The organism is Polaromonas sp. P1_E12 (assembly GCF_056405975.1).
On sequence record NZ_JBFUBB010000001.1, the window covers coordinates 448,579 to 557,061 of the forward strand.

Here is a 108,483-nt window from a genome sequence, read left to right on the forward strand (position 1 = left end):
GGCAAGTGCGGCAATGGTGGAAGAGGCCGTATGGCGCGGCCTGGGTTGGCTCTACCTGTCGGCGGTTCTTCCGCCCAAGAGGCTGCACCTTTGGTATGTGCTGATCACGTCGGCGGCCTTTGCACTTGCCCATTCGGAGCAGGGCATCGGCGGCGTCATCGCCGCTTTCTGGTTTGGTGTTCTGGCCGCAGGGCTCTACACGAAGCTGCGAATCCTGTGGCCAATCGTTCTGGGCCACTTCATCATCGACATGATTATTTTCGGCCCGTGGTAATGCGACAGGGCGGATAAAGAAGGTGCCAACAATTGTGGCCCGTACGCCGTTTTACCGCGCGGCAGGAGACGGTAATTAGGCAGCGCGCCCACCCACCAATGCGCGGTCATGCGAAACAGCAGCAGCCACACCACGAACCACGTCCCCGACAACGATCACCGAGGGACTGGCCAACTGTTCACGCTCAATGGTCAGATGCAGTTCACCGAGCGTGGTGACAGCATGACGCTGCGAAGCCAGGCTCACCCCTTGAACGATGGCCACGGGGGTGGTGGCAGGCAGGCCACTCAAAAGCTCGTCCTGGATGCGACATGCACTACTGACACCCATGTAGATCACCAGCGTGAGGCGTGCGCTGTGTGCGGTGGCAGCCAGCGCTTTCCAGTCGGTGCCGGTGTCGCCGGGCTTGGCATGCCCGGTGACAAACACCACGCCGTGTGCATGTTCGCGGTGCGTGAGCGGCACGCCCAGCGAAGTGACGGCGGCCAGGCCTGAAGTAATGCCGTTGATGACGTTCACCGTAATGCCCGCGGCGCGCAGGTGTTCAACTTCTTCGCCGCCACGGCCGAAGATGAATGGGTCGCCGCCCTTGAGCCGCACGACCTCTTCGCCTTCGCGCGCGGCCATCAGCATGAGCTTTTCAATAAAGGCCTGGGGTGTGGACTTGCAGCCGCCGCGCTTGCCCACATACACGACGCGGGCTTCGGGCCGCGCAAACGCCACGATTTCGTCGCTGACGAGGTCGTCCACCAGCAGCACGGTGGCGCGCTGGATGGCTTTCAGGGCCTTGAGGGTCAACAGTTCCGGGTCGCCGGGGCCGGCGCCTACCAAAGTGACTTTTCCGTTGTTCATGATGTCGTGATGTGAGGCAGCTTGATTTGAGGGAGCAACTGCAAGATATGTTCCACTTGCCGTGCAATCGAAGGCGGCACAGGCACGCCGCCTGCCAGCACGGCGCGAATGTAGTCCGCTGTGGTGGCGGCGTCCACTGTTTTGGGAAAGTCGGGGATGGAGGCGAGCGTGCCGGCCTGGGTTTCCTGCAGAAGTGAGCGCTGCCCGCCGATAAAAGCGTCCATCTGCGGCATGCGGCGCGCGTCGGCCACCACTTCGCCTTCGGTGCCGCGCAACAGCAGTGCATTGGCGCCCGTCAGCTCAAAGGTCTGCGCCATCGACACAGCGTATTCCGGGTGCGTGTAGCTGCTCACGACCAGGCTCTTGCCCAGGCAGGGTGTCATGATCTTGACCAGGCTGTGCGCCGGGTTGCGCAGGCCCACGGCACGGCGCACGTCCAGGAGGCGCTTTAACGCAGGCAGCAGCAGCTCGGTGGGGGCAAATACCACTTTGCCGTTTGCTATCTTTTTAATAGCTGTCTGCGCAGGTATATCAAGGGCTAGAAGCACTTCTGATGCAAAAATCCGGCTCGATTCGGTGGGTGTTCCGTGGATCAGTACCGGAACGCCTTCACGCGCCAGCAGCAGCGCCAGCAGCGGCGTGAGCACCGGCAGCTTGCGCGCGCCGTTGTAGCTGGGCAGCACCACCGTGGGGCTGTCGCCGGCGGGCAGATGATTGAGGCGCTGGTGCAGTGCATCGAGGAAACCCGCCATCTCTTCGGGCGTTTCACCCTTGATGCGCATGGCCAGGCAAAAGCCGCCGATTTCCAGATCAGTCACGGTGCCGTCGAGCACCTGACCCATCAGGTCCGTAGCCTGCTCGCGTGACAAAGCGCGGGCGCCATCCTTGCCGCGACCGATTTCCTTGATGTATTGGCTAATGCCCATAAGCGTGATTGTCCGCCAATGCAGATAACTTCTTGTTATGAGCTTAAGCCACTTGCCGGATAGGGATCACGGTACGGGGTGCTGAAGGCGGAGCGTCGTTGCGCGATGACCGCACCCGGCGTTTGAGTTCGGGCACACAGGAGCCGCAATTGGTGCCGCACTTCAGCGTGGATTGCAGCGAGGCCAGGCGCTCTTCATCAGTGCCCAGATGACCGGCGCCGCCACCACCGGCCGCTAACAGCGACAAGTGTTCGTCAATTGCCATGTCGCTGACGTTAAAGCAGGTGCACACCGGCTTGCCGCGCGACTGCACCGCCACCGGTGGCTTGGCGCCGGGCAGCAGCAATAGGCGTCCATACGATTGCGCGGCCAGCTCGTCCTGCAGCAAGGTTTTGATCCAGGCCTGGGCGCTGGTGTCGCCCGCCAGTACAAAGCCGGCGAGGTGGACGTCGCCTTCGCTGCGCATCAGTCGCATCGTGCGGCGCTGGCCTTTTTTGCGGTCGGCGTAGCGCAGCACATCGGCCGCATCCAACCCGAGAATGCGTTCCAGCGCGGCCAGTGTTTCGTCAGGCGGCGCCTCATGGCTGGCCGCGCGAAACAGCACGCCGGTGCGTTCGAGGCTGCGGTCGGCCAGCGGTGTGTTGTTGGAAAACGGCACGCAGCTGGTGAAGGGAAATTGCGCCATCAGCGGCTTGAGCTGCTCACGCGCCGCCAGCGCATCGCCCTCGGGCAGCCAGGCCATCGCCAGCAGCGTCCACGGCATTTCGGCTTTGAGAATCTTCACCGCAGCGTGCTTGAGCTCGGGCTGTTTGGAGCTCGGGCAATAAGCCGACGTGGTCAGCGCATTCACGCCTGCCAGCGGCGTGCCGCCGGTCGACTGACCGCTTAAATACTCTTCGCCCCAGTGCATGGCCATGAAAGCCTGGCTTACTGCCACTTCAGGTGAAGACTGCAGCGGCACCACGATGGAGCCACGCTTGGACGTGACATGCACCAGATCGCCGTCTTTCAGCAGGCGCCGCGCCATGTCCTGCACGTTCATTTGAATCGAGGGTTCGGCCACGTGGCCGAACAGGCGCCCCAGCGTGCCGGTGCGGCTCATGCCGTGCCACTGGTCGCGCAGCCGGCCGGTGGTAAGCGAAAACGGATAACGCGATTCGCGCGGCTCGGCTACCGGCTTGTAGACCGTGTTGACAAAGCGGGCCTTGCCGTCGGCGGTGGGGAACACGCCGTCTTCATACAGCCGCACTTTGCCCGCCGTGTCGCCCGTCTTGAAGGGCCACTGTTGCGGTGCGTCGTCGAGCAGTGCGTAACTCAAGCCGGTGATGTCGAGGTCGCGGCCGCGGGTGGATTCGCGGTGCTCGTTCCAGATGGTTTCCGCGCCTGATGCTTCCTCGGCCAGCGAATAGGGGAAGAGGGTGGCGCCGGCTGCCGCGCGGCTGGGCAGCAGCTTTTCAAGCCGCAGTGCAAAGTCCACCGCGATGGACCAGTCATGGCGTGTCTGGCCTGGCGCAGCCACGGCCGGCCGCACTCGGCTGATGCGGCGCTCGCTGTTGGTCACCGTGCCGATCTTCTCGCCCCAGGTGGTGGCCGGCAGCAGCAGGTCGGCGTAGTCGCAGCTAGACGTGGTGGAAAAAGCCTCCTGCACGATCACCAGCTCGGCGCGCTCCATGGCGCGGCGCACGGTGGCCTGGTCGGGCATGGACTGGGCCGGGTTGGTGCAGGCAATCCATAGCGCCTTGATTTCGCCATCGGCCGCGGCCTGGAACATTTCGACGGCAGTCTTGCCTGGTGCTTCGGGCACGGATGGGATGCCCCACAGCGCGGCGACTTCGGCGCGGTGATCCGGGTTGGCCAGGTCGCGGTGCGCGCTCAGCAGGTTGGCCAGGCCGCCCACTTCGCGTCCGCCCATGGCATTGGGCTGCCCCGTCAATGAAAAGGGGCCGGCGCCCGGTTTGCCGATCTGGCCTGTGGCCAGGTGGAGGTTGATGAGTGCGGCATTCTTGGCGGTGCCGCTGCTGGACTGGTTCAGGCCCTGGCAGTACAGGCTCAGCGTGGTGGCCGAGGTGGCGAAGAGTTTGGCCGCGGCCAGCAGGTCTTCTTTTTTGATGCCGCAGGTTTCGGCCACCAGGTCGGGCGTGTAGTCGCGCACCGTGGCCTTGAGCGCGTCAAAGCCCGTGGTGTGCGCCGCAATGTAAGCGGCGTCCGTCCAGCCTTCCCACAGCATGATGTGCAGCATGCCGTTGAAGAGCGACACATCGGTGCCCGGCTGTATGCCCAGGTAGAGGTCGGCGATCTCGGCCGTGTCGGTGCGGCGCGGGTCGCAAAAAATGATCTTGAGCGCGGGGTTCGCGGCCTTGGCGTCTTCAATGCGGCGAAACAGGATGGGGTGCGCGTAGGCGGTGTTGCTGCCGACGATAAAAATGCACTGCGCATGATTCACGTCGTCGTAGCAGGCAGGCGGTGCGTCTGCGCCCAGCGTTTGTTTGTAACCCGCCACCGCGCTGCTCATGCACAGGCGCGAGTTGGTGTCGACGTTGTTGGTGCCGATCAAGCCCTTGGCCAGCTTGTTGAAGACGTAATAGTCTTCCGTTAGCAATTGGCCTGAAATGTAAAAACCGACCGCATCGGGCCCATGCTCGCGGATGATCTGCGCAAAGCTTTCGCTCGCAAAGCCGAGCGCGTTGTCCCAGGACACCGGCTTGGGCGCTTCATGCCGATGTTCGCGCCGCATCGGCTGCAGCAAGCGCGTCTGTCGCGTAACGGCCGCCGTCGCGCTCAGCGCCAGCGTTGAGCCCTTGGTGCACAGCCGCCCGAAATTGGCCGGGTGATCCGGGTCACCGCGTACCCCGGTGATTTCGTCGCCTTGCGATTCAATGATGACGCCGCAGCCGACACCGCAATAGGGGCAAGTTGACCGGGTCTCAGCCATGATGGACGAAGCCAAGGCTGCGGCCTTTGTCGTGCATCGCAAAGCGATCAACAGCATGAGCTGTTAGATCGCAGCCGACACCGCAATACGGGCAAGTTGATCGGGTATCAGTCATGAATGTTCAGGGAGCCTTCGCGTTTATTCCGGTGATGCGGCTTATGCCGTGTGAGGCGCCTGCACGCTGAAGCTTTCGTCGCCCAATGCGCCACTGGTTGCACCCGGGCCGGCGCGAGGGGGCTGCAAATCCAGCGCCAGCGTGTCCAGCTCGACAGCGTCCAGGAAGACCTGGCCTGTTTCTACCTTGCAGGTGAATTTGGGCGTGCAGCCTTCGTCGGGCTGCCTGGCGCAGCCGTCCGCCAGGCCTATGGTCCAGTTGTGCAGGGGACAGGCCACGCTGGTGCCGAACACGATGCCCTGCGACAGCGGGCCGCCCTTGTGCGGGCAGCGGTCCAGCAGCGCAAACACCTGGTCCTGGTCATTGCGGAACACGGCCACATCAATACCTTTGGCGCGTGAGACACGTCGCGAGCCAAGCACCGGGATGTCGGTGACCAGGCAGATTTTTTTCCATTCAGACATAGTGATCTCTCAAAATTCGGCCGGTCAGGCGGGTGTGAGTTTTTCAAACTGGCGGGCATCCACAGACGCTTCTTTCAGGTCGAACCAGGGGTCCGGTTCACCGTCCAGCGCAAACTGCAGCTGCTCCCACAGGGCTTTGCGGCCTTCGTGGTCTTCCAGGATTTTTTTCTTCACATAGTCCAGGCCGACACGGTTCACGTAATGCACCGTGCGCTCCAGGTACCAGCCTTCCTGGCGATAGAGCTCGCAGAAGGCACCGGTGTATTCGAGCACCTCGGCCGCGGTCTTGAGCTTGGTGAAGAAATGGGCCACTTCCGTCTTGATGCCGCCGTTGCCGGCGATGTACATCTCCCAGCCCGAGTCGACGCCGATGATGCCGACGTCCTTGATGCCGGACTCCGCGCAGTTGCGCGGGCAGCCGCTCACCGCAAACTTGACCTTGTGTGGTGCATACATGCGCCACATGGCGCGCTCCAGGTCCTTGCCCATTTGCGTGCTGTCCTGCGTGCCCATGCGGCACCATTCGCTGCCCACGCAGGTTTTCACCGTGCGCAGGGCCTTGGCGTAGGCGTGGCCCGAAGGCATGCCGATGTCTTTCCAGACGTTTTGCAGGTCTTCCTTTTTCACGCCCAGCAAGTCGATTCGCTGACCGCCTGTCACCTTGACGGTCGGGATCTTGTATTTGTCGACCGCGTCGGCAATGCGGCGCAACTCGCTGGCCGTGGTTTCGCCGCCCCACATGCGCGGGATGACGCTGTAGGTGCCGTCTTTCTGGATGTTGGCGTGGCTGCGTTCGTTGATGAAGCGGCTTTGCGGGTCGTCCTTGGCCTGTTTGGGCCAGGTGCTGATCAGGTAGTAGTTGACGGCCGGGCGGCAGGTGGCGCAGCCGTTGGGTGTCTTCCAGTCCAGGAACTTGAAGGTGTCGGAGATGCTGAGCAGCTTGTTGGCGCGTATGGCGTCGCGCACCGCCTGGTGACCGTGGTCGGTGCAGGCGCACATGGCCTTGAGCTTGGGCGTGGCCGAGTAGTCGCCGCCGGCGGTGAACATGAGGATCTGCTCGACCAGCCCGGTGCAGGAGCCGCAGGAGGCGCTGGCCTTGGTGTGCTTGCGCACTTCGTCAAGCGTGAAAAGGCCTTTTTCCTTGATGGCCTTGCAGATGGTGCCCTTGTTGACACCATTGCAGCCGCAGACTTCCGCATCGTCGGCCATCAGCGCCGCCTTGTTTTGGCCTTCGTGGCCGGCGTCGCCGAGGTTGGACTCTCCGAAAATCAGCTTGTCGCGGATGTCGCTGACATTGCGGCCGTCACGCAGCAGCTTGAAGTAATAGCTGCCGTCCACGGTGTCGCCGTAAAGGCAGGCGCCGATGAGTTTGTCGTCCTTGATGACGAGTTTTTTGTAGACGCCGCCGAAGGGGTCGCTCATCACGATTTCTTCAGCGCCGTTGCCGCCCATGAATTCGCCGGCGCTGAAAAGGTCGATGCCGGTGACTTTCAGTTTGGTTGACGTGAGCGAACCGGAATAGCGGCCTATGCCGAACTGCGCCAGGTGGTTGGCTGCAACCTTGGCCTGTTCGAACAGCGGGGCCACGAGGCCATAGGCAATGCCGCGGTGGGCTGCGCATTCGCCGACCGAGTAGATGCGCGCATCGGTGACGGTCTGCATGGTGTCGTTGACCACGATGCCCTTGTTGCAGTGCAGGCGCATGGATTCCGCGAGCTGTGTGTTCGGCCGGATGCCGACCGCCATGACCACGAGGTCAGTGGCCACTTCCGTGCCATCCTTGAATTTGATCGAGGTCACGCGGCCGTCTTCACCACCCACCAGTTCCTGCGTCTGCGCGCCGATCATGAACTTGAGGCCGCGGTCTTCCAGGGATTTTTGCAGCAGCTTGCCCGCCACGTCGTCAAGCTGGCGCTCCATCAGCCAGGGCATGACGTGCACCACGGTGACTTCCATGCCGCGCAGCATCAGGCCGTTGGCCGCTTCCAGGCCCAGCAGGCCGCCGCCGATGACCACCGCTTTTTTGTACTTCTGGGCTGTGGCGATCATCTCGTTGGTGTCGGCGATGTCGCGGTAGGCAATCACGCCCTTGAGGTCTTTGCCGGGCACGGGCAGGATGAAGGGGTTGGAGCCGGTGCACATCAGCAGGCGGTCGTATTCCTCTTCGGTGCCGTCTTCGGCGCGGACCACGCGCTTGATGCGGTCCACTTCAACCACTTTTTTGCCGGCATGCAGCGTAATGTGGTTGTCCTTGTACCAGTCCCAGCTGTTCAGCACGATTTCGTCGAGCGTCTGCTCACCGGCCAGCACGGGGCTGAGCAGGATGCGGTTGTAGTTGGGATGGGGCTCGGCGCCGAAGACTGTAATGTCGTAAAGGTCGGGGGCGACCTTGAGCAGCTCCTCAAGGGTGCGAACGCCGGCCATGCCATTGCCGACCATCACCAGTTTTGATTTTTTCATGGGGCTACTCCAGATTGATTCGATGTCATGTTCAAGGTCCAATGTGCAAGCGTCATGCCACGGCGAACGCGGCAGCAGATGGGCAACGGGCGGGCTGGGCGCGGTGAATGGCCTCGGCGCCAGGATGAGGCGCAGCAACGCAGCGGTAGTTCGCCAACACCAGCGGATCTGTCTGATTTGTCAAAAATTGAGTGGAAATCATGATGCTCTCTCCCGGAAACAGGGATCCGGGCTGTCAACCCGGTATGAGGCACACCATTACGCACGTCGTTGTGCGCAGAACCCGCAGTGCATTCGCTAAGGTTGGGCGCGTCGTTACGCCCGCTGCAAATGACGCAAGACTTGTGCCATATCATTGGGATTCGCAGCTTTCCCGGCACCGGCGTGGCGGTGGCATGGCCTGCGACTTGCGAACTGTGTCGCTGTTCCCCGCTTAACCTCTTGATTTGTATGACCTCCGCATTGGTAAACCTGAACGGCCCTGGTGGCGCACATCCCCTGGTTTCAGACCTGGTGGCAGCTGGTATCCAGGTACTGGGGCCTGTGGATGAGCGCAGCAAACTGGTGCAGGAAGTGCTTCGGCAAGCACCCGATGTGGTGATTTGCCATGACCCGCTTCCGGGTGATGAGCTTTTCAAGGTGCTGCAGCTGGTGGCTGACACGGCGCCGTGTCCAGTCATTGTTTTCACCAGCGACACAGACGCGGGAAAGATCACACGGGCCACCGAGGTGGGGGTTCATGCCTATGTGGTCAACGGTTATGGTGCGCAGCGCCTGCGGCCCCTCATTCACCTCGCCAAGGCGCGTTTTACCCGCGAGCAGGCCCTGCGTGCCCAGGTGCAGGAGGCCGCCAGCCGGCTTGAAGAGCGCAAGGCGGTGGACCGGGCCAAAGGTATTTTGATGCGGGCCCGGCAGATGTCGGACGACGACGCTTTCCACATTTTGCGGACCGCCTCCATGCATACCAACCAGCGGCTGGGGCAGGTGTCGGAGCACATCATCCATTCGGCGCGCTTCGCCGAGGATGTCAACCGTTCCGGCCAGTTGCGCATGTTGTCGCAGCGGCTGGTCAAGCTTGCCCTGCTGCAGCTTGCGGGGGTGCAGGCCGCCCGGGCCAAAGAGCTGCTGAAAGAGTCGGTGCTGCGCATCGACGCCAACCTGGTTTCGCTGGGGAAAAGCCTTTCGCAGCCCACATTTGGAGACCTGCTCGGGCAGGTGTCCATTACCTGGGGGCGGCTCAAGATTGCCTTGCAGGACACGCCCACCGCTGGCAGCATGGCTCACCTGGATGAACTGGCAGACCTGCTTTTGCAGGATGCCGAGCGCATGACCAGCAGCCTGGAGAGCGCCGGCGCAATGCCTCCCTTGCAGATGCTGAACCTGGCTGGCCGGCAGCGCATGCTGAGCCAGCGTTTTGCCAAATATGCCCTGCTCAGGGCCACGGGTGGCAAGGCAACGCTGGCCCGCAGCGAGGCCGGCATGGCCGAGTCCCAGGCGGCATTCGAGCAGGCCTTGCAATACCTGAACGACATTCCGCTGACCAGCAAGGACATCCGCCTGTCGCTGGACCGGGCGGCCATCAGCTGGCAGCACATGCGCGAGGGCGCGCTTGCCATGGACAAAGATCCCCGGCGCCTGGAGGGTCTGGCGACGGCCAGCGAAGACCTCCTCGACGTCTTTGAGCAGCTGTCGGCCCAGTACGAACACAGCATGCAAATGCTGGTGGGCTAGGGCCTGCACGCCAGTCGTGCATTGTTGCGATGCACCAAATTCGGGCATTAAACTTGCTTATCTTGGTGCATGGCATTTGATCTGGACATTGGCTTCGCTTCATTGGCGGGCCGCAAGAACACCAACGAAGACTTTTGCGCTGCGATGCTGCCCGAGGCGGGGCAGGAGGGTATGGGTTCCATCGTGGCGATTGCTGATGGCGTGAGCACAGGCGGCATGGGCCGGGAGGCGGCGCAGACCACCGTGACCAGCCTGGTCCGTGACTACTACGGCACGCCCGAAACGTGGGACACCACCGTGGCCCTGGACCGCATCATCGGGGCGCAAAACGCCTGGCTGGCGGGTATCAACCAGCGCCGCAGTCCGGCCATGGGCCTGACCACCCTCACGGCGCTGGTACTGCGCGGGCAGTCGTACACGCTTGCGCATGTCGGCGATTCGCGGGCCTATTTGCTGCGCGGCGGCAAAACCCAGCAGCTCACGCACGACCATGCAGTCAATCACCCGGACTTTCGGCACCAGTTGCTGCGTTCGGTGGGGGCCGAGGACCATGTGGTGGTGGACTACATGCAGGGTGACCTGCAGGTCGGCGACGTTTTTGTGTTGCTGACGGATGGCGTGCACGGCTTGGTGCGTGACGCGCGGCTGCAGGGCTTTGCCGATCTTGAGGAGCCTGGAGGTGCCCAGCTTGCAAGCCAGAACCTCGTCGAGGCGGCCCTGGCGGCCGGCAGCAACGACAACGTGACGGCCGTGGTGGTGCGGGTGCGCGGTTTGCTCGACGCAACACTGCAGGACGTCAACCGCATTGCGCAGACCCTGCCCATCCCGACCCGCCTGAAGGTGGGCGATGTGATGGACGGCCTGAGCGTGACGGCGCCGGTGGCCGACAACGGCATCAATGTGCTGTATCAGGTGCGCGATCCCGCTACACGGGTGCTGTATGCCCTCAAGACGCTGCACCCGTCGAGGTCGCATGACGAGGAAGAGCGTGCCATGCTGGCCCACGAGGCCTGGCTGGCCATGCGCATGCAGTCGGGCCGGGCGGCGGAGCATCTGGTCAACCTTCATGAGCGCCTGCCGGGCGGGCAAGAGCGCAGTGCGTTTTACCTGCTGTATGACTGGCACAGCGGCGAGACACTTCAGCAGCAGCTTGACCGCCGCCACAAGTTCAGCGTGGAGCAGCTGCTGGGCGTGGCCACCCAGGCCGCGCGGGCCTTGGGCCGGCTGCACCGGCAGTGCGTCATTCATCGCGACATCAAGCCGGCCAACCTCCATCAGGGCGAAGATGGCGTGCTGCGGCTGCTGGACCTCGGCGTGGCATTGAGCGGGCGCGAGCCCGAAGCGATGCGAAAGCTGCACGCCGGCACGCCCAGTTTTATCAATCCCGAGCAATGGGGCTTCAGCGCAAGCAGCACAGATGGGCCGGAGGAGCTGCCCGATCCGCAAAGCGATTTGTTCGCTCTGGGTGTGACGCTGTACCAGTTGCTGACCGCGCGCCTGCCGTATGGCGAGGTGCTGCCCTACCAGGCTGGGCGGTATTACCGCGACCCTGTTGCGCCCAGCCGCATCAATCCCGAAGTGCCGATCTGGCTGGACCACGTGGTGCTCAAGGCCGTGGCGCGTGACAAGCGCCGGCGTTTTGAAACCGCCGAAGAGCTGCTGCTGGCGTTGGAGCGCGGCGCCTCGCGGCCCTTGACTGCACCGCAGGCGACGCCGCTGATCCATCGGGATCCTGTGGTGTTGTGGAAGCTGCTGCTGGGTGTGAGTGTGCTGGTCAATTTATTGCTGATTTACTGGCTGCTGTTTTTGCCTCGGTAGGGTGGTTGAGTATTGAATTGACTTCTGGGGCAATGGGGACAGGCGCCAGCAGCTATTGAATTGATAGCGGCCTTTTTTTGGGGTTGTTGTTGGTTTGATGGAGGCGCTCTCGTCTGAATCCTGCTGGCCGGGGGTTGCCCGGCATGCAACTCACTTTTCTTTGCTTCGCCAAAGAAAAGTAAGCAAAAGAAAGGCGACCCTGGTTCCTGCGTCCCTGCGCTGCGCTGCGGGCAACCTGCGGTGCTCGGTCCAGCCGGGGTCAAAAACAACTCGCTTCGCTCAAACAAGTTTTTGCCCTGATCCGTCTGGACCTCCGCTCCTCGGCGCATACACAAGGGGGTGGAGACAGGAATACCAAACAGCCAAAGACAAAACCCCGAATACCTGAAGAAACAAGGACACGCCATGGCGTGTCCTTGTTGGTATTGGAGTTGGTATTTGTCTTCAGTCCCCGCTCTCGATTACCCCTTCTGTCTGCGCCGAGGAGCGCAGGTTCAGGCGGATCAGGGATCGCGATTGTCTGAGCGAAGTGCAACGTAGCGAGTTCGAGCGAGACCCCGCCTGAACCGAGCACCGCAGGTTGCCCGCAGCGAAGCGGAGGGACGCAGACAGCAGGGTCGCCTTTTCTTTGGTGACTTTCTTTTGGCGACGCAAAAGAAAGTTACTTGCCGCCGGGCAACCCCGGCCAGCGGCCTCAGCTAAAGGCCCATCCTCAAGCAGTCCTCGCCCGTCCACCTTTCTCCGCCCAGGTCCGTGTCCACCGGATCTGCATCACCCGCAGCATCACCAGCATGCCCAGCGACAAGGCTGCAAAGAAGAAGAACCCCCACATGTAAGTGCCCGCATACTGCTTGGAAATACCCATGGCATTGGGCACCAGGCCGCCGCCCAGTGCGCCGATTTCCCCAATCATGGAGCCGGCCACCGCGGTGGCCAGGGGCCAGCGCAGCGGTACCAGCTGGAAAAGGGCGCCATTGCCTGCACCCAGTGCGGCAAAGCACAGCATGACCAGCAAGGTGGTGGCCACGAGGGATTTGCTGGCCAGCCCGCATGCCACGAGTGTGACGGCGATGGTGAGCAGTACGACGCTCAAGGTGTTCACGCCGCCCCAGCGGTCCGAGATCCAGCCGCCGAAGATGCGCAGCGCCGCGCCCATGAAAGCTGCCAGCATGGACAACTGGCCTGCCTGCACCTTGCTGACACCGAACTGGTCGTAGTAGTAGGAAGGCAAAAACGTCGCCAGCCCGATGAAGCCGCCGAAACTCACGGCGTAGATCAGGCTGAAGGCCCAGCCGTCTTTTTCAAACAGGCAGGCCACGTGTTCGCGCAGTGTGGCGTGGCTGTCCACATCGTCGGGTTCTTTGGCAAAAAGAATCATCGCGATCATCGGCAGCAGCATGGCTACGGCGGCAATGCCGTAGACCGACTGCCAGCCGAAGCGCTGCGCCAGCGCCGGCGCGACAAGCACGGAGACAGCGGTGCCCACGTTGCCCGCACCGACCAGACCCATGGCCAGGCCCTTGTAGCGGGGAGGGAAGGAGCCCGAACCCAGGCTGAGCGCTACGCCGAAACTGGCGCCGGCAATGCCCAACAGCACGCCCATGGCCAGCAGGCTGCTGTAGGAGTCAACCACGAAGTAGCCGAACAGCAGCGCCACCATGATCAGGCCCATTTCGACCAGCGTGGCATTTTTGCGGCCAATGTATTGCGCCAGCACGCCCAGCGGAAAGCGCATCAGCGCGCCGGCGAAGATGGGAACCGACAGCATCACGCCTTTTTCTGTGGGCGAGAGCTTGTAGGTTTCCGAAATGAAAGGCGCCATGGCGCCGTTCATGACCCAGATGCAGCACGAAAACGCGAAGTAGAAAAACGCTGCACCCAGTGTGGGCGCGTGGCCAGCCTTGAGAAAATTACGAAACCCCGCCATGGTGCAAGCTCTTTCTGTGAAGATGGTTGATTCACAGAAACAGTGCGAAAAGCATGCCAACTTGGGGCATGCAAAACGCACCCTTGCAGCGCAATTTAGGGGTGTTGGCCTGATTTTTTTGGTGCGCCGCACAAATAACGTGCACGCGGCCTCAAGAGAGGTTGCGTGTAGCGCTGGGTGTGCGGTTCAGTTTTTGCGGTCCATGTCGACGCAGACCATCGCCGCGTAGTGGTTCCAGCGCAAGGTGATCACGTAGGGGCGCTTGCGTACCCGGGCCTTCATGCCCTGCGCGCCCTGCAGCTTGATCGGCACTGAAATCTGCAGCTCGGACCCCAAAGCCTTGCGTGCATTGCCTGCCAGGGTGTTGGCGATTTCACCCACCGCGTCAAGCAGGTTGCCATCGCTGAGGTCAGTCTCATGCTGGAGCAGCAAAATTTCCCGCACCAGTTTCCCCGGCATGGACACCACCACATGTCCGTTGTGGCTTCCCGAGAAGGTGACGATGCCGTTGAATTCAAAGGCTTCGATATCTCCCGTGCCGAGATAGGCCGAGGTGATCTGCGGTTCCTGTCGGGTCGTGATCTTGAGGTAATGCCGGATGGAATCGACAAAGAGCTTGAGGTCGTTTTCGTTCAGTGTGGCCATCGCAGTGTCCTTAGCGCACGTCTGCAACGTCGAGCAGTGCAATCTGCAGCTCTTCGTCGGTAAAGGGTTTGGCAACGAATCCGCGGGCGCCCAGCTTGAGTGCCTGGATGGCTGTCGATTTGTCGCTGAGCGCGCTGACCACCAGTATCTTGATGGACGGGTCGAACTTCAGCAATGCGGTGATGCATTCAATGCCGTCCATCTCGGGCATGGTCAGGTCCATGGTGACGACCTCGGGGCGGGTTGCCCGGGCCAGCCGCACGGCTTCGAGGCCGTTCTTGGCCAGGCCTGCGAGCACCACGCCCTTGATGCCGCCGTTTTGCACCACTCTCGAAATCCGGGTCCGGATCATGTTGGAGTCGTCAACAATCAGCAGTCGCATGGAGAAGCTCCTGTGTGGGGTTTGTGATGGCCATTGCTGGATTGCTTCAGGAAAATTCAGGAAAAAGAAACCTTGAATTCGGTGTGCTGGCCGGGCGTGCTGGACAACAGCAGGCGCGCCCCCAGCTGCTGCACGTTGGTCTGCACCAGGTCCAGGCCCACGCCGCGGCCTGCGTGGCGGGAGGTGGCACCGGCCGTGGAAAAGCCCGGCTTGAAAATATGCGCAACGATCTGCTGCTCGCTGAAGCTTTGCAGCTGCTCAGGCGTATACCAGCCCAGTTCAAGCAGACGGCGGCGAACGTCGGCCGCATTGAGGCCCGCGCCATCGTCGCGCACGCTGAGCTGCCACTGGCCGTCTTCGTTCCGGGTGAGGTTGACGGCAATCCGCCCGGCCTCCGCTTTGCCCGCAGCGCGCCGCACGGAGGGCGCCTCCACGCCGTGCACCACGGCGTTACGCAGAAGCTGGATGGCGATTTCGCGCAGCAGGTTCATCTTGTCGGCCGGCATGTCCTGGGCACTGCCCATACGCACCTCGGCATCCACGCGTTTGCCGCAGTCGGTGCCGACCTCGTTCGCCAGCTGGGTTAGCACGGCGTTCAGTCCTTGCGATGCGGAACCGTCCGGGGCGGGCGCCGTGTCACCGCCTGAGCGCTTCTGGCCCAGCGCCTTGAAGGCGCCGACCTTGGCCAGCAGGTCCTCGAGCGGCAAAGGCAGGGCCAGCAGAGCGTCGCCGGTGGCGGCGCCGTTGTCCTTGAGCTTTTGCAACTCGCTTTCGAACTGATGGGCCAGTGTGGCCAGGATTTCCAGCCCGAGCGATGCTGCGTCACCCTTGAAGGCGTGGATGCGGCGGTAGGCGCCGTCCACAGCTTTGAGCACCTGGACTTCCGAGGCGGCCGATGAAGTGCTTCGCAGCAGGTCGTTGACTTCCAGCAGGGACGCTTCGGCCCGCTCGACAAAGGCGCGCATCATGGCCGGCTCCGTCTCGAAGGCCTTGAGCATCATCGACAGTTCTTTTTGCGAGCGCTGGCGTTCGCCGGTCAACCGGGCCTGCAACTCGACCTTTTGCGTGATGTCCTGTACGGTGACCAGCAGGTGCCGCACCGTGGCGCCGTCCTGCACCCGGTTGAAATGGAAAGAAAGATAGCGCTTGGTGTCCTGGCCCAGCCGGTTCCTGACGGTGAGTTCCACTTCCGACAGCGGGTTGATGCCCTGGATCAGCTGCTCCTTGACGTGTGGAGAGAACAGCAACTCGACATAGTCCCGCGCATCGGTCAATGCCTTGTCGGAAACCAGGGTGGACAGCTGGTAGAAAAAGTTTTGCCCGGGCGCCAGCGTTTTGCCGAACAGCGCGTGGGTCGAGCGGGACAACTGGGAGCCGAGCTGGTGCTGGGGGGTCAGCAGGAACAGGCCTTCGCGCACGCTGGCGAGAATTTCCCGGTTTTCTTCGGTGGCAGCTTCAATCGCGGCGTCTGAAGTTTTCAGGCGGCGCAGGAACTTGAACAGGATGAAGGCGAAATTCAGCAGTGCCAGCACGATGCCGACGGTTTGCACCATGCGCAGCACGCTGGCGCGCGAGGCGCCGATCTGCTGCGTTTCCGTGACGAAGTCGTTGGCAACGCCCAGCAGTTTGATGTTGTTGGCCTGGCTATAGGCCAGCGCGGCAGCCAGTTCCGTCTGCGTGAAGCCGTCGCCGGCAAGCAGGGGCTGGAGCAGCTCGAAGTAGGGCTTCCACAGCGCATCCACCTTGTCCTCCAGCTCGCGGCCCCGGCTGGACACCACGGGCTCCAGGTACACCGGTTTGCCGTCGCCGCCGGGAATGGTGCCGCCTTCGCGGAATGCGACATGGGAGGCCTGGAAGATCTTTGCGCCTGAACGCAGCTCGGCCAGTGTCTCGGGCTTGTAAGGCGTGCCCGCCACCCGCATGGCGTCGAGTTCGAGCAGGGTGCGTGCGACACGCTGCGAAACATAGCGCTGGCGGCCGGAAAGGTTGATGGCCACGGTGTCCTGGTCGATCTTGAACGAGGTGTAGAAGTTCAGGACCAGCACCCCCAGGTCAAACAGCAGGAAAAGCGCGACCGCGATGATGATTTCACGGTACTTCCCGAGCGAGGCGAGGCCGCTCGAGCGCGCAGGCCGTGTGCTGGCCGGTGCGCCATGGGCGATTCTGCCGGCGCCGGGGATTGGCAAAACTGCAGACATTGGAAACCTCCTGCTTGGTTGTTTAGTCGCGGGCCACCGCAGAACCGGCTTTGCCGGGCTGCTGGTGGCGCCCCCTCGAGGGGGAGGCGCCAAAGGCGCTTCGGGGGCGAGTCTTTACTCAGGCTGCTTTTTCGACGTGGCCCTGGCGGGTGTAAAGGAAATCGATAACGGCTTTGCGGTAACCCAGGTAACGGATGTCTTCGGCCAGCGCCACGCGGGAACGCGGGCGGGGCAGCTCCACCGGCAGCACCTCGCCGATCGTGGCGGCGGGACCGTTGGTCATCATCACAATGCGGTCGCTCAGGAGAACCGCTTCGTCGACGTCATGGGTCACCATGACGACCGTGCTTTGTGTGGTGGCAACGATTTGCAGCAGTTCGTCCTGCAGCTTGGCGCGGGTCAGGGCGTCAAGGGCGCCGAAAGGCTCGTCCAGCAGCAACACCTTGGGTTCCATCGACAGCGCGCGTGCAATGCCGACGCGCTGCTTCATGCCGCCCGAAATCTCGCCGGGACGTTTTTGCGCCGCCGGCGTCAGTCCGACCATGGCCAGTGCGGCGTCGGTGCGGGCCTTGAGTTGCGCCTTGCTTTCGGTGGCTGAGAACACGCGCTCGACAGCGAGGTAGACATTTTCAAAGCAGGTGAGCCAGGGCAGCAGCGAATGGTTCTGGAATACGACAGCGCGCTCGGGGCCGGGTCCGGCAATCTCGCGGTTGGCGCACAGCAGGCTGCCCTCTGTCGGCGTGGTCAGGCCGGCAATCAGGTTGAGCAGCGTGGATTTGCCGCAGCCTGAATGGCCGATCAGTGTGACGAACTCGCCTTTGGCGACCGTGAGGTTGATGTGCTGCAGTGCGCAGAACGGCCCCTTTTTGGTCTTGAAAGTTTGCTCTACGCCCTGGATCTCGATGTACTTGGTGGTGAAAGAGGTCATGGCGATTCCTTAATTTTTCACTTCTTCGAAGGTAAAAGCCGTGGCCAGCTTGATGAGGGCGAACTCCAGCACCAGCCCGACGATGCCAATGACAAAAATCGCGATGATGATGTTCTTGACGTTGAGGTTGTTCCACTCGTCCCAGACCCAGAAGCCGATGCCGACGCCGCCGGTCAGCATCTCGGCCGCGACGATGACGAGCCAGGCGGTGCCCACTGCCAGGCGCACGCCGGTCAGCATGTAAGGCAGCACGGCGGGGAAGAGAATTTTCGTGACGATCTTCCACTCGCTGAGGTTGAGCACACGTGCCACGTTCATGTAGTCCTGGGGCACGCGCTGCACGCCGACCGCCGTGTTGATGATCATCGGCCAGATGGAGCAGATGAAGATGGTCCAGATGGCTGCGGGGTTGGCGCCCTTGAAGACCAGCAGACCAATCGGCAACCAGGCCAGCGGCGAGACCGGGCGCAGCAGGCTGATCAGCGGGTTGAACATGCGGCTCAGAAAGTTGAATCGCCCGATCATGAAGCCGACCGGGATGCCGACGACAGCCGCCATGCCGAAGCCCATGGCCACGCGCTTGAGTGACGACAGCACGTTCCAGCCCACACCCTGGTCATTCGGCCCCTTGCTGTAGAACGGATCACTGAAGATCTGCACCGCCTGCACAAAGGTGTCTTTGGGCGAGGGAATGCTGCCGGCCGTGCCCATGAAAACCAGTTCCCAGATCAGCACCAGCAAACCCAGGCCCAACAGGGGGGGCAGGACGCTGAGCCAGAGCCAGGAGGCATCGCCGGATGGCTTGGTGATTGGGGTGGGTTTTGTTGGGGCGTTCATGCTATTTTGGGCTGTAGCGCCCGTTGGATGAGCGCCACCAGCTATCGAATTGATAGCGGCGGCATCTCTGGGCCTTTCGCTGCTGCGGCTTGCCGGGGTTGCCGCCTCCAGCGGGGTGTGAAATACGGCACTGACCATGGCGTCACCTCTTTACGTAGGAAGGTTGGGTGGGGTGTAGCGTGGATATCGCGTGGGTGTTCAGGCGTGAACCTTGAAACTGTCGGCGTATTTTTTCGGGTCCTTGCCGTCCCACACGGTGCCGTCCATCAGCTTGCTGCTGCGCATGATGTCTTTGGGAACGCTGGCCTTGGCCGCCGTGGCTGCCTGCTTGTAGACGTCGATGTGGTTGATTTGCTTGGCAATGCCCAGGTAGTCTGGATGGTCCTTGATCAGGCCCCAGCGCTTGTGCTGTGTGAGGAACCACATGCCGTCGGACAGGTAAGGGAAGCTCACCGCACCGTCGTTGTAGAACTTCATGTAGTTCGGGTCGTCCCAGGTCTTGCCCATGCCGTTCTGGTAGCGGCCCAGGATGCGCTGGTTGATGGCGTCCACGCTGGTGTTGACGTAGCTCTTGTCGGCCACGGTCTCGGCCATCTTGTTTTTGTTGGAGAGGCTGGCGTCAATCCACTTGCCGGCTTCGATGATGGCGGCGGTCACGGCACGCGCGGTGTTGGGGTATTTCTTGACGAAGTCGGCGGTGGTGCCTAGTACTTTTTCTGGGTGGTCCTTCCAGACGTCCTGGGTGGTCACGGCGGTCACACCGATGCCGTCGATGATGGCGCGGTGGCCCCAAGGCTCGCCCACGCAGAAGCCGTCCATGTTGCCCACGCGCATGTTGGCCACCATCTGCGGCGGCGGCACGGTAATCACTTTGGCGTCCTTCATCGGGTTGATGCCGTTGGCGGCCAGCCAGTAATAAAGCCACATGGCGTGCGTGCCGGTGGGGAAGGTCTGGGCGAAGGTGTATTCGCGCTTGTCGGTCGCCATGAGCTTGGCCAGGCCCGCGCCGTCAACCGCGCCTTTGTCGGCGAGTTTTTTGGACAGCGTGATGGCCTGGCCGTTGTTGTTGAGCGTCATCAGCACAGCCATGTCTTTCTTGGGGCCTGCCGTGCCCATGTGCACGCCGTAGACCAGGCCGTAGAGCACGTGGGCGAAGTCCAGCTCGCCGTTGACGAGCTTGTCGCGCACACCGGCCCAGCTGGCTTCTTTGGTCGGGATGATCTTGACGCCATATTTCTGGTCAATGCCCAGCACCGAGGCCATGACCACGGAGGCGCAGTCGGTCAGCGGTATGAAGCCGATCTTCACTTCCTTCTTCTCCGGCGCGTCGGAGCCCTGGGCGTACACGGCAGCGCGCAGGGCGGGGTTGATGCCCACGGCGCCTACGGCCGCGGCCTGCAGCACGGTGCGGCGTGTCAGCGAAGATTTCAGCAGTTCAGTCATGTTGGCGGCTCCTGATAGTTAAAAACGAAAGACAAAAACAAAAAAGGCGCTCGACCCGGGCAACACGTTGAACGTGATGCAGGGTGCGAACGCCTTTGTTCCTTGGGGGCACCACACACTTCGCCATTGAAGTGCTGTGCCGGTCGGCCATCTTTGACCAGTGCCTAGGGCATTGCAAAAGCTGTGCCAGGGTTGGCGGGTGTCGTTAGGACGCGGTGGTTTTGAGAGTGGGTGCGCCCAGTTATGCGAGCCATGTGAAGTGCGCTGTGGGCAGCTGCGGGGCGGGATGACGCAGGGTTGCAGGTTGATGTTTGCACCGTATTTGTGCGCTGCACCAATTGAGGGTTTATTGAGGCCTGGCCGGCGATTCAGCCCAGCAGGTCCAGGGCGTCCAGCATGCGCTGGGCTACTTCGCCTAGGCGCAGGCCCTTGTCCATGGCGGCCTTGCGCAGCTTTTCGTAAGCGGCCTGCTCAGACAATCCCTGGCGCTGCATCAGCATGCCTTTGGCCCGGTCTATGACTTTTCGGTCATGCAGCTCTGTTTTGGCATGGGCCAGTTCTTTGCGCAGGCCCTGTTCGTGTTCAAAGCGCGCCATGGCCACATCCAGGATGGGGCGGATTCGATCCGGGGAGAGGCCGGCCACCACATAGGCCGACACGCCGGCGGCGACGGCATCCTTCACGTGGCTGGTGTCGTTGTCGTTGGTGAACAGCACGATGGGCCGGCGGGCGTCCCGCGTTGCCATGACCACATGCTCCAGCGAATCGCGGGCCTCACTTTCGGCGTCCACGATGATCATGTCGGGTTGCAGTTGCGCCAGGCGCTCGTCCAGGAAGGTATCGGCCGGGAGCACCGCGACAATGTTGTAACCGTTTTCCAGCAGGCCGATACGCAGCTGGCGCGAGCGCTCGGCCAGTTCCCGTGCATGGGCGTCATCGGATACGGACTCCAGCAGGTCCGGGGCGATGATGACAAGGCGCAGGGATTGGGACGGTGTCATGTGCCAAGCGGTGCAAGAACCGTGCCCCCACAGTCGTTCACTGCGTGTAACTCCCGAGGCCTTGCTGGCCGCAGCTCACGAGACGTTTCGCCTCTGTCGCCCGTCCAAGCCTGCACAGGCAGGCTTGGAGCCGCGGGCTCCAGCCCCTCGGGGACCGCCCGCCTGCAGCCCCAGTTGATGTGAGGAGTTACCTCAAACCTTACACTTGGACGATGCTAGTTCTAGGAATCGAATCGAGTTGCGATGAAACCGGTGTGGCGCTGGTGGATGCCAGCGGCGGCGGAGTGCCGCGCCTGCTGTCGCACGCCTTGTTTAGCCAGATAGACATGCACCAGGCGTATGGCGGTGTGGTGCCCGAGCTGGCCAGCCGGGACCATATCCGGCGCGTCTTGCCCTTGACACATCAGGTCATGGCAGAGGCGGGAAGCAGCCTTGCACAGGTAGATGTGGTGGCTTATACGCGCGGCCCTGGGCTTGCAGGTGCGTTGCTGGTGGGGGCGGGTGTGGCCTGCTCGCTGGCGGCGGCGCTGGGCAAGCCGGCCATGGGTGTGCATCACCTGGAAGGGCATTTGCTGTCGCCTTTTTTGAGTGCCGACCCGCCTGAATTTCCTTTTGTGGCGCTACTGGTATCCGGCGGGCATACCCAATTGATGCGCGTGGACCGTGTGGGAAGTTATGAATTGCTGGGTGAAACCATTGACGATGCGGCGGGTGAGGCCTTTGACAAGTCGGCCAAGCTGATGGGCCTGCCTTATCCAGGAGGGCCACATCTGTCGAAGCTGGCTGAGGGCGGTGACGGCGCGGCCTTTAAGTTGCCGCGACCCTTGCTGCACAGCGGCGATCTTGATTTTTCCTTTGCCGGGCTCAAAACCGCGGTGCTAACGCAGGCCAAAAAACTGGGGCCGGATCTGGAAAGCCGCAAAGCCGATCTGGCCGCGTCTACGCAGGCGGCCATCGTTGAAGTGCTGGTGAAAAAATCACTCGCAGCCATGACGCAAACCGGGTTGAAGCGCCTGGTGGTGGCTGGCGGCGTGGGCGCCAATGCGCTGCTGCGCAGCCAACTTGATGCCGTGTGCAAACAGCGAGGCATCCGCGTGCATTACCCCGAGCTGCATTTATGCACCGACAACGGCGCCATGATCGCCCTGGCGGCTGGCATGCGCCTGCAAGCCGGGCTTGAAACGCTTCAGCGCGACTACACGTTTGATGTGAAGCCGCGCTGGAGTTTGACCCCCACGGTCGCTCGCGCCGCGTAGCTCCCTGCCCCCCGAGGGGGCCGCTGCGCCTGCGGCCCGGCAAAGCCGGTTCTGCGGCCCTGGCTGGCAGGGACGGCTACCCGGCTTTGGTCGGTGGCTACTGGATGTCGAGGTGGGTGACGTTGCTGACAGGGACTTTTTTGCCCAGTGTCAGGGTCAACACGCCGTTTTCCAGTTTGGCGCTGCTGTTGGCGGTATCGATTTCCAGCGGGAAGCGCCATGCGGCCTTGATCTTGCGGGGTGCGTCTTCCTTGCTGGAGACACGAACCACGTCGCCTTCAATGCCGATATCCAGTTGTTCGCGGGCCAGGCCGGGAACGTCGAATTGCAGGGTATAGGCCTTCTCGAGGTCTTCCACGTTGGCAGCCTTGGCGGCGCCGGTGTCAGACAGCGACGAGAAGGTATCGTTGAGGAATTTTTCCAGGGCGCCGTTGCTCACGACGGGTGCGTAGTGGCGTTGAAAGGCACGGGCAGGGCGATGGGCGAGAGAGTAAAACATGGCTATTCCTTGATGGATGAACAAGGGGTGTTTTCCCCTTACACTGCGCGGCGCTCACCGTGATTGCCGCTTGCACCCCAGTTAGGTGTGCAAGCGGTTTATTCAAGCCAAATCAGGCAAAAGACCAGGGTCTATTTTTTTATGCAGAAACACTTGAAACGCTTCCTCATGGCCCTATGTCTTTGCGCCTCGGCGGCGGCGTTCGCGCAGACCGCAAGCCAGCCGCCTGTGCCGGCACCTGTTCGTATTGCGCTGATCGAAAGCCTGTCAGGCGCATTCGCCAATACCGGCGAAGCGGTGTTCCGAAACCTCGTCTGGGCCACTGAGCGCGTCAATGCCCGTGGCGGTGTGAAGCTGGCAGGCGGCCCGCGCAACCTGGTCGTTGAGCGCTACGACAGCAAGGGCCAGAACGAAGAGGCGCTGGCGGCATTGCGCTCGGCGATCGACGACGGCGTGACCATCGTTGCACAGGGCAATTCCTCCGCGATTGCGGCTGTGCTGATCGACGCCATCAACAAGCACAACGAACGTGAGCCGAACAAGCGCGTGCTGTTTCTCAACTACTCGGCGGTCGACCCGATCCTGACGAATGAAAAGTGCAGCTACTGGCATTTCCGCTTTGATGCGCATGCAGACATGCGCATGGCCGCGCTCATGGATGTGCTCCGGGACGACAAGGCGCTCAAAAGCATTTACCTGATCGGCCAGGACTACAGTTTCGGGCAGGCCGTGCTGCGCGAGGCGCGCAAGCAACTGGGTGCGCAGCGACCCGACGTGCAGATCGTGGGCGACGAGTTGCACGCGCTGGGCCGTGTCAAGGACTTCATTCCCTATGCCGCGAAGATCAAGGCCAGCGGAGCGCAGGCAGTGCTTACGGGCAACTGGGGTAACGACCTGACGCTGTTGATCAAGGCGGCAAGGGAAGTCGGTTACGAGGGCAAGTTCTATACCTTCTACGGCAACGCGCTGGGCGTGCCGGGCGCGCTGGGCGATGCCGGCGTAGGCAAGGTGATCGCGGTGGCCGACTGGTTCCCGAATGAGGCGGGCGTGCAGTCCGAAGCCTTCTACCAGTCCTTCCGCCAGCGCTTTCCCAAGCCTCAGGACGACTATGTGCACATGCGCATGCAGCTGATGATTGAGGCCCTGGCCCAAAGCCTTGACAAAGCGGGCAGTGCTGACGCCGGCGCGGTGGCGGCGCAGCTTGAGCGCAGTACGGTCACTTTTGCGGGCCACAAAGGCGCGATGCGCTCGGCCGACCACCAGTTCCAGCAGCCGCTGCTGGTGGCGTTGATGGGCAAGCAGGGTTCGCCGGGTGTGAAATTTGACGTGGAGGGTTCCGGCTACGGTTTTCGCGTCATCAAGACTATTTCGCCCGAAAAGGCTGAGCAGCCCAACAGCTGCAAGATGGTCCGGCCCTGAGTTCAAATTGGCTGATTGAATAATTGATTGAAGCCGGCAGGCGGACGGACTATCCATGAGAAAAACTGTTTTAGATCTTGAAGAATCGATGATCCGCCAGGTGGCCAACGCGGGCATGGGGCGCGATGACGTCCTCAAGTTCTGGTTTGGCGAGAGCGATGAGGTCACGCCCGCGTTTATCCGCGATGCGGCGGCTGCATCGTTGCAGCAGGGCGAGACTTTTTATGCGCAAAACCTGGGCTTGCCAGAGCTGCGGGAGGCTATTGCCAATTACGCGACGGGCCTGCGCTGTGCGGGGGCCGCGCCGATCACGGCCGAGCGCATCGCTGTGACTTCCGGCGGCGTCAATGCGCTAATGCTGGCGGTGCAGGCGCTGGTGGATGCCGGCGACGAAGTCGTGGCCGTGACGCCTGTCTGGCCCAACCTGACGGCCCAGCCGGCCATCATGGGCGCGCAGGTCAAATGCGTCAGCCTCAAGCCGGTGGCAGGCGAGTGGCGGCTTGATGTGGCCGAGCTACTGGCCGCCATCACGCCGAAAACCAAACTACTCATCGTCAACGCGCCCAACAATCCCACCGGCTGGACGCTGTCGCGCGCCGAGCAGGAGGCCATCCTGGCGCATTGCCGCAAGACCGGGACCTGGATCCTGGCGGACGAGGTCTATGAACGGCTTTATTACGAGGCCACCCCTAACGGTTGCGCCCCCAGTTTTCTGGATATCGCCGCGCCCGAGGATCGACTGGTGGTCGTTCACAGCTTTTCCAAGAGCTTTTTGATGACCGGGTGGCGCCTGGGCTGGCTGGTGATGCCGGCTGCCATGACGCCACACATGGGCAAGCTGGTGGAGTTCAACACCTCCTGCGCGCCGGTGTTCGTGCAGCGGGCCGGGCTGGTGGCCATCGAACGCACGGCCGATATCACGCCCCGGGTGGTTGCCCATCTGAAAACCTGCCGCGACACTTTGGTGCCGCTGCTGCAGGCCGTGCCGGGCGTGCAGTTGGCGCCGGCCAAAGGCGGCATGTACGCCTTTTTCAGGCTGGAAGACCAGGCGCGCTTTGGGGACTCGCTGGAGACGGCCAAACGCCTGGTCGTGGAGGCCGGGCTGGGTCTGGCGCCCGGCAATGCCTTCATGGTCAACCCAGGCCCGGAGGCCCAGGGCTGGCTGCGCTGGTGTTTCGCCAGCCAGGACGTGGACAGGCTTGGGCAGGGGGTGGGGCGCCTGAGGCGCTGGCTTGGGCTATAATCCAAGGCTCTGCGCAAATTGAGGCCCCAGATAGAAGTTTTAGGGGCCTTTTCATGCCGGAACACGACGAAAGCGGTTTATTCAACTCCCATGTCGGGAACGCTGCTTCGCTCGCAAGCGCACCTCGGTGCAAGAAAGAGAAAACATGATTGCAAAATCAATCAAGGCCGAAATCGTTCAGGCCAACGCACGTGCCGCCGGCGACACCGGCAGCCCTGAAGTTCAAGTGGCGCTGCTGACCGGCCGCATCAACGAACTGACCCCCCATTTCAAGGCCAACGCCAAGGATCACCATGGCCGCCGCGGTCTGCTGCGCATGGTGAGCCGCCGCCGCAAGCTGCTGGACTACCTGAAGTCCAAAGATGCCGAACGTTACACCGCGCTGATCGCCAAGCTTGGCCTGCGCAAGTAATCGGTAACAACGATTTGAAAGCGCCTGAGTTAGTTCACTAGCTCAGGCGCTTTTTACTTCGGAGCAAGGCAAAACGAGCACGCGCTGTGTCATTCCACAAGAAAAGCCCTGGTCAGGCCTCTGATCCCAGGCATTTTGTGGAATGGCATCGTGTTCAGCCAGCCGCCGCTCCGGGCCTCCCGCACTGCCTCAAGTGCGTGAATTTAGTGGAGATAAGAACATGAGCATTTTCAACAAAGTCACCAAGTCTTTCCAATGGGGCCAGCACAAAGTCACGATGGAAACCGGCGAAATCGCACGCCAGTCCAGCGGCGCCGTCATCGTTGATATGGACGGCACCGTGGTGCTGGCCACCGTGGTTGCCAAGACCGATGCCAAGCCCGGCCAGGATTTCTTCCCCCTGACGGTTGACTACCTTGAGAAAACCTACGCCGCCGGCCGCATTCCCGGCAGCTTCTTCAAGCGCGAAGGCCGCCCCAGCGAATTCGAAACGCTGACCTCCCGCCTGATCGACCGCCCGATTCGCCCGCTGTTCCCCGAAGGCTTCTTCAACGAAGTGCAGGTCGTGATCCACGTGCTGTCGTTGAACCCTGAAGTGGAAGGCGACATCCCCGCGCTGATCGCTTCGAGCGCCGCCTTGTCGATCTCCGGCATCCCGTTCAACGGCCCCATCGGCGCCGCCCGCGTTGCTTACATCGACGGCCAATACGTTCTGAACCCCGGCAAGACCCAGCTCAAGGATTCGAAGATGGACCTCGTCGTGGCCGGCACTGAAGCCGCCGTGCTGATGGTCGAGTCCGAAGCCCAGCAACTGTCCGAAGAAATCATGCTCGGCGCCGTGGTGTTCGGCCATGAGCAAGGCAACATCGCCATCAACGCGATCCATGAACTTGTGCGCGACGCCGGCAAGCCGGTCTGGGACTGGAAAGCTCCCGCCAAGAACGAACCGCTGATCGCCAGGGTCAACGAACTGGCCGGCGCCAAGCTGCAAGCCGCGTACCAGATCCGCGCCAAGCAAGCCCGTACGCAAGCCTGCCGCGTGGTGACTTCCGACGTGATGGCCGCACTGAAGGCTGACGGCGTTGAATTCGACGGCGTGGCCGTTGAAGGCATGCTGTTCGACATCGAAGCCAAGATCGTTCGCAGCCAGATCCTGGCCGGCGAGCCCCGTATCGACGGCCGCGACACACGCACCGTGCGCGCGATTGAAATCCGCAACAGCGTGCTGCCACGCACCCACGGCTCGGCCCTCTTCACGCGTGGCGAAACCCAGGCGTTGGTCGTGACCACACTTGGTACCGAGCGCGACGCGCAGCGCATCGACGCACTGTCGGGTGACTACGAAGACCGCTTCATGCTGCACTACAACATGCCTCCGTTCGCCACCGGCGAAACCGGCCGTGTTGGTTCGCCAAAACGCCGCGAGATTGGTCATGGGCGGCTTGCGAAGCGCGCGCTGATCGCCGTGCTGCCCACAAAGGAAGAATTCCCGTACACCATGCGTGTGGTGTCTGAGATCACCGAGTCCAATGGCTCCTCGTCGATGGCTTCGGTTTGCGGCGGCTGCCTGTCGCTGATGGACGCCGGCGTGCCGATGAAAGCCCACGTGGCCGGTATCGCCATGGGCCTGATCAAGGAAGACAACCGCTTTGCCGTGCTGACCGACATCCTGGGTGATGAAGATCACCTGGGCGACATGGACTTCAAGGTTGCCGGTACCACCTTCGGTATCACCGCGCTGCAGATGGACATCAAGATCCAGGGCATCACCAAGGAAATCATGCAGGTCGCACTGGCCCAGGCCAAGGAGGCCCGCATGCACATCCTGGGCAAGATGCAGGAAGCCATGGGTGAAGCCAAGGCCGAAGTCTCCGACTTCGCGCCGCGCCTCTATGTGATGAAGATCAATCCCGAGAAGATCCGCGACGTGATCGGCAAGGGCGGCGCCGTCATCCGCGCGCTGACCGAAGAAACCGGCACGCAGATCAACATCGAAGAAGACGGCACCATCACCATCGCGTCGAATGACAGCGCTAAGGCCGACGAAGCCAAACGCCGCATCGCCGAGATCACCGCAGAAGTCGAAATCGGCAAGGTCTACGAAGGCCCGGTCACCAAGATCCTGGACTTCGGTGCACTGATCAACCTGCTGCCCGGCAAGGACGGCCTGCTGCACATCAGCCAGATCGCCCACGAGCGTGTTGAAAAAGTCACCGACTACCTGAGCGAAGGCCAGATCGTCAAGGTGAAGGTTCTTGAGACCGACGAAAAAGGCCGTGTCAAGCTGTCGATGAAGGCCCTGCTGGACCGTCCGGCCCAGGACCAGGACCGGGGCTGATCAATATTTGCTATTGATTTTGTAGCTGCTTGCGCTCTTTTACAGAGGGCTGGCGGCTCAAATGACCTTGATACGCCATGAAAGTTGTTGAAATTACCTCCTACGGCAAGCCTGAGGTGTTGTGTCTGGCTGATCGCCCGGCGCCCATCGAAGGCTCTGGCGAGGTAGTGATCCGCGTGAGCGCCAGTGGCGTCAACCGCCCTGATGTTCTTCAGCGAATGGGTCACTACCCGGTACCGCCCGGGGCATCTGACATCCCCGGGCTTGAAGTCGCGGGTGTGATCGTGTCCGGCGATGCCGGGGCCATGACTGCAGCCGGTCTCAAAATCGGTGACCGTGTTTGCGCGTTGGTCGCGGGTGGCGGCTATGCCGAGTTGTGTGTTGCTCCGATTGGGCAGTGCCTGCCGGTGCCTTCAGGGTTGAGCGACATCGAGGCGGCATCTCTGCCCGAGACGTTTTTCACCGTCTGGAGCAATGTGTTTGAGCGCGCTTACCTGCAGCCGGGCGAAACCTTGCTGATCCAGGGCGGCTCCAGCGGCATCGGCGTCACGGCCATTCAGATCGCCAAGGCCCTGGGGGCCACGGTGCTGGTAACAGCCGGCAGCGACGAAAAATGTGCTGCCTGTGTTGCCCTGGGCGCGGACCATGCCATCAACTACAAGACCAGCGACTTTTCCGAAGAGGCAAAAAAGCTGACCAACGGGAAGGGCGTCGACGTCATTCTTGATATGGTTGCCGGCGGTTATGTTGCGCGAGAAGTTGACTGCATGGCCGAAGACGGCCGTCTGGTCATCATTGCGATACAGGGCGGGGTCAAGTCCGAGATCAATGCAGGGTTGGTGTTGCGCAAGCGCTTGACCGTCACCGGTTCAACCCTGCGTGCGCGATCTGTTGAGTTCAAGAGTGCCATTGCGAATGCATTGAGGGACAAGGTCTGGCCACTGCTTGCGAGCGGTGCTGTCAAGCCGGTGATTCACAGCACGTTTGCGGCGGCTGATGCGGCCAAGGCGCATGCATTGATGGAGTCCAACCAGCATGTCGGCAAAATCGTCTTAACCTGGTCACCGGCACCATGAAGAAGCTTATTGCTGGTAACTGGAAAATGAACGGCGGCCTGGAGGCCAACGCGGCCTTGCTGGATGCCTTGGCGAGCGGGCTGGCCAGCCCTCCGGCATGCGAAGTGGCGGTTTGTGTTCCCGCGCCTTACCTGGCACAGGTTCAGTTATTGCGAGCTGCAAAACCCGGCCTGTCTGCCATTGAACTGGGCGCGCAGGATGTGTCCGCTCATGCCAGCGGCGCCTATACGGGTGAAGTCAGTGCCGCGATGCTCAAGGAATTTGGTTGCCGTTTCGCCATCGTTGGTCACTCGGAGCGCCGCGAGTATCACGGTGAGACTGATGCGATGGTCGCCGACAAGGCAAAATCTGCACTGGCCTGCGGTGTTACCCCCATCGTTTGTGTTGGCGAAACGCTGGCCGAACGTGAGGCAGGCCATACCGAGGAAGTCGTGAAGCGGCAGCTCGCGGCGGTGATCCACGCCAATGGCCACTGCATCAGTGAAATCGTGGTGGCCTATGAACCGGTATGGGCGATTGGTACCGGCAAGACAGCGACCCCGCAAGAGGCGCAGGCTGTGCACCTGGTGCTGCGCAGCCAATTGAAGGCGGCTACCGATCAGTTTGCCCGCGTGAAAATCCTGTATGGCGGCAGCATGAATGCGGCCAACGCGGCAACGCTGCTGGCCCAGTCCGATATCGATGGCGGCCTGATTGGCGGTGCCTCGCTCAAAGCCCCCGATTTTTTGACAATTATTGCTGCAGCCCGCAACTGACGAGCGCAGAACGCTATTAATTAGGAGTAGATATGAACGTTGTATTAACCATTGTCCTCGCCGTGCAAATGCTCTCGGCACTCGGCATGATTGGCCTGATCCTGGTGCAACACGGCAAGGGCGCAGACATGGGCGCGGCATTTGGCAGCGGCGGTTCGGGCAGTCTTTTTGGCGCCAGCGGCAGTGCCAATTTCCTGTCACGCACTACCGGTGTTCTCGCCGCGTTGTTTTTTGCCTGCACCTTGCTGCTTGCTTACTTTGGCAATGCTCCTGCACGCACAAGCTCCAGCGTCCTGGAGGGGGCCGCCGTGACCGCTCCGGCGCCGGCTGCTGCAGCTTCCGGCGCGGCCCAGATTCCGGGAACCTCTGCACCTGCAGGTACCGGCACGGCAGTTCCTGTCCCGCCTGCGCCCGCCGCCTCCGGTGCCGCGCAAATCCCGACGAAATAACGAGATTTTGCTGTTGCCCGCAGTCGGGAGCAGCAATATTTCGGGGTAAACTCTAAGACTGTCTGGAAAGCCAAAACCGCAAGGTTCCTCATGCCATCCAGGCAGTTAAATACCGCGGACGTGGTGAAATTGGTAGACACGCTATCTTGAGGGGGTAGTGCCGAAAGGTGTGCGAGTTCGAGTCTCGCCGTCCGCACCAGATTGACATGCATCGGCAGCAACGCTCCGGCAGTGCTGTCGGCTCAAACGGCAAGCTGAAGCAAACCGCGCAAGTGGCTTTTCAGAAGTTGAATCCACGATGAACCTCGATCAATACCTTCCTGTTCTTTTGTTTATTCTGGTGGGTGTGGGTGTCGGTGTGGTGCCTCAGGTCCTGGGGCGTTTGTTGGGCCCTGTGCGTCCCGACAGCGAAAAAAATTCCCCTTACGAATGCGGCTTCGAGGCTTTCGAAGATGCCCGCATGAAATTCGATGTGCGCTACTACCTGGTTGCCATCCTCTTCATTCTTTTTGACCTCGAAATCGCGTTTCTTTTTCCCTGGGCCGTGGCGCTCAAGGAAATCGGCCCCGTCGGTTTCTGGTCCGTCATGATTTTCCTGGGCATTCTGGTCGTGGGCTTTGTCTACGAGTGGAAAAAGGGTGCGCTGGACTGGGAGTGATTTCATTTCCAAATCGAGCGTGAACGCGAAGGTCCGCCGTAGACAGTGCTAAGGCACGGCAAGGCGGGCCGACAAAGTGCAAGTTTGATTTGGAAATGAAATAAGAAGATCCCGAGGGTTCTCTAGGCGGGTCACGCCACAAAGGTACGGGTATGTCACTTGAAGGTGTTTTCAACGAAGGCTTCATGACCACGAGTTACGACTCGGTGGTGAACTGGGCCAAGACGGGTTCGCTTTGGCCCATGACGTTCGGCCTGGCCTGCTGCGCCGTCGAAATGATGCATGCGGGCGCGGCGCGTTACGACCTGGATCGCTTCGGCATGTTGTTTCGTCCCAGCCCACGACAGTCCGACCTGATGATCGTGGCTGGCACGCTGTGCAACAAGATGGGACCGGCACTGCGCAAGGTGTATGACCAGATGTCCGAGCCGCGCTGGGTGTTGTCCATGGGCTCTTGCGCCAATGGCGGCGGCTATTATCACTACAGTTACTCCGTGGTTCGCGGCTGCGACCGTATCGTGCCGGTTGACGTGTATGTGCCCGGCTGCCCACCCACAGCGGAAGCGCTGATGTACGGCATCATCCAGCTGCAGCAGAAAATTCGTCGCACCAACACGATTGCGAGGGCATAAGACATGTCCTCTTCTCCTGTTTCCATGGAGCAACTCGCCGAAACGATTCGTGCAGTGCTCGGCGACAAAGTCAAGAATCTGAACATCGCGCTCGGTGAGATCACTCTTACGGTTTCTGCTGCCGACTACCTGGCTGCCGCAACCCAGTTACGTGATGCGCCCGGTTGCCGCTTCGAGCAACTGATCGACCTGTGCGGCGTCGATTACTCCGAATACAAGGACGGCCAATACGACGGTTTGCGCTATTGCGTGGCGTCGCATCTGTTGTCGGTCAGCCTCAACCAGCGTGTTCGCCTCAAGGTGTTCTGCCCCGACGATGATTTCCCCGTGGTGGATTCGCTCAATGGCATCTGGAACTCGGCCAACTGGTTCGAGCGCGAGGCCTTCGACCTCTACGGCATCATCTTCGAGGGCCACAACGACCTGCGCCGCATCCTGACCGACTACGGCTTCATCGGCCATCCTTTCCGCAAGGACTTCCCGACTTCGGGCCACGTGGAAATGCGCTACGACCCCGAGCAAAAGCGCGTGATTTACCAGCCGGTCACCATCGAGCCGCGTGAGATCACTCCCCGTGTGATCCGCGAAGACAACTATGGCGGGCTGCAGTAAGCGGCGCTTGCAAGAGATACCCCACATGGCAGAAATCAAAAACTACACGCTCAACTTTGGGCCACAGCATCCCGCGGCACACGGTGTGCTGCGCCTGGTGCTCGAGCTCGACGGCGAAGTGATTCAGCGCGCCGACCCGCATATCGGCCTGCTGCACCGCGCGACCGAAAAACTCGCCGAAAGCAAGACCTACATCCAGTCGCTGCCCTACATGGACAGGCTGGACTATGTCTCGATGATGTCCAACGAGCATGCCTACTGTCTGGCCATCGAAAAACTGCTCGGCGTCGACGTGCCGGTTCGCGCGCAGTACATCCGCGTGATGTACGCCGAAATCACGCGCCTGCTCAACCACCTGCTGTGGCTGGGCGCGCACGGTTTCGACTGCGGCGCGATGAACATCCTGATTTATTGTTTCCGCGAACGAGAGGCGCTCTTCGACATGTACGAGGCCGTGTCCGGCGCGCGCATGCATGCGGCCTACTTCCGCCCGGGCGGCGTCTACCGCGACCTGCCCGACAGCATGCCGCAATACCGCGTCAGCAAGGTCAAGAACGCCAAGGCTATCGCGGCGCTCAACGAGAACCGCCAGGGTTCTTTGCTCGACTTCATCGAGGACTTCAGCAACAAATTCCCGGGTTACGTCGATGAGTACGAAACCCTGCTGACGGACAACCGCATCTGGAAGCAGCGCACCGTCGGTGTCGGCGTTGTGTCGCCTGAGCGTGCCCTCAACCTCGGCTTCACCGGCCCCATGCTCCGCGGCTCGGGTTTCGCCTGGGACTTGCGCAAGCAGCAGCCCTATGATGTCTACGACAAGATGGACTTCGACATCCCGGTCGGCAAGACCGGCGACTGCTACGACCGTTACCTCGTCCGTATCGAAGAGATGCGCCAGTCCAACCGCATCATCAAGCAGTGCATTGACTGGTTGCGTGTCAACCCCGGACCTGTGATCACCAGCAACCACAAGGTGGCCGCACCTGACCGCGAATCCATGAAGACCAACATGGAAGAGCTGATCCACCACTTCAAGCTCTTCACCGAAGGCTTCCATGTGCCCGAAGGCGAAGCCTATGCGGCGGTCGAGCACCCCAAGGGCGAGTTTGGTATCTACATCGTCAGCGACGGCGCCAACAAGCCGTATCGCCTGAAGATTCGTCCGCCGGGTTTCCCGCACCTTGCGGCCATGGACGAAATGTCGCGCGGCCACATGATCGCCGATGCCGTCGCCGTGATCGGCACCATGGACATTGTGTTCGGTGAGATTGATCGCTAAACCGGATGGTTTCCCCCATGATTTCTGAACAAACCAGAGCGCGCTTCGACCGCGAAGTCGCCAAATACCCCGCGGACCAGAAACAGTCGGCCGTCATGGCCTGCCTGACCGTCCTGCAGGAAGAGCACGGCTACGTGAGCGCCGAGAGCGAAAAAGTCGTGGCCGAATACCTCGGCATGGCGCCCATCGCCGTGCATGAAGTCACCACCTTCTATAACATGTACAACCAGCGCCCCGTTGGCAAGTACAAGCTCAACGTCTGCACCAACCTGCCTTGCCAGCTGCGCGACGGCGCCAAGGCGCTGAAGCACCTGGAGCACAAACTGGGCATCGCCATGGGCGAGACCAGCGCCGACGGCCTCTTCACGCTGCAGCAATCCGAATGCCTGGGCGCCTGCGCGGATTCCCCGGTGATGCTCGTCAATGACCTCACCATGTGCAGCTTCATGAGCAACGAGAAGCTGGACCAGCTCATCGAAGGCCTTCAATCCGCCGAGGCAAAGCAACCATGACGCTCGCACCCCTGAATCCCCACAGCGCAGCCGCGCAAAGCGTGCTGTCCCAGTTCTCGGCCACCGGCGTGCAGACCTGCTTTCACGGCCGGCACATTAACCCGCAAATTCTGGCCGACCTCAACGGCAGCAACTGGCGGCTCAAGGACTACGAAGCGCGTGGCGGCTACCAGGCCCTGCGCAAGATCCTGAAACAGGATGGCGGCGAGGGCATGACGCCCGACCAGGTCATCGCTGAAGTCAAGGCCGGCAGCTTGCGCGGCCGTGGTGGCGCAGGTTTCCCGACCGGGCTCAAGTGGAGTTTCATGCCGCGCCAGTTCCCGGGCCAGAAATACCTGGTCTGCAACTCGGATGAGGGTGAGCCGGGCACCTGCAAAGACCGCGACATCATGCAGTACAACCCGCACAGCGTGATCGAAGGCATGGCGATCGCCGCCTACGCCATGGGCATCAGCGTGGGTTACAACTACATCCACGGCGAAATCTTCGCGACCTACCAGCGCTTTGAAGAAGCCCTGGAAGAAGCACGCGCTGCCGGCCTGCTGGGCGACAACATTTTCGGCAGCGGTTACAGCTTTCAGCTCCACGCCTCGCACGGTTTCGGCGCCTACATCTGCGGCGAAGAAACCGCGCTGCTCGAATCGCTCGAAGGCAAAAAAGGCCAGCCGCGCTTCAAGCCGCCGTTCCCGGCCAGCTTCGGTCTCTATGGCAAGCCCACCACCATCAACAACACCGAGACCTTTGCGGCCGTGCCCTGGATCATCCGCAACGGCGGCCAGGCCTACCTTGAATGCGGCAAGCCCAACAACGGCGGCACCAAGATCTATTCGGTTTCGGGCGACGTCGAGCTGCCCGGCAACTACGAAGTACCCATGGGCACGCCGTTCTCCAGGCTGCTCGAACTCGCCGGCGGCGTGCGCAAGGGTCGCACACTCAAGGCCGTGATTCCCGGTGGGTCGTCGGCGCCCGTGTTGCCGGCTTCCATCATGATGGAATGCACCATGGACTACGACTCCATCGCCAAGGCCGGCTCCATGCTGGGCTCGGGTGCGGTGATCGTGATGGACGACAGCCGCTGTATGGTCGAGTCGCTTAAGCGCCTGTCCTACTTCTACATGCACGAATCCTGCGGCCAATGTACCCCCTGCCGCGAAGGCACGGGCTGGCTCTGGCGCGTCGTGGACCGCATCCACAACGGCCACGGCAAACAAACCGACATGGACCTGCTCAACTCGGTGGCTGACAACATCCAGGGCCGCACCATCTGCGCGCTGGGCGACGCTGCGGCCATGCCGGTGCGCGCCATGATCAAGCATTTCCGCCATGAGTTTGAAGCCATGATCAAGACGCCAGCCCCTCAGGCTCCCACATCCCAGGCTTCGGCTGCTGCGCAAGCCTGAGTAGCGGAAAGAAAAAAATATGGTTGAAATAGAACTCGACGGCCAGAAGGTGGAAGTGCTGGAAGGCAGCACGGTGATGCATGCGGCCGAAAAAGCCGGCACCTACATTCCGCACTTCTGCTATCACAAGAAACTCAGCATTGCCGCCAACTGCCGCATGTGCCTGGTCGACGTGGAGAAGGCGCCCAAGCCCATGCCGGCCTGCGCTACGCCCGTCACGCAAGGCATGATCGTGCGCACCAAGAACGACAAAGCCATCAAGGCCCAGAAGGGCGTGATGGAGTTCCTGCTGATCAATCACCCGCTGGACTGCCCGATCTGCGATCAGGGCGGCGAGTGTCAGTTGCAGGATCTTGCCGTAGGTTACGGCGGCAGCGAATCGCGCTACGAAGAAGAAAAGCGCGTGGTCTTCCACAAGGACGTCGGCCCGCTGATTTCCATGCAGGAAATGAGCCGCTGCATCCATTGCACGCGCTGCGTGCGCTTCGGCCAGGAAGTGGCCGGCGTGATGGAACTCGGCATGTCGCATCGCGGCGAACACGCCGAGATCGAAACCTTCGTCGGCATGTCGGTGGATTCCGAGCTGTCCGGCAACATGATCGACATCTGCCCGGTTGGCGCGCTGACCAGCAAGCCTTTCCGCTACAGCGCCCGTACCTGGGAGCTGTCGCGCCGCAAGTCGGTCAGCCCGCACGATTCGACCGGTGCCAACCTGATCGTCCAGGTCAAGAGCAACAAGGTCATGCGTGTCGTGCCCCTGGAGAACGAAGACGTCAACGAATGCTGGATCGCCGATCGCGACCGCTTTTCGTATGAAGCCCTCAACGGCGATGAGCGCCTGACCAGCCCCATGCTCAAGCAAGGCGGCGAATGGAAAACCGTCGACTGGCAGACCGCCCTTGAATACGTGGCCAACGGCCTCAAGCAGATCAAGGCCGATCACGGCGCCGGCAGCATCGGTACTCTGGCTAGCCCGCACAGCACGCTCGAAGAGCTGTACCTGGCCGCCTCCCTGATGCGCGGCCTGGGCAGCGAGAACATCGATTACCGCCTGCGCAACGCCGAGTTCGCCCCGCCCTCGGCCATCCGCTGGCTGGGCACCTCCATCGCCTCGCTGTCGCAGCTGCAGCGCGTGCTGGTGGTCGGGTCTAACCTGCGCAAGGACCATCCGCTGTTCGCGCAGCGCATACGTCAGGCTGTCCGCAAGGGCGGGGCGTTGAGCGCCATTAACTCCGCCGCCGAACTGGCAAACGCCGACGCGTGGGCCATGCCTGTCGCCAATAGGCTGCTGGCAGCGCCCGAAGCCTGGACCCAGTCCCTGGCCGATGTGGCGGCAGCGATTGCCGCCGACAAAGGCGTCACGGCGCCGGCCGTCGGCCAGGCCACCGATGCCGCCAAGGCCATCGCCAAGTCCCTGCAGGGCGGCGAGCGCAAAGCCATCCTGCTGGGCAACGCCGCAGCGCACCATGCCAACGCTTCCAGCCTGCTGGCGCTTGCCAACTGGATAGGCGCGCAGACCGGCGCCACCGTGGGTTACCTGACAGAAGCCGCCAATACCGTGGGTGCCCAACTGGCCGGCGCCTTGCCTGCCGGCAAGGGCCTGAATGCCGGTCAGATGCTGGGCGGCCAGCTCAAGGCCGTGATTCTGCTCAACAACGAACCCGAGTTTGACTCGGCTGCCGGCGCCAGTGCCAAGTCTTCGCTCAACGCCGCACAGATGGTCGTGACGCTGAGCCCTTTCAAGGCCAACATGGGCTTCAGCGATGTGCTGCTGCCGATTGCGCCTTTCACCGAAACGCCCGGCACCTTTGTGAACGCCGAGGGCCGCGTGCAAAGCTTTCACGCCGTCGTCAAGCCGCTGGGCGATACCCGTCCGGCCTGGAAGGTGCTGCGCGTGCTCGCCAACGTGCTGGGCTTGCCCGGCTTTGATTTCGAATCCTCGCAGGACGTACTCAAGCAGGTCGCGGGTGCCGATGCGGCGCAGCTTCCCGCGGACAAGCTCGGCAACAGCACCCAGGCCGCTGTCGACCTGTCGGCCGCTATCGTCCAGGTGCCTGCGGTGGCCAGCATTTACCAGCTCGACGGGCTGGTCAGGCGCGCGACATCGCTGCAGCTGACGGCGGATGCCCGCCAGGCCGCCGGCCTCGAAGCCAGGCTCGAAGGAGTGACGGCATGATTGATGGAATCTTCGCCTTCGGCCAGGGTTTGATGGGCGGCATCTGGCCAGCCACGGTGTGGCCAGTGTTGTGGACGCTCATCAAAATCGTCTGCGTGCTGTTGCCGCTGATGGGTCTGGTGGCCTACCTCACCTTGTGGGAACGCAAGGCCATCGGCTTCACCCAGATTCGCCTGGGCCCCAACCGGGTCGGGCCTTTCGGCCTGCTGCAGCCGATTGCCGATGCGCTCAAGCTGCTGACCAAGGAAATCATCATCCCCACGGCAGCCAGCAAGGGCCTGTTTGTGCTCGGCCCCATCATGACCATCATGCCGGCCCTGGCCGCCTGGGCCGTGATTCCCTTCGGGCCCGAGATCGCGCTGGCCAACATCAATGCAGGCTTGCTATTCCTGATGGCTATTACCTCACTCGAGGTCTATGGCGTGATCATCGCGGGATGGGCTTCGAACTCCAAATACGCCTTTCTGGGCGCCATGCGCGCTTCGGCGCAAATGGTCAGCTATGAAATCGCGATGGGCTTCTGCCTGGTGGTGGTGCTCATGGTGTCGGGCAGTCTCAACATGACAGACATCGTGATGAGCCAGGGCAAGGGCACGCTGGCCAGCCATGGCTGGACTTTCCTGTCCTGGAACTGGCTGCCACTGCTGCCGATCTTTGTCGTGTACTTCATCTCCGGCCTGGCTGAGACCAACCGCCACCCCTTCGACGTCGTCGAAGGCGAGTCCGAAATCGTGGCTGGCCATATGGTCGAGTACTCGGGCATGGCTTTCGCGATGTTCTTTCTCGCTGAATACGCGAACATGTGGCTGGTCGCCATCCTGGCCGTGCTGCTGTTCCTGGGCGGATGGCTGCCGCCTGTTGAAGCCCTGAGCTTCATCCCCGGCTGGATCTGGCTAGGCGCCAAGACCTTTGTGGTCGTCACCATGTTCCTGTGGGTGCGCGCCACCTTCCCGCGCTTTCGTTATGACCAGATCATGCGTTTGGGTTGGAAGATTTTTATCCCCGTGACCCTGGTCTGGCTGGTGGTCGTCGGGGCCTGGATGCAGACGCCGTACAACATCTGGAAGTGACTATGAGCCCCCACGTTCGCTCACTTCGTGTAGCTCTCTGCCCCCCGAGGGGGCCGCTGCGCCTGCGGTCTGGCAAAGCCAGTCCCGCGGCCCCTGCTTGCATCAACGCATCGCCGGCAAGCTCCACTTCCGCAGGAAATTGATATGTCCACCGTAGCTTCCATCAAAGACTTTGCGTCGAGCTTCATGCTCACCGAGCTGTTCAAGGGCATGGCCCTGACTGGCAAGTACATGTTTAGCCGCAAGATCACGGTCCAGTTCCCTGAGGAAAAAACCCCGCTGAGCCCGCGTTTTCGCGGCCTGCACGCGCTGCGCCGTTATGAAAACGGCGAAGAGCGCTGCATCGCCTGCAAGCTCTGCGAAGCGGTGTGCCCGGCCATGGCCATCACCATCGAATCTGACGTGCGCGAAGACGGCAGCCGCCGCACCTCGCGCTACGACATCGACCTGACCAAATGCATCTTCTGCGGTTTCTGCGAAGAAAGCTGCCCGGTCGACTCCATCGTCGAGACTCACATCTTTGAATACCACGGCGAAAAACGCGGTGACCTGTATTTCACCAAAGAGATGCTGCTGGCCGTGGGTGACCGGTATGAATCCGAAATCGCCGCCAGTCGCGCGGCTGACGCCAAGTACCGCTGAATCCCAAGCCGCTGGCTCAAGAAAGAATCCACAACAACATGGACGCTAAAACAGGTCTTTTTTATGTTTTTGCCGCGGTGCTGCTGTTTGCAGCATTCAAGGTGATTACCGCGCGCAACCCCGTGCATGCGGCGCTGTACCTCGTGCTGGCATTTTTCCAGGCATCCGCCGTCTGGATTCTGCTCAAGGCCGAGTTCCTGGCCATCACGCTGGTGCTGGTTTATGTGGGCGCCGTGATGGTGCTGTTCCTGTTCGTCGTGATGATGCTGGACATCAACATCGACAGTGTGCGCAAAGGTTTCTGGAAGCACTTCCCGCTGGCCGGCTCCGTGGGGGCCATCATCGCGCTGGAAATGTCCTATGTGCTGATGGGTGGCTTCCGTGAACCCCCGAAAGCTGCAACTGCGGCGGGTCAGATCGGCGCGCAGGTCTCCAATACCAAGGAACTCGGCAAGCTGCTGTACTCGGAATACCTCTATCCACTGGAAGTTGCCGCGGTGATCCTGCTGGTGGCCATCATTGCCGCCATCGCGTTGACCTTGCGTGCGCGCAAGGACTCCAAATACCAAAATCCTTCAGAGCAGATCCGGGTTAAGCGCGCGGACCGCGTCAGCTTGGTCAAGATGAAATCCGTCGTGGCCGCACCGGTTGCCGCCGCGACCGCTACAACCGCCGTTCCCGCCGAGGAGAAGAAAGCATGACTCTCACCCTGGGACATTTTCTTTCGCTGGGCGCGATGCTGTTCGCGCTGTCGGTCATCGGCATCTTCCTGAACCGCAAAAACCTGATCGTGCTGCTGATGGCCATCGAACTCATGCTGCTGGCGGTCAACATGAACTTCGTGGCCTTCTCGTACTACCTGAATGACATGGCTGGTCAGGTTTTTGTGTTCTTTATCCTGACCGTCGCGGCGGCTGAATCGGCCATCGGCCTGGCCATCCTGGTGCTGCTGTTCCGCAACAAGTCCAGCATTAACGTAGACGAACTCAATATGCTCCAGGGCTAATGATGACGCTCCCCCCCGAAGCGGCCTTCGGCCGCCTCCCCCTCAAGGGGGCGCCGCTGACGGTCCGGCAAAGCCGGTTCCGTGGCGGCCTTGGCATGGCTTCCTTGTTTGCCTGCGTAACTTGCTTGGCGGAAAAAAACTAATATGGCATCCACCCTCAACGCTTCAACTCTGCTGGCCGTTCCGTTGGCACCCCTGGCCGGCGCCCTGGCGGCCGGTATCCTCGGCACCTCTTTTGGCGGCAACTGGATAGGCCGTCGCCTGTCGCACACCCTCACCATCCTCGGCGTGCTGGTGGCCTTCATCATTTCGGCAATGACGCTCAAGAGCGTGGCCATCGATGGCGCGCGCTTCAACGAGACGCTCTACACCTGGATGAACGTCGGCGGCCTGAAGATGGAAATCGGCTTCCTGGTTGACGGCCTCACGGCCATGATGATGTGCGTGGTGACCTTTGTGTCGCTCATGGTGCACATCTACACCATAGGCTACATGGAAGAAGACGAGGGCTACAACCGCTTCTTTGCCTACATCTCGCTGTTCACCTTCTCCATGCTGATGCTGGTGATGAGCAACAACATGCTGCAGCTGTTTTTCGGCTGGGAAGCCGTGGGCCTGGTGTCTTACCTGCTGATCGGCTTCTGGTTCAACAAGCCGACCGCCATCTTCGCGAACATGAAGGCCTTCCTCGTCAACCGCGTGGGCGACTTCGGTTTCATCCTCGGCATTGGCCTGATCGCTGCCTATGCCGGCACACTGAACTACGGTGAGGCCTTTGCCAAGGCCGGCGAGCTTTCCAAGCTGAGCTTCCCGGGCACCGGCTGGATGCTGGTAACCGTGATCTGCATCTGCCTCTTCATTGGCGCCATGGGCAAGTCGGCGCAATTCCCTTTGCACGTCTGGTTGCCGGATTCCATGGAAGGCCCAACCCCGATCTCCGCGCTGATTCACGCGGCAACCATGGTGACGGCCGGCATCTTCATGGTGGCGCGCATGTCACCGCTGTTTGAGCTCAGCGATACCGCGCTCAGTTTCATCATGGTGATTGGCGCCATCACGGCCTTGTTCATGGGTTTCCTCGGCATCATCCAGAATGACATCAAGCGCGTGGTTGCGTATTCCACACTCTCGCAGCTGGGTTACATGACGGTGGCGCTGGGCGCCTCGGCCTATTCTGTCGCGGTGTTCCATCTGATGACGCACGCTTTCTTCAAGGCGCTGCTGTTCCTGGCCGCCGGCTCGGTCATCATCGGCATGCACCACAACCAGGACATCCGCTGGATGGGCGGCGTGCGCAAGTACATGCCTATCACCTGGATCACCTCACTGCTGGGTACACTGGCCCTTATAGGCACGCCTTTGTTCGCGGGGTTCTACTCCAAGGACAGCATCATTGAAGCCGTGCATGAAAGCCATCTGGCAGGCGCCGGCTTTGCCTACTTCGCGGTGCTGGCGGGCGTTTTTGTGACGGCCTTCTATTCATTCCGCCTGTATTTTCTGGTGTTCCACGGCAAGGAACGTTTTGACCAGAACCCCGATGCGCACCACCATGGCCACGACGATCACGGCCACCATGACGAGCATCATGAGCCGCACGAGTCCCCCTGGGTCGTGACAGTGCCGTTGATCCTGCTGGCGATCCCGTCCGTGGTCATCGGCTTTATGACGATTGAGCCCATGCTGTACGGTGACTTCTTCAAGGATGCCATCCTGGTGAATCTCGAAAAACATCCCGCCATGGAAGAGCTGAAGCGGCTGTTCCACGGTCCGGCCCAGATGGCCTTGCACGGGCTGACGGCTGCGCCGTTCTGGCTGGCCTTGTCGGGCTCGGTGCTGGCCTGGTACATGTACATGATCAACCCGGCCCTGCCGGCCGCGATCAAGCGCATGTGCATGCCAGTCTTCACGTTGCTCGAGAACAAGTACTACCTTGACTGGTTCAATGAGAACGTATTGGCCCGGGGCACGCGCGCACTTGGTACCGCACTCTGGAAGGGCGGCGACCAGAAGCTGATCGATGGCGCGCTGGTCAACGGTTCATGGAAGCTGGTTGGCTGGGTTTCCGGCATGGTGCGCCGGCTGCAGTCCGGCTACATCTACCACTATGCCTTCGGCATGATCATTGGCGTGTTTGTGTTGATGACGTATTTCGTCTGGCTCAATCGCTGATCAGTTCAACAAAATCAAGGAAGAACAAGAATGGGTTTGTTGAGTCTTGCGATCTGGACGCCGATTGTTTTCGGTGTGGTTCTGCTGGCACTGGGCCGTGACGAGCAGGCGCGCAGCGTTCGCTGGGTCGCGCTGATAGGCGCGGTCGTCAGCTTCCTGGTGACGTTGCCTTTGTACAGCGGTTTTCAGCTGGATACGTCGGCCATGCAGTTTGTCGAAAAGGGCAGCTGGATCCAGCGGTTTAATGTCAACTACCACGTGGGTGTTGACGGCATTTCGCTGTGGTTTGTGCTGCTGACGGCTTTCATCAATGTGGTCGTCATCATCGCCAGCTGGGAAGCCATCACCACGCGCGTGAACCAGTACATGGCTTCTTTCCTGATCCTCAGCGGACTCATGATTGGCGTGTTTGCGGCACTGGACGGCATTCTGTTTTACGTGTTCTTTGAAGCCACGCTGATCCCGATGTACCTGATCATCGGCATCTGGGGCGGTCCCAACAAGATCTATGCGGCCTTCAAGTTTTTCCTGTACACCTTGCTCGGCTCCCTGCTGATGCTGGTGGCACTGATCTTCCTGTACAACAAGTCGGGCGGCAGCTTCGACATCCTGACCTGGCACAAGCTGCCTCTGGGCAGCACGGTGCAGACATTGCTGTTCTTCGCCTTCTTCGCAGCCTTTGCCGTCAAAGTGCCGATGTGGCCAGTCCACACCTGGCTGCCCGATGTGCACGTTGAGGCCCCCACAGGTGGTTCGGCCGTGCTGGCCGCCATCATGCTGAAGCTGGGCGCTTACGGTTTCCTGCGCTTCTCGATGCCTATCGCTCCGGATGCTGCGCATGAATGGTCCTGGCTGATGATTGCCCTGTCCTTGATTGCTGTCATCTATGTTGGTTTGGTTGCACTGGTGCAGCAGGACATGAAAAAGCTGGTGGCTTATTCGTCTGTGGCCCACATGGGCTTTGTCACCCTGGGCTTTTTCATCTTCAACGACCTGGGCGTTTCCGGCGGCATCGTGCAGATGATCGCCCACGGCTTTGTGTCGGGCGCGATGTTCCTGTGCATTGGTGTACTGTACGACCGCGTCCATTCGCGCGAAATTGCCAGCTACGGCGGCGTGGTGAACACCATGCCCAAGTTTGCGGCCTTTGCCCTGCTTTTTGCCATGGCCAACTGCGGCCTGCCGGCCACAGCCGGTTTCGTCGGCGAGTGGATGGTGATTCTGGGTGCGGTCAAATACAACTTCTGGATAGGCGGCGCGGCAGCGACGGCGCTCATATTTGGCGCAGCCTACACCCTGTGGATGTACAAGCGCGTTTACCTGGGCCCCGTGGCCAATGACGACGTCAAGGCACTCGTCGACATCAACAGCCGCGAATTCCTGATGCTGGCGTTGTTGGCTATCGCTGTGCTGTACATGGGCATCTATCCCAAGCCGTTTACCGATGTGATGAATACTTCAGTGGCGGACCTGCTCAAGCATGTCGCAGCCTCCAAACTGAACTGAAGATGAACTGAAGCAACTACAAAGAATTCAGATGATTGACAAACTCTCCTGGATCACGGTTTATCCGGAAATCGTCCTCCTGACCATGGCCTGCGTGATTGCGCTGGTGGATCTGGGCGTCAAGACGCCGCAGCGTACGCTGACCTACGTGCTCACGCTGTTGACCCTGGCCGTCGTGGCGGCCATGGAGGCTGCCTACGCCTCTGGAGGCCAGACCTTCTATGGTTTCGGCAACATGGTTGTCAGCGACCCCATGGGCGGCTGGCTCAAGTGCTTTGCCTGTATCACCGTGATGATTACGCTGGTCTATGGCCGCCCTTACGCGGCAGATCGCGACATGTTGCGCGGCGGTGAATTCTTCACGCTGAGCCTGTTCGCGCTGCTGGGCATGTTCGTCATGATCTCGGGCCACAACTTCCTGGTGATCTACATGGGCCTGGAATTGCTGACCCTGTCCAGCTATGCGCTGGTGGCCCTGCGTCGCGACAACGCCACTGCCACCGAAGCCGCCATGAAGTACTTCGTGCTGGGCGCGCTGGCTTCGGGTTTCCTGCTGTATGGTCTTTCGATGCTGTACGGCGCGACCGGCTCCCTGGACCTCAACGAGGTGTTCAACGCGATTGCCAGCCGCCAGGTCAAGCATCAGGTACTGATTTTCGGCTTGGTCTTCATCGTGGCTGGCCTGGCCTTCAAACTGGGCGCTGTGCCTTTCCATATGTGGCTGCCTGACGTCTACCAGGGTGCGCCTACAGCCGTGACCCTCCTGATCGGTGGAGCGCCGCAGCTCGCGGCCTTCGCTATCTGTATCCGCCTGCTGGTCGAAGGCCTGTTGCCGCTGGCAATTGACTGGCAGCAGATGCTGGGATTGATGGCGATCGGCTCGCTGCTGGTGGGCAATCTGGCCGCAATTGCGCAGTCCAACCTCAAACGCATGCTGGCGTTCTCCACCATCTCGCAAATGGGTTTCCTGTTGCTCGGCCTGCTGGCCGGCGTGGTCAACGGCAACCAGCTCAACACCGAATCGGCCTACAGCGCAGCGATGTTCTATGCCCTGACTTATGTGCTCACCACCCTGGGTGCTTTCGGCATCATCATGCTGCTGGCACGCGCCGGGCACGAGTCCGAAGAGATCGTCGATCTGGCCGGCCTGAACCAGCGCAGCCCGTTGTACGCCGGCGTGATGGCCATCAGCATGTTCTCGCTGGCCGGCCTGCCGCCGCTGGTGGGGTTTTATGCCAAGTTGTCCGTCCTGCAGGCGCTGATTTCCTCGCAACAAACCAGCTACATTGTGCTGGCCGTTTTTGCGGTGATCATGTCGCTGGTGGGCTCCTTCTATTACTTGCGTGTGGTCAAGGTTATGTACTTTGATGCACCCTTGGCCCATAACGCCCAGCCGGTTTCTGCGCCGGCAGATGCCAAGGCAGTGCTGGCCATCAATGGTGCGCTCATCCTGATCCTGGGCATCATGCCTGGCGGTTTGATGACCCTGTGCGCGCAGTCCATCAGCAGCATCGTCAAATCACTGGGTAGCTGACCCCTGCCATGACCCAAACTGCTTCAGTCTGGCTGGTCGTGCTGCTGGCCTTGCTGGCAGCCAACCTGCCTTTCATCAGCAATCGCCTGTTCGCGGTCTACGCGCTCAAGTTGCCGAAAAACCTGGCGATCAGGGCCGCAGAGCTGGTGGTCTGGTACCTGGTTGTCGGCGGTCTGGGTTTATACCTTGAGCAGCGGAGCGGCCAGATTGCACCGCAAGGCTGGGAGTTTTATGCCATCACCGGCACGCTCTTCATCACCTTTGCGTTTCCCGGATTCACCTGGCGCTACCTGTTCAAGCACCGCCCATGAGCGCATCTTCCGGTCCTGATCAAGCCGGTGCAATTGCCGACGCGCACCTCGTCGAGACCTGCATCGACTCGGTCGAGATCCTGAGAGGGAATTTCCTGCATGCCTTGCGTGATACCGTCAGGCTGCCCGACGGCAAGCAGGCAACGCGCGAATACGTCATTCACTCCGGTGCCGTGATGGTCGTGGCGCAACTGGACGACGGGCGTCTGGTGCTGGAGCGCCAGTACCGCTACCCCATGCGTTCCGTGATGGTGGAGTTTCCCGCGGGCAAGCTCGATCCGGGCGAAGGCTCGCTGGCCTGCGCCCAGCGTGAACTGCTGGAGGAAACCGGTTACACCGCGCGTGAGTGGGCGAGGGCAGGCGTGCTGCATCCGGTGATCTCCTATTCCACCGAATTTATTGACATCTGGTTTGCGCGCGGGTTGACCCCCGGCCAGCGCAAGCTGGATGCCGGGGAGTTTCTGGACGTCTTTACGGCAACACCCGCTGAGCTTCTTGCCTGGTGTGCCAGCGGCGAGGTCACGGATGCAAAAACATTGACAGGCGCCCTGTGGCTGCAAAACGTGCTGTCCGGGGCGTGGGCTTTGGACTGGCAAACTGCAACACCCTGATCCCCCGGCGATAATCCGGCCATGAAAGTCCTGAATCTCCAGTGTGCGCACCAGCATTCATTTGAAGGCTGGTTTGCGTCCGAGGACGACTTCCAGGCCCAGCTGTCGCGCGGCCTGATCGAATGCCCGATGTGCGCCGACAAAAGCATCCAGAAACTTCCCAGTGCACCACGCCTCAACCTGGGCGGCCATGACATCGTAAGCGCAGGCAGCCGGGCTGCTGCGTCTTCACAAGTTGCCATTTCGAACCCGGTGCGGGGCGCCGAAGGCGAGGCCACCGCCATGGCGGGTATACCGGCCGCAAAGAGTCACGCAGAGCAGGCCGCGTTCCTGAAGGCCTTGCGTCATGTGATGGCGCATACCGAAGATGTCGGAAGCCAGTTTGCGGATCAGGCCCGCCGCATGCACTATGGCGAACTTGAGGCGCGCAGCATTCGCGGCCAGGCCAGTGTGCGCGAAGCTGTGGAGCTGATCGAGGAAGGCATAGACGTTATGCCTTTGCCCTTGCCGGCGGCGGTCAAGGAAACACTTCAGTAAAGCGATTTCCCGCAGCCTGTCAGGGATTCAACTCTTCAACAGAGATTTCTCCATACAGGCTCAGAAGTCGCTGGTCGCCCAGAATGTAGTCACGCATACGCCGTACGACCAGGCTTTTCCACTCCGAAAACCACGGGATGGTTGTCACGCCTTTAAATTCATTGGGTAGCAGAGCCTTATAAGTGAGGCGGCCATTTTCACCAGTTTGCTCCTTAACGTAGAAGTACGCTTCTCTCTTGAAATACACATCGGCTCCAGCTTCTTTGTAAATGAGGCAGAAGTCATTCGAGTCGTTTCGTATCATGGCTGGTGAAACGTACTCGATGGAGAATTCGGTGCTTTGCATGGATTGCCTGATCCTGAGTGAGCGGGTGAGCCGAACTTCCTGGCGCCGGCCAGGCACTGGAGGTCATGGTGTGCGGGCCATGGTAATTGAGGTCACCCATAACGCGTGGCCGCTTAAAAAAGCGGCGGCACCCGAGAGTATCGCCGCTTCATGGCTATCGTTGCTTCTGCCGACTCTCAGGGCAGTACCGGATCAAGGATACAGGCCGCGCAACTCGCGCGTGTGCAGGATTCGCTTGCAGGCCACGATGAAGGTGGCGGTACGCAGGCTGACCTTCTGGTCTTGCGCCACGGCCCAAACACCGGCAAAGGCGTCTTTCATGATTTTCACCAGGCGCTTGTTGATTTCTTCTTCGTCCCAGAAGAAGCTGGAAAAATCCTGCACCCATTCAAAGTAGCTGACGGTCACGCCGCCGGCATTGGCGATCACGTCCGGCAGCACCAGCACGTTGCGGTCATGCAGGATGTCGTCGGCGGCGGGCGTGGTCGGGCCGTTCGCGCCTTCAATGATCATGCGCGCCTTGATGCGGCCGGCATTGGCCGCCGTGATCTGCTGCTCAAGTGCGGCCGGGATCAGGATGTCGCACTCCACGTCCCAGAACGCGTCATTGGCAATGACTTCGGCTTCGGTGAATCCGGCCACGCTGCCGTTGGCTTCCACATGACGCAGCAGCGCCGGCACATCGAGGCCGGCTTCACGGTAAATCGTGCCACCGTGGTCTTGCACCGCGACCACGCGTGCACCGGTTTCGGCAAACAGTTTGCCCGCCACGCCGCCCACATTGCCAAAGCCCTGCACGGCGACTCGCGCCGTACTGATATCGAGGCCGATGTGCTTGGCCGCTTCGGTGCCCACGGTGAACACGCCGCGCCCCGTGGCTTCACGCCGGCCCAGCGAGCCGCCCAGGTCGACCGGCTTGCCCGTGACAACGCCGGTTGAGGTAGAGCCGGTGTTCATCGAGTAGGTGTCCATCATCCACGCCATGATCTGGTCGTTGGTGTTGACGTCCGGCGCCGGGATGTCCTTGTTGGGGCCGATGATGATGCCGATCTCGCTGGTGTAGCGGCGCGTCATACGCTCCAGCTCGCCACGCGAAAGCTTCTTCGGGTCGACGCGGATGCCGCCTTTGGCACCGCCGTAAGGCACGTTCACCGCCGCGTTCTTGACCGACATCCAGGCCGACAGTGCCATCACTTCAGACAGTGTGACGTCCTGGTGGAAACGCACGCCGCCCTTGCCTGGGCCGCGCGAAACGTTGTGCTGCACACGGTAGCCTTCAAAGTGCGCCACGGTGCCGTCGTCCATGTGAATCGGCACGTCCACGATCAGCACACGCTTGGGCCGCTTCAGGGTTTCAGCCCAGCGCGCCAGGCTGCCCAGGTGGGGAATGACGCGGTCTACCTGCTGCAGGTAGTTGCCCCAAGGGCCCAGGTTGTCCGCCTGCAGGTAAGAGGGAAGCGGGTGAGACCCGGCAGGGGTGGAAACGGAAGAGGCGGCTGCGTGTGACATTGAAAAAGCTCCTTGTGGGATTTCTTGCGGGAAAGTCTGCGGGAAGAATCAATGCACGGAGCTTAAGAGCCCCGGTCTAAATAGTCCAAGGCATTGTTGAGCAAAATCTATGCAAATAATGCATATCACTGATTTTGATGGCCGCCAGAGCTGCGGCGAAAGCCGGGAAGCCCGCACATGCCAAGGCCGTCACACCGTGAATTGCAATGCCGCCAGCCGCGCATAAACGCCCCCGCGGTTCACCAGCTCGGCATGTGTGCCTTGCTCCACCAGCTGTCCATGGTCCAGCACCAGGATGCGGTCAGCCTGCTGCACAGTGGCCAGCCGGTGCGCAATCACCAGCGTCGTGCGGTCCTTCATGGCCGACTCCAGGGCCGCCTGCACCATGCGTTCGCTTTCGGCATCGAGCGCGCTGGTCGCTTCATCCAGCAGCAGCAGCGGGGCGTTTTTCAGCATCGCCCGGGCAATCGCAATGCGCTGGCGCTGGCCGCCGGAAAGCCGCACGCCGCGCTCCCCCAGGAAGGTGTCGTAGCCTTCGGGAAGGGCTGTGATGAACTCATGTGCGAAGGCCGCCCTGGCCGCTGCACGGGTCTCTTCATCAGTGGCTTCAGGTTTGCCGTAGCGGATGTTCTCCAGCGCGCTGGTCGAGAAGATGACAGCGTCCTGCGGCACGATGCCGATGCGCTGCCGCAAATCATGCAGCGCCATGTCGGCAGTGCGCACGCCATCCAGTTCGATGCGGCCTGAAGCCGGGTCGTAAAACCGCAGCAGCAGCTGGAACACCGTACTCTTGCCCGCGCCGCTGGGCCCCACGATGGCCACCGTTTCGCCGGGCGCCACGCTCAGGGAAAAGTTTGTCAGCGCGGCCTGCGCAGGCCGCGACGGGTAGTGAAATGTCACGGCATCAAATTTGACCGCGCTGCCGGCCCGCGTGACTTGTGCGGGAACCGGGTTGGCCGGTGATGCCACGGGTGAACGCGACGTCAGCAACTCCATCAGCCGTTCGGTGGCGCCCGCAGCCCGCAGCAGGTCGCCATAGACCTCGCCCAGCACGGCCGCCGCGCTGGCCAGGATGATCACGTACACCACGGTCTGACCCAGGTGCCCTGCCGTAATATCGCCGCGCATTACCGCCTGCGTGCCCTGGTACAGGCCCCACAGCAGCGCCGCCGACGTAGCGATGATGATGAAGGCCACCAGCACCGAGCGCGCCCTGGTGCGGCGAATCGCGGTGTTGAAGGCATTGGTCGTTGACGCATCAAAGCGCGCGGCTTCGCGGCCTTCAGCGGTGTAGCTTTGCACCACCGGAATGGCGTTAAGCACTTCGGCCGCGATCGCGCTGGAGTCTGCCACGCGGTCCTGGCTGGCGCGCGACAGCTTGCGCACACGCCGGCCAAACCAGACCGAGGGCGCGACGATCAACACCAGCACCACCAGTACCTGCACCATGAGGTAAGGGTTGGTATAGACCAGCATGCCCAGCGCGCCCACGCCCATGACTGCATTGCGCAGGCCCATGCTGAGCGAGGAGCCCACCACCGTCTGCACCAGTGTCGTGTCCCCTGTCAGGCGCGAGAGCACTTCGCCGGTTTGCGTGGTTTCAAAAAACTCGGGGCTTTGCCGCACCACATGCGCGTAGACCGCGTTGCGCAGGTCCGCCGTCACACGCTCGCCCAGCCAGCTCACCATGTAAAAGCGGCCTGCCGAAAAAAGGCCCAGCGCCGCCGCCACGCCAAACAGTTCAAAGAAATGGGTGCGCAGCGCCATCAGCTGCTGGCCCTTGTCCGCCGCGCTGAGCCCGCCGTCGATCAGGCTGCGCAGGGCCAGCGGAAACACCAGCGTGGCAACGGCCGCCATCACCAGGAAAAACATCGCCAGAACAATCCGCCCCCGGTAGGGACGCAGGAAGGGAACGAGGCCGGAAAGGGAGCGGGGCGCGCCTTTGGGCGCGTTGGAAAGGGAGGAAGTAGCCATGCGGGGAGTTTAGCCATAAAAGATGTCTGTACAAACACAGCCTTGACAATGTTTGTCTAGGCATGTATTATTCGTGTCCATGAAATCCGAATCCACCCGTCCGCCAGCGACCTCAATTCCTTCAACTCCCTTGTGCGGGTTGCCGGCCGAGTTTTATTGCGCGACCGATTACGACGCCGGACAAAGCACCGGTGCGCTGATGCGCCAGATTCTCAACAGCGTCTCCCAGCAGGTCACGCGTGAACTGGAGCCCCAGGGCCTCACCAACGCTCAGTGGGTGCCCATGCTCAAGATCTACCTCGGCAAGGCCTCCACGGTGGCAGAACTCGCCCGTGTGTGCCAGCTCGACGCCGGTTCCATGACCCGCCTGCTCGACCGGCTCGAAGCCAAGGGCTTTTGCCGCCGCATCCGCTCCAGCGAAGACAGGCGCGTGGTCAACATCGAACTGACACCCGAAGGCCGCGAAGCCGCAAAAGAAATCCCCGCGGTGCTCAGCCGTGTGCAAAACGCCCACCTGGCCGGCTTCACGGTCGATGAGTGGCAAAACCTCAAAGGCTACCTGCGCCGCATCCTTGAAACAGCGCAGACCCTTCAAGCCCTTCAAGCAGCGAATGAAAAAGATGACAAATAACAGCAACACCCTTTGCAGCGCGTCCGCTTCTGTCTCGGCTTGCGTTTCGGTGAACCAGTCCGAACACGCCGAGCCGCGCCTGCCGCTCTGGCGCGCCTCTTTCCGCATGGCCCTGGTGGCCGCCGCCAGCGTGGTGGCCGTGGGCCTGATGGCAACCGGCCTCACCGGCTGTGCCGACATGTCGGGCATCGCACCGCATTCCAGCCTGCGTGACGCGCCTTCGCTGGGCCTGGCTGCCGACACCGCCGGCCAAACGCCGGCGCAGGCGCCCATGGCCGCCGAATGGTGGCGCGAGTTTGGCGATGTGCAGCTCAACGGCCTGGTTGACCAGGCCCTGCAAACCAGCCCGACCTTGAAGCTCGCGCAGGCCCGCCTGGCGCGCGCACTGGCAGTCACCGAGGTTGCCGATGCCGCCACATTGCCGCAGGTCACCGGGCAACTGGACCTGACGCGCCAGCAATACACCGCCAATGGCGCAGTGCCCGCACCACTGGCAGGCTCCATCCGCAACAGCGGTACGGCGCAGCTCGCGGTGAGCTGGGAGCTTGATTTTTTTGGCAAGAACCGCGCCGCGCTGGATGCTGCGCTGGGCACCGCCAGTGCCGCTGAAGCAGACGCGCAGGCCGCACGCTTGCTGCTGGCCAGCAATGTGACCCGCACCTACTTTCAGCTGGTACGCCTGAACGAGCAGGTGACGGTGGCCCGCCGAACACTCGCCCAGCGTGACGAAACCCTCAAGCTGGTGCGTGACCGCGTTGACGCCGGCCTGGACACCCGCCTGGAGCTGCGCCAGAGCGAAGGCGGCCTGCCCGAAGCGCGCCTGCAGCTCGAAACCCTGCAAGAGCAGATGGCGCTCACCCGCAATGCGCTCGACGCCCTCATTGGCAAGCCAAATGGCACTGCAGCCCTTTCCCTTCCTGCGCAAGCAGCTATCAAAAATGTAGCAACCGCCACGGCCATTCCGGCCGACCTGCTGGGCCGGCGCGCCGACATTGCCGCCGCGCGGTGGCGCGTAGAGGCTTCGTCCAAAGACGTGGCCAACGCCAAAACCCAGTTCTACCCCAACGTCAACCTGGTCGCTTTTGCCGGTTTTTCCAGCATCGGCCTGGGCCGCCTGCTTGACTCGGGCAGCCAGCAGTGGGGTGTCGGGCCGGCCCTGCGCCTGCCGATTTTTGACGCCGGCCGCCTGCGCGCCAACCTGCGCGGCAAGACTGCCGACCTGGACGCCGCTGTCGAAAGCTACAACGCCGCCGTGATAGACGCGGTGCGCGATGTGGCCGACCAGGTGGCGTCATCGCAAGCCATCACGCGCCAGCAAGCCGAACAGCGCGCCGCGCAGGAAGCCGCGGAAGGCGCCTATGACATCGCTGTGCAGCGCTACAAGGCCGGACTGGGTACCTACCTCAATGTGCTGACGGCCGAAACCAGCGTGCTGGCCCAGCGTCGCCTGGCGGTAGACCTCTCGGCCCGCGCGCTTGACACACAGGTCGCGTTGATACGCGCCCTGGGCGGCGGCTACGGCAATGCCCCGGCGCAGGCGAAGCAGGCGCAAGGTGCTACAAAAACAATAGCTGCTGGCGCAAGTACTGATTGGGCTACAGCCGGTTTTAACTCTGAAAAATTGCCCGCAGCGCATTAGGCGCCGGCCCAAACGCAAGTAACGCATCGTTCCCGAATCAACCAACACCTGACACCATCATGAGCGACACAACATCTACCAACTCCCCAGCTTCCGATGCACCAGCACAGCCGCCCGCTGGAAACCCCAAACGCAAAAAGGCGCTGTCCGCGCTTGCAGCCGTGGTGGTCGTTGCTGGTCTGGGCTGGTCTGCCTATGAATACCTGGTGGCCAGCCATTACGAGTCCACCGACAACGCCTATGTGCAGGGCAACGTGATCCAGATCACCCCGCAAATTGGCGGCACCGTCATGGCCATCATGGCCGACGATACCGACTTCGTGAAAGCCGGCCAGACACTGGTGCAGCTTGACCCGGCCGATGCCAAAGTTGCGCTGGAGCAGGCCGAAGCCGCACTGGCCCAGGCCGTGCGCCAGGTGCGCACGCTCTACGCCAACAACGGCACCTTGGCGGCGCAGATCGCGCTGCGTGATGCCGATGTGGTCAAGGCGCAAAGCGACATCGCCCGCGCCAGCGACGACCTGAACCGCCGCCAATCGCTCACCGGCAACGGCGCGGTGTCCAAGGAAGAACTCAACCACGCGCAGACGCAGCTGGCCACCGCCAAGAGTGCGCTGGCTGCAGCGCAGGCCGGTGTGGTCGCCGCACGTGAGCAGCTCACCAGCAACCAGGCCCTGACCGAAGGCACCAGCGTCGAACAGCACCCCAGCGTGCAGGTGGCCGCCGCCCGGGTGCGTGAGGCCTACCTGGCCACACAGCGCGCCGCGCTGCTGGCACCCGTGGATGGCTATGTGGCCAAGCGCACGGTGCAACTCGGTCAGCGTGTGGCCGCCGGCGCGCCGATGATGTCCATCATCCCGCTCAACCAGGTCTGGGTCGACGCCAACTTCAAGGAAGTCCAGCTGCGCAACATCCGCATCGGCCAGCCCGTGACACTGGTGGCCGACTTGTACGGCAAGAAGGTGGAATACAAAGGCAAGGTGGCCGGCCTGGGCGTCGGCACCGGTGCGGCTTTCTCGCTGCTGCCCGCGCAAAACGCCACCGGCAACTGGATCAAGGTGGTGCAGCGCGTGCCGGTGCGCATTGCGCTGGACGCCAAACAGCTGGCCGAGAACCCGCTGCGCGTGGGTTTGTCGATGGACGCCGAAGTCGACGTGAGCAGCAAGGACGGCAAGACCCTGGCCGATGCCCCGCGCGACGCCGCCCTGGCACACAGCCAGACTTACGGCACGCCAGACGATGCCGCCGACAAGGATGTGCAGCGCGTCATTGCCGCCAACACCGGCAAATCCGTGAAGCTGGCCAAGCCCGCCCTCGCAGCCAGGCCGGCCTTGCCGCAGGGCGGCGCTGTTTCGCCCGCCCAGGCCGGCGCCGATGCGCAGCGCCTCGCGTTCAGCCACACGCTGTCGCTGGCTGGCAACCGCGTGGCGCCGTAAGCCACAGCCTCACAGACAACCCGCACTTCCAGACCGCGCAACCGCAGCGATTTTCCGTAGCGGTTTCCACCAGCCCCTTATTCGCAAGGCTTTCATGGCTTCCGCACCTGCTCCCGCCTCCGCCTATGTCCAGCCGCCACCGCTGACAGGCTCTGCCCGCCTGTGGGGCACGCTGGCCCTGTCGGCCGCGACTTTCATGAACGTGCTCGACACGTCCATCGCCAACGTGTCGCTGCCCGCGATTGCCGGCGACCTGGGCGTCAGCCCCAACCAGGGCACCTGGGTCATCACCAGCTTTGGCGTGGCCAATGCGATTGCCGTGCCGCTCACCGGCTGGCTGTCGCAGCGCTTCGGCCAGGTGCGGCTGTTCACCACCAGCGTCATCCTGTTTGTCATCACCTCGTGGCTGTGCGGCCTGGCGCCGAACATGACCACGCTGATTTTTCTGCGCGTGCTGCAGGGCCTGGTGGCCGGGCCCATGATCCCGCTGTCGCAGGCGCTGCTGCTGTCGAGCTACCCGAAAGCGCTGGCGGGGCTGGCCATGGCGCTCTGGTCCATGACGACGCTGATCGCGCCGGTGATGGGGCCGCTCCTGGGCGGCTGGATTACCGACAACATCTCATGGCCCTGGATTTTTTACATCAACATCCCCGTGGGCTTCGGCGCTGCCTTCATCACCTGGAGCATCTTCAGGAAGCGCGAAAGCGTCACGCGAAAGCTTCCCATCGACTCGGTGGGCCTGGCGCTGCTGGTTATCTGGGTCGGCGCGCTGCAGATCATGCTCGACAAGGGCCAGGAGCTCGACTGGTTCCACTCTGGTGAAGTCATCGCGCTCGGCATCATCGCCCTGGTCGGCCTGATCGCCTTCGTGATCTGGGAACTCACCGAAGAACACCCGGTGGTCGACCTCACGCTGTTCAAGAAGCGCAACTTCTGGGCCGGCGCGCTGGCGCTGTCGGTGGGCTACGGCCTCTTCTTCGGCAACGTGGTGCTGCTGCCGCTGTGGCTGCAGCAGTACATGGGCTACACCGCCACGCAGGCCGGCATGGTGCTGGCGCCTGTCGGCGCGTTTGCCCTGCTGTTGTCGCCCGTGGTCGGCAAGAACATCGCCAAGGTAGACCCGCGCCGCTTCGCCGCGTTTGCTTTCATGGTGTTTGCGCTGGTGCTGTGGATGCGGTCCAACTTCAACACCCAGGCCGATTTCCGCACCATCATGATCCCGACCATCATCCAGGGCGTGGCCATGGCCTTCTTTTTCATCCCGCTGGTCACCATCACGCTGTCGGGCATCTCGCCCGACAAGATTCCCGCGGCCTCCGGCCTGTCGAACTTCGTGCGCATCACCGCCGGCTCCTTCGGCACCTCGATTGCCACCACCATCTGGCAAGACCGCGCCGCCATGCACCACGCGCAGATCAGCGAATACGTGAACCAGGGCAGCACCGCCACCAACAGCGCCCTCACTGGCCTGGCCGGCGCCGGCCTCACGCCCGACCAGGCGCTGGGCACCATCAACCGCCTGGTCGACCAGCAGGCCTACATGCTGGCCGCCAACGACGTGTTCTATGTGTCCGCGCTGATCTTTCTGCTGCTGATTCCGCTGGTGTTCCTGACGCGGCACACCAAGGCGGGGGCGGGGAGTGCGGATGCCGCTGCGGGCGCGCACTGAGGCCCTTGCGTGGGGCTGGAACGAAGACGGCGCTTTGTGCGCCGCTTTTTTTTGCTATTAAATCAGTAGCTGCTTGCGCCTGTCTGCATTGGTCTGCAGGCCTGTTTCGTATCTAAAGGCCGCCCCCAAATGCTCAAAAACAAGGGGTTTTGGCGCTCCCATGCCTCGCAAAGGCCCTGCAGCCGCCTCTAAGGCGATTTTTTGACCTATTTTCAGGCATAAAACGGGCTGTAGCTCAATACGGATGTGCGCGGGCAGCTATCAAATCAATAGCATTTCAGGCGAGCAGGGCATCCAGCGGGCTGGCTGTACCGCCAGAGGCAACGTTCCACACATGGGTATAAATCATCGAGGTGCAAGGCGCAAACGGATACGTCTTCTACCTCGCGTGCTCCCATGTCGCGCGGATGTGTCATGTGGCCGTTGCGGCCATGCCATCGGACAAAAAAATGGACCCAGTACAGGTAAGTTTTCTCAGTGCCAAGGCTATAGTGCAAATACCGAAACCGGTTCCGGACCTGGTCCAGCAAGCGAGCAGACTGCAAGGGAGGATTGCGGGGTCCACGGAATTTTCATGACTCTTTGGATTTACAGAATATTTCCTTGAAACCCAGCATGCAAGCGGCTTACAGGAGGTTTTAATGTCCAGATTAGATTGCAAGCGCCAGGTTATACCGCAGGTTTTGCGGCATACATTACGTTAGAGCGCATGAAGAACATCCAGGTCATAGACGGTGCCATCAACTCGGTGTATGACATCTTCCAAGCGACGGACGAAGAGTTCTCGCTCATCTATCCGAGTGGAGAAGACGTTGCCTTTATCGATGAAGTCTACGCTCGGGGGCCGGGTGAAGAGCTCGGTGCGGCATTCGAGCGGATCTGGACACGCCGGATTCCGAAGCGAGATGCCATGGGTATTCATGGCCTATTGTTCTTCGAACTTGACGTGAAAATGAAGTACTACCCGACGAGGCGTGATGAAGAGGCGATCAATCCAAATGGCTCACCGCTCCGTTAGTATTCGCTCTAACAATTCGGCCCACGCGGACAAGCAGCATCAGGTTGCCGCTTCGCGGCTCATGCTGCGTGCCGGTGGCCTCCAACGTTATACGACATGAATCCACAGTTGCCTCTCGTTGAATTGCTGCAGGCACTCGCTCATGGTCGCTGCACGGCCGACCTCTGGGAGCGCGGGGCAGTTGCGCACTATGGCTGCGTCGACGCCGAAGCCGCGCGAGTTCAACTCGTTCGTGCGTCCATTGACGCTGGTGACTGGCATTGGTCCGCCGTTCCTACCGCGATCATCGACAAAGCAACTGCCTTGCTCGCCAGTGCAGGTCCCAGAGGTTCAGCGTGGCATCCATAACCCTTTGCTCCATCCGACCCGTGCCAGCTATGCTGGCCCGTTCGGCTGAGCGCGAACGTTAGGCTGCTATGTCGTACTGCCCGAATTGCGGTTCTATAGTCGACGTTGCTTCCCTCCGGTGCGAGAAGTGCGGCGCTGACTTCTCTGCCGATAATGGCTGGCGGCCCACTGTTTTTCGCCCTGACACAGCTATACCGGCGAGCCGAGTTCAAGTTGCCGGCGGCGTTGTGTTCGCAATAGCAATAGCTTTGGTTCTTTGGCTGGCCAGCTTCGGCAACGTGTACTTGATTACCACAATGTTCGGGGTGGGGGTAGTTGGGGTAGGAGGGGCTTTGTTCGCCTTCAGTCCTCGGCGGCGACAGCAAGCAAAGATGTCCAAGCGAAATGAGTCATAAAGTCGGCGCGCAGCCTAACAGGTCGGTCGAGACCGACGCACAACAGCTTGGCGCCGCGAGGCGCGCGGGTGATCGTGCACCTCGCGGCGCCAAGCCGTTGTGTGCGACTCACCTCCAACGTTAAGTCGCATGAAATACGCCGCGCTTTTTTTCATGCTGTTTGCGTCGGGGGCTTTCGGACAAACCGAGTGTGATCGAAACTGCGCACAATCGAAAGCGGGTTCGGAGTTCGAGAAGGTGGATGCCGAACTCAACCTCGTTTATCGGCGGTTAATGTCGTCACTATCGCAGGTTCAGAAAGATAAGCTTCGCGTCGAACAACGACTTTGGATTCATGAGGTTAGAGACGCTTCTTGCGCAAGGCGAATCGAGACAGAATGGGGAGGGTCTTGCCCAACCACTTGGTGTGTTGTTGCCGAGGAGCAGTGCCGGGTGTCTGAAACGCAGGAGCGCACGAAGCAGCTTGAACAAATGGTTGAGGGAGTAATACGATGAGCATTCGACTTAACTGGTCGCCCGACACGGACACGCAACATCAGGCCATCGCTTCGCGGCGAGCGTTGCGTGCCGGTCAACTCCGACGTTAGAACTTCTCAGGAAGCACGGTTGTGCGTTACATCATCGCTCTCGCGCCCATTCTTCTCACGGTCTCAGCTTGGGCTGTTCCGGAGGTTCCTCCGGACTTCCTGGGCGACTGGGTGCCGGCGACGCGGTCGTGCCAATCAGATCTGCGGTTTCGGGTGGAGCCATCGGCAGTCGTATTGATAAACGGCGCGCAGTCCAAGTCATTTGGGAACCTCGACTTTTGCTATTCATGCGAAGGAGGGGCCAAATACAACGGTAAGGTGGTTTGGCTGCTGCCTGAGTTTGGCGGCAAGGACGAACCGCCCTTCACGGCATATTTCAACGCAGGCGAGAAAGTAGGCGTAGTCAAACTGGACTTTCAAGACGCTGAAGTCAAGCGGTTGTTTCCCCTTCATCAAGTACCGTTGAAGCGCTGTGCCAAGAAGTTCTAACAAGTTGGTTAACCGGACACGCTCTGGTCGGCTTCGCCTCCCGGCGCGTGCCGGTTACCGCCAGCGTTAGCTTTCATGAAAGCACCGCTCAAGCGATCTGCATCCCTGACTTTCAGGGGATTCACAGCCCACCCATCTGAAGTTGAGGCTGCAGTGGGTGCCACAGCGTCGCGTGTGCTCCTGAAGGGACATCCGGTCAAGCCTGGCGTTTCTACGCTCGCTGTTCGGTCCGCCGCAGTATTTAAGCTGCCCTTTGCGCCGGACGCAGCAATGCGCGGCATGATTCCAGAACTGTTAAACCACTTCGGCGGAGTCGAACACTTGCAGAATGCTCGAGCAGTTGTTGCGCCTGAATTTCTGGAGATTGACCTCGTCATAGATGTTCGGAACTCTGAGTACTCCGAAGACGGCGCCATTGAGCTTGAGTCACTGCAAGCCTTAGTTGCACTCGGAGCAACGCTAAGCTTCAGCTTTCCAACACTGCGCGATGAAGGCTAACTGGTCAGCCCACGCGGACACGCAGCAGCAGGTTGCCGCCGCGCGACGGTTGCTGCGTGCCGGTGGCTTCCAACGTTAGATATCCACATGTCCGCTACAACGATCATTGCAATTGGGGCCATTCTGGCCGTATTGGCTTACGTCCTCATCTCGGCGAACAGAGCAGGCCAAGTGGCAGTTCCCGATTTGCGCGTTCTGTCCCAACTGAGGCAAGTTGGCTCCAAGCTGGATCAACCGCACAAGGTCGACTTTTTCTTGTATTTGCCGTCGCAAGATTCAGCAGACCGCGTGGCAAAAGACCCATCTTTCCACGGATACGACGTGCAGGTGAAGCCTGGCGCGCAAGACTCATCCGAGTGGCTTGTTCAGGCGAGCAAAACGATGGTTCCAGATTTAAAGGTCCTAGTAGAGATCCGGGAACATCTTTCAGCTTTAGCCTCGGCAAATGGAGGCGCGTACGATGGCTGGGGCGCCGAGGTGGTCCGATGACCGCAACATCTAACCCGGCACTCAAGCGGACGGCCGTATCTGCCGCCGCTTACCTGGTACGTTAGGTCGCGATGTTCACCAAACACATCTACCTTGCGGCAGCCGTCCTGGGACTCGGGTGTGCATCCGTTCACGCAGGGCAATGTAATCGGGTCCCGAAGCGGTTGGAGCAGCAACTGCCAAACGGGACTTGGCACCCGAACCGTATGGCCGAGTGGGAAGACGTAGGGCTGCTATCCTGGTATCCCAATTCAGTCTCAGTATCGGGAACGTACTTTCCTCTTTGCTTTATCGGTATTGAAAAGGCGCCAGGAATTCCGATAGCCATTGAGGAGGACGTCTCTCGGGATTCCGATCTGCTGGTTTTCTCCATTGCTCAAAGCAAGAACGAGATACCGTATCCAGGAGCAAAGTTTGTTGGGGTATCTACGTTTTCGAGCCTACGGCCTGACGGAACTTTAAAGAATTGGGTTGACGCATACTGGTGTGAGTCCCTTTCCGAATTGAAGGCGTATTCATGCAGGTATGTCAGCGTATATGAGTGCGAATCGGGGTCTTGTGATGAACAGTAGTGACGTACCTAACCAGTCAATCGAAGCGGATCGCCTTCGCTCCCGCTCAACTCCGGTAGGCGGGTCATTACCGACACCGGTCTCTTGTTCTTCGGCATTACCTTCTATGTTTTTTTGCTTGTGGTCACCATTGTCTATGCCGCATAGGCTTGATCTGTCGGACCAGAGGCGGTCGCGTTCGGCGCCTCCTGGCCTCCAACGTTATGCCTCGGGAGTGAGAAAGTGAGCGCTGAGCGATGTTCCAGCTGTGGTTCGCCGACGTCTGGAGCCTTCGTGGAATACGGGAGCTACTTTTTGCGCTGCCTGAACTGCGGAGATGATGGTCCGGCGACCAGTTGGATTTCAATCGCGCCGCAGCTTCGCGGCAGATTCAAAGCGCTGTTCGCGGAGCCTTGGCCAGATGGTGTGCTGTTCGCGGAGGGCGAGGCTTCAGAAATAGCGGAGGCTGTTGTGTACGCGGCCGCACAGGGGAAACTTGTGAGAATAGTGGCGGCAGGTGCTGATGCATAACTTGTCAATCGGCACGGACCCACAACAGCAGGCCGCGGCTTCACCGCTCATGTTGGTGGTCCGGTCATTTTTACGTTAGACGGCTATCGGAGATGAGGCGAGTAATCGGATTAATTCTGGTTGGGCTACTGCTAGCAGTGGCTCTTCTTGGCATAGTCGTCGCAACAGATGGCACGCTTGTCCATGCTCATTGGGTACGCGATGTTTTTATTGATCCCCCGTTATGGTTGCTGCAAACGGGGCTTCCGGCAGTTTCTGCTTCTTTCACAATCGAACGGGGCAGCGCCTATAGCGGGTTCGCTTTCTTTACTGCGTTCTTCATTGGTTTCTGGTGGTTGGTATGTGGTGCGCTTGTGTACGCAGTGGGGCGCCGGCCGCCTAACCCGTCTTTGCAGCGGACCGCCCCCGGCGTCCGCTGAACTCCAACGTTAGGCGTCATCGTGTCCCCCGCACTAAAGCTCGCGCTCTCCTGGTGTCTACTTGTCGGATCAATACTTCTTCTCCGAGTAGACGGCTGGTTTGGTATTGGCTTTGTGGTGGCGCTACCGCTGGTAATCCTGTATTGGTTCGACTTCGGTAGAGAGCTGCGCACCTCGCCGTCTTCCAGTCGGCTTCGCCGCATTGCTGGGCTTCTTATGGGTGTTCCTCAAGCACTGTTTGGCGTCGCCTGCGCGGCGATCGGCATCGGCATTGTTTGCTGGGTGCTCTACAACTCATTCTGGGAACGCGATCCCAACTACACAGGCGGCTTTCTTACCCTAGGCATTGGTCCAGTTCTTGTGCTGTTCGGTGCCGGCCTCGTCTTCGATGCATTCAAACGCTCCTCATCGAAAAATGACGCCTAACCCTTCCGTCGAGAGGGGCGGCCAAGGGCTAGCGCCCTTGGCCGCCCCTCATGTCAAACGTTAGACAGCTACCAAATGCAGCCTACGCACTACCCTACGGTCGGAAAATTCCGAAACGACACTAAAGTCGAGATGCGCCTGTTCTTGGAAATGATCCCGGAAGAGGTAGTTCTCTCGCCTGGCCATTCCGTTGAGTTGCTGGCGAGGCCGAGTCCGGGCCTTCTTCCCCTTACGATCGACTTGGTAGATGGCGGCCTACAGATTCACGCGCACAACGAATTCGATCCGGACTGGCATGTACGTTTCAACGGCAAGCTCATTCTTGCCGGGAACCCTACCCTGCTTAAAGACTACGAATGACATGCGCTCGCCCCGGACTTAAGATGCTGCCTAACTGGTCGTTCGTTTGGGACGGCTGCGCCGTCCCACAACTTCAGCGTTAAACCGCAACACAGTTCCGAGAAAGCAATCCTCCATATGAGCAAACCCCTCGCGTCTATTGGGCAGAGATTCACTTCCCAATTCCTGGACGATTTGGTTGCAATCGCAGCAGGCGTCATCTTCTACATTTCCGCCAAAGCCCTCGCGCTCCCCCTGGAGCTAGCATTGCTAGGCTTCTTTCTCTACGTGTTCTTGTGTGATGGATTGCCCGGTGGGCAGAGCGTGGGAAAACGGTTTACGCGCACGGCGGTGGTGCACGTCACAACTGAGGAACCTTGCCGCTACTGGCAATCCTTAGTTAGGAATTTCGCGATGATGCTTGGGGTGATTGATGCCGTCTTTATTCTTGGTAAGCAGCGGCGCCGCCTCGGCGATTATTTGGGCCGCACCAAGGTCGTTCAGCTGGAGTCCAGCGAGTGAAGCGGTTTAACTGGTCAATCGACGCGGACCCACAACAGCAGGAGGCGGCTCCACCGCTCATGTTGGTGGTCCGGTCATCGCTACGTTAAGGGCGCATGCGCTACCTACCACTCGTTCTAGTTGCAACCATGGTTCCGGCCGTTGCGGAGACCTGCGACAACGCCCGACCGATTCAATATGAGCCCAGCGTCGTAGAGGTATCGGGGAAAGTGAATTTCGCGCGTGCCCGACACCCCAATGGGACGACGATGAAGTACCCTATCATGAAGCTCGCAACGCCCGTATCTGTTAACGCAGATGGTTTGAACCCCATCAACTCCGACGAACCTTGCGTTAGCGAACTTCAACTCATCGCACAGGATCCCGCACTTCGAAAAAAATTGTATGCTGCTAGGGGAAAATCCATCGTTGCTCGCGGTACTGTGTTTCATGAGCACACTGCGTGGCACATGCGGAAGCTTGTGGTTATGGTGACGGAGGTGAAGAATGCGCCTTAACAAGTCGCTCGGCTGGGACGCGCCACAGCAGAAGGCCGCTTCGCGGCTCGTGTGGCACGCCCGGCAGCTCAAACGTTAGAGCCTTTGGCAGACACTCTCGGCTTCTTGTGTGATACCGCCAGCTCACAACTTTTTCTGTAGGAGGAATTATGAGAAATCAGATCGCCGGTGGAGGCGCAGTCTTAATTGGAATTGCTATCGTATTTGTCGTCCTGCTCAGTGACGGACCTGTACCAGTTAAACCTCTATTGGGTGGGCTTGCATTCATCGGTGTTGGAGCCTACTACCTCTTAGTGGGAAAAAAAGCCGCATCGCTGAAGGAGTTCGTAGTGGACGGAAAGATGGTGACCGATGAAGCCGACGGCAAGAAGCTCTAACTGGTCGCTCGACACGGAAACGCACCTGCGGGAGGTCGCTGTGCGGCATGTGTTGCGTTCCGGTCAGCTCCAACGTTAGGTGGCGGCTATGGCACGATCAGTCATTTCAAGCCGAAGGGGCGGGATCGTACGGCTCTTCATTGCGTCTGCCCTATTGGTCGCTTTTGGCAGCTACTTTTTTTACCTCGGCTGGGAAACGTTCATTGATGGTGAGGTGCTCATTAAAAGAAAGAACAGTAATCCGTACATGGCATATGCGCACGGGGAGAATTCAGAAGCCTTCTTCAGTTACTTTCGCGATTGGTTCTGGGGCACCGGGCTCATCGTTCTCGCGGGTGTTGCTCTTCCGATTTGTTTGGTGCTTCTTCCCTCAAAGCAAAGGAACTATTGGTTTCATTTCTTTGGAGAAACTGCGGGAGGGATACGTAGCAATCTGCCGTGGGCTTTGGCGCTCTTGGTATGCATGGCGCTGTTTGGCTTGCTGGCTGACGAAGTTAGCGATCGCGGCCTGCCGCCAACGCGGCGCACAAAGCCACCTAACCCTTCGATCGATCGGACATCTTCCAGCGTGCTACCCACGCTTCCCGGCGCCGCTCATGTCCAACGTTAGACGTCAACAATGCCACGCACTGTTCTTCGCTACGGCCTTTGGCTCCTCCACACACCGCGGGGAGCGCAGGACCCGCGCGTATTCTATGAAGACAAGCGCGGAGACTGGCCGCTTAGCCTGCAACAGCGCGCGCTCGGTGTTCGCCTGCACGCACCAGGCGTCTACGGCCGGAGCTTCGCGCGAATGGGAAACTGGAAGGGGTTTTACCTCACCGCGACCGGTGCGAGCCCGAGGCGAACGACCCGCGAACTTCTTGCAAATGCCAAGCGAAATCTCGGGCTTCGTCGCAATGCACTACACACGCTCATCGCATCGAAGACCCCAGTCAAGAGCTCCACGGGGTATGCGCTGATATCCGCGCCGAACTTGCGCTTCATTCGAAACCCTCCGTTCGGTTCGCTACTCGCGATTATCTATGCCAAGCGTGAGAATGTTGACGCCTAACCCTTCCATCGAGCGGACGTGTTCCAGCGGGCTCCGCCCGCTCCCACACGTCGCTCATGCCAAACGTTATGTTTCTTAAGAACAACTAATGGCGCTCTGGCAGTTCAAGGTTGAACTCATTCCAAGGCAGTGGCTTGACGCTGGCGGCGATGTTGCGTCACTCTTCACTGAGGAAGGTTGTGACGCCTCCATAGCTTGGTTGGGTTACTCCGATCCAAAACTCATCGAGCATCTCGGCTTGCTCTTGCCGGGCAGTAAGTCTTGGCACAATGAATGCTTATGCTGGGGTTCAGACAAGACAGAAGACATCCAGCTTTGGCGTGAGGGCACCGCCGTCTCATCACTCGCCGTTCGATTTGACCTTCGAGCTCCGAATGACGCACTCTTCGTTGCCGTCTCGCAATTGGCGCAGGACTTCGAATTAGCAATTTTGGTCCCAGGCATTCAACACGTGATCCCTTGTGACACGGAATCGCTATTGGCATACGCAAAGCAATCGGAAGCAACACGCTTCGTAAAGGACCCGCATGCATTTCTTTCTCGCATCGAAGAAACATAACAAGCCGCTCAAGAGCGACGCGCGCAAAAAATGCGCGCGCATCTTAGCGGCGGCGTTAGCCCGCACTCATCATCAATAGGAGTTCATTACCATGGGAATGGTTGGTTGCTTTGCTGCCGTATCGCCGGAGACCCTCAATCAGCTGCGCAGCGATCCCGAGGCGATCGAGGAATACCTCTACCCCAACGACGGGGAAGATGAGCCACCGTACTACATCGATGTCGACAAAGCCTGGCATGGAATCCACTACCTGCTTACCGGGCAGGCCGAAGGTGGAACGCTGCCGCTAAGTCTTGCTGTCGTCGGTGGTGAAGAATTCGGCCCAGAGGTCGGATATGGGCCCGCTCGATTTCTCACGCCGGCTCAGGTCTCTGCCGTCTCGGACGCGCTCTCGAACCTGACCTTGGAAGCATTGCGCGAGCGCTTCGATCCGCAAGACATGAAAGCCAAGGACATATACCCGGACGTGATCTGGGTGCGAGACGGAGAAGACGCTTTCGACTATTTAATGGAAGGCTACCAACAGCTTGTCGTCTTCTACCGAGACGCGGCGTCCCGAGGCGACGGGGCACTGCAATGGCTATCGTGAGGGTGCGGGCTAACCCTTCCTTCAAGCGGACCTGCCTTCGGCAGGCCCCTTAAGTCAAACGTTAAATGGCACGAACAATGGGTTTCCTGTCTAACCTCTTTCGCCGGTCGCCCACTGTGACGCTCGGGCACCCAGTGTTTGGCACTCTCACATTGGAAAGTGGGGCCAAAGGTCCTTACTGGGTGCATGAGGTGTATGAGGGTGAGGATGGCATTTCGATTTCGATCGATACGCGCGACGTAGCGGAACCCACCCAATTACAGATCGATTTCTTTCAGCGCGTCACAACCGATCTTGATAGCGTCGTTGGGCCTGTATTGTCAGAGCTCGGGGAACGCCACAAGGAAATCTACGGCGAAAACCTTCCGTCCGATTGGCGCCTGGCATTCACTCTTGCCGGCGTAGGCGTGCCATTGGACGGGGATCCAAACGCTGAGTGGGACATTGCCCTCGAGTGTCTTACTAACAACTCGAAATTTCTATACACCTGCTACTTCGAAGAAGGTAAATTGACACATATCTCTGTCGACACTTGAGGCCATGCCACTTAGCTGGTCAATCGACATGGACCCACAACCGCAGAGGGCGGTCTCGCCGCAAACGTCGTGGTCCGGTCATTTCAGACGTTAGACAACATCAGAAGCCGCCATGAGCCTGCATCCAGACTATCCAGTTGTCACGGGAACCTATCAAATGACCGATGAATGGGCGGTCGCTCTTCCTGAAACGTTTAATCGACGAATAGAAGATGGAAGCCTTGTTCTCTGGAGGGCAACACTCACCTTCTGGGTCACCATTTGGGGGAACGACAAAGGCACATCCGAAGAGGAGCGGCTAGCTTCAATTCTGGAAACAGCCAGCGATCTTCGAGGCGAGCAACAGATCGAACGCACCGGGAAGCTTATCCGGCTGACATACGAATTGCCGGAAGAAGATTACTCCCGAGAAAGGTCTTCCTATAAATCAATTTCCGGTTATGTCATCGCACCCATGGGGCATGTTCAGATCTCTGCTTACTTTGATACACCTGCCGCTCGCGCCCTCGGGTACAAGATCATTCATTCAGTGCGCAATGCTGCCTAACCCTTCCTTCATGCGGACGTGCCTCCGGCACGCCGCTTAATTCAAACGTTAGGCGCCGCAAGATGCGGCGCGTTCACTCGGAGGTTCTAAATGTCTCTCACTTTGTCTGCATCTGACTTGGCCATGCGCCTGGCAGTCGAGGACACCGTCGTTCAGATGTTCGTTGCCACCGACGAACGAGACTGGCCAGCGCTGGAAAGTTGCTTTACCAGCCCCTTTACGCTGGACATGACCTCCATGGTCGGTGGAACGCCGACCGAAATGACGCCAAACCAGGTGGCTCAGGCATGGGCTGCCGGATTCAAGCCGCTCGACCACGTTCACCATCAGATTGGCAACCTTCGAACCGAGGTCAGTGGTAATCAAGCGCTTGTCAGATGCCACGGCGTGGCCTTCCACCACCGGGGCAAAGCGATCGGCCTGAAGAGCCGCATCTTCGTGGGCACGTACGAACTGCAGTTGCTGCCGTTCCCGGACAGATGGCGTATCTCCCGGCTTGTTTTCAAGCTCAAGTTCATCGAGGGCAACCTGGAACTTGAGAAGTCGGCGTCGCTGTGAGAACGACGCCTAACCCTTCTGTCGAGCGGACGTCTTGCCCGTCACTTCGCGTCGGTCAGGACGCCGCTGCGCGCCGGTCGAAAAACTATCGCACTATTCTTTATCTCGATTCTTCCATGGCAATTGTGTGCAGCAGAAGCAAGCTTGACTCCCTGTGAAAGAGCTATCGCCGTGGCCTCCGTTCAGCCGGTAGAGAAGTTTTCAATTGAAAATGCTCCAAATAGCCTGGATGTTTTCTTTCCCGGCCCGGCTTTCCTCCTGAAGAAGGGGATTGAAAAGAATTCAATCAACGAACTTAAGGCGGCGCCAGCAAAGCAGGCCTTCAACGTGCAAGAGGAGCTTGCATCAGCCACTTTGAGTGCTTTGAAGGAAGCCACAGGAACAAATCGCAAGGGCCACGAAAATGAGCTCTAGCAGGTCCTTCGACGCGGACGCACAGATACGTCCATTCACTCCGGTCGCAACTGGCTCGTGCGCCGGTCAAGTTCAACGTTAGGCATCATGCAACAAGCACAGCTCATAGACTTCAAGAGTTTCAGCATGCGGGCAATTCTCAGGCGCTCAAAGGCCTTCTACGCACTGCGGATCGGTGGTTTCATTGTCACAACTTGTGGTGGCCTTGCTTGCATGATTTGGGGCATTGCCACCGGACAAATGACAACTGCATTTGTTGCCATGTGCCTTTGCGTTCTCATTGGTCTCGTTGCGTTTGTCTTTTCGGTTCATTCGCGTTCCTATTGCGCTGGCTGCGGGATGAAGCTTGATGTGTACTGGTGTTCCGAGGAACGGGTAGACGGCATGCACTCTGGCCACATTTATGTTTGTCGGCAATGCACTGCGTATGAGGCTCGCCTCAACGTTGAATTCGACTAGCCCAGAAGCCCTGAGGTTGCCTGGCACATTAATTCCACATACCGCATCCATCGTATGGCTAAAATTTCTCGACCGGGCAGAGCAATGTGCCAAGTGACGGCTGCCCCTTCCATCGAGAGGACTCGCCCCCGGCAAGTCGAGCCCGGCCTCTCGTGCCAAACGTTAAATAGCTCTAGATGCATCGTATCAATACGTACAACGAAGAAAACACCATTGCCCGTTCGGAGCGCGATGGTTGGACACTTGGCTACATCGGAATACCTTGGCCTGGTCCTTGGCCAAAGAAGAATGGAGACTTGTTTGTGACCGATCCAAATGGCTGGCAGGTGGGCATTTCCTGGGAGAGTTCGGGGCCGGAGATTCTGGATATCAGTGGTGCATCGGAAGGGCGTTTTGGGGGTGTTCCAGGTGAGGCTCCCTGTCGTCGTCATGTCCGAGGACGATCTCATAAGAAATTTCCATGTGGTGTTGCCACTGTTGAAGAGGCGGAGAGCACTGGTAACAGGTTTCCCGTCATGAAGCGCCAGTCGCCACTGGACATGACATTCGAGCGGGCCACCTTCGGCGCTCGCTCTCATCTACGTTGGGCTTCGCAATGATCACTGAACAAGACGCGCGGTTTATTAGAAAAATGCGTATTTTCCTGGGGCTTTTCTGGTTGGGCTTGCTCGTGATCGGTGTGGGTCTCATCGCCATGTTCACGCTTAGGCCACTTGGTGAACATATCAATATCATTACCGCTGTTGTTTGCACGGGTTTCGGTGCAATGGTCGTCGCAGGCTTGGGACGCGTTGCAAGCCGCTGTCCCAGGTGCAACGGGTTTTTCTGTGGAAAATTTGAAGACAATGGAGGCGATTCTGGCAGCGTGCTTGCTTCATCGTGCAGGCATTGCGGTTTCCGCGCAAATGGCGAGGGCTGACATGGCACTCAAATTTGCAATCGCCAGAAGCCGTGACACGACGTCGTTCCATAGCGGATCAGTGGCATCGTTGCCTAAGGTGTTCCGGACCCCGTTGAACTTTCACTTTGAGGATCGATATGTTGAGAATCGCCTTTTCCCTCTTCCTGTTCTTCAGTGCGACACAGGCTCTCGCGCAAGGTGCGCAGTCGCCAGAGCAGCTTGTCGAGTCGTACAAGACGGCTCTCGCAAAGAAAGACGTCCGGTCGTACATGGCGTTGGTGTCGTTGTCGCGCGAGCAAGACCGCGGCCCTGTGGAAGCTCAGTTTGGCGGGCGGGTGAGTGGCGGAGGTGTCATCTCGGCAAAGATAGTTCCATTTTCAACCTACGAGGCCCAATACAAACAGGCTGTTAGTCGTGGACTCACCCCGACCATAGAGCCGAAAGGTTGGTTGGTGGTCGAGTTCTCCGGCACCAAATTGCCCAGTGGCGCCACAGTAAAAGAGTCGGACATCATGATTTTCGGTCTGCGAAACGGCCGCTACTTCTTCGGATCCTGAACCTTTGTGCTCGAACTCTGGCCCTTTCCCCCATCGTGGCTGCCAGTTTTAACCCATCGCTCAAACGGACACGCCTTCGGCACACCGCTTGACTGGTTTGCTTCTCTGGGCGCAGCACACCAAGGCGGGGGCGGGGAGTGCCGATGCTGCGGCTGGCGCGCACTGAGGCTCTTGCATGGGGCTGGAACGAAGACGGCGCCTTGTGCGCCGTTTTTGTTGGCGCTATCAAATCAGTAGCTGCTTGCGCAGGCTTGCATTGGTCTGCAGGCTTGTTTCATATCAAAAAACGGCCAAAAAATATTCAAAAACAAGGGATTTTGGCGCTGCCACACTTTGCAAAGGCTCTGGCGCGACCTCCAAAGCGGTTTTTGCCTCTTTTTAGGTATTAGAACGGGCTGAAGCCCAATCGGAATGTGCGCGAGCAGCTATCAAATCAATAGCGTATCAGGCGAGCAGGGCGTCCAGCGGGCTGGCTGTGCCGCCCAGAGGCAACCTTTAGCACATGGGTGTAATTCATCGAGGTGCAAGGCGCAAACGGATACGGCTTCCACCTCTGTGCCCCCATGTCGCGCGGATGCGCCATGTGGCTGTTGCGGCCATGCCTAGCGGGAAAAAAACGAACCCAGTACAGGTAAGTTTTCCCGGCGCCGAGGCTATAGTGCAAATACCGAACCCGGTCCCGGACCTGGTCCGGCAAGCGGGCAGACTGCAAGGGAGGATTGCGGGGTTCACGGAATTTTTATGACTCTTTGGATTTAGAGAATATTTCCTTGAAATCCAGCATGCAAGCGCATTACGGGAGGTTTTAATGTCCAGATTAGATTGCAAGCGCCAGGTTATACCGCAGGTTTTGCGRCATACATTACGTTAGAGCGTGAAGTAGTGCTGTTTCAATGACCGTTGTTTGGAATTCCGTAGCACTGCTTCCAACCAAAAATACAAACTCAGCATCCGGTTCGACATGACACCAGACAATCAATTGAAACTGGCCCGACGCATGCTGGCTAGGCCCCCCGCAAGCTGTAGCTGGGATGACATGCTCAATCATGAAGACGACCTGATCTGGCACACCCAGTCGAGGCAACCGCATGTTGGGGAGCTTCGTTGTTGCGTCGACTCCATCGGGCTGACCTTAGCCTTCCTCGCATTGCCCCCCGCCGGATGGCAACAGCTTGAGGACGAGTTCGGCAAGGCAGCGGTGGCGTTTCGCTTCATGGTCCTGCCGGGCGACATTGATGTCTTTATCAAATCCCCGACTGCAGCTCGCCCGGTCCGTCTATATGACGATGGACCAGTAGTTCCTCCGGCGCCTCCGGCCGATCCGTTCGAGTCCGTGATGAAACTCATAGATGCTGCTGTGACAAAGGTGGCGGCTTCTGTTGATAGCGAGACGCGGGTGCGTCCGTTGATGAACAAGAGAGGTGTGCTTCAGCTGTTGGTCATAACCAGCACCATCGTGACTCGCGATCAATTGCATCAGCTTCCAGCGTTCCGCAAGGCGCTGGAGCGCCTGCGCGCCCAGCTGCGTACCGAGAAAATCAATTTGCACAGTGTGTCGATCGAAGCGCAGGAGGTCATCGATCGGGTCAATCACTTGATTACAGCGGAGGACATACTAAAAAAGGGGGAGGCGCCGCATTTGCGCTTCGCTCAAGGACCATGGGATGCCATTCACCAGCTGTGGCCATTTGGCAAACGCTGATTCCCGGTCCGGGACTTGCACTCGCGCCATTTCCTGGCTGGCGCGGCCTTGTTCTCGCAGAAGTCCGACGCATACTCGGCCAGAGTGCGGTCTAACCATTCGGTCAAGCGGACAGCCCCCCGTGGTACCGGATTCTGCCGCTTACCTCAAACGATAGAGGGCGCAAATGGTGGCATCCGTCGCGGTCGCGATCCTTACTTTCGTAGCAATGACGGCGCTATTCAGTGCCCTTGCACTGGCAGCGCATCAGTTTCTATTCATTGCCAAGTCGTATCGTGTACTCGGCAAAGTTGCGAGCGAATGGAGCTACCGAATGAACGGCATTCAGATGCGGTACTACAGAGTAGAATTTTGCCTGAATAATGGACAGTCAACTAACCTTAGAAGTAGCGTTACCAGTTCCTCGCGACATCCAAAGATTGGTGAGACGGTAACCGTGCTAATTCACGAAGGAAATGGCAAATTGAAGGCGAGAATCGGAACCATCACAGAGCTTTGGTTCGATGTTTTCGCTCTGTTATTCATGGGGGGCGTTGGCAGTGTCGTGATCTTGCCAATTGCGTACTTGGTATTCGTGGGCTAATCAGCCAGCGCCCTCTAACCCTTCCTTCAAGCGGACCGGCCTACGGCGGTCGGCTTAAGTCAAACGTTAGGCCTCACGATGAACACTGAACAACAGATGCGGTTCGCAATAAGGATGCGGATCTTCCTAGGTCTTTTCTGGCTAGGCTCGCTTGTGCTCGGTGCGGCCTTCATTGGCATATTCACTCTTAGGCCCCTGGACGAACACATCAGTGTTCTCACCGCTGCTGCTTGCACCGGTTTCGGTGTCATGGCCATTGGAAGCTTGGGGCGTGCGGCTAGCCGTTGCCCTCAGTGCAGCAAGCTCTTCTCCGGACATTTTGAGAATAGTGAGGGAGGTTCTGCAAGCGTGTTTGCCTCGTCCTGCAGGCATTGCGGCTTCCGTACAAATCGCTCTCAATAAGCATGGCGCCTGGATCTACCAACGTCGAAAGGCGAGCGCACGTCGTGCGGCCTAACCCTTCCATCGAGGGGAGGTGCACCATCTGGGTTCGCCAGCTGTCGCCCGCCACTCATGTCAAACGTTAGCCACCCTATGCGCAGCGTTTTGTCCATTGCTTTGCTCGTTTGGTCAATGGGAGCCATGGCCTTCGACAACAACCTCTGCGGGTATGACATCGGCGATGGCTACCTTGGTGAATACCATTCGAAAGCTTTCGCGGATCAAAGAAAGAAGATTGAACCCTTCAGTGAAAGAGTGACGCTCGCGGTATCACGTACAGAGATGACACTTGCGATCAAGCTGAAGGGCGGAAGGATCAAGGCGTTTCGCGGAATCCCGTGTGATGGGGAAGATCAGCCTCTCTTTGAAGGTTACGTGGCAGCGCTCGGCTGGTTCATCGTAAGCAGTCATAGCTGGGAGAACCACAAGATCTTCCTCATCGACGAAGAGGTTGGGCGTGTCACCATCCTGCCGGACACGTCGCTACCTGTTGTATCACCAGATGGCAAGCATTTCGCTGTGTTCGGGGACAACTACGCGCATTCGCATAACGAGTTGCAGGTCTGGCGAATTACGGCCACTGGACCAAAGAAGATATGGGCCAATGAACCAGATGATGTACATCATTACTCGGTGGCGTGGAAGTCGAATTCTCATCTGTCCGTTGCGTTTCACCCTGACAGTGAGGATATTTCTGGCAATGCTCCGCCCTTCGCAACACCAAAATCTAAGGTTGTAGTAGATGGCATTCGTATCACATACGCCCGGCGGCCTACAGACGGCTAACTGGTTGCTCGTCGCGGACACGCAGCAGCAGGTTGCCGCTTCGTGGCGCTTGCTGCGTGCTGGACAGCGCCAACGTGAGGACTCAACATGCGCGTGATGCAACTTGTTGGCTTCGGTCTGATGACTTGCTTCTTGGTCACTTCCGTGTTGTTCGGCTTCAGCACGTATGCGACTTATCCGAGCATGTCGGGAACGTCGTTGGTCGAGGTTCGCGGAGCCGCGCATGCAATCGTCCAACTGCCGCCTCCACGTCGAGGCAACTCAGTGGTTTCCTTTGAGGTTGACGGCTACCCCGGCCGATTCTGGACTGATGCAGTCTCCTCCGTGCCGGTTGAGTGGGGACAGCGACCTGTGATACGAGTGTGGATTCCAGAACGTCATTCGTTTTCGCCGCAAGCGGACGGCTCGCGAAAGACCTACGGCCTGTGGATAAATGGAAAGGAACTGGTTTCACCAAGTACACGCTTGGAGGCTGAACGTGAGAATGTCCAAATGGGAAAGTTCTTCCTCAGCGCTCTGGGGATCATTGGTGTGTATTCTGGTTTTCGGTTCGTGACAGTCATGCGAGCACTGCGCAGGCGCTCTGTCGCAATCCCCCGTGAGCCTCATTTGGGGAGGGGGCGTTGAGTCCTAACAAGTCAATCGACACGGACGTCGTCGCGGCGGGCTCCCCCGCCTATGCGCCGCCGGTCATTTCCGACCTTAGATGATGAACACACTCGCCATATGCGTCGTCGTTCTGGTCGTGGCGAACCTTGCCCTCGCTGCATGGGTTGTGCTTTCGCCGGCACTGACTACGACTCAGAAGACCTTTCAATGCCTGATCGTGTGGCTACTGCCTGTCCTTGGAGTAGTCTGCGTTTTGCTTGTGCACTTGGCCGACGCGGAGCCTCGCAGACGCAAAGCGCCTCCGCCGGTTGACGGTTCTGATCCAATGCCAGGAGGTACTCAATGAGCAAGCTGGCTCCTGCGTGCACATCTAACTGGTCAATCGACACGGAGCCACAACAGCAGGAGGCGGCGGCGCCGCAAGTGTTGGTGGTCCGTTCATTTTTACGTTAGGGTTTCATGGAGAAGCATGATGTGTGTCCAGAGTGCGGGAAGTCCTTCGTAGGGCGCGCTCATCGATTGAGGATTACCGTGGCTCGCCTTTTCGGAATGTTGCTTCCAACGAGAGCGGACGAGGTACCTGGGGTAGTCCTATTCGGAGTTCGCTGCCCTGGATGCAACACGATCTTTCAAAGCCGGGAATTGCGCTACTTCGGCTGGCTAGGCTACCCTTCATATCTTGTGCTCTTGTTCGTCCTGTTGGTATCTCTGATGGGGATCGCACTATTCGTATGGAGTCGGTGAAATCGTGGCATTGAAACCTGACAGGTCAGTCAACGCGGACGCCCAAAGGCGTCCTGCTGCTTCGCGGCCACCTTGGGTGGGCGCCGATTATCTTCACGTTAGGAGTCATCAATGAGCACCCTTGTGAATGATTCTTCAGCCTTCGAGGCGCACCAACGACGCATGCTGCTGGAGATCCTGATAACGGTCCGCGATGGCTTCGTCGAAGCTGGAGTGAAGAAGGAGAAGAAGCTGCAGGAGTTGACTGAGAACCTGGCGTTCCATTTGGCATGCATCGTCGATGGGTCGAGGGTGATGAATACTGGCGCGGAATATGTGCATCCCGTACTGGCTTTTACAAAAGGCACAGGTAAGAAGCCAGACTACGCGGAGTTGGTCTACTCTGGTGGTGGCTCCTGGATGCACGAGCTACTTGACGAGGAACTCACAAATGAAGCATTCGAAAAGGATGATTCCTGACACGCCTGCCGAGTGGATCGCCTGTGGCGACCGCTCACATACACGTTAGATTTCACACAATCCTCAGGGGACAACATTGATTCCATTGCACTTTCAGCCATCCATCGAAACAGTAGATGGATATGCCAACGATGCCATTCGGATGACGCAAAAGATCTACGCCGTCGACATTTCCTCCTTTGCCCCATCCACACTGCGCCGAGTCGACTCCGTTCTGGAAGAATGGAAAACCGGCGGTGCCAAGATGGAACAGGTAGCAAAGTCCATCTATGCCTTCGGTTCGTTTGCCGGTGAGGTTTTGCTTAAGGCCAGGCAAGGCGAGTGGTTTAAGCCAGATCAACCCCCAAATGAAGAGGACTTCTTCGACTATCCGTTCCTGGCTGTTCGCCTGATAGGCGGAGCAGTTTGGCGCCCCATTAATCTTGGCTTTCAGATGATGGACTCAGTGCCCAACTCAAGCTATTGGAACTCAATCGTCGATCTTCTTGGAAGAGTACCAGGTGAAGCCTGACCTATCAATCGACACGGACCCACAACAGCAGGAGGCGGCGTCGCCGCGAAGTGTTGTGCGCCGGTTATCTAACGTTAGGCGTCACAAGGCGCATAGCCGAACTGCTTACACCTGGAGACCCTGAATGAGCTATGACTTGCTTGTCTTTGCACCCGCTAAGGCGCCGAATGAACGCGAGGCATTTCTTTCCTGGTGGGAAGAGACATCCGAATGGTCCGAGGATCACAGCTACGACGATCCAAAGGTCTCCACACCAGAACTTCAGGCTTGGTTCCTTGAGATGATCAAGTTGTACCCGGCAATGAACGGCCCCTTCTCTTCGGAAGAGTTTCCAGAGGATGATTCGGCTGTCACCGACTATAGCGTCGGGAAGGAAGCAATCTACGCCGCGTTCGCCTGGTCCAAGGCAGAAGCCGCATATGAGCAGGTCTTTAGCCTTGCAGCCAAGCATCAACTTGGGTTTTTTGATGCAAGCTCAGAAACCGGGGCCGTGTGGCTACCGGACGGGAAAGGTGGGCTGAAGCTTTCTCATCAAGGTGAGTCATCAGACACTGACGACAGTGACGCCTAGCCCTTCCATCGAGAGGATGTGGCCCGGCAAGCCGGGCGCCCCCTCTCATGTCAAACGTTAGACCTCAGAGTCCAAGCTATGCGCGCCCTCGAACTCAAGATCCCACCGCCGCTCGTGGCGCTAATCATTGCGGTCGCCATGTGGATTGCTAGAAATGTTGCGCCGACGCTTGAACTGTCGCCCGCTACTCGCATCGTCGCAGCCGGCGTCGTCGCGGTCATTGGTGGCTACTTCAGCATCGCTGGCACCATTGCGTTTCGGCGAGCCAGGACCACGGTCAATCCTTTGAAGCCGGAGAACGCATCGTCACTCGTCACGTCCGGTGTCTATCGGATCACTCGCAATCCAATGTACGTCGCACTCGCCTTGCTTCTGGTGGCATGGAGTTTCTACTTGTCAGCGCCTGCGCTTCTGGCCGGCTCTGCACTCTTCGTTCTCTATGTCACTCGCTTCCAGATTCAACCCGAAGAGAGGGTACTGCGGCGCATGTTTGGTAACGATTACACGTCGTACACACAGAGGGTGCGAAGGTGGCTGTGAGACCTAACCCTCTTTTAATGCGGACCTGCCTTCCGCGGGCAGCTTAAGTCAAACGTCAGGTCTCAAAGCGTATGCCCTTGAACATTCGAAGCGTAATCTCAGAGGACGAGTATTGGGCTGTGGTTCAACAGCTGAAGGGATCTTCTGATTTCTTCGACGAGCAGGGAGACTCTCATGGCCACATCGACGGTGATCTTCAAGTATCAGTCGAAGCGGTATTAGTCCCACTTGTTGGTCCTTGGGAGAGTTCTGATGTCTGGTTCCACAATCAGGACTTTTACGGCGATGGAGTTCGCTCGCTTATCTTTCGCGCCGGGGAATTCCCTTGGGCCGCCGTGATACGTTTGCAGAACCTTTTGGTTGGCGATGCAGCCCGTTTTTGCATTTCTGTGCACATCTGTGATTCATTGGAGGCACAGGGGAAGTGGGTAGGATCGATCGCCATCTTGAAAGAGGATATCGTTGCAACGACCTATATTTCTGAAATGCTGCGGAGGCACCCGGGTGTTGAGACTTAACTTGCCCGTCAACACAGACGCCCAATGGTGTCCGCTCCCTACGGTCGCACCTGGCATTGGTCGCCGATTACGTTCACGTTAGTGTGTCCATGAGGCCGACGATAGCTGCATCCTGGAAATTTCTGACGCTAGCCGTCTCATTCGGCCCCATGGCGCTCGGCGTATGCGTGCTGCTCCTTCCCCGGTTTCGCTCGTTGCATGGCACAGTTGCCGAATGGATACTCTTGGCCGTACTGCTACTGCTTCCGTTCGTCGGCGCGTTCGGCCTGATCAAATACATGCCGTGCTCACTCAGGGTTCGAATTGCAATCGCCGTGGCTTACGTATTGGCCATGGCCATGCCGGTGCTACTCACAGCCATCTTCATCGGATGTTCATGGGCGGGCACGTGCTTCTAGGTGCATGCTCTAACATGCTGGTCCACACGGACGCCCAAGGGCGTCCGCGCTTACGACTCTCCTGTCCCTTGGTCGCCGGTCATCTCCTACGTTAGGCGTCAATATGCGCTCACCACTCAAAACACCCAAGCCTCTGCGCGACATTCGGTACTTCGAGAGCATCGATCCCCCTCAGTTCGAGCATCCCATGCCGAACTACGCATCGAAGCTCTATGGTTTCCCACGCGCATGTGTAGCTCTTGGCCAGCGCGTCGGGATGAAGTGCGAAGAACTTGGAATGTCTATCGGTCACGCTGATCATCTCTACCTGTGCTTTACACCATCTCTGCCCGATGGGGCAGTCAGTATGACTGAATACGCCACGGAGCATTGGCACCGCTTCGTGCTCTGCGGAATGGATCCAGCGTTCAATTCCCTGCCGGACGAGAGAAAACTGGCTGTAGTTACCGAGGCAACGTTTTCAGCGCTGCGCATGCTTGCGCCAACCGAGACGCCAGCGCTTGAAGTGCTTCGACACTCAGTCGAGTCAGAAGGCGAGGCGCTCAGAGTGTGCCTTAAGGTCAAAGCGACAAAGCAATACCGTGTACGCGTTGAGCAAACGGTCCCCGTGCATCCACAACCCACCGAGGTATTCGTTGAAGTCACAAATCTGAGAACGCAGCGCTCGAAGATGGTTAGAGTTGCAGAGGTGAAGTTCTACGATGATGCTCCAAGCTTGGTCGATCGCATTGCCATCGTTGATCACAAGCTCACGATCCATCCTCGAAAGTCCTTTCGAGCCAGCCTCATTGCCGCGGACTACCAAGTTCCAATTCAACTTGGCCTGGCCGACCTGAGTGGCGCCTAATCCTTCCTTCAAGCGAACGTGCCTGCGGCGGTCCGCTTAAGTCAAACGTTAGACATTAAGAGTAGAGAGCCGGAGCATGAAGCGCATCATGTATATCGAGAACAAATCGGGTGGTTTGAGCGGTTCCGGCCGCATTGGCTGGGTGGAGATGTCGCGCTCGACGCGCTCGTACACGTACGCCGGCAAGCGTTTTCTGAAAACGAAGTCCGGCTACAAATACAACTGCATCGAGGAAGAGACGGGAGCGCGTTACTGGATCTCTGGCCCCAAGAGGAAAGGTGGCGACACGATGTACGGCGGCATTATCGACATTGATGACGATGCCAGGCTTGAGTACTGGGCCAAAGTCCGAGGCCAGCCGGAGTGTATTCATCTAAAGCAAACCAGGTAACCAGACATGTCTGACATTTCGCCTGGCTCGGACACGCAGCAGCAGGATGCTGCTACGCGGCGCTTGCTGTGCGCCGGGAAGCCCGAACGGTAAGCCTCATCAGCGGCGCATCTCTCATCATCAAACAAGCATGACAGCACTTCGCGAAATTCACAGGCACAAAAGTACCTTGCAGTTGGCACGCAAACTCCTCACTGCGGCAATAGTGCTTCAGCTCCCGTTTCTGATCGAGATCGCGCTCAGACAAGCCGATTTACTGCTTCACCTGAACATCCTGGGCAACAGGCAAATGCCGGAAAAGACGTTTTGGTTTTTGAGCCTCACGGCGTCCGCCCTGGCGATCGTCGGGTTCATAATCGTTTGTCGCCAGCTATCGCTATGGGAAGGCGATCTGGAAAACACCGAATTCGTACAGCGAACCCGGCTACTTGGAACCATGAAAATTGCTGCGGGCATCCAACTCTTCTTCTATCTCGTCTTTCTGCTTCCGCTGTTCAGCCTCATTCCAGTAGTTTGGGCCAGGTCGAAAGCCACCGCCGCCATTCAAGACCTTGAGGTCTTGATGCCTGCTCGTCGGCGCTAGGCGGAGGAGCGGTAAGGATGCGTATGCCTTCATGTCGCGCGGATGCGTCATGTGGCCGTTCTGGCCATGCCAGCGGACAAAAATCGGACCCAATACAGGTAAGTTTTCTCGGTGCCAAGGCTATAGTGCAAATACCGAACCCGCTCCCGGACCTGATCCAGCAAGTGGGCAGACTGCAGTGGGGGATTGCGGGGTTTCGCGGAATTTTTATAACAGTATGAATTTCAGAGCATTGCCTTGAAATCCAGCGTGCAAGCAGCTTACCAAAGGTTCTGATGTCCAGATTAGATTGCAAGCGTCAGGTTATGTCGCAGGTTTTACGAAATACATTACGTTAGGCAGTGCAATGGCTGAGTTTCGGCGCATCACCAAGCGAGACAACAAGGCGAAGTTGTCTGAAATGGCAGCCAAGTACGAGGCGTTGCTCTCTGAGGCGCTGGAATTTGCCAAGCGCAAAGCCGAATCGAAGCCACAGGCCGTTCGCGACATTCTCGCCACGGGCACCGTCGAAGGCATTGCATCAAACCTGAACGCCAAGGTGGCTGCGGTGTGCTATCGGGCAGAGCAGTACAGGCGTACGTGGCACAGTCTGACTCCCTGGCAGTATCTTGAGCACACAACCGTCGAAGAACAAGCCGACTCCATGCTCCAGACTGTCGAGGACAACCTCCATATGACGGAAACAAACTCCTGGCCTTCGCCCCCGTCGAATCCCAAACGGACCAGGGCAACTCCGTGAGCGGCGCGGCGCTGCCTAACCTCTCCGTCAAGGGGACGTCCCGCAAGCGGGCCGCTCCTTACGTCAAAGGGTAGGCAAATGCAAACAATCTTGAGTGTTGCGTTCGGCTTCATGGCGGTGTTAGCTGCCACGGCGATTACGGTGTTGGCAGGTTCCCCGTCCGCTGGACACCCGGCTCAGTACGCCGCAGCATTTATAGTCGCGGGGGTGATGCTGTCCGTGCCATTTGCCCTTGTATCCCTTTGGCTCGCGTTGGCTGACCGAGGCATCGAACGTGGCGAGAGGCTACGGATTCTGGGGATCACGCTTTTGGTGATCGGGGCGGCCCGGTGGCTCGGAATCCTCGTGGCGATCGGCCCCGTGTTTGCGGAAGGAAGTCTTCTGCTCATGGCACTTGGCGGGGCCTTTCATATTCGGAGCAAGCAGCTAACCAAAGGGACGGGCAATGCATAACATGGCAGTCGACACGGACGTCCTCGAGGCACGCTGTCGCGCGCATATGGTCTGCCGATCACTTCTACGTTAGGCCGCAGCAAACTCCCTGGCCCCTCAGCACAGATGACATCCCAAAAAAAGCATGCCTAGTTTTACCATTGCCGGTCGCCTGGGCCCTGCACTCTTAGGCGGAGCCCTCGTTGCTCTGCTCGGTTGGGTGTCCTTCGGATCACTCCTGCCAGGTGCTGCGGCGCCTGTTGGCGCCTGGATGCTCGGTGCCGCCGTAGCGTTTGGCGCGCCGAGTGCATCCAAGGCATGGCGTAGGGTTCTGCTCCTGGCAGGGCTGCTCTCATTTGTGGCGGCTTGGGCAATGTGGGTTGCGGTTTTAGGCGGAACGCAGGGTGCCGTTCAGGCCACACGCGCCGAAAACGCGCCAGGCTTCGGCCTTCTTGTCCTGGTTGGCGCCGTGTTGTTATTGTTCCTTGGACCTCCATTCTTCATCTTGCTCGGTCTGGGACTCATGGTACTTGCCCACTTTGTGGGCCGGGAGCCACCACGCCGCAAGGGAAAAAAGCCAAGCCTCGCAGATGAAACAGGCGACTAACTCTTCCATCGAGAGAACGGCACAGGGGCTTCACCCTTGTGCCGCCTCTCATGTCCAACGTTAAGACGCATGGCAACCTCAAACACCGCTGGATACTCTGGAACGCCGCTTTCCAGGAAGCTTGGCATCAAAGAGGCGCATCGAGTGCTGCTCATCGCAGCACCTGAGGAGTACGAAAGTCTGTTGGCCCCACTTCCACCAGCCGTGCAGTTTGTGAGCCAGCCCGATTCAAAGGTAGATATCGCTCACGCCTTTGTCACGCAGCGAGAAGAACTGGCAAAGACTCTGAGTGTCTTGCGCAAGAAGCTGAAACCCGACGCAGCGCTGTGGGTCTCCTGGCCAAAAAAATCAGCCAAGGTACCGACCACCATCACAGAAGACACTATCCGCGAGTTGGCGCTGCCACTTGGCTTCGTAGATATCAAGGTCTGCGCCGTCACGGAAGTCTGGTCGGGACTCAAATTGGTGGTTCGCAAGGAGCTTCGCTGAGAATGCGGCCTAACCCTTCCATCAAGACAAACGTTAGGTGCCGCTCATGGTAGCCACCAGGCTCCTGCTGATCTTTGCGCTTCTCTGCACCTCAGCCCTGCCTGTATCTGCTGAATACACGCCAACGGGACGGAAGGCCATCTCCGTAATCTCGGCCGATTTTCCGCATCTGGATTTCATCTGGACAAGCGCCGAAGGCGATCTGGACGGTGACGGAATCGCTGATCTGGCTTTAGTGGCCACTGGGCAGAGAGGTGGAAATCCACAGCGCGAGGAGCGCCTTTTCATTCTCAAGGGAAATCCGGATGGAAGCTATGGAGTCCTTTCCGCGTCTGACGAGTTTTGTCGCGTGAGCAAGTTCTATAACATCGATATAAAAAAGAATTCTGTGTTTGTGCAGGCGGTCGAGTATGCGGACGCCGCTCGCGCGTCGAGTTACACCATGCAGTTTCGATACAACGCGAGTCTCAAAGACCTTGAATTCGTCGGCGAAGAGACTCTTGACGAGAACTATAACGATGGGTCTTACTACAGGGTCAGCAACAATTACTTGACGAAAACTGCCATTCATTCACGCCACGCGGGCAAGAGGCACAAGGACGTCAACGTTCGCCTCAACAGCTTTCCGATACTCAGATTGCAAGGCTTTGACTGTTCGAACCGTGGCTCGTCTGATTCGGTCGTCCACATTGACGAAAACTTCAAGGTGCGATCCCGATGAAGAGCAAGACAGCTAACAAATCGACCCAGTGGCGACGATCTGCGGCCGCGTCTGGCCTCCACCGTTAGACTCCATTTCACATATGCCATCACCAGTCATCGTCGCGCTCGACTTCGAATCCTCGGCTGAGGCGTTGGCATTGGTCAATCGGCTCGGTCCCGAAGCCGATCACTACAAGGTCGGCCTTCAGCTGCTCACAGAGGCTGGACCGCAGGTAGTTCGAGAGCTGGTGTCGGCAGGCAAACAGGTCTTCCTCGATCTCAAGCTTCACGAGATACCCAACTCCGTAGCCAGTGCCGTCAAAGCCGCTGGCAAGCTTGGGGTTTCAATGGTCACGGTCCATGCGTCGGCGGGTTCGGCCGTTCTGCGAGCGGCTGCCAGTGCTGCCGAGCCATACTCCAATCTAAAAGTTCTTGGCCTTACGGTCATCACAAGCCTTTCTGACGCCGAGCTCCCAGAGATCGGTCTTGCATCATCAGTCAAAGACCAGGTTTTCCGCCTCGCTTCGCTGGCTTGCAAGTCAGGCTGCCACGGTATCGTGGCCTCCGCCCAGGAGGCCGCCTACTTGTGTGATTCCTTGCCTGCCGGGGTACTCATCGTCTGCCCCGGCATTCAGCTTTCCCAGCCGGCAGCCACAGACCAGGTGCGCATCTCCACTCCTGCTGCGGCGGCCAGGGCAGGCGCCACTCACATCGTCATCGGCCGCGCCATAGCAGGTGCTTCGGAGCCACTGGCAGCGTACCGGACAGCAGTCGAGTCGTTTAGCAATGGCGTCTAACCCCTCAATCAACCAGACGTACCCCGGCAAGCCGGCATCTTGTCTTTCGGCGTCGTCGTGGCTACATTCTTGTTTGAATCGCATATGAAGTCGCGATACGCTACGCCACATAACATATCAACCGGCGCGGAGCCACAACAGCAGGATGTGGTTCCGCCGCATTTGTTGGTGGTCCGATCATTTTTACGTTAGGCCTAAGGAGCCACCGATGTTTCGAATCTTAGGTAGCCGAGTCGTCGCGATCTGTCTTGTTGTGTTTGGCATCTTTTTTATGTATGCCGGTCACAAGAACGCCACCAAGTTTTCGGCATTGCGCGATCACGGCAAGACGACCAAGGCCGAGGTAACCAGGCTGGAGTGGAAGGAGAAGAAGAATACCCATGCTGACAGCCTTTACACAGCGCATGTTCGCTTCACTACGGAGGATGGTCGCGAAATTCGGACTGAAGTCGGCGTTGCTGCGGAGCTTGGCCGTGCCTTGCGCAGCAACTCTGTCCCATCCACCATGACGGTTCGCTATCTACCTGAAGCACCCAGCACGCTTCAAGACATCAACCAGGACGACTCCTCTGATGCCCAGAAGGGCGTTGGTCGCTATATGTTGCTTGGGGGACTGGCCATGTTGGTCATCCGCTTCTTCTTTTCAGGCCGTGCGAAATGATGCCAAGCCCTTTCTTCAAGCGGACCCGCCTGCGGCGGTCCGGTTAAGTCAACCGTTAGACCGCACCTCAATGTTTCGCTCTGCCACCATCGCTGAAGTCGCCGACCTTTTGGAAGACGGCCTTCGCGGGTTGCATCCGGAGCATCGGGCAGCTTTAGAGAAGGCATGCATAGCTCCGCGTGAGCTGTCGGTCGCGGATTCACCGGGTGAGTATGTCGTTGCCGTCGCTGCCTTTGGCGATAAGCTGCTGTACTGGTCCGACGTAGAGGAAGGGTGGGAGCTCGAACGCCCAGACGACGAGGGCGGCATTGCGTCGCGTGGCTGCAACCAGTTTGAGCTAGCTCATGTCATGTATCAAACGCTGGGAGATCCCAATGCGGTCTAACTGGTCGGTCAACGCGGATTCGCAACTTCAAAAGACGGCTCCGCTGCAAATGTTGCGGTCCGGTCACCCTCTACGTTAGGCATCACGTGACGGCCGCCGAGGACATTTATTACGATCTGGCGCCCGAAGAGGCGCGGGAACGGCTGCACGAACTCGCCGGAGATGGGGACCACGAGGCCGAGTTCTATCTTGGTCACTTGGCGGACGAGAGCTCGCCCAGGAACCCGGTCGAAGCGCTGGTCTGGTACAAGAAAGCTGCCGCCGGCGGCCTGCTGGAGGCAAAGCACTGGGTTGCGAGCTTCACCTATCACGGCATGGGCACAAGTCAGGACGTCTTGGCTGCCGTCCGCCTTCTCCGTGAATGTGCAGAGGCGGGGCTGGATTCATCCCAGTGGAAACTCGGCCAGCATCTTCTGCAGTTCCCGGAGAACACAACCGAGGCTCTCCGGTGGTTGACGGCGGCGGCAAGCCAGGGGCACACGGGGGCAATCGAGTTGTTGGCTGAAGCCGGTCAACTTCAACGTTAGGCGTCACTTGAAGCAGTTCCTCGCATCGTCAATTCAAAATTGAGAGGTCACATGCTCACGCTTTACTACACCCCCAATACTTGTGCGCTGGCAACGCATCTGGCGCTGGCTCATGCAAATGCAGAGTACGAACTGGTACGGATCGACTTCTCGAAGAATGAACAACGGGCGGCAGACTACCTGAAGGTCAATCCGAAGGGCCGGGTTCCAGCGCTTGTGACGGGGCGCGGGGTCCTGACGGAAACACCGGCCATGCTCATGTTCATCGCCCAGACGTACCCGGACGCGCATCTGGCTCCGCTTGGTGACACGTTTCGACTTGCGGAGATGAACGCTTTCAACGGCTATTTGTGCTCCACGGTTCATGTCGCCCACGCCCACCGAATGCGCGGCCACAGATGGGCAGACGAACCTGAAGCGTGGGACGCGATGCGAAGGAAGGTTCCTCAATCTGTGGGTGACGCCTTCTCGCTTATTGAAGATGAGTATCTGCGTGGACCGTGGGTTCTGGGAGAAGAGTTTTCTGTGTCAGACCTGTATCTTCTAACCTTGGCCCGCTGGCTGGAGAGTGACGGGGTGGACCTCTCCCGCCTTCCCCGAATCCTCGATCACAGGGCGCGAATGCTGGCTCTTCCTCTCGTCGCCGAGGTCATTGCTCAAGAGGAAGGGCAGCCGAAATGAGGCCTGGCCCCACCGTCGGGCAGACACTTCGGAGGCCGCTTCGCGCCCGTTGGCCCGCTTCTCATGTCAAACGCTAGAAGGCATCAGCATGGGCTTCGATAGCACATGGCAGTTCCTCGGAGGCATCGCAATTGGGCTAGCGGTGATCGGGTCGTTGTGCCTTCGCGCTGCCGCGTCGTATGTGCTCGAGCGCTGGGGCCGCAGAACGAAAGGTGCAGTGGTAAGTTCAGTAGAGAAGAATGACGATGGAAGCGTGGTGTACGTCGTGTTTTATGAGTTCACAGCTACTTCGACCTCCGGTGCGCCTCAGATTCAAGCGGGGAAGCAGACGACGCGCTATGGCTTTCGCGCCAGCGACATTGTTGCCGTTCGATATTGGCCGAAGTGGCCGAGGCTCAACCGAATCGCGGAGCGCGCCGTCTGAAGACGGCAAGGACACGGGAGATGCCGTCTAACATATCCATCGACGCGCACCCACAACGACAGGATGCGGCTTCGCCGCAATTGTTGATGGTCCGGTCATCTTTACGTTATGTCGCGAACGCCACCGCCTCCTGATGTCGGCAATCTCTGGCAGCGCGTGCACAAGCAATGGCGCGACGCTGGAGTGGGCGTAAGCGCTGGCGCAACTGAGGAAGCGATTGCGGAATTTGAGCGCCGGTACGAAGTAGCTTTGCCTGAGGATGTCCGAGCCTATTTCGTTGCTGAAAACGGAACTGGCCATGAGATGGATGATGTGTACTTCCGCTTTTGGCCGTTGGCGGAGATCAGGCCCGTGAAAGACGAACTGGATGATTCAGGCGGTGTCATCTATCCGGATCGCTTCGCGTATCCCGACTGCTTCGTGTTCGCTGATCATCTTATGAACAGTTGGCTTTACGCAGTCCGACTGACGAGCGACCGGAATCAACTCGCCCCGGTGTACCGCGTCACAGCCTCGGACGAGGGTGGGGAACAGATGGCTCCGACATTCCGTCTATTCATGAGCCGATACGCGGATCGGCCGGAGAGCATTCTTTGAGGCTGTTGCGACATAACCTGTCGTTCGAAACGGACGTCCAGCGGCGTTCGCCCCCTTCGTTCCCAACTTTGCCGGGTCGCCAGTCAACGTCGCGTTAGGCGTCACGAATTCCCTCGCACATCACTTTCCGAGATCAGCCACAACATGAAGATCGGTCAAGCAGTCATTCGCACGATCCTGGGGCTCTCAGGTGCAAGTGCACTTGCCCTGGTTCTCGCAGCCGGCTATTACGCCAACGAAGTGAGGGCTGCCAGAGTTGCAACACCGTCTCTGATTTCCGAAACCTGGAAGCGCTTTGGAGCCCGGCTGAAACCCACAGACTTGTCGAAGGACAGGCAAGCCATGTTGTTGGCAGTCGAAGACCCGGCGTTCACCCGGCATCACGGCGTCGATCTTCAAACTCCCGGCGCAGGAATGACGACCATCACGCAAGGTCTGGTCAAGCTCATTTACTTCCCGGACGGGTTCAAGCAAGGTATCGCTAAAGTTCGCCAGACGCTGATTGCGCAATACGCCCTGGATTCGCTGGTTTCCAAGAACGATCAAATGCAATTGTTCCTGAATATCTGCTATCTGGGCAGCAAGAATGGCCAGCCTGTTCATGGCTATGCGGCCGCCGCACAGGCATATTTCGGCAAGAGCTTTGCGGAACTCACTGACGAGGAGTTCCTGTCGCTCGTCGCAATGCACATAGCCCCCGATAACCTGAAGCCTGGGACGCCCGAAAACACCCAACGCGTTCAACGTATTCACGCCTACCTCTCTGGCAAGTATCGGCCTGCGAGCCTGCTGGATGTTGAGTACAACGGAAAGCAACACGGAACACTGGCGGAAGAAGCCCTCATGTCAATCTTGCGACTTGTCACTGACGCAAGGCCTGAGCGCGCTGGTAGCTAACGCACTTGACTTGCAGTGGTGCCCAGCCTTTTAATTGAGAGGACGCGTCCCGGCAAGCCGGGTCACGCCTCACATCTCAAACGTTAGACAGCACGAATTACGCCATGGCTTTCGCTTCACATGAAGAGTACTTCGCGAGCGTGCCCGCCGAGTCGCGCCTTCAGCTCCAATCCATTCAGGAAAAAGTTGAGGCCTTGGTGCCTGGCGCCTCGCGCTGCGTAAGCTACAACATGCCCGCATTCAAGCGCGGTCGGGTGTTCTTCTACTTCGCTGCATTCAAGAAGCACATTGGCGTCTATCCGCCTGTCACGCAAGATGCGCGCCTCATACAGGAACTCGCGCCATACCGTGGCGAAAAGGGCAATTTGTCCTTCCCGCTGAAGGAGGAGCTTCCTATCGAGCTTATTGGCCGGGTTGCCCTGGCGCTGTCGCAAGAGTACGGCCGCAAGTGAACGGCGAGCGTGGTCCCTGACCTTTCGTTGCTTCCTGGAGTTCTCTTTGCCGCAGGTGGGGCAGGGGGCAGCGCCGACGCTGCGGCATGCGCGCACTGAGGCCTGCCTCTGCATAGGGCTGAAACGAAGACGGCGCTTTTTTGCGCGCCCCTTGTTTTGCTATCAAATCAGTAGCTGCTTGCGCTCATCCGCATTGGTCTTGGGGCCTGTTTCGTATATGAAAATACCCAAAAACAGTTGATTCTGGCGCTGCCATACCTCGCAAAAGACCCTGTAGTGGCCTCCAAAGAGCGGTTTTGACCTCTTTTTATGCATGAAAACTGGCTGCAGACCAATGTGGACGGGCGCAAACAGCTATTAAATCAATAGCATTTCGAGCGGGAAGGGGGCCTATCTGACGACCGGACTCGTGCGCACGCCTGTGCTTGTCTGTCGCATCCACGCCATAGGTTCCAAAGCGTTCTTGGCGAGGTCGATTCTCATGGTGATAATCGCCGTGATTTGCCTCCCCAGGTGAACTGATGAAGCCGCAGGTCTCACGACCGGAGGCCCGCCTGGGATGGGGATCCTCGCATTCATGCGAGACAAGCGGCGAGCACTGGATAAGGACCCCGTGCGTTCGTCACTGATGTACTTCAAATATTGGGGGGAATTGGTTTTGAGCCTGACAAAGATTTCACTTGTGCTGTTCATTGGGGGCCTGGTATGGCTCGGTGCCGAGTATGCGGAGGACCGCAAGCGCCCGTCGCGCCACAAGGTCCCTTCTGAGGCTGAATTGAGCACTGCCACCGGCAAAGCCCTGAGCGCCCGCGTTGTTGAGCGCAAGACAAAAAAAGGTGTACTTGCGAGCCGTTACGCGGAGCTGGACATACAAACCTCCGCAGGCATCGAGACTGTGCGCGTGGGCGAGCCGAACTCTGAGCGTTCGCTGGACGGGCTGGGTGGTGAAACCGTGACAGTCAGGTTCGATCCGAAGGACGAAAAGTCGGTGTTCAGCCTGAGCACCCCAAGCCGCCAGGTGATCGCGTACCGCGATACAGCCGCGTTCAAGGCCAGGCTTGTCGAGGGCAACAGCGGCGGCTACACCATCGGCTGGATCGCGGTGGCGTTGGGCGTTCTTGGCTTCTGGTTTGGCCGTAAGGTGGCAGCGAGTTGACCAGAAGTGCTGTGTCTTGCCCGGGGCCGCGCAGCTCAAACGGGGGCACGGTATTTCTGCTACTCAAAACAGCCACCCCAACCCCATGAGTCTTATCGCCGAGCCCATTTCTCCCCAGTTCGCGGCGAGCACGCTGCGGAATTTGCTGACACCGACCTTCGGACCCCTTCAGGGCTGGAAGAGCGGCCGTGGCCACAGCTGGTTCACAAGCTCCACCAAGCTGTTCAAGCTTGAGTTCTACGGGCGTGTGCCGAGTTGGTCGTTCGAGTTCGCATTGAATCTCTGCCCCAAATATCCGTCCCATATGAAAGCCGCTGTCTCGTCGATGGCGAGCTTCGATCTGGAGATCGACCTCAAGCGATTGGCCGACGCGCACAACCTGCCATTGAGCCTAAAGGGCGTGCTGCCTGGTGGTGAAAACCAATACACCATGCTGGTGAACAACGGCCCGGCAGCAGAGCGTGCCGCGGCTGAGCTTGCCTCTGTACTGGCGCATGCACTGCCGTTGCTGGCAGGGATCGACAGTTGGCAAGCGCTGGACCATTGGGCTAACCGCGTACCGGATGCCGACTGCCCGTTTCGGTTCTTGCGCCGCCCCACCACATGGACACCCATAAACTACCATGCCGACCTCGCCATCGCCAAGGCGGCAAATGCGCCTGACTTTGCCGCCCGGGCATCCGGCAAGCTGTCTCGCTACCGCGAGCGCGGCACGCCGATGGTTGGCTTTCTGGAAGCGTTTATCGCCGCATGCGGACTGCCCACATGAGCCGGCGCGGCGCCGGGAACCCTCCATTCAATGGTGTAGCCGCCATTGTTGGCCTTGGCCGCCTCGCCAAGCAGGGTTGTACCGGGTATCTCAAACCTTAGTCGTCACCGGCCATGCAAAAACTTCTACTCGTCGGTGCGTGCTGGGCCTTCTGGCTAATTTATGTCGTCGCGACCGTCAAGACCGATCTGAGAGCCGGCATCTCCGTGTGGCCATTCGTCAAGATGGCAGTCGCTGCCGTTGTTGCCGGATACGTCAGCTCAGTCCTTCTGCGGCCGTCAACCGAAGCTCAGGATGAAGCCGAAGAATCCCACTGGCGGCCTATGCCGCTGTTGATCAGGGTTGTTCTGGCAGTCGCAATCTTCACCGTAGGCCTTGGCCTGATCGCCATGAGCCTGGTTACCTCTTTGTTCGGTGCCATCGGAGTGGTTATCGGGATTGCCTGCTTGCCCATAGCTCTCTACTTTCTTGTCGCCGGTAAATACAATCCGCATGATGTGCCTTGAGTACTTTAAAAGAGGCACTGAACCCTTCTGTTGGGAGGTGCCGACCGGAAAACCGGTCAGCACTGTCCTTCTAAAGCGTTAAACCGTGCACGTGACGGCAATTCCACTCTTGCTATCCGACGCAGACTACAGGCTTAATACGCGCAAAGCATCACACACAACACCATGCGTTCACTTTTAGCCCTGCTTGCGTTTGTCATCACCTCAACACTCGCCACGGCTGCAGAGCCCAGCAAGGTCCGGGCTGGCTCGTTTGTACTTCTTGCTGAATCAAGGCTTCCCGATGCAGCGGCCTTTCGTGCACAGCTCGAGGTGCGGCTCAAGGGAAGGGTCAAGATTGATGACATGGAAGCAGACGGCCAAAAGATCATTCTTCTTCGATCGCGGGGTGGTACGGTGATGATTGGCCTCATCGATGCACCTCTGCCAAAAGGCCAGATTGACGACTTGTGCCAAGGCGCTTGGTACTGGAAGAGGGCCTGCGAAGAGACTGCCCGGCACCAAGCCCATGTATACGTCAGTATCCTGGACACGAATCTCGATCAGCTGGACGCTTATCTCTTGCAGACCGACGTGGTGACAACGCTGATGGACCAGAATGCCATCGCAAGCTATTGGGGCGCGAGCCTGCAGTCCCGGGAGGCGTTCCTGAAACAGAGCGCGCAGGCCAGTCGAGCGAGGCCGCCCGTTTGGCTTTGGGTCAACTTCCGTATCTCAACCGATCTGGAGAAGGGGTTCTCGCTGTCCACGCAAGGAATGGAGAAGTTTGACCTTCGGGAAATTGAGACCAAGGACGTGAATCGGAATGGCCTGGAAGTTTTCTCCCTGCTCATGAACATGGCCCAGTATCTCGTCAGCAGTGGACCGGTGATTAAAGACGGGGAGACGATAGGTGCTTCACCAGCGCTGAACATCAGGGTTCGCCAAGGACCGTCCTACTGGCGGGAAGGTGCCACAGTCTACAGAGTGATGTATCCAAAGGAATGAGGACCGCATGTAGTTCTCCGGGGGCCAAGGCTATAGTGCAAATATCGAATCCGCTCCCGGACCTGATCCAGTAAGCGGGCAGACTGCAGTGGAGGATTGCGGGGTTTCATAGAATTTTTATGCCTGTATTAAATTACAGTGTGTCTCTTTGAATCCCAGCATGCAAGCGGCTTACAGGAGGTTTTAATGTCCAGATTGGATTGCAAGCGCCAGGTTATATCGCAGGTTTTGCGGCATACATTACGTTAGGCCGCACACATGTCCCTGGGCCACGTCTATCTCCTTTCGAGCCGCGCACTCAAGACGCTATGCGTGGTTATGGGTTTTTTCTTCCTCGGGGTAACAGGGCACATCTGGTTTCAGGGCGACTTGCAGAAGAATGGAGCTGAAGTTCTAGTTCTCATCCCGCTGCTCTCCGCTGTGATCATGCTCGCGGGCGCCGCTGCGCTAAAGGTCGAGACCCTAAGGGCCGTTGTGCTAGCCTGGTTCATCGGAGGGCCGGTGGTGCTCTATGTTGTTGGTTGGGTGGGCTGCAAAGCGCACTGGTTTTCGCAGTCGTTCTGCCAGTAGACGAGAGGTAGTGCCTGTGAGTTCGCGGAGATTTCAAATGCGGCCAGCCCCAGCGGTTCGGCCTAACCAGTTGGTCAACCGGACGCGCTCAGGTCGGCTTCGCCTCCCGGTGCGTGCCGGTTACCGCCAGCGTTAGGTGACACGAATGCGACGGCCGTTCTTGACTATCTACGACTACGGCACCGGTGGCGTGTGGCAATACATCACCGCAGACTCACCCGACCAAATTACGGCCAAATACCCGCGGCTGAAGGTGTTTGTGGTGCCGCCAGATTGGTGGTCCGCAGATGATGAGGAGGGTATACGCCGCTACGATGTAGAGGCGGAACCCGATCAAGTGCTTAAAGGTTTTACCAAGCCGAGCGAATGACAATGCCACCTAACATGGCGGTGGTGCGGACGCGCCGAACACCAGCGTCTTCATTCATAGGCAGCGCGGCGGCGCGCCGCACAACTCTACGTTATGCCTTATTGAACTGAGCTCTATCTATCAAGATGTCGATTCGCACAATCAAAGGTGAACGCCTGCACCATACAGGCAAGCTACTCGGTTATGACATTCAATACGAATTCAAGCCCATTGGCATCGTGTACAAAGCTGATGTCGCGCTCGAAGGAAAGAGTACGAAGCTCGTGCAAGGTGTTATCACTTGGAGTCTGCGTGCGTTTCCCCCGGGGCGTCGAGTTGAAGAGAGTATTTGGGAAGACATTGAATTCCTCGACATGGACAAACTAGTTGCACGGCTACATGAGGCATAACTTGTCAGTCAACGCGGACGCCCAGTGGCGTCCGGCTGCTGGCGCGGCCACCTCTAGTGGGCGCCGGTTACTTTTACGTTAGGCCGTCGCTCATGCCATTGATTCGAATAACAGGATGGGAGCCCGGTTTTCTCAAGGTGTCTCATACCCAAGCACTTCGAGAGTGGGCGGGCCTGTCTTTAAGCGAGGCTAAGGACGCCACCGATCGAGTGCTGAATGGCGAAGTCGTTGCCTTTGTTGTGGAGCAAGAAATGGAGGCGCTCAAGGCGCTGGGGCAACTGAGAGAACTACGGGCGGTCGCAGAAATTCACGATTCGATGCTGCCTAACCCTTCCTCCAAGTAGACGCCTAGCGGCGCCGCTTAAGTCAAACGTTAGGCCGCATGAAACGCTTCACCATCACTCTCACCCTCATCCTTTGTATCGCAGCGTCTGGTGTATCGGCCCATCAAGACAGACGACTTTCGCTGTCTTCGGGAGGAGCAATCCCCGAACTGCCTCCCCGGTACGCGGCAACGCGCGTTCAGATCGGGTTCTCGAAGGGCAAATCAGGAAGGCTCACGAAGCTGACACTAACTTCCGTCGGACAAAGCACTGTCGTCAAAGGCTGCTTGCTCGAACTTGTCCCTGCCAGTTCGCGGAAAGGAGTCGCCCTGGCTGGGTCCTGGTATCACGACAAGCAATTCCTGCCCGACTACATCCAGATTCTGTTCAAGACGTCGCCATCACCTCGCGGCCTTCCAGAAGAGCCTGGCGTCTTGTTCCTATTCAGCCTGGAAGACGCACGCCTACTTGAGGTCAAGAAGATAGTTCTGCTTCTCCAAGAACACGCGGTCGAGTATCAAGAAATCGCGTTAAATGATGGTTGCCCCGGTAAGCCGTAGGCCACGTCGCCGCATGCGGCCTAACCCCTTGCTCAAGCGTTAGGCCTCACATGACTATCTGGCGATTCATCTTGCTTGGACTCGCATGGGGCTTGGCCATGTCGGCCTTCTTTCTTTATGATTTTCGAGGCGGTTCGAATCCAGTCCTTACGCTTCTGCTGGTGACGGGCCTATTTTTGATTGGTGGCGTCCTGTTTGGTGTTTCCATGTTCCTCTTAACGAAAGTCACTGCTCGTGTTGCCGGTTTCGAGATATCAAAGACTCAAAAGATGAGGCTTAGCCTTCGGAACTCGATTCTCATCGCCGCGGGTATCGTGCCTTCTGTGGCAATCATCGGGGTCGTATTCACGCTTCAATACGAATTTTTGTGGGTGGCACTGGCGGCATGCTTGGGGCCCACACTTGTTCTCTTGCCGGGCTCGGCCAAGTCAATCAGTGGCCGATTGCTGTTCGTTCGATGCATTGGTTCGGTGACAGTGGGTGCACTCGCCGCCGCTGCAACCGGCGCATTGTTCATGTCCTTCGAGTTGAGTCCGGTGTTTCTGTTGACGTGCGTTGCATATGCGGCGGCTTGGACTATCGCTCAAGTTATTTCCATATTGATTCGTCCGCACTTCAGCCAGGAGGCAGGGCAGTGACGGCGAAATCCAACATGTCGCTCGATGCGGACCCACAACTGCAGAAGGCCGATTCGCCGCGAGTATTGCCGTCCGGTCAGCTCCAACGTTGTCCAGCATCAATTCGCAGCGTAGGCATGCGAACCGAAATGGCATGAGAGCTTCGACCTGGCTTCGGTGCGTTAGCTACTCTGTCGTAGTCATTGCCTTACTGCTGCTTTTGGGGGTTGGCGATCTGCTGCCAGTTGACCTTTTTCTTTGGCTTCAAGTTCTCTGGTCTGGCGCTTCGACTCCGCGCTACATGCGTGTCGTTCCCACCAGGGAGTCGAGTATGCTCGTGTGGGGTTTGCTGGCATTTGGCCTCATCCTGATTGCGACGGGTTGGGCGCTAAAGCCGAAACGAGCGGAGAAGTGACTTATGGTGACTTATGCATAACATGTCAATCGACACGGATCCACAACTGCAGGAGGCGGCTTCGCCCCCAGTTTTGATGGTCCGGTCATCTTCACGTTAGGCTCTTTCTTCCCTGCCTCATGCTTGCAAAGCTATTCGCCGCACTCCTGGCACTCTCTGGAGTACTGCTGGTCCTTGTAGGGAGCGCGGCTATCATCCAGGCCGAACCCAACTCACCCATGTTCTTTGGAATGCTATCTGCCATCGTTGCGTTCGGAGTGGGCTGCCTCATCGCCTCCATCGGCGTCTTCAGAATGCGGCGGTACGGCTTCGTTTTATGCATTGGCCTGGGCGTCAGTGCTGCCGGCCTCGCGCTTGTCGTTTCTGAATCTGTAGGCCAAGGAGTACTTTGGCCAATCTTTGCGTTCATGACGGCCAGCGGCGCTGCAGGTTTGTTTGTGAAATCAGGCGCCAATGTGACGTGAAGAGCCACGCCGTGACCAGGCTTTCGATTTTCTTGGCGGCATATTGCCTTCGCTCTACAGCCTAACAGCTCATGTAGAACGTTCGGCGTCTTTCAGCGTCACCATTTAGCAAGGGAGTTAGTTTTGAAGAAAGCATGTGCAGTGTCGGCAAGTTTGTTGGCCTTCTTGTCAGTTGAAGCCGCAGCCCAAGCCATACCAATGGAGGAACAGACATTTACTGAATTTGCTGCACAAGCAGTACGGCGCGAGGTTGGCGACACGCCCGTCGCAATAAAGGGGCCATTTACACTGTCGGTTGGCGCATTGCAGGCCAATCTAGACAGAGTTTTCGGTTTTTGCCGCTCTAATAATTCTGGTTGCGCATCCGAAATTGATCGGTATGCCAAGGGTGTGGCGCAAGTGCTAAAACAACAGAATGCGCCGGTAGACAGAAGCTCAGTGCGCCTCGTTGTCCGGTCAAGCGAATATATCAAGCGAGCGCAGGAATCGTTGAGTAGTGATGGCCCGACGCTTCAAACGAAGCCACTCGTTGAAGGGCTGGTATCGGTAGCCGTGCTCGATACGCCGCGCGCGATGAGACCGCTTGACGATCGCGACCTGAGAAAGCTCAACATGTCACAGAATCAGCTGTTTGAGCTTGGTGGTGAGAATCTGCAAGCCACACTGAAGCCTCTCGCTGACAGTGCGAAGCCCGTCGGAAGCGGACAGATTGGCGCTATTACAGGTAGCGTGTATGAAGTCGGCCGCGTCGCCATTCTTTCTCAGTGGGCACCTCTTGCAAATGCTCAGCAAGGTCTCCTTGTTATAGCTCTTCCAACAACGGATATGGTCTTGTACATATCGGAATCTACTCCGTCAGCAATAGATGCACTTCGGGCGCTCTCAAAAGACACCGCTGCAAAATCATCCAATCCTCTTTCGCCAACCACCGTACTCAAATGGACCGCTGAGCGATGGATGCCCGCACAGTGAGCGCCAAGGTGGCCGCATCAATGCCTGACCCTTCTATCAAGAGGGCGCACCCCGGCATGCCGGGTGGAGCCGCTCATCTCAAACCTTAGACGTCAAGAGAAAATATGCGCAGTCCCATTGAGCGTTTCAAAACCGTATGGCTCGACGCCAGGAGCCGTGGATCGTCAAAACACAGGAATGCTGTTTGTGTTTCCACCATCGATGCGGATGGATACCCCAGTTCGCGATTTGTCGATTTGAAGGAAGCGGAAGAGACGGGTTTCGTCTTCTGCACGCACCTTGACTCAGGCAAGGCCCTGGACATCGCTCGCAACCCCAAGACCGGCATTACGCTGTGGTGGGAGCATATCGCCACGCAAGTACGCATCAAAGGCGTTTGTACGGTAATACCGGAACAGGAGGCCGAAGTACATTGGGCTGGCCGTCTGCGGGATGCCCAAATTGCCACAGCGACATTTCAGCAGAGCCGCCCGCTTGCAAGCCTCGAGTCGCTTTCGGATCAATACGGACGCGCCGTAGCTGCGTACGATGGCAAGCCAATCCCTCGCCCCGCGAACTGGGGCGGATTCAGGCTTCGGGCCGAGCATATTGAATTCCTGGAGTTCAAAGAGAGCCGCCTGCATGCGCGCACGACCTATTCCCGCATTGGTCCCCGATGGGAGCAGGCTTTCCTGCAACCTTAGGGTGTCTCGCCGGGAGTAACCCATCATCTGAGCGGACCCACAACAGCAGGCCACGTGACACCGTGCTGTTAGTTCCGGTTCCGCGCGGCCTGCTGCTACAGTCCACTCAGCCCAAATGTTAGGCCTTAAAAATGCCCGATTACGACAACCCCGAAGTTGAAGCCCAGTGGTGTGCAGAGCGCCGTGCTGAAGTATCCGAATACTTGCAGCGAGAAGGCCTGGTGCATGGCCGGATCGGCGTTGAGCCTGTGTGGCACCTTGCCCCCTATGTCTCAGTTTGGACCGTCGAAAGCCTTGAGAGCCCTGGTTCGGTGGGCTGGTGGGCTATCTCTGGCGATATGCCGAACGACTATGTTTCCTCAAGCAAGGCTGGAACTCCACGGGAAGCGGTGCATGCCATCGCTTCTCTCTGGCAGGACGCGGCTCGATGCATGGCGCGTGGAGAGCGGCACCCAACGTTTGTCATTGGTACGGGAGAGAACATGGAAGAACTCGCCCCCATGCTCGCATCGAGGGCCGGGTTACTGCTGGAATGGGCCGATGACCCAGCGGTATGGGAAGACGATGAGCTTTAACGCGCTAGAAATTTTTTCTCTAGTGACCTCGGTCTTCTCGCATCACAGGCCTGAGCCTTGCTTCGGGTGGGCACACAAACCTTAAGTTCTTCGCATATGCCATCAACAACTCAAGCCCTGTTCATTTTTCTCGCGTGGTCTGGTGTCCAGGCCGTATTGCTTCTTGCGTCGCTGCGTTCCAGGCAACCCTTGCCGGAATTGCTCGCAGCTGTAGAGAAAGTCGAGCCTTCGATGGCGCCGGCGGAAAAAGGTGACATGGCCAGAGGATTCCTCTGGATCAGCGTTGTCTGGTTCGTCCTGGCCACAACCATTGCGGCGGTTTCTTTCAGTTCGGCATCAAAGGGAAGCCTGTGGGCCCTGGCCGTTTTTACCGCCATAGGTGGCTGGTCGCTCTACGATGCAGCGTCAAGCCCTGTCGTTCTGGGCCGCATGTACCCAGGGCGCATTAAATGGACAAACTGGCTTACAGCTGTATTGAGCTCAACGGTCTGGTTATTGCTCTTTGTGATGCTGGCCATTCAATGGCTCTCCTGAAGCCGCCTGGCCTTCTTATCTCAAACGTCAGGCGTCATGATGACCATTTATGCAACCAGCAAGGTCGTACACGCTGCGCTGAGGCGCGCGCTCAGTCCATGGTTTACGGCGAACGGCTGGAAGCGGCGGCCCGGTTACTCCTGTGCGTTTATTCGACCTGCCGGGCCGGGTTATTGGTGTCTGTGGTTTCAGGTCAATTCCTGGGGAGGTCAACTCTCGGGAAGTTCGTTCACACTGAATCTGGTTCATCAGGAGTCTGCGGAATCGTCACTCTGCGGTGGGCCAAATGCCCGCGTGCTGCGTACTCTGAGTGCAGCCGATATAGAGCTCGGTTTTTCCATCGCAGCGGAGCTGGCCAAACGCATTCCAGAGCCCGCGGCATCGGATCCAGTACACGAATGGGCAAAACTTCCGGGCTATCAGGGCGAGATGTGGCGCAAGAGAATCGCTGATCTTCAGACAGTGAATCCTGACGCCTGGAAGCCGGATGTCGATGTCTGGCTGCCGTATTACGCGGTGGCTGACCTAGATCTTTGGGTCGATTTTCTGCTTCCGAGGTTTCCGCACCTTCTGCGCCAGAGCCAAGGGCAGGATTTCACCGCACAATGACGCTCATCATCCATACACCTCCAACTATCCAGCTCACCCATGGAATCTCCCAAACTCAGAGTCGGCCAACCGATTACGCCCGAGCAATTCGACGACCTCACGGACGCGCAGCTGTCACGGATCGTCCCCAAGGCGTATCGCGAATTTTTCCCCGGTAAAGATTTCTGCGCTGATGGGTACTTCTATCTTCACGACGGAACTGCCTGGAGCTTTTACCGAGGTGATTTCCTTGATGAATAGTGTTTGCCTGTCGCTGAGTGGCTTGGCAAACCTTTAAGGCGCCACAAATGCCGTTTCACCATAGAAGATGGCTCGTCCTGGTCGCGTTCCAGCTCGCCGTCACGCCGGCCCTGGCCATGGAATTCAATCTCATTGGGGAAACGCTGATCATGTCCGGACCGGTTGTTGGCGGTGACGTTGCCCAGCTCAAGGACCAGCTTGCCACGAATCAAGTGAAGCTCGTTTTGCTGCACAACAGCCCCGGGGGCGATCTCTGGAACGGGCAAGAACTTGCAAGGCGTATTCGGGATGCAGGCCTCGACACTGCAGTCTCAGGAAAATGCGAGTCCGCATGCGGCCTTGTTTTTCTCGGAGGGGTCCACCGCTACTACAGCGACGGCGCTCCTCTGGCGAAAACCATGATTGGCCTGCACGGCGCGCACAACAGGGAAACCAAACAGGCGATGCCGCAACTTGGGGCCCGGATGGCCTATCTCATCAGGGAAATGACCGAGAAGAAGTTTCCGGACGATCTTTTGGATCGCACTGTCTATTCAAAAGATCCCTCGGATCTCACCTACATCTTTCATCCTGCGCGTTTCAAGGTGGATGGCAAGTCTCGTGGTGTCATGGAATGCAACAAACAGGCGGATGCGACTTTCAAATGCACGATGGTCGATGGCCTGGACGCGATATCAGTCGGGGTGACAACAAGCCCGGAAGTTCTTCGCCTCAGCGAGGAAGTGAAAGCAATGGTTGCAAGGCCGTGAGGCGTCGCGCGTGAAAGTGCCTCACACGCTTATTTATCTGCCGCCGCCGATCAGCACGCTATAAGCCTCACGCGTCTCCGGCGACACCGAATCCACCAGCTGCGCATGGGGTGTCTTGTGCCGCACCAGCACGCGGGCCGAGGCGATGGCCTTTGATTTGCAAAACCAGTGGCAGGTGTGCTGCATCAGGAAGAGTTCGGCCGACATCGTGAAGGCCTTGGCCTTGGGGCTGAGCCCGGCGGTATTTTGGGCCACGCGCGCAATACCGGCGGCGTGGATCGCCAGGGCAATGCGCATGTCGAAGCTCATGGCCGGCAGGATCAGGGTCGCAAAGGGAAAACTGATGGGCAGCCGGCTGACGCGGGCCTCGGGTTCAGGCACCCTGGCAAACTCTGTCGCAAATTTGCTGAACTGCACGGCCAGCTGCGCTTCAGAGTTGGCCAATTGTTGCCAGACCTGTTCGCGCCGCTCGGGCTCTTTTTCGCCGAGTGCCCGCAGGTAACCGTCAGCCAGCGTTTCCATGAGTTTTTCAATCTGGTAATTGCCCAGATGGCTGCCCAGCAGCGCTATGCGTTGGCGTTCTTCCCTGGCTTTCAGGAGGTAGGTGCCGATGGCGACAAAGGTCACCAGGAGAAAAAAGTCCATTTCAGTTCCGGTTGCATGAGGAAAAGGCTGGCAAGAGGCTTACCAGCACGGGTCGAGTGTAGTCACGCAGCCTTTTCCCGCGCTTGCGTCACGGAACACCCCTTGCTCTTGGTCCCTTTCTATCGCTGAACGGTGACATGGGTGCGACGATGTTGGGGTTTGCTTACAAAATCACCTGCCTGTCAGCCAATGCCTTGCCCCAGGCCAGCAGCCGGTAGCTGCGATGAGCCGGCACGTAGTAGGGGTCGTTCTCGACCAGCTCCGCGGCACGCGCCCTGGACGCAACCTCCATGACCCAGAGGCCCCCTACAAAGCTGTCGCCGGGCGTTTCACGCAAACCGCCTGCGATGAGGATTTCGTCCTGGTGTTGCCGAAGGTAGGCAAGATGAAGGGGTTCACGCTCCTGCCGGATCGCCAGCATGGCAGGTGTGTCGTCAAATAGGGCTATCCAGCGCATTGGGCCATCCTGATTGAAGTGATGAATGAAGTGGTGAAGATGAGGGACTTGGGGCTGTGATGTATCACGATGAGGGTTGTTTGCCCTTGCCGGGAGCCTTTGCCGGCTTGACAGTGCGCACCTTGCCGCCCTGGCTTCCCGCCGCGGCTTGCCTTAAGCCTGCCAGGGCGGGTTCCAGTACTTTCATGTCTGCGTTGGCTGCGTAGACGGCATAAGCGGGGTACAAAAACTCCGGCTTGCCTGGCACGCGAAACAGGCGGCCTTCCTTGATGTGGTTGCGCACCACGTTTTGCCGGAAATAACCGGCACCGCCCACCGCAAGCAGGTACTCCAGCCCCAACGGCCCCAAGCTGGAGGAGACCCCGACACTGGAAAGCTCCGGGAACGCCAGGCTGTGCTGTGCCGAGAATTCGCGCCCCCAGTCCACGTAGACGTAGTCGGCGGGCTGCGGCATCTCGAGCCTGGGCGAGGTGGTGACCAGCACCAGCTTTTCTTCGATCAGCAGTTCGATCCTGAGGCCGGGGCGCTGCCGCGGTGCATAGGCAATGACGATGTCCAGGGTTCCGTGGGCCACGCGTTCCAGCAGGTCTTCTGCAACGCCCACCTCGGTGCGAAGCGCCAGATCGGGTGCGTTTTTTCGCATCCAGAACAGCCAGTCGAGCATCAGCGGTTGCCAGAGGCTGATTTCACAGCCAACGGTCACCAGCGCGCGGCGACCGGGTGGCACGGCCATCTGATGGCGGGCGCGCTCCCAGACTTGCACCAGCGTCATGGCGTGCCGTACAAACTGCTCGCCTGCGGGCGTGAGCGATGCGCCGGCCTTGTTCCTGACGAAGAGCGTGCGTCCCAGCAGTTCTTCCAGCGTTTTCACACGAGCGCTGACCGCGGTCTGGGTGACATGCAGCCGTTCTGCGGCCTGGACAAAGCTGTGGCAGGACACGATTTCGAGGAAGGTGCGGGCGAGGTTGATATCCATGGCGTGTCTCCCATTTGTCCGGCCTTAGAGGCCGTGCTCTAAATGCAATTTTTCTGCATTCAAACGCAATATAAGTCGTTTTACTTTTATACTCGTAAACCCTATATTCTCGTCATGACCTCTGTTTCGGCAATCGTTGCCGCTCACGTCACTTCGAAAGGACCTTCCATGACACGCACCGCATTTTTCACTGAGCCCGCTTCCGCCAACGCCTCTGTCGGCGGCCGTTCGTTGCAGGCTTCTTCCTCGTTGTCTTCCTTGCTGCGCAAGGTGATGGATGCTGCGCAATTTCTGCTGCCCGGTGCACCGTCTGTCGCCGCTGCGCCTGGCCAGCCCTACCCATGGCTGACGGCAAATATCCGCCGCAACATGAGCCCTCGTGCCCAGCGCCTGATCCGCGCCGACTATTGATCCCTCTGGGCGCTGCGTCGCAACTGCGGCCGGCGCCGGCCTGGGGCGCTACATCTTCAGGCGCTGCGCATACCCCGTCATCTCCAGGTACCCCATCCCCACGCGCTTGCCGTTGTTGTCGATCAGCTCGCTCAAGCCTTCCCAATAAATCGCACCTGTCGACTGGCGGCTGTCCAGCTCCTGGTTGTCGATGACGGCGCGCACGGTATAAAAATCGGCCGGTGTCCGCACTATCCATTCCACGGGATAAGTCGCTTGCGTCAGTGGGCTTTTCCAATAGCGCACGGGTTTAAAAATCACCTCGCCGCGGCTGAAGGTGTACAGCCCTCCTTTGGTTGAGCGGAACGAGCCCCCATCCCACAGCGTGTTGCCGTCTTTGCCCCGCAGCCTGAAAGCGGTGAGGGCACTGCCGTCCAGCAGGTTCATGCCTATCCAGTCCCAGCCCGTGGCGTCTGAATGCAGGATCTCTTCGCTCCACTCGTGGTCCAGCCAGGCTGTTCCGGTAACGGCAAAGTTTTTTCCTTTGACTTGCAGGGTGCCGCGCGCAGCAAGCTGCGGCTGGCTGTAGTAGTAACTAGCCTGTTTTTCGTCAGGCCCTTTGCGCGACAGGCCCTTGTTGCCTTGCAGCAGCACGCCTTGCGTTTCTTCAAACTGCAGCTTGAGCGCAAAGTCGCTGGCCGGCAGCTCTGCGGTGTACCTTGCGCCCTCGGCTTTCAGGGACCAGTCGCGCAGTTTGACGGCCATGTCCTGTTCGCTGGCCATTGCAACGCCAAAACCTTCCCGTGCGATGCGCTGGTCGTGCCAGAGTTTGTTGCCCTGCACATCGGTGATGGCGGCATGCGCAAAAACCAGCTGCCTTGCGGCGAATTTTGACGACATGCCCTGCGTATCGTCCACGCGTGAACGGAAAAAGGTCAGCTGAAAGCCGAAGAGGCGACTATCCGCGGCCGTGGCCTGGCCGGTGATGTACCACCACTCGTTGCGAAAGCCGGGGTGGGCGCCGCGGTCGCGCGGGAACGCCAGTGTTTTGGCGGGCAGGGCGTGGGCTTCCAGGCCAGCCAGGCTCGCCAGGCCCGCCGCGCCGCCCAGCAACAGCTGGCGCCTTGGCAAACCGGCGGGCAAAAGTGGCTGGCGCATGCGGGTTCCGGGTTTCAGGCCCGCACCGGCCGCATCAAGCGGTTGATCTGCTCGTTCGCTGCCGTGCAGTCGCCCACTTTTTCAGCGACCCAGTTGGCGTTGTAGTACGTGGGCAGGTAGCGCTCGCCGGAGTCGCACAGCAGCGACAGGATAGAGCCCTGTTCGCCGCGCGCCAGCATCTCATGCGCCAGCGTAAGCATGCCCACCAGGTTGGTGCCGGTCGAAGGCCCGACCCTGCGGCCCAGCAGCTGCGACAAGGCCTGCATGGCGGCCAGCGAATCCACGTCGGCCACTTCCACCATGCGGTCTATCACTGTGCGGATAAAGCTGGCTTCCACGCGTGGGCGGCCAATGCCTTCGATACGCGAGCCTGCACCGGTGAGGCCGGCATCGCCGGTACGGTGGTAGGCGCTGAAAACCGAACCCACCGGGTCGGCCACACACAGCTGGCTGCCGTAACGCTGGTAGCGCACGTAACGCCCTATGGTGGCGCTAGTGCCGCCCGTGCCGGCACCCACCACAATCCAGCGCGGCACCGGGTGCCGCTCGCGGGCCATCTGGCTGAACATGCTTTCGGCGATGTTGTTGTTGCCGCGCCAATCGGTGGCGCGCTCGGCATAGGTGAACTGGTCCATGTAGTGGCCGCCGGTTTCAAGCGCCACTTTGCGCGCTTCGTCGTACACCTGCACCGCGCTTTCCACCCAGTGGCAGCGCCCGCCATAGAACTCAATCTGTGCCACCTTCTCGGGCGAGGTGCTGCGCGGCATCACGGCGATGAAGGGCAGGCCCAGCAGCCGCGCGAAGTAGGCTTCGCTGACAGCGGTGGAGCCACTGGACGCTTCGACGATGGTGGAGCTTTCGTGGATCAACCCGTTGCACAACGCGTACAAGAACAATGAGCGTGCCAGCCGGTGCTTGAGGCTGCCGGTGGGATGGGTGGATTCGTCTTTAAGGTAAAAATCAATGCCGCGCGCAGCGAATGCCGGCAGCGGCAGCGGGATCAGGTGGGTGTCGGCACTGCGCAGGTAGTCGGCTTCAATGCGGGCGATGGCGGCGCTGAGCCAGGAACTGCTGGAGGTCTGGAGGGAAGTCATTGCCTGATTCTCGCAGCAAGACCTGTTGGCGTAAAACGTCTTGCCCGCTCGCCGGTCCGGCGCAGGGGTTTCAGCGCCATTCCCGGCGGCGGGTCCCTAGGTCATTCATCAGGCCGGGGATTTCACTGCGGCCAATGCCGAGGTCATTGAGCTGGTGGTCGCTCATCAGCCGCAGCTCATTCAGGTTCCGTCGCCTCTGTGCGTTTTTGCGCAGGGCGGCCAGAAGCCTTTGGCTTAGCTCTCTGGCTGGAAAGCCGGGCAGGGCTCCCGGAAAAATTCTCATCGTCTTTGTCAGCATTTCGCGCACTCCTGGCAGGAAGTGCCCTATGGTGCTGAAAATCATGATATTGTGGAAGTTGAATTTTCTGATCGAAACTATCAGAATTACTGATATCAACTAACAAGCCACCTGCCATGCGCGAACTGAACCTGGACCAGCTACGCACCCTGGTCGCCATCACTGACCTGGGCACCTTCTCTGCCGCGGCGCAGGGCCTGCATCTGGCGCAGCCCACCGTGAGCCTGCATGTGAGCGAGCTTGAAAGCCGGCTGGGCACGCCGCTGGTGGTGCGCGGCGGTCGGCGCGTTGAGCCCACACCGGCGGGCGCCGTGCTGGTCGAGCGGGCCCGCCGCCTGCTGCGCGACGCCGACGATGCGGTCGATGCGGTGAAGCGCCACGTCGAGGGCCGCACCGGCCGCGTGCGCCTGGGCACCACTACCGGCGTGCTGGTGTACTTTTTGCCGCAGGTGCTCAAGGCCATGGAACAAGCCCACCCCGACATCGATGTCGAGGTCAGTATTCTTGGTTCCGCCGACACGCTGCAGCGCTTGCTGGACGGCACGCTCGATGTCGGCCTGGTCGCCACACCGCCGCCTGCGCAGCGCGGCATGGTGATCACCCACTGGCGTAGCGACCCGATGATGGCGTTTGTACCCAAGCGCTGGAAGGCGCCCAAACATGCCACGCCCGCATGGCTGGCCACCCGCCCGCTGATCTTCAACGAAACCCCGACCCATATGTACCGCATGACCATGGCCTGGTTTGCCGATGCGGGTTTCACGCCGCGCGCGCGCATCGAGCTCAACTATTCCGAGGCCATCAAGAGCCTGGTGGCCGCTGGGTACGGCGCTGCGGTGCTGCCGAGGGAGCAGTCGCTGGAGGAGTCCAACGTGCGGCATGACGTGCAACTGGTGCCGCTCAAGCCCGCGCTGACGCGCCACACGGCCATGGTCCACAGGCCGCTGGATGTGCTCGACGGCGCCACCCGTAACCTGCTCAAGACGCTGGCGAGTTTTCGGCAGACCTGAGCAGGGGCGTGATCTGCGACGACGGGTACGCTGCTGACGGCACCCAATTTCCTTTTTTTCTCAGAATTTGCAAAAAAAGTGGCGCCGGGATGTCGATTGGGCTCTATCCCGAACGTCGTGAGGTAGGTGACCGGTCAATCGCATGTCCGGCATCAACAAAACACTCAACCAGGCATCTCAGCAAAAGGAGAAACCACCATGACCCTTCCGACGACTCCCACCATGACGGCCTTTGAACGCTCACCCGACCGCGGCCGGGGGCTGGCGCGTGACATGCGCGTTCGCTGGGCGCTTGAAGAAGTGGGCCAGCCTTACGAGGTTCGCCTTGTTTCGTTCGCGGCGATGAAGGAACCCGCCCACCGTGCGCTTCATCCTTTCGGGCAGATTCCAACCTATGAAGAGGGTGATCTTGCGCTGTTCGAGTCAGGGGCCATCGTGTTCCATATCGCAGAACGCCATCGAGGTCTGCTGCCAGCCGATGTGAATGCCCGTGCGCGCGCCGTCACCTGGATGTTTGCCGCGCTCAACACGGTAGAGCCGCCCATCATTGACCGCTCAATGGCCGTGCTCTTCGAGCGGGACAAGCCCTGGTATGCGGATCGCCTGCCCGCGCTCGAGGACAGCGTCCATGCGCGGCTGGGCGACCTTTCCAGCCGGCTGGGCAATGCCGACTGGCTTGACGGTGCCTTCAGCGCCGGTGACCTGCTGATGGTGACGGTGCTGCGCAGGGCGGGCGTATCGGGGCTGCTGGAGAAATACCCGAATCTTTCGGCTTATGTGGCCCGTGGTGAAGCGCGGCCTGCCTACCAGCGTGCTTTTGATGCGCAATTGGCAGTTTTCACTAGCGGGTCATCGGCCGCCTGAGGAGGGGCAGCCTTGGGGGCCGGTTGTTTTACGGGCTGATGGGAAAAAGCGCTTCCGTTTGGGTCATTGCCGACACTGCAACAAGCTCATTTCATCTTGGAAAAGTATTCCCAGAATCTTCCGGTGTGGACCCAGTAGAGCGTTGGGCTTAAAAAATGCAGGTGTTGCGCTGTTTCTTCACCGATGCGGCCAAACACAACAACCACGCTTGTTTCTGACTTCCAAATAACCCGATACGGTGTGACGGACCTGGCGTCCTCGAACATCGAGGTGAAGCGTTTTGGAGTGAATAGCACCTCTGTCTTGCCGAGTGTCCGAAGCATAATCGCCTGAAACTCTGTAGAGCCTGGGGGATGCTTACCCCATCCGTCAACGGTCAACCCTTTGTCAGAGCGCCAACGGCCCAGCAACCAATCGGCGGGGCCGGAGGAAGGTGTTTTGGATGGCATCGATTGAGATGACGAATTTCGACTTCTGGCCAAAAGCGGCCATCCGCTTTATAGCATCAGGCTACTTCACGCTCCGCGATGCGGCGCGAGAGTTCGGAGCCGCGGGCCAAGAAGAAGCGATGCAGCTCGCGAGCATAGCCGCTGCCCACCGCTTGCTGGACTGAGGGACGCGCAGCGAGAGCGGCGCGCCAGGCCTGCACCTTTGGCAATTGCTCAAAGAACCCAATCTCACCCACGTCGTCCAGCACATCGAAATAACGGAACACGGGCCCGAACACGGCATCGACCATGCTGAAAGATGCACCGGCGAAATAAGGCCCCTGATCCGGCAACACGGCCTCAAGCTGGGCAAACCGGCGCCCAATGTCTTCGCGGTGCCGCGCGAGGGACGCCGCATCGGCAGCGTTGTAGAACGCTCCGATGGCATTGAGCAGGGCAGAGCCGAACTCCATCCAGGCGCGGTGCTGGGCCCGCTTCAGGGCATCCGCCGGGTGCAGGCGCGGCAGCAGGGTGTCGTCCAGGTATTCGCAGATCACGGCGGATTCAAAGATCGCGTCGTCGTCTACTTGCAGCACCGGCGTCTTGCCCAGCGGAGAGATGGCCTTGAACCAGTCGGGCTTGTTGGCGAGGTCGACGTTGATGCGCTCGAAGGCGACGCCTTTTTCGGTCAGCACGATGGCTGCGCGCTGCACGTAGGGGCACAGTGTGTGGCTGATGAGGGTGAGCTTCATGGTGATGTCTTTCTGCGCAGATCAGCGCGGCACCAGCAGGCGGCTGCGGCGCGCGGCCCAGGCGCCGTCACCCAGCAGCCATTGGGCGAGCGAGGCTACCAACAGGAACAGCGGGTATTCCCAGCCGCCCTTGGGACTGGTAAACACCCAGCCGTTGGGCCAGTGCACCCAGACGACCACCAGCAGCACCGGCGCGAGCAGCAGTGATGCCTGGCGGCCATAAAAGCCCAGCAGCAGCGCCGCGCCGCCGGCCAGCTCGACCGCTACGACAACGTAGGCCATGAAGCCGGGCAGGCCGACCGATTCAAAGAACTGTGCCGTGCCGGGCAGGGTGAAGACGAAGATTTTGAGCAGCGCGTGGGTGACCCACATGGTGCCAAGGGCCAGGCGCAGCAAGGTGGCGCCATGGCTGGCGCTGAAGTTTTCAGAAGTGTCGGTGGTCATGGTGTAAAGCCCGGCAAAGGGCGTAGCGTTGAAGGAGCCGCCACTTTACGATTGCAAGAATACAATGTAAATTGGCAATCATGAAAACATCTATTGCAAAAACGCAATACGCTTTGACGGCGTCGGACCTGGAAACTTTGCTGGCCATGGTGCGCGGCATGACGCTGGCCGAGGCCGCGCGGCGGCTGGGCGCGGATGCGTCCACGGTGTTCCGCTCGGTGCAGCGCATCGAAAAAAACCTGGGCCAGCGCCTCTTCGAAAGGTCGCGCCTGGGCTACCTGCCCACAGAGACCATGCTGGGCCTGGTGCCGCATGCGGAGCGTGTGGAGGCCGAGCTTGAAGCCGTGCGCGCCAGCATGCAGCGGCCGCATGAAGGCGTTTCAGGCCTGGTGCGGCTGACCACGACCGACGCGGTGCTGCGCGGGCTGGTGCTGCCTTCCCTCAAGCCGCTGCTGGTGCAGCATCCACTGTTGCAGCTCGACATTCGCACCGGCAATGAACTCGTGAGCCTGAGCCGGCGTGATGCCGACCTGGCGCTGCGTGCGACACGCAAGCCGCCCGACCACC

The 108,483-nt window shown here is 59.4% G+C and carries 125 protein-coding genes and 1 tRNA gene (2 of these 126 cut by a window edge); 97 read left to right on the plus strand and 29 right to left on the minus strand.

Annotated features, from left to right (window positions below; genetic code table 11):
* Positions 1-274, plus strand: the end of a protein-coding gene (locus AC1D13_RS02185; protein ID WP_477688860.1) for a CPBP family intramembrane glutamic endopeptidase. It extends 401 nt beyond the left edge of the window; only the last 274 of its 675 coding nucleotides appear in the window; its start codon lies off the left edge, out of view; the stop codon is at positions 272-274.
* Positions 275-349: 75 nt separating this feature from the next.
* On the opposite strand, the gene cobA is transcribed toward AC1D13_RS02185, so the two are convergent.
* Genes cobA through AC1D13_RS02220 form a run of 7 tightly spaced genes read right to left on the minus strand, consistent with a single transcriptional unit; the run spans position 350 to position 8,225 of the window.
* Entirely contained in the window at positions 350-1,126 is a 777-nt protein-coding gene (cobA, locus tag AC1D13_RS02190) for a uroporphyrinogen-III C-methyltransferase (RefSeq protein ID WP_477688861.1), read from the minus strand.
* Positions 1,123-2,052 (minus strand): DNA-binding protein YbiB, encoded by a 930-nt coding sequence (gene ybiB, locus AC1D13_RS02195; protein ID WP_457279089.1) that lies wholly within the window; start codon positions 2,050-2,052, stop codon positions 1,123-1,125. The genes cobA and ybiB overlap by 4 nt, the downstream gene beginning before the upstream one ends.
* Positions 2,053-2,095: 43 nt before the next feature.
* Positions 2,096-4,984: a nitrate reductase gene (locus AC1D13_RS02200; RefSeq protein WP_477688862.1), complete on the minus strand. Its 2,889-nt coding sequence runs from the start codon at positions 4,982-4,984 to the stop codon at positions 2,096-2,098.
* Positions 4,977-5,099 carry a hypothetical protein gene (locus AC1D13_RS02205; protein WP_457279087.1) on the minus strand — a complete coding sequence of 41 codons (123 nt, stop codon included), beginning with the start codon at positions 5,097-5,099 and terminating at the stop codon, positions 4,977-4,979. The genes AC1D13_RS02200 and AC1D13_RS02205 overlap by 8 nt, the downstream gene beginning before the upstream one ends.
* A gap of 41 nt (positions 5,100-5,140) precedes the next feature.
* On the minus strand, positions 5,141-5,563 hold the full coding sequence (gene nirD, locus AC1D13_RS02210) for a nitrite reductase small subunit NirD (RefSeq protein WP_477688863.1): 423 nt from the start codon (positions 5,561-5,563) through the stop codon (positions 5,141-5,143).
* A gap of 24 nt (positions 5,564-5,587) precedes the next feature.
* Positions 5,588-8,023 (minus strand): nitrite reductase large subunit NirB, encoded by a 2,436-nt coding sequence (nirB, locus tag AC1D13_RS02215; protein ID WP_457279085.1) that lies wholly within the window; start codon positions 8,021-8,023, stop codon positions 5,588-5,590.
* A 52-nt stretch (positions 8,024-8,075) separates the two neighbouring features.
* Entirely contained in the window at positions 8,076-8,225 is a 150-nt protein-coding gene (locus AC1D13_RS02220) for a hypothetical protein (RefSeq protein WP_457279084.1), read from the minus strand.
* Between the two features lie 248 nt (positions 8,226-8,473).
* Here AC1D13_RS02220 and AC1D13_RS02225 point away from each other — a divergent pair, with 248 nt between their 5' ends.
* Both AC1D13_RS02225 and AC1D13_RS02230 read left to right on the plus strand, forming a co-directional pair.
* Positions 8,474-9,754, plus strand: coding sequence for a type IV pili methyl-accepting chemotaxis transducer N-terminal domain-containing protein (locus AC1D13_RS02225; protein WP_477666383.1), 1,281 nt, complete (start codon positions 8,474-8,476; stop codon positions 9,752-9,754).
* 69 nt (positions 9,755-9,823) lie between these two features.
* Positions 9,824-11,572 (plus strand): bifunctional protein-serine/threonine kinase/phosphatase, encoded by a 1,749-nt coding sequence (locus AC1D13_RS02230; RefSeq protein ID WP_477688864.1) that lies wholly within the window; start codon positions 9,824-9,826, stop codon positions 11,570-11,572.
* A gap of 712 nt (positions 11,573-12,284) precedes the next feature.
* Here AC1D13_RS02230 and AC1D13_RS02235 read toward each other — a convergent pair.
* The 8 genes from AC1D13_RS02235 to AC1D13_RS02270 form a co-directional block, all read right to left on the minus strand.
* A complete protein-coding gene (locus AC1D13_RS02235) occupies positions 12,285-13,499 on the minus strand; it encodes an MFS transporter (protein WP_457279081.1) in 1,215 nt (404 codons plus the stop codon).
* 186 nt (positions 13,500-13,685) lie between these two features.
* On the minus strand, positions 13,686-14,144 hold the full coding sequence (locus AC1D13_RS02240; protein ID WP_431097274.1) for a chemotaxis protein CheX: 459 nt from the start codon (positions 14,142-14,144) through the stop codon (positions 13,686-13,688).
* 10 nt (positions 14,145-14,154) lie between these two features.
* Positions 14,155-14,526 (minus strand): response regulator transcription factor, encoded by a 372-nt coding sequence (locus tag AC1D13_RS02245; RefSeq protein ID WP_457279080.1) that lies wholly within the window; start codon positions 14,524-14,526, stop codon positions 14,155-14,157.
* 56 nt (positions 14,527-14,582) lie between these two features.
* The gene (locus AC1D13_RS02250; protein WP_457279079.1) at positions 14,583-16,724 is read right to left on the minus strand and encodes an ATP-binding protein; all 2,142 of its coding nucleotides are present in this window, start codon (positions 16,722-16,724) and stop codon (positions 14,583-14,585) included.
* Between the two features lie 118 nt (positions 16,725-16,842).
* Entirely contained in the window at positions 16,843-17,652 is an 810-nt protein-coding gene (locus AC1D13_RS02255) for an ABC transporter ATP-binding protein (RefSeq protein ID WP_457279078.1), read from the minus strand.
* Positions 17,653-17,661: 9 nt separating this feature from the next.
* On the minus strand, positions 17,662-18,489 hold the full coding sequence (gene ntrB / locus AC1D13_RS02260; RefSeq protein ID WP_457279077.1) for a nitrate ABC transporter permease: 828 nt from the start codon (positions 18,487-18,489) through the stop codon (positions 17,662-17,664).
* A 198-nt stretch (positions 18,490-18,687) separates the two neighbouring features.
* Positions 18,688-19,932: a CmpA/NrtA family ABC transporter substrate-binding protein gene (locus AC1D13_RS02265; protein ID WP_457279076.1), complete on the minus strand. Its 1,245-nt coding sequence runs from the start codon at positions 19,930-19,932 to the stop codon at positions 18,688-18,690.
* 368 nt (positions 19,933-20,300) lie between these two features.
* On the minus strand, positions 20,301-20,933 hold the full coding sequence (locus tag AC1D13_RS02270) for an ANTAR domain-containing response regulator (RefSeq protein WP_457279075.1): 633 nt from the start codon (positions 20,931-20,933) through the stop codon (positions 20,301-20,303).
* A gap of 212 nt (positions 20,934-21,145) precedes the next feature.
* Here AC1D13_RS02270 and tsaD point away from each other — a divergent pair, with 212 nt between their 5' ends.
* Positions 21,146-22,189, plus strand: a complete 1,044-nt coding sequence (gene tsaD / locus AC1D13_RS02275) for a tRNA (adenosine(37)-N6)-threonylcarbamoyltransferase complex transferase subunit TsaD (protein ID WP_477667744.1) — start codon at positions 21,146-21,148, stop codon at positions 22,187-22,189.
* 97 nt (positions 22,190-22,286) lie between these two features.
* On the opposite strand, the gene AC1D13_RS02280 is transcribed toward tsaD, so the two are convergent.
* Positions 22,287-22,688 (minus strand): Hsp20/alpha crystallin family protein, encoded by a 402-nt coding sequence (locus tag AC1D13_RS02280; RefSeq protein WP_457279073.1) that lies wholly within the window; start codon positions 22,686-22,688, stop codon positions 22,287-22,289.
* Between the two features lie 141 nt (positions 22,689-22,829).
* Between AC1D13_RS02280 and AC1D13_RS02285 the strand changes: the two genes are divergently transcribed.
* From AC1D13_RS02285 to AC1D13_RS02405, 25 genes are all read left to right on the plus strand, one after another.
* Positions 22,830-24,107 (plus strand): branched-chain amino acid ABC transporter substrate-binding protein, encoded by a 1,278-nt coding sequence (locus tag AC1D13_RS02285; RefSeq protein ID WP_477688865.1) that lies wholly within the window; start codon positions 22,830-22,832, stop codon positions 24,105-24,107.
* 55 nt (positions 24,108-24,162) lie between these two features.
* Positions 24,163-25,350, plus strand: a complete 1,188-nt coding sequence (locus AC1D13_RS02290) for a pyridoxal phosphate-dependent aminotransferase (RefSeq protein ID WP_457279071.1) — start codon at positions 24,163-24,165, stop codon at positions 25,348-25,350.
* Positions 25,351-25,495: 145 nt separating this feature from the next.
* On the plus strand, positions 25,496-25,762 hold the full coding sequence (rpsO, locus tag AC1D13_RS02295) for a 30S ribosomal protein S15 (RefSeq protein ID WP_348046953.1): 267 nt from the start codon (positions 25,496-25,498) through the stop codon (positions 25,760-25,762).
* Positions 25,763-25,982: 220 nt separating this feature from the next.
* The gene (gene pnp, locus AC1D13_RS02300; protein ID WP_477688866.1) at positions 25,983-28,100 is read left to right on the plus strand and encodes a polyribonucleotide nucleotidyltransferase; all 2,118 of its coding nucleotides are present in this window, start codon (positions 25,983-25,985) and stop codon (positions 28,098-28,100) included.
* A gap of 77 nt (positions 28,101-28,177) precedes the next feature.
* Positions 28,178-29,176, plus strand: a complete 999-nt coding sequence (locus AC1D13_RS02305) for an NAD(P)H-quinone oxidoreductase (protein ID WP_477688867.1) — start codon at positions 28,178-28,180, stop codon at positions 29,174-29,176.
* Positions 29,173-29,931: a triose-phosphate isomerase gene (gene tpiA / locus AC1D13_RS02310; protein WP_477688868.1), complete on the plus strand. Its 759-nt coding sequence runs from the start codon at positions 29,173-29,175 to the stop codon at positions 29,929-29,931. The genes AC1D13_RS02305 and tpiA overlap by 4 nt, the downstream gene beginning before the upstream one ends.
* A gap of 32 nt (positions 29,932-29,963) precedes the next feature.
* Complete coding sequence (gene secG, locus AC1D13_RS02315; protein ID WP_457279067.1) at positions 29,964-30,380, plus strand: preprotein translocase subunit SecG; 417 nt, start codon at positions 29,964-29,966, stop codon at positions 30,378-30,380.
* Between the two features lie 114 nt (positions 30,381-30,494).
* A tRNA-Leu gene (locus AC1D13_RS02320) sits at positions 30,495-30,579 on the plus strand.
* A 99-nt stretch (positions 30,580-30,678) separates the two neighbouring features.
* Complete coding sequence (locus AC1D13_RS02325; RefSeq protein ID WP_007864471.1) at positions 30,679-31,038, plus strand: NADH-quinone oxidoreductase subunit A; 360 nt, start codon at positions 30,679-30,681, stop codon at positions 31,036-31,038.
* Positions 31,039-31,190: 152 nt separating this feature from the next.
* Positions 31,191-31,670: a NuoB/complex I 20 kDa subunit family protein gene (locus tag AC1D13_RS02330; protein ID WP_007864469.1), complete on the plus strand. Its 480-nt coding sequence runs from the start codon at positions 31,191-31,193 to the stop codon at positions 31,668-31,670.
* 3 nt (positions 31,671-31,673) lie between these two features.
* Entirely contained in the window at positions 31,674-32,282 is a 609-nt protein-coding gene (locus AC1D13_RS02335; RefSeq protein WP_457279066.1) for an NADH-quinone oxidoreductase subunit C, read from the plus strand.
* 25 nt (positions 32,283-32,307) lie between these two features.
* A complete protein-coding gene (locus AC1D13_RS02340) occupies positions 32,308-33,561 on the plus strand; it encodes an NADH-quinone oxidoreductase subunit D (protein WP_457279065.1) in 1,254 nt (417 codons plus the stop codon).
* 17 nt (positions 33,562-33,578) lie between these two features.
* A complete protein-coding gene (gene nuoE / locus AC1D13_RS02345; protein ID WP_457279064.1) occupies positions 33,579-34,073 on the plus strand; it encodes an NADH-quinone oxidoreductase subunit NuoE in 495 nt (164 codons plus the stop codon).
* A complete protein-coding gene (gene nuoF / locus AC1D13_RS02350; protein ID WP_477688869.1) occupies positions 34,070-35,473 on the plus strand; it encodes an NADH-quinone oxidoreductase subunit NuoF in 1,404 nt (467 codons plus the stop codon). The genes nuoE and nuoF overlap by 4 nt, the downstream gene beginning before the upstream one ends.
* Before the next feature lie 19 nt (positions 35,474-35,492).
* On the plus strand, positions 35,493-37,649 hold the full coding sequence (nuoG, locus tag AC1D13_RS02355; protein ID WP_477688870.1) for an NADH-quinone oxidoreductase subunit NuoG: 2,157 nt from the start codon (positions 35,493-35,495) through the stop codon (positions 37,647-37,649).
* On the plus strand, positions 37,646-38,719 hold the full coding sequence (nuoH, locus tag AC1D13_RS02360; protein ID WP_457279061.1) for an NADH-quinone oxidoreductase subunit NuoH: 1,074 nt from the start codon (positions 37,646-37,648) through the stop codon (positions 38,717-38,719). The genes nuoG and nuoH overlap by 4 nt, the downstream gene beginning before the upstream one ends.
* A 144-nt stretch (positions 38,720-38,863) precedes the next feature.
* On the plus strand, positions 38,864-39,361 hold the full coding sequence (gene nuoI / locus AC1D13_RS02365) for an NADH-quinone oxidoreductase subunit NuoI (protein WP_457279060.1): 498 nt from the start codon (positions 38,864-38,866) through the stop codon (positions 39,359-39,361).
* A gap of 38 nt (positions 39,362-39,399) precedes the next feature.
* Positions 39,400-40,062: an NADH-quinone oxidoreductase subunit J gene (locus AC1D13_RS02370; RefSeq protein WP_477688871.1), complete on the plus strand. Its 663-nt coding sequence runs from the start codon at positions 39,400-39,402 to the stop codon at positions 40,060-40,062.
* Positions 40,059-40,367, plus strand: a complete 309-nt coding sequence (gene nuoK / locus AC1D13_RS02375; protein WP_477688872.1) for an NADH-quinone oxidoreductase subunit NuoK — start codon at positions 40,059-40,061, stop codon at positions 40,365-40,367. Before AC1D13_RS02370 ends, nuoK begins: the two co-directional genes overlap by 4 nt.
* Positions 40,368-40,511: 144 nt before the next feature.
* Positions 40,512-42,536: an NADH-quinone oxidoreductase subunit L gene (gene nuoL / locus AC1D13_RS02380; RefSeq protein WP_457279058.1), complete on the plus strand. Its 2,025-nt coding sequence runs from the start codon at positions 40,512-40,514 to the stop codon at positions 42,534-42,536.
* Between the two features lie 30 nt (positions 42,537-42,566).
* Positions 42,567-44,042, plus strand: a complete 1,476-nt coding sequence (locus AC1D13_RS02385; protein ID WP_457279057.1) for an NADH-quinone oxidoreductase subunit M — start codon at positions 42,567-42,569, stop codon at positions 44,040-44,042.
* Between the two features lie 31 nt (positions 44,043-44,073).
* A complete protein-coding gene (gene nuoN / locus AC1D13_RS02390; RefSeq protein ID WP_457279056.1) occupies positions 44,074-45,576 on the plus strand; it encodes an NADH-quinone oxidoreductase subunit NuoN in 1,503 nt (500 codons plus the stop codon).
* An 8-nt stretch (positions 45,577-45,584) separates the two neighbouring features.
* Complete coding sequence (locus AC1D13_RS02395) at positions 45,585-45,887, plus strand: DUF2818 family protein (protein ID WP_457279055.1); 303 nt, start codon at positions 45,585-45,587, stop codon at positions 45,885-45,887.
* Positions 45,884-46,498 carry an NUDIX domain-containing protein gene (locus tag AC1D13_RS02400; RefSeq protein ID WP_457279054.1) on the plus strand — a complete coding sequence of 205 codons (615 nt, stop codon included), beginning with the start codon at positions 45,884-45,886 and terminating at the stop codon, positions 46,496-46,498. The genes AC1D13_RS02395 and AC1D13_RS02400 overlap by 4 nt, the downstream gene beginning before the upstream one ends.
* A gap of 21 nt (positions 46,499-46,519) precedes the next feature.
* Positions 46,520-47,035 carry a DUF1178 family protein gene (locus AC1D13_RS02405; protein WP_477688873.1) on the plus strand — a complete coding sequence of 172 codons (516 nt, stop codon included), beginning with the start codon at positions 46,520-46,522 and terminating at the stop codon, positions 47,033-47,035.
* A 19-nt stretch (positions 47,036-47,054) separates the two neighbouring features.
* Here the strand turns inward: AC1D13_RS02405 and AC1D13_RS02410 are convergent, their stop codons facing one another.
* The 3 genes from AC1D13_RS02410 to AC1D13_RS02420 form a co-directional block, all read right to left on the minus strand.
* A complete protein-coding gene (locus tag AC1D13_RS02410; protein ID WP_457279052.1) occupies positions 47,055-47,381 on the minus strand; it encodes a hypothetical protein in 327 nt (108 codons plus the stop codon).
* Between the two features lie 192 nt (positions 47,382-47,573).
* Positions 47,574-48,890 carry a Glu/Leu/Phe/Val family dehydrogenase gene (locus tag AC1D13_RS02415; RefSeq protein WP_457279051.1) on the minus strand — a complete coding sequence of 439 codons (1,317 nt, stop codon included), beginning with the start codon at positions 48,888-48,890 and terminating at the stop codon, positions 47,574-47,576.
* A gap of 189 nt (positions 48,891-49,079) precedes the next feature.
* Entirely contained in the window at positions 49,080-50,864 is a 1,785-nt protein-coding gene (locus AC1D13_RS02420) for an ABC transporter transmembrane domain-containing protein (RefSeq protein WP_457279050.1), read from the minus strand.
* Positions 50,865-50,943: 79 nt separating this feature from the next.
* On the opposite strand from AC1D13_RS02420, the gene AC1D13_RS02425 reads away from it, so the two are divergent.
* The 4 genes from AC1D13_RS02425 (at position 50,944) to AC1D13_RS02440 (ending at position 56,239) form a co-directional block, all read left to right on the plus strand.
* On the plus strand, positions 50,944-51,495 hold the full coding sequence (locus AC1D13_RS02425) for a MarR family winged helix-turn-helix transcriptional regulator (RefSeq protein WP_457279049.1): 552 nt from the start codon (positions 50,944-50,946) through the stop codon (positions 51,493-51,495).
* 106 nt (positions 51,496-51,601) lie between these two features.
* Positions 51,602-53,134 carry an efflux transporter outer membrane subunit gene (locus AC1D13_RS02430; protein WP_477689139.1) on the plus strand — a complete coding sequence of 511 codons (1,533 nt, stop codon included), beginning with the start codon at positions 51,602-51,604 and terminating at the stop codon, positions 53,132-53,134.
* A gap of 59 nt (positions 53,135-53,193) precedes the next feature.
* Positions 53,194-54,570 carry an EmrA/EmrK family multidrug efflux transporter periplasmic adaptor subunit gene (locus tag AC1D13_RS02435; protein ID WP_477688874.1) on the plus strand — a complete coding sequence of 459 codons (1,377 nt, stop codon included), beginning with the start codon at positions 53,194-53,196 and terminating at the stop codon, positions 54,568-54,570.
* Between the two features lie 94 nt (positions 54,571-54,664).
* Positions 54,665-56,239 (plus strand): DHA2 family efflux MFS transporter permease subunit, encoded by a 1,575-nt coding sequence (locus AC1D13_RS02440; RefSeq protein ID WP_457279047.1) that lies wholly within the window; start codon positions 54,665-54,667, stop codon positions 56,237-56,239.
* Between the two features lie 266 nt (positions 56,240-56,505).
* Here AC1D13_RS02440 and AC1D13_RS02445 read toward each other — a convergent pair whose 3' ends face one another.
* Complete coding sequence (locus tag AC1D13_RS02445) at positions 56,506-56,784, minus strand: phage integrase N-terminal SAM-like domain-containing protein (protein ID WP_477688875.1); 279 nt, start codon at positions 56,782-56,784, stop codon at positions 56,506-56,508.
* A gap of 164 nt (positions 56,785-56,948) precedes the next feature.
* Here AC1D13_RS02445 and AC1D13_RS02450 point away from each other — a divergent pair, with 164 nt between their 5' ends.
* From AC1D13_RS02450 to AC1D13_RS02745, 60 genes are all read left to right on the plus strand, one after another.
* On the plus strand, positions 56,949-57,257 hold the full coding sequence (locus AC1D13_RS02450; RefSeq protein WP_477667736.1) for a hypothetical protein: 309 nt from the start codon (positions 56,949-56,951) through the stop codon (positions 57,255-57,257).
* 872 nt (positions 57,258-58,129) lie between these two features.
* Positions 58,130-58,495: a lysozyme inhibitor LprI family protein gene (locus AC1D13_RS02455; protein WP_477667734.1), complete on the plus strand. Its 366-nt coding sequence runs from the start codon at positions 58,130-58,132 to the stop codon at positions 58,493-58,495.
* 113 nt (positions 58,496-58,608) lie between these two features.
* The gene (locus tag AC1D13_RS02460; protein ID WP_477667733.1) at positions 58,609-59,016 is read left to right on the plus strand and encodes a hypothetical protein; all 408 of its coding nucleotides are present in this window, start codon (positions 58,609-58,611) and stop codon (positions 59,014-59,016) included.
* A gap of 75 nt (positions 59,017-59,091) precedes the next feature.
* Positions 59,092-59,514, plus strand: coding sequence for a hypothetical protein (locus AC1D13_RS02465; RefSeq protein WP_477667732.1), 423 nt, complete (start codon positions 59,092-59,094; stop codon positions 59,512-59,514).
* Positions 59,515-59,601: 87 nt separating this feature from the next.
* The gene (locus AC1D13_RS02470) at positions 59,602-60,003 is read left to right on the plus strand and encodes a ribonuclease E inhibitor RraB (protein WP_477667731.1); all 402 of its coding nucleotides are present in this window, start codon (positions 59,602-59,604) and stop codon (positions 60,001-60,003) included.
* Between the two features lie 1,522 nt (positions 60,004-61,525).
* Entirely contained in the window at positions 61,526-61,930 is a 405-nt protein-coding gene (locus AC1D13_RS02475) for a hypothetical protein (RefSeq protein ID WP_477667730.1), read from the plus strand.
* Between the two features lie 132 nt (positions 61,931-62,062).
* Positions 62,063-62,290: a hypothetical protein gene (locus AC1D13_RS02480; RefSeq protein WP_477688876.1), complete on the plus strand. Its 228-nt coding sequence runs from the start codon at positions 62,063-62,065 to the stop codon at positions 62,288-62,290.
* Positions 62,291-62,407: 117 nt separating this feature from the next.
* Positions 62,408-62,791 (plus strand): RDD family protein, encoded by a 384-nt coding sequence (locus AC1D13_RS02485; RefSeq protein ID WP_477688877.1) that lies wholly within the window; start codon positions 62,408-62,410, stop codon positions 62,789-62,791.
* Between the two features lie 646 nt (positions 62,792-63,437).
* On the plus strand, positions 63,438-63,665 hold the full coding sequence (locus tag AC1D13_RS02490; protein ID WP_477667538.1) for a hypothetical protein: 228 nt from the start codon (positions 63,438-63,440) through the stop codon (positions 63,663-63,665).
* Between the two features lie 88 nt (positions 63,666-63,753).
* On the plus strand, positions 63,754-64,275 hold the full coding sequence (locus AC1D13_RS02495) for a hypothetical protein (RefSeq protein WP_477667537.1): 522 nt from the start codon (positions 63,754-63,756) through the stop codon (positions 64,273-64,275).
* Between the two features lie 532 nt (positions 64,276-64,807).
* Positions 64,808-65,278 (plus strand): hypothetical protein, encoded by a 471-nt coding sequence (locus AC1D13_RS02500; RefSeq protein ID WP_477688878.1) that lies wholly within the window; start codon positions 64,808-64,810, stop codon positions 65,276-65,278.
* A gap of 91 nt (positions 65,279-65,369) precedes the next feature.
* Positions 65,370-65,867 carry a YfbM family protein gene (locus AC1D13_RS02505; RefSeq protein WP_477667535.1) on the plus strand — a complete coding sequence of 166 codons (498 nt, stop codon included), beginning with the start codon at positions 65,370-65,372 and terminating at the stop codon, positions 65,865-65,867.
* A 77-nt stretch (positions 65,868-65,944) separates the two neighbouring features.
* On the plus strand, positions 65,945-66,403 hold the full coding sequence (locus AC1D13_RS02510; protein ID WP_477688879.1) for a hypothetical protein: 459 nt from the start codon (positions 65,945-65,947) through the stop codon (positions 66,401-66,403).
* 112 nt (positions 66,404-66,515) lie between these two features.
* Positions 66,516-66,950, plus strand: coding sequence for a hypothetical protein (locus tag AC1D13_RS02515; protein WP_477667533.1), 435 nt, complete (start codon positions 66,516-66,518; stop codon positions 66,948-66,950).
* Positions 66,951-67,040: 90 nt separating this feature from the next.
* Entirely contained in the window at positions 67,041-67,508 is a 468-nt protein-coding gene (locus AC1D13_RS02520; protein ID WP_457279035.1) for a nuclear transport factor 2 family protein, read from the plus strand.
* A gap of 171 nt (positions 67,509-67,679) precedes the next feature.
* Positions 67,680-67,922: a hypothetical protein gene (locus tag AC1D13_RS02525; RefSeq protein WP_477688880.1), complete on the plus strand. Its 243-nt coding sequence runs from the start codon at positions 67,680-67,682 to the stop codon at positions 67,920-67,922.
* A gap of 87 nt (positions 67,923-68,009) precedes the next feature.
* Complete coding sequence (locus tag AC1D13_RS02530) at positions 68,010-68,381, plus strand: hypothetical protein (protein WP_457279033.1); 372 nt, start codon at positions 68,010-68,012, stop codon at positions 68,379-68,381.
* Positions 68,382-68,557: 176 nt separating this feature from the next.
* On the plus strand, positions 68,558-68,980 hold the full coding sequence (locus tag AC1D13_RS02535) for a hypothetical protein (protein ID WP_477688881.1): 423 nt from the start codon (positions 68,558-68,560) through the stop codon (positions 68,978-68,980).
* Positions 68,977-69,300, plus strand: a complete 324-nt coding sequence (locus AC1D13_RS02540; RefSeq protein ID WP_477688882.1) for a hypothetical protein — start codon at positions 68,977-68,979, stop codon at positions 69,298-69,300. Before AC1D13_RS02535 ends, AC1D13_RS02540 begins: the two co-directional genes overlap by 4 nt.
* Positions 69,301-69,419: 119 nt before the next feature.
* Positions 69,420-69,839: a hypothetical protein gene (locus AC1D13_RS02545; RefSeq protein ID WP_457279030.1), complete on the plus strand. Its 420-nt coding sequence runs from the start codon at positions 69,420-69,422 to the stop codon at positions 69,837-69,839.
* 904 nt (positions 69,840-70,743) lie between these two features.
* Complete coding sequence (locus AC1D13_RS02550; protein WP_477688883.1) at positions 70,744-71,541, plus strand: hypothetical protein; 798 nt, start codon at positions 70,744-70,746, stop codon at positions 71,539-71,541.
* A gap of 1,165 nt (positions 71,542-72,706) precedes the next feature.
* Entirely contained in the window at positions 72,707-73,351 is a 645-nt protein-coding gene (locus AC1D13_RS02555) for a hypothetical protein (RefSeq protein ID WP_457279028.1), read from the plus strand.
* A 1,464-nt stretch (positions 73,352-74,815) separates the two neighbouring features.
* Complete coding sequence (locus tag AC1D13_RS02560) at positions 74,816-75,163, plus strand: hypothetical protein (RefSeq protein ID WP_457279027.1); 348 nt, start codon at positions 74,816-74,818, stop codon at positions 75,161-75,163.
* Positions 75,164-75,239: 76 nt separating this feature from the next.
* Positions 75,240-75,674 (plus strand): hypothetical protein, encoded by a 435-nt coding sequence (locus AC1D13_RS02565; RefSeq protein ID WP_457279026.1) that lies wholly within the window; start codon positions 75,240-75,242, stop codon positions 75,672-75,674.
* A 124-nt stretch (positions 75,675-75,798) separates the two neighbouring features.
* Entirely contained in the window at positions 75,799-76,245 is a 447-nt protein-coding gene (locus tag AC1D13_RS02570; RefSeq protein WP_457279025.1) for a hypothetical protein, read from the plus strand.
* A gap of 78 nt (positions 76,246-76,323) precedes the next feature.
* Positions 76,324-76,785 (plus strand): methyltransferase family protein, encoded by a 462-nt coding sequence (locus AC1D13_RS02575; RefSeq protein WP_457279024.1) that lies wholly within the window; start codon positions 76,324-76,326, stop codon positions 76,783-76,785.
* 77 nt (positions 76,786-76,862) lie between these two features.
* Positions 76,863-77,303, plus strand: a complete 441-nt coding sequence (locus AC1D13_RS02580; RefSeq protein WP_477667526.1) for a hypothetical protein — start codon at positions 76,863-76,865, stop codon at positions 77,301-77,303.
* A 501-nt stretch (positions 77,304-77,804) separates the two neighbouring features.
* Positions 77,805-78,548, plus strand: coding sequence for a hypothetical protein (locus AC1D13_RS02585; protein WP_457279022.1), 744 nt, complete (start codon positions 77,805-77,807; stop codon positions 78,546-78,548).
* Between the two features lie 76 nt (positions 78,549-78,624).
* The gene (locus AC1D13_RS02590) at positions 78,625-78,939 is read left to right on the plus strand and encodes a 1-deoxy-D-xylulose-5-phosphate synthase (protein ID WP_457279021.1); all 315 of its coding nucleotides are present in this window, start codon (positions 78,625-78,627) and stop codon (positions 78,937-78,939) included.
* A gap of 130 nt (positions 78,940-79,069) precedes the next feature.
* Positions 79,070-79,522: a hypothetical protein gene (locus tag AC1D13_RS02595; RefSeq protein WP_457279020.1), complete on the plus strand. Its 453-nt coding sequence runs from the start codon at positions 79,070-79,072 to the stop codon at positions 79,520-79,522.
* 346 nt (positions 79,523-79,868) lie between these two features.
* Positions 79,869-80,261 (plus strand): hypothetical protein, encoded by a 393-nt coding sequence (locus tag AC1D13_RS02600; protein ID WP_457279019.1) that lies wholly within the window; start codon positions 79,869-79,871, stop codon positions 80,259-80,261.
* 78 nt (positions 80,262-80,339) lie between these two features.
* On the plus strand, positions 80,340-80,714 hold the full coding sequence (locus tag AC1D13_RS02605) for a hypothetical protein (RefSeq protein ID WP_457279018.1): 375 nt from the start codon (positions 80,340-80,342) through the stop codon (positions 80,712-80,714).
* Between the two features lie 655 nt (positions 80,715-81,369).
* A complete protein-coding gene (locus AC1D13_RS02610; protein WP_457279017.1) occupies positions 81,370-81,789 on the plus strand; it encodes a DUF3052 domain-containing protein in 420 nt (139 codons plus the stop codon).
* Positions 81,790-81,835: 46 nt separating this feature from the next.
* Positions 81,836-82,510 (plus strand): hypothetical protein, encoded by a 675-nt coding sequence (locus tag AC1D13_RS02615; RefSeq protein ID WP_477688884.1) that lies wholly within the window; start codon positions 81,836-81,838, stop codon positions 82,508-82,510.
* Positions 82,511-82,592: 82 nt separating this feature from the next.
* A complete protein-coding gene (gene pyrF, locus AC1D13_RS02620) occupies positions 82,593-83,288 on the plus strand; it encodes an orotidine-5'-phosphate decarboxylase (protein WP_457279015.1) in 696 nt (231 codons plus the stop codon).
* 208 nt (positions 83,289-83,496) lie between these two features.
* Positions 83,497-83,949 (plus strand): DUF3592 domain-containing protein, encoded by a 453-nt coding sequence (locus AC1D13_RS02625; protein ID WP_457279014.1) that lies wholly within the window; start codon positions 83,497-83,499, stop codon positions 83,947-83,949.
* 70 nt (positions 83,950-84,019) lie between these two features.
* On the plus strand, positions 84,020-84,334 hold the full coding sequence (locus AC1D13_RS02630) for a hypothetical protein (RefSeq protein WP_477667523.1): 315 nt from the start codon (positions 84,020-84,022) through the stop codon (positions 84,332-84,334).
* 86 nt (positions 84,335-84,420) lie between these two features.
* Positions 84,421-84,861, plus strand: coding sequence for a tetratricopeptide repeat protein (locus tag AC1D13_RS02635; protein ID WP_477667522.1), 441 nt, complete (start codon positions 84,421-84,423; stop codon positions 84,859-84,861).
* A gap of 51 nt (positions 84,862-84,912) precedes the next feature.
* Positions 84,913-85,542, plus strand: a complete 630-nt coding sequence (locus AC1D13_RS02640; RefSeq protein ID WP_477667521.1) for a glutathione S-transferase family protein — start codon at positions 84,913-84,915, stop codon at positions 85,540-85,542.
* Between the two features lie 532 nt (positions 85,543-86,074).
* Positions 86,075-86,563, plus strand: a complete 489-nt coding sequence (locus AC1D13_RS02645) for an SMI1/KNR4 family protein (protein WP_457279010.1) — start codon at positions 86,075-86,077, stop codon at positions 86,561-86,563.
* A gap of 144 nt (positions 86,564-86,707) precedes the next feature.
* Positions 86,708-87,460 (plus strand): transglycosylase domain-containing protein, encoded by a 753-nt coding sequence (locus AC1D13_RS02650; protein WP_457279009.1) that lies wholly within the window; start codon positions 86,708-86,710, stop codon positions 87,458-87,460.
* Positions 87,461-87,564: 104 nt separating this feature from the next.
* Positions 87,565-87,912 carry an iron chaperone gene (locus AC1D13_RS02655; RefSeq protein ID WP_477688885.1) on the plus strand — a complete coding sequence of 116 codons (348 nt, stop codon included), beginning with the start codon at positions 87,565-87,567 and terminating at the stop codon, positions 87,910-87,912.
* A gap of 613 nt (positions 87,913-88,525) precedes the next feature.
* On the plus strand, positions 88,526-89,068 hold the full coding sequence (locus AC1D13_RS02660) for a hypothetical protein (RefSeq protein WP_457279007.1): 543 nt from the start codon (positions 88,526-88,528) through the stop codon (positions 89,066-89,068).
* An 85-nt stretch (positions 89,069-89,153) separates the two neighbouring features.
* On the plus strand, positions 89,154-89,837 hold the full coding sequence (locus tag AC1D13_RS02665; RefSeq protein WP_477688886.1) for a hypothetical protein: 684 nt from the start codon (positions 89,154-89,156) through the stop codon (positions 89,835-89,837).
* 113 nt (positions 89,838-89,950) lie between these two features.
* Positions 89,951-90,343: a hypothetical protein gene (locus AC1D13_RS02670; RefSeq protein ID WP_477688887.1), complete on the plus strand. Its 393-nt coding sequence runs from the start codon at positions 89,951-89,953 to the stop codon at positions 90,341-90,343.
* A 165-nt stretch (positions 90,344-90,508) separates the two neighbouring features.
* A complete protein-coding gene (locus tag AC1D13_RS02675) occupies positions 90,509-91,330 on the plus strand; it encodes a DUF4261 domain-containing protein (protein WP_477667516.1) in 822 nt (273 codons plus the stop codon).
* 258 nt (positions 91,331-91,588) lie between these two features.
* On the plus strand, positions 91,589-91,900 hold the full coding sequence (locus AC1D13_RS02680) for a hypothetical protein (RefSeq protein WP_477688888.1): 312 nt from the start codon (positions 91,589-91,591) through the stop codon (positions 91,898-91,900).
* A gap of 160 nt (positions 91,901-92,060) precedes the next feature.
* Positions 92,061-92,270, plus strand: coding sequence for a hypothetical protein (locus tag AC1D13_RS02685; RefSeq protein WP_477688889.1), 210 nt, complete (start codon positions 92,061-92,063; stop codon positions 92,268-92,270).
* Between the two features lie 125 nt (positions 92,271-92,395).
* Entirely contained in the window at positions 92,396-92,659 is a 264-nt protein-coding gene (locus AC1D13_RS02690) for a hypothetical protein (RefSeq protein WP_477688890.1), read from the plus strand.
* 92 nt (positions 92,660-92,751) lie between these two features.
* Entirely contained in the window at positions 92,752-93,003 is a 252-nt protein-coding gene (locus AC1D13_RS02695; protein WP_477688891.1) for a hypothetical protein, read from the plus strand.
* 38 nt (positions 93,004-93,041) lie between these two features.
* Positions 93,042-93,542, plus strand: coding sequence for a hypothetical protein (locus AC1D13_RS02700; protein ID WP_477688892.1), 501 nt, complete (start codon positions 93,042-93,044; stop codon positions 93,540-93,542).
* Positions 93,543-93,592: 50 nt separating this feature from the next.
* Positions 93,593-94,180, plus strand: a complete 588-nt coding sequence (locus AC1D13_RS02705) for a hypothetical protein (RefSeq protein ID WP_477688893.1) — start codon at positions 93,593-93,595, stop codon at positions 94,178-94,180.
* Positions 94,181-94,693: 513 nt separating this feature from the next.
* A complete protein-coding gene (locus AC1D13_RS02710; protein ID WP_477688894.1) occupies positions 94,694-95,038 on the plus strand; it encodes a hypothetical protein in 345 nt (114 codons plus the stop codon).
* A 123-nt stretch (positions 95,039-95,161) separates the two neighbouring features.
* Positions 95,162-96,010, plus strand: coding sequence for a DUF1444 domain-containing protein (locus tag AC1D13_RS02715; RefSeq protein ID WP_477688895.1), 849 nt, complete (start codon positions 95,162-95,164; stop codon positions 96,008-96,010).
* Positions 96,011-96,114: 104 nt separating this feature from the next.
* A complete protein-coding gene (locus AC1D13_RS02720; RefSeq protein ID WP_477688896.1) occupies positions 96,115-96,693 on the plus strand; it encodes a pyridoxine/pyridoxamine 5'-phosphate oxidase in 579 nt (192 codons plus the stop codon).
* A gap of 131 nt (positions 96,694-96,824) precedes the next feature.
* Positions 96,825-97,268, plus strand: coding sequence for a DUF4826 family protein (locus tag AC1D13_RS02725; RefSeq protein WP_477688897.1), 444 nt, complete (start codon positions 96,825-96,827; stop codon positions 97,266-97,268).
* Positions 97,269-97,364: 96 nt separating this feature from the next.
* On the plus strand, positions 97,365-97,802 hold the full coding sequence (locus AC1D13_RS02730; RefSeq protein WP_477688898.1) for a hypothetical protein: 438 nt from the start codon (positions 97,365-97,367) through the stop codon (positions 97,800-97,802).
* A 36-nt stretch (positions 97,803-97,838) separates the two neighbouring features.
* Complete coding sequence (locus AC1D13_RS02735; protein ID WP_477667507.1) at positions 97,839-98,411, plus strand: hypothetical protein; 573 nt, start codon at positions 97,839-97,841, stop codon at positions 98,409-98,411.
* Between the two features lie 39 nt (positions 98,412-98,450).
* On the plus strand, positions 98,451-98,651 hold the full coding sequence (locus AC1D13_RS02740; RefSeq protein ID WP_457278994.1) for a hypothetical protein: 201 nt from the start codon (positions 98,451-98,453) through the stop codon (positions 98,649-98,651).
* Between the two features lie 47 nt (positions 98,652-98,698).
* Positions 98,699-99,400, plus strand: coding sequence for a hypothetical protein (locus tag AC1D13_RS02745; protein ID WP_457278993.1), 702 nt, complete (start codon positions 98,699-98,701; stop codon positions 99,398-99,400).
* A 33-nt stretch (positions 99,401-99,433) separates the two neighbouring features.
* On the opposite strand, the gene AC1D13_RS02750 is transcribed toward AC1D13_RS02745, so the two are convergent.
* The 3 genes from AC1D13_RS02750 to AC1D13_RS02760 form a co-directional block, all read right to left on the minus strand.
* Positions 99,434-100,045 carry a hypothetical protein gene (locus AC1D13_RS02750; RefSeq protein WP_457278992.1) on the minus strand — a complete coding sequence of 204 codons (612 nt, stop codon included), beginning with the start codon at positions 100,043-100,045 and terminating at the stop codon, positions 99,434-99,436.
* Positions 100,046-100,208: 163 nt separating this feature from the next.
* Positions 100,209-100,502: a YciI family protein gene (locus AC1D13_RS02755; RefSeq protein WP_477667505.1), complete on the minus strand. Its 294-nt coding sequence runs from the start codon at positions 100,500-100,502 to the stop codon at positions 100,209-100,211.
* A gap of 64 nt (positions 100,503-100,566) precedes the next feature.
* Positions 100,567-101,478 carry a LysR family transcriptional regulator gene (locus AC1D13_RS02760; protein WP_477688899.1) on the minus strand — a complete coding sequence of 304 codons (912 nt, stop codon included), beginning with the start codon at positions 101,476-101,478 and terminating at the stop codon, positions 100,567-100,569.
* A 168-nt stretch (positions 101,479-101,646) separates the two neighbouring features.
* On the opposite strand from AC1D13_RS02760, the gene AC1D13_RS02765 reads away from it, so the two are divergent.
* Positions 101,647-101,889: a hypothetical protein gene (locus AC1D13_RS02765; protein WP_457278989.1), complete on the plus strand. Its 243-nt coding sequence runs from the start codon at positions 101,647-101,649 to the stop codon at positions 101,887-101,889.
* A gap of 48 nt (positions 101,890-101,937) precedes the next feature.
* On the opposite strand, the gene AC1D13_RS02770 is transcribed toward AC1D13_RS02765, so the two are convergent.
* From AC1D13_RS02770 to AC1D13_RS02780, 3 genes are all read right to left on the minus strand, one after another.
* Positions 101,938-103,026, minus strand: a complete 1,089-nt coding sequence (locus AC1D13_RS02770; protein WP_477688900.1) for a lipocalin-like domain-containing protein — start codon at positions 103,024-103,026, stop codon at positions 101,938-101,940.
* Positions 103,027-103,040: 14 nt separating this feature from the next.
* Positions 103,041-104,120 carry a PLP-dependent cysteine synthase family protein gene (locus tag AC1D13_RS02775; RefSeq protein ID WP_477688901.1) on the minus strand — a complete coding sequence of 360 codons (1,080 nt, stop codon included), beginning with the start codon at positions 104,118-104,120 and terminating at the stop codon, positions 103,041-103,043.
* A gap of 70 nt (positions 104,121-104,190) precedes the next feature.
* Positions 104,191-104,463, minus strand: coding sequence for a DUF1127 domain-containing protein (locus tag AC1D13_RS02780; RefSeq protein WP_477688902.1), 273 nt, complete (start codon positions 104,461-104,463; stop codon positions 104,191-104,193).
* 71 nt (positions 104,464-104,534) lie between these two features.
* Here AC1D13_RS02780 and AC1D13_RS02785 point away from each other — a divergent pair, with 71 nt between their 5' ends.
* Complete coding sequence (locus tag AC1D13_RS02785; protein WP_477667501.1) at positions 104,535-105,428, plus strand: LysR family transcriptional regulator; 894 nt, start codon at positions 104,535-104,537, stop codon at positions 105,426-105,428.
* A 198-nt stretch (positions 105,429-105,626) separates the two neighbouring features.
* Positions 105,627-106,292 (plus strand): glutathione S-transferase family protein, encoded by a 666-nt coding sequence (locus tag AC1D13_RS02790; RefSeq protein ID WP_477667500.1) that lies wholly within the window; start codon positions 105,627-105,629, stop codon positions 106,290-106,292.
* An 86-nt stretch (positions 106,293-106,378) separates the two neighbouring features.
* Here AC1D13_RS02790 and AC1D13_RS02795 read toward each other — a convergent pair whose 3' ends face one another.
* Genes AC1D13_RS02795 through AC1D13_RS02805 form a run of 3 tightly spaced genes read right to left on the minus strand, consistent with a single transcriptional unit; the run spans position 106,379 to position 107,916 of the window.
* Positions 106,379-106,741: a hypothetical protein gene (locus AC1D13_RS02795; protein WP_477667499.1), complete on the minus strand. Its 363-nt coding sequence runs from the start codon at positions 106,739-106,741 to the stop codon at positions 106,379-106,381.
* A gap of 56 nt (positions 106,742-106,797) precedes the next feature.
* The gene (locus AC1D13_RS02800) at positions 106,798-107,472 is read right to left on the minus strand and encodes a glutathione S-transferase family protein (protein ID WP_477667498.1); all 675 of its coding nucleotides are present in this window, start codon (positions 107,470-107,472) and stop codon (positions 106,798-106,800) included.
* A 21-nt stretch (positions 107,473-107,493) separates the two neighbouring features.
* Entirely contained in the window at positions 107,494-107,916 is a 423-nt protein-coding gene (locus AC1D13_RS02805) for a DoxX family protein (protein ID WP_457278980.1), read from the minus strand.
* Between the two features lie 80 nt (positions 107,917-107,996).
* On the opposite strand from AC1D13_RS02805, the gene AC1D13_RS02810 reads away from it, so the two are divergent.
* Positions 107,997-108,483, plus strand: the 5' portion of a protein-coding gene (locus AC1D13_RS02810; RefSeq protein WP_477667496.1) for a LysR family transcriptional regulator. The gene runs 422 nt beyond the window's last position; 487 of the gene's 909 nt are visible here — the first part of the coding sequence; it begins with the start codon at positions 107,997-107,999; its stop codon lies beyond the right edge, outside the window.

Excerpts from the sequence above, each read along its gene's own strand:
- AC1D13_RS02595 (WP_457279020.1), top strand. The coding sequence starts at position 79,070 with ATGACAGCACTTCGCGAAATTCACAGGCACAAAAGTACCTTGCAGTTG.
- AC1D13_RS02780 (WP_477688902.1), bottom strand. The coding sequence starts at position 104,463 with ATGATTTTCAGCACCATAGGGCACTTCCTGCCAGGAGTGCGCGAAATG.
- AC1D13_RS02650 (WP_457279009.1), top strand. The coding sequence starts at position 86,708 with ATGAAGATCGGTCAAGCAGTCATTCGCACGATCCTGGGGCTCTCAGGT.
- AC1D13_RS02590 (WP_457279021.1), top strand. The coding sequence starts at position 78,625 with ATGAAGCGCATCATGTATATCGAGAACAAATCGGGTGGTTTGAGCGGT.
- AC1D13_RS02755 (WP_477667505.1), bottom strand. The coding sequence starts at position 100,502 with ATGCGCTGGATAGCCCTATTTGACGACACACCTGCCATGCTGGCGATC.
- AC1D13_RS02740 (WP_457278994.1), top strand. The coding sequence starts at position 98,451 with ATGGAATCTCCCAAACTCAGAGTCGGCCAACCGATTACGCCCGAGCAA.
- AC1D13_RS02555 (WP_457279028.1), top strand. The coding sequence starts at position 72,707 with ATGGCCTTCGACAACAACCTCTGCGGGTATGACATCGGCGATGGCTAC.
- AC1D13_RS02705 (WP_477688893.1), top strand. The coding sequence starts at position 93,593 with ATGACTATCTGGCGATTCATCTTGCTTGGACTCGCATGGGGCTTGGCC.
- AC1D13_RS02440 (WP_457279047.1), top strand. The coding sequence starts at position 54,665 with ATGGCTTCCGCACCTGCTCCCGCCTCCGCCTATGTCCAGCCGCCACCG.
- AC1D13_RS02750 (WP_457278992.1), bottom strand. The coding sequence starts at position 100,045 with ATGGACTTTTTTCTCCTGGTGACCTTTGTCGCCATCGGCACCTACCTC.
- AC1D13_RS02735 (WP_477667507.1), top strand. The coding sequence starts at position 97,839 with ATGATGACCATTTATGCAACCAGCAAGGTCGTACACGCTGCGCTGAGG.
- AC1D13_RS02285 (WP_477688865.1), top strand. The coding sequence starts at position 22,830 with ATGCAGAAACACTTGAAACGCTTCCTCATGGCCCTATGTCTTTGCGCC.
- AC1D13_RS02500 (WP_477688878.1), top strand. The coding sequence starts at position 64,808 with ATGGCGCTCTGGCAGTTCAAGGTTGAACTCATTCCAAGGCAGTGGCTT.
- AC1D13_RS02805 (WP_457278980.1), bottom strand. The coding sequence starts at position 107,916 with ATGACCACCGACACTTCTGAAAACTTCAGCGCCAGCCATGGCGCCACC.
- tpiA (WP_477688868.1), top strand. The coding sequence starts at position 29,173 with ATGAAGAAGCTTATTGCTGGTAACTGGAAAATGAACGGCGGCCTGGAG.
- AC1D13_RS02270 (WP_457279075.1), bottom strand. The coding sequence starts at position 20,933 with ATGACACCGTCCCAATCCCTGCGCCTTGTCATCATCGCCCCGGACCTG.
- AC1D13_RS02510 (WP_477688879.1), top strand. The coding sequence starts at position 65,945 with ATGGGTTTCCTGTCTAACCTCTTTCGCCGGTCGCCCACTGTGACGCTC.
- nuoG (WP_477688870.1), top strand. The coding sequence starts at position 35,493 with ATGGTTGAAATAGAACTCGACGGCCAGAAGGTGGAAGTGCTGGAAGGC.
- ntrB (WP_457279077.1), bottom strand. The coding sequence starts at position 18,489 with ATGAACGCCCCAACAAAACCCACCCCAATCACCAAGCCATCCGGCGAT.
- pyrF (WP_457279015.1), top strand. The coding sequence starts at position 82,593 with ATGCCATCACCAGTCATCGTCGCGCTCGACTTCGAATCCTCGGCTGAG.
- AC1D13_RS02540 (WP_477688882.1), top strand. The coding sequence starts at position 68,977 with ATGATCACTGAACAAGACGCGCGGTTTATTAGAAAAATGCGTATTTTC.
- AC1D13_RS02570 (WP_457279025.1), top strand. The coding sequence starts at position 75,799 with ATGAGCTATGACTTGCTTGTCTTTGCACCCGCTAAGGCGCCGAATGAA.
- AC1D13_RS02530 (WP_457279033.1), top strand. The coding sequence starts at position 68,010 with ATGCAACAAGCACAGCTCATAGACTTCAAGAGTTTCAGCATGCGGGCA.
- AC1D13_RS02385 (WP_457279057.1), top strand. The coding sequence starts at position 42,567 with ATGGGTTTGTTGAGTCTTGCGATCTGGACGCCGATTGTTTTCGGTGTG.
- AC1D13_RS02420 (WP_457279050.1), bottom strand. The coding sequence starts at position 50,864 with ATGGCTACTTCCTCCCTTTCCAACGCGCCCAAAGGCGCGCCCCGCTCC.
- AC1D13_RS02410 (WP_457279052.1), bottom strand. The coding sequence starts at position 47,381 with ATGCAAAGCACCGAATTCTCCATCGAGTACGTTTCACCAGCCATGATA.
- AC1D13_RS02655 (WP_477688885.1), top strand. The coding sequence starts at position 87,565 with ATGGCTTTCGCTTCACATGAAGAGTACTTCGCGAGCGTGCCCGCCGAG.
- AC1D13_RS02760 (WP_477688899.1), bottom strand. The coding sequence starts at position 101,478 with ATGGATATCAACCTCGCCCGCACCTTCCTCGAAATCGTGTCCTGCCAC.
- ybiB (WP_457279089.1), bottom strand. The coding sequence starts at position 2,052 with ATGGGCATTAGCCAATACATCAAGGAAATCGGTCGCGGCAAGGATGGC.
- AC1D13_RS02240 (WP_431097274.1), bottom strand. The coding sequence starts at position 14,144 with ATGGCCACACTGAACGAAAACGACCTCAAGCTCTTTGTCGATTCCATC.
- AC1D13_RS02255 (WP_457279078.1), bottom strand. The coding sequence starts at position 17,652 with ATGACCTCTTTCACCACCAAGTACATCGAGATCCAGGGCGTAGAGCAA.
- AC1D13_RS02615 (WP_477688884.1), top strand. The coding sequence starts at position 81,836 with ATGGTAGCCACCAGGCTCCTGCTGATCTTTGCGCTTCTCTGCACCTCA.
- AC1D13_RS02630 (WP_477667523.1), top strand. The coding sequence starts at position 84,020 with ATGTTTCGCTCTGCCACCATCGCTGAAGTCGCCGACCTTTTGGAAGAC.
- nuoL (WP_457279058.1), top strand. The coding sequence starts at position 40,512 with ATGGCATCCACCCTCAACGCTTCAACTCTGCTGGCCGTTCCGTTGGCA.
- AC1D13_RS02370 (WP_477688871.1), top strand. The coding sequence starts at position 39,400 with ATGGACGCTAAAACAGGTCTTTTTTATGTTTTTGCCGCGGTGCTGCTG.
- cobA (WP_477688861.1), bottom strand. The coding sequence starts at position 1,126 with ATGAACAACGGAAAAGTCACTTTGGTAGGCGCCGGCCCCGGCGACCCG.
- AC1D13_RS02535 (WP_477688881.1), top strand. The coding sequence starts at position 68,558 with ATGCATCGTATCAATACGTACAACGAAGAAAACACCATTGCCCGTTCG.
- AC1D13_RS02680 (WP_477688888.1), top strand. The coding sequence starts at position 91,589 with ATGTCCCTGGGCCACGTCTATCTCCTTTCGAGCCGCGCACTCAAGACG.
- nirD (WP_477688863.1), bottom strand. The coding sequence starts at position 5,563 with ATGTCTGAATGGAAAAAAATCTGCCTGGTCACCGACATCCCGGTGCTT.
- nuoF (WP_477688869.1), top strand. The coding sequence starts at position 34,070 with ATGACGCTCGCACCCCTGAATCCCCACAGCGCAGCCGCGCAAAGCGTG.
- AC1D13_RS02795 (WP_477667499.1), bottom strand. The coding sequence starts at position 106,741 with ATGCCATCCAAAACACCTTCCTCCGGCCCCGCCGATTGGTTGCTGGGC.
- AC1D13_RS02400 (WP_457279054.1), top strand. The coding sequence starts at position 45,884 with ATGAGCGCATCTTCCGGTCCTGATCAAGCCGGTGCAATTGCCGACGCG.
- nuoE (WP_457279064.1), top strand. The coding sequence starts at position 33,579 with ATGATTTCTGAACAAACCAGAGCGCGCTTCGACCGCGAAGTCGCCAAA.
- AC1D13_RS02645 (WP_457279010.1), top strand. The coding sequence starts at position 86,075 with ATGTCGCGAACGCCACCGCCTCCTGATGTCGGCAATCTCTGGCAGCGC.
- AC1D13_RS02545 (WP_457279030.1), top strand. The coding sequence starts at position 69,420 with ATGTTGAGAATCGCCTTTTCCCTCTTCCTGTTCTTCAGTGCGACACAG.
- AC1D13_RS02405 (WP_477688873.1), top strand. The coding sequence starts at position 46,520 with ATGAAAGTCCTGAATCTCCAGTGTGCGCACCAGCATTCATTTGAAGGC.
- AC1D13_RS02290 (WP_457279071.1), top strand. The coding sequence starts at position 24,163 with ATGAGAAAAACTGTTTTAGATCTTGAAGAATCGATGATCCGCCAGGTG.
- AC1D13_RS02710 (WP_477688894.1), top strand. The coding sequence starts at position 94,694 with ATGCTTGCAAAGCTATTCGCCGCACTCCTGGCACTCTCTGGAGTACTG.
- AC1D13_RS02455 (WP_477667734.1), top strand. The coding sequence starts at position 58,130 with ATGAAATACGCCGCGCTTTTTTTCATGCTGTTTGCGTCGGGGGCTTTC.
- nirB (WP_457279085.1), bottom strand. The coding sequence starts at position 8,023 with ATGAAAAAATCAAAACTGGTGATGGTCGGCAATGGCATGGCCGGCGTT.
- AC1D13_RS02305 (WP_477688867.1), top strand. The coding sequence starts at position 28,178 with ATGAAAGTTGTTGAAATTACCTCCTACGGCAAGCCTGAGGTGTTGTGT.
- AC1D13_RS02245 (WP_457279080.1), bottom strand. The coding sequence starts at position 14,526 with ATGCGACTGCTGATTGTTGACGACTCCAACATGATCCGGACCCGGATT.
- AC1D13_RS02485 (WP_477688877.1), top strand. The coding sequence starts at position 62,408 with ATGAGCAAACCCCTCGCGTCTATTGGGCAGAGATTCACTTCCCAATTC.
- AC1D13_RS02790 (WP_477667500.1), top strand. The coding sequence starts at position 105,627 with ATGACCCTTCCGACGACTCCCACCATGACGGCCTTTGAACGCTCACCC.
- AC1D13_RS02695 (WP_477688891.1), top strand. The coding sequence starts at position 92,752 with ATGCCATTGATTCGAATAACAGGATGGGAGCCCGGTTTTCTCAAGGTG.
- nuoN (WP_457279056.1), top strand. The coding sequence starts at position 44,074 with ATGATTGACAAACTCTCCTGGATCACGGTTTATCCGGAAATCGTCCTC.
- nuoK (WP_477688872.1), top strand. The coding sequence starts at position 40,059 with ATGACTCTCACCCTGGGACATTTTCTTTCGCTGGGCGCGATGCTGTTC.
- AC1D13_RS02250 (WP_457279079.1), bottom strand. The coding sequence starts at position 16,724 with ATGTCTGCAGTTTTGCCAATCCCCGGCGCCGGCAGAATCGCCCATGGC.
- AC1D13_RS02235 (WP_457279081.1), bottom strand. The coding sequence starts at position 13,499 with ATGGCGGGGTTTCGTAATTTTCTCAAGGCTGGCCACGCGCCCACACTG.
- AC1D13_RS02520 (WP_457279035.1), top strand. The coding sequence starts at position 67,041 with ATGTCTCTCACTTTGTCTGCATCTGACTTGGCCATGCGCCTGGCAGTC.
- AC1D13_RS02200 (WP_477688862.1), bottom strand. The coding sequence starts at position 4,984 with ATGGCTGAGACCCGGTCAACTTGCCCCTATTGCGGTGTCGGCTGCGGC.
- AC1D13_RS02330 (WP_007864469.1), top strand. The coding sequence starts at position 31,191 with ATGTCACTTGAAGGTGTTTTCAACGAAGGCTTCATGACCACGAGTTAC.
- tsaD (WP_477667744.1), top strand. The coding sequence starts at position 21,146 with ATGCTAGTTCTAGGAATCGAATCGAGTTGCGATGAAACCGGTGTGGCG.
- AC1D13_RS02280 (WP_457279073.1), bottom strand. The coding sequence starts at position 22,688 with ATGTTTTACTCTCTCGCCCATCGCCCTGCCCGTGCCTTTCAACGCCAC.
- AC1D13_RS02610 (WP_457279017.1), top strand. The coding sequence starts at position 81,370 with ATGGCAACCTCAAACACCGCTGGATACTCTGGAACGCCGCTTTCCAGG.
- AC1D13_RS02560 (WP_457279027.1), top strand. The coding sequence starts at position 74,816 with ATGAGCACCCTTGTGAATGATTCTTCAGCCTTCGAGGCGCACCAACGA.
- AC1D13_RS02205 (WP_457279087.1), bottom strand. The coding sequence starts at position 5,099 with ATGACTGATACCCGATCAACTTGCCCGTATTGCGGTGTCGGCTGCGAT.
- AC1D13_RS02700 (WP_477688892.1), top strand. The coding sequence starts at position 93,042 with ATGAAACGCTTCACCATCACTCTCACCCTCATCCTTTGTATCGCAGCG.
- AC1D13_RS02225 (WP_477666383.1), top strand. The coding sequence starts at position 8,474 with ATGACCTCCGCATTGGTAAACCTGAACGGCCCTGGTGGCGCACATCCC.
- AC1D13_RS02220 (WP_457279084.1), bottom strand. The coding sequence starts at position 8,225 with ATGATTTCCACTCAATTTTTGACAAATCAGACAGATCCGCTGGTGTTG.
- AC1D13_RS02600 (WP_457279019.1), top strand. The coding sequence starts at position 79,869 with ATGGCTGAGTTTCGGCGCATCACCAAGCGAGACAACAAGGCGAAGTTG.
- AC1D13_RS02745 (WP_457278993.1), top strand. The coding sequence starts at position 98,699 with ATGCCGTTTCACCATAGAAGATGGCTCGTCCTGGTCGCGTTCCAGCTC.
- AC1D13_RS02730 (WP_477688898.1), top strand. The coding sequence starts at position 97,365 with ATGCCATCAACAACTCAAGCCCTGTTCATTTTTCTCGCGTGGTCTGGT.
- rpsO (WP_348046953.1), top strand. The coding sequence starts at position 25,496 with ATGATTGCAAAATCAATCAAGGCCGAAATCGTTCAGGCCAACGCACGT.
- AC1D13_RS02675 (WP_477667516.1), top strand. The coding sequence starts at position 90,509 with ATGCGTTCACTTTTAGCCCTGCTTGCGTTTGTCATCACCTCAACACTC.
- AC1D13_RS02495 (WP_477667537.1), top strand. The coding sequence starts at position 63,754 with ATGGCACGATCAGTCATTTCAAGCCGAAGGGGCGGGATCGTACGGCTC.
- AC1D13_RS02265 (WP_457279076.1), bottom strand. The coding sequence starts at position 19,932 with ATGACTGAACTGCTGAAATCTTCGCTGACACGCCGCACCGTGCTGCAG.
- AC1D13_RS02395 (WP_457279055.1), top strand. The coding sequence starts at position 45,585 with ATGACCCAAACTGCTTCAGTCTGGCTGGTCGTGCTGCTGGCCTTGCTG.
- nuoI (WP_457279060.1), top strand. The coding sequence starts at position 38,864 with ATGTCCACCGTAGCTTCCATCAAAGACTTTGCGTCGAGCTTCATGCTC.
- AC1D13_RS02785 (WP_477667501.1), top strand. The coding sequence starts at position 104,535 with ATGCGCGAACTGAACCTGGACCAGCTACGCACCCTGGTCGCCATCACT.
- nuoH (WP_457279061.1), top strand. The coding sequence starts at position 37,646 with ATGATTGATGGAATCTTCGCCTTCGGCCAGGGTTTGATGGGCGGCATC.
- AC1D13_RS02640 (WP_477667521.1), top strand. The coding sequence starts at position 84,913 with ATGCTCACGCTTTACTACACCCCCAATACTTGTGCGCTGGCAACGCAT.
- AC1D13_RS02340 (WP_457279065.1), top strand. The coding sequence starts at position 32,308 with ATGGCAGAAATCAAAAACTACACGCTCAACTTTGGGCCACAGCATCCC.
- AC1D13_RS02775 (WP_477688901.1), bottom strand. The coding sequence starts at position 104,120 with ATGACTTCCCTCCAGACCTCCAGCAGTTCCTGGCTCAGCGCCGCCATC.
- AC1D13_RS02800 (WP_477667498.1), bottom strand. The coding sequence starts at position 107,472 with ATGAAGCTCACCCTCATCAGCCACACACTGTGCCCCTACGTGCAGCGC.
- AC1D13_RS02720 (WP_477688896.1), top strand. The coding sequence starts at position 96,115 with ATGCGCAGTCCCATTGAGCGTTTCAAAACCGTATGGCTCGACGCCAGG.
- AC1D13_RS02325 (WP_007864471.1), top strand. The coding sequence starts at position 30,679 with ATGAACCTCGATCAATACCTTCCTGTTCTTTTGTTTATTCTGGTGGGT.
- secG (WP_457279067.1), top strand. The coding sequence starts at position 29,964 with ATGAACGTTGTATTAACCATTGTCCTCGCCGTGCAAATGCTCTCGGCA.
- AC1D13_RS02515 (WP_477667533.1), top strand. The coding sequence starts at position 66,516 with ATGAGCCTGCATCCAGACTATCCAGTTGTCACGGGAACCTATCAAATG.
- AC1D13_RS02430 (WP_477689139.1), top strand. The coding sequence starts at position 51,602 with ATGGCCCTGGTGGCCGCCGCCAGCGTGGTGGCCGTGGGCCTGATGGCA.
- AC1D13_RS02585 (WP_457279022.1), top strand. The coding sequence starts at position 77,805 with ATGCGCTCACCACTCAAAACACCCAAGCCTCTGCGCGACATTCGGTAC.
- AC1D13_RS02765 (WP_457278989.1), top strand. The coding sequence starts at position 101,647 with ATGACACGCACCGCATTTTTCACTGAGCCCGCTTCCGCCAACGCCTCT.
- AC1D13_RS02575 (WP_457279024.1), top strand. The coding sequence starts at position 76,324 with ATGCGCGCCCTCGAACTCAAGATCCCACCGCCGCTCGTGGCGCTAATC.
- AC1D13_RS02335 (WP_457279066.1), top strand. The coding sequence starts at position 31,674 with ATGTCCTCTTCTCCTGTTTCCATGGAGCAACTCGCCGAAACGATTCGT.
- AC1D13_RS02450 (WP_477667736.1), top strand. The coding sequence starts at position 56,949 with ATGAAGAACATCCAGGTCATAGACGGTGCCATCAACTCGGTGTATGAC.
- AC1D13_RS02725 (WP_477688897.1), top strand. The coding sequence starts at position 96,825 with ATGCCCGATTACGACAACCCCGAAGTTGAAGCCCAGTGGTGTGCAGAG.
- AC1D13_RS02425 (WP_457279049.1), top strand. The coding sequence starts at position 50,944 with ATGAAATCCGAATCCACCCGTCCGCCAGCGACCTCAATTCCTTCAACT.
- AC1D13_RS02435 (WP_477688874.1), top strand. The coding sequence starts at position 53,194 with ATGAGCGACACAACATCTACCAACTCCCCAGCTTCCGATGCACCAGCA.
- AC1D13_RS02690 (WP_477688890.1), top strand. The coding sequence starts at position 92,396 with ATGTCGATTCGCACAATCAAAGGTGAACGCCTGCACCATACAGGCAAG.
- AC1D13_RS02670 (WP_477688887.1), top strand. The coding sequence starts at position 89,951 with ATGCAAAAACTTCTACTCGTCGGTGCGTGCTGGGCCTTCTGGCTAATT.
- AC1D13_RS02625 (WP_457279014.1), top strand. The coding sequence starts at position 83,497 with ATGTTTCGAATCTTAGGTAGCCGAGTCGTCGCGATCTGTCTTGTTGTG.
- pnp (WP_477688866.1), top strand. The coding sequence starts at position 25,983 with ATGAGCATTTTCAACAAAGTCACCAAGTCTTTCCAATGGGGCCAGCAC.
- AC1D13_RS02505 (WP_477667535.1), top strand. The coding sequence starts at position 65,370 with ATGGGAATGGTTGGTTGCTTTGCTGCCGTATCGCCGGAGACCCTCAAT.
- AC1D13_RS02665 (WP_477688886.1), top strand. The coding sequence starts at position 89,154 with ATGAGTCTTATCGCCGAGCCCATTTCTCCCCAGTTCGCGGCGAGCACG.
- AC1D13_RS02415 (WP_457279051.1), bottom strand. The coding sequence starts at position 48,890 with ATGTCACACGCAGCCGCCTCTTCCGTTTCCACCCCTGCCGGGTCTCAC.
- AC1D13_RS02230 (WP_477688864.1), top strand. The coding sequence starts at position 9,824 with ATGGCATTTGATCTGGACATTGGCTTCGCTTCATTGGCGGGCCGCAAG.
- AC1D13_RS02605 (WP_457279018.1), top strand. The coding sequence starts at position 80,340 with ATGCAAACAATCTTGAGTGTTGCGTTCGGCTTCATGGCGGTGTTAGCT.
- AC1D13_RS02770 (WP_477688900.1), bottom strand. The coding sequence starts at position 103,026 with ATGCGCCAGCCACTTTTGCCCGCCGGTTTGCCAAGGCGCCAGCTGTTG.
- AC1D13_RS02470 (WP_477667731.1), top strand. The coding sequence starts at position 59,602 with ATGTCCGCTACAACGATCATTGCAATTGGGGCCATTCTGGCCGTATTG.
- AC1D13_RS02490 (WP_477667538.1), top strand. The coding sequence starts at position 63,438 with ATGAGAAATCAGATCGCCGGTGGAGGCGCAGTCTTAATTGGAATTGCT.
- AC1D13_RS02480 (WP_477688876.1), top strand. The coding sequence starts at position 62,063 with ATGCGCCTGTTCTTGGAAATGATCCCGGAAGAGGTAGTTCTCTCGCCT.
- AC1D13_RS02465 (WP_477667732.1), top strand. The coding sequence starts at position 59,092 with ATGAAAGCACCGCTCAAGCGATCTGCATCCCTGACTTTCAGGGGATTC.